Origin of the sequence: Gordonia sp. ABSL11-1, from assembly GCF_030315685.1 — a bacterium.
GTDB lineage: Bacteria > Actinomycetota > Actinomycetes > Mycobacteriales > Mycobacteriaceae > Gordonia.
This window is the reverse complement of sequence record NZ_JASXSI010000010.1, coordinates 1-111059: the sequence shown is the minus strand read 5'-3', so window position 1 is coordinate 111059 and position 111059 is coordinate 1. Positions and strand designations below refer to the sequence as shown.

Annotated in this window: 112 protein-coding genes and 5 pseudogenes (1 of these 117 running past the window's edge); 64 read left to right on the top strand and 53 right to left on the bottom strand. The window is 67.2% G+C overall.

Features of this window, described 5'->3' with window-relative positions; translation table 11 throughout:
* On the top strand, positions 1 to 94 hold the end of the coding sequence (locus QSJ19_RS13145; protein WP_353507143.1) for an SDR family NAD(P)-dependent oxidoreductase. Its footprint begins 458 nt before the window's first position; only the last 94 of its 552 coding nucleotides appear in the window; the start codon falls outside the window, past its left edge; the stop codon is at positions 92 to 94.
* Entirely contained in the window at positions 78 to 227 is a 150-nt protein-coding gene (locus QSJ19_RS13140) for a hypothetical protein (protein ID WP_286320995.1), read from the top strand. Before QSJ19_RS13145 ends, QSJ19_RS13140 begins: the two co-directional genes overlap by 17 nt.
* Before the next feature lie 28 nt (positions 228 to 255).
* Here the strand turns inward: QSJ19_RS13140 and QSJ19_RS13135 are convergent, their stop codons facing one another.
* Positions 256 to 1767 (bottom strand): FAD-dependent oxidoreductase, encoded by a 1512-nt coding sequence (locus tag QSJ19_RS13135; RefSeq protein WP_286320994.1) that lies wholly within the window; start codon positions 1765 to 1767, stop codon positions 256 to 258.
* Positions 1768 to 2117: 350 nt separating this feature from the next.
* On the opposite strand from QSJ19_RS13135, the gene QSJ19_RS13130 reads away from it, so the two are divergent.
* Together QSJ19_RS13130 and QSJ19_RS13125 are read left to right on the top strand one after the other, a co-directional pair.
* Positions 2118 to 2291, top strand: coding sequence for a hypothetical protein (locus QSJ19_RS13130; protein WP_286320993.1), 174 nt, complete (start codon positions 2118 to 2120; stop codon positions 2289 to 2291).
* A 121-nt stretch (positions 2292 to 2412) separates the two neighbouring features.
* Positions 2413 to 3366, top strand: coding sequence for an oxidoreductase (locus tag QSJ19_RS13125; RefSeq protein WP_286320992.1), 954 nt, complete (start codon positions 2413 to 2415; stop codon positions 3364 to 3366).
* A 63-nt stretch (positions 3367 to 3429) separates the two neighbouring features.
* Here the strand turns inward: QSJ19_RS13125 and QSJ19_RS13120 are convergent, their stop codons facing one another.
* Positions 3430 to 4266, bottom strand: a complete 837-nt coding sequence (locus QSJ19_RS13120) for a helix-turn-helix transcriptional regulator (protein WP_286320991.1) — start codon at positions 4264 to 4266, stop codon at positions 3430 to 3432.
* Positions 4267 to 4392: 126 nt separating this feature from the next.
* Between QSJ19_RS13120 and QSJ19_RS13115 the strand changes: the two genes are divergently transcribed.
* Positions 4393 to 5139, top strand: coding sequence for an SDR family oxidoreductase (locus QSJ19_RS13115; RefSeq protein WP_286320990.1), 747 nt, complete (start codon positions 4393 to 4395; stop codon positions 5137 to 5139).
* Positions 5140 to 5326: 187 nt separating this feature from the next.
* Here the strand turns inward: QSJ19_RS13115 and QSJ19_RS13110 are convergent, their stop codons facing one another.
* Both QSJ19_RS13110 and QSJ19_RS13105 read right to left on the bottom strand, forming a co-directional pair.
* On the bottom strand, positions 5327 to 5464 hold the full coding sequence (locus QSJ19_RS13110; protein ID WP_286320989.1) for a hypothetical protein: 138 nt from the start codon (positions 5462 to 5464) through the stop codon (positions 5327 to 5329).
* A gap of 173 nt (positions 5465 to 5637) precedes the next feature.
* Positions 5638 to 7407 (bottom strand): glycoside hydrolase family 15 protein, encoded by a 1770-nt coding sequence (locus tag QSJ19_RS13105; protein WP_286320988.1) that lies wholly within the window; start codon positions 7405 to 7407, stop codon positions 5638 to 5640.
* Positions 7408 to 7485: 78 nt separating this feature from the next.
* Here QSJ19_RS13105 and QSJ19_RS13100 point away from each other — a divergent pair, with 78 nt between their 5' ends.
* The 4 genes from QSJ19_RS13100 (at position 7486) to QSJ19_RS13085 (ending at position 12352) form a co-directional block, all read left to right on the top strand.
* Positions 7486 to 8847 (top strand): glucose-6-phosphate dehydrogenase, encoded by a 1362-nt coding sequence (locus tag QSJ19_RS13100; RefSeq protein ID WP_286320987.1) that lies wholly within the window; start codon positions 7486 to 7488, stop codon positions 8845 to 8847.
* On the top strand, positions 8844 to 9992 hold the full coding sequence (locus QSJ19_RS13095) for an epoxide hydrolase family protein (RefSeq protein ID WP_286320986.1): 1149 nt from the start codon (positions 8844 to 8846) through the stop codon (positions 9990 to 9992). The genes QSJ19_RS13100 and QSJ19_RS13095 overlap by 4 nt, the downstream gene beginning before the upstream one ends.
* Positions 9993 to 10138: 146 nt before the next feature.
* Entirely contained in the window at positions 10139 to 10663 is a 525-nt protein-coding gene (locus QSJ19_RS13090) for a hypothetical protein (protein WP_286320985.1), read from the top strand.
* Between the two features lie 222 nt (positions 10664 to 10885).
* A complete protein-coding gene (locus QSJ19_RS13085) occupies positions 10886 to 12352 on the top strand; it encodes a DHA2 family efflux MFS transporter permease subunit (protein ID WP_286320983.1) in 1467 nt (488 codons plus the stop codon).
* Here the strand turns inward: QSJ19_RS13085 and QSJ19_RS13080 are convergent.
* From QSJ19_RS13080 to QSJ19_RS13070, 3 genes are all read right to left on the bottom strand, one after another.
* A complete protein-coding gene (locus tag QSJ19_RS13080; RefSeq protein WP_286320981.1) occupies positions 12310 to 13461 on the bottom strand; it encodes an RNA polymerase sigma factor in 1152 nt (383 codons plus the stop codon). The genes QSJ19_RS13085 and QSJ19_RS13080 overlap by 43 nt on opposite strands.
* 17 nt (positions 13462 to 13478) lie before the next feature.
* Positions 13479 to 13877 carry a YciI family protein gene (locus tag QSJ19_RS13075; RefSeq protein WP_286320979.1) on the bottom strand — a complete coding sequence of 133 codons (399 nt, stop codon included), beginning with the start codon at positions 13875 to 13877 and terminating at the stop codon, positions 13479 to 13481.
* 72 nt (positions 13878 to 13949) lie between these two features.
* Positions 13950 to 14432, bottom strand: coding sequence for an SRPBCC family protein (locus QSJ19_RS13070; RefSeq protein WP_286320978.1), 483 nt, complete (start codon positions 14430 to 14432; stop codon positions 13950 to 13952).
* A gap of 325 nt (positions 14433 to 14757) precedes the next feature.
* Here QSJ19_RS13070 and lon point away from each other — a divergent pair, with 325 nt between their 5' ends.
* Entirely contained in the window at positions 14758 to 17085 is a 2328-nt protein-coding gene (lon, locus tag QSJ19_RS13065) for an endopeptidase La (RefSeq protein WP_286320977.1), read from the top strand.
* A gap of 89 nt (positions 17086 to 17174) precedes the next feature.
* Here the strand turns inward: lon and QSJ19_RS13060 are convergent, their stop codons facing one another.
* The gene (locus QSJ19_RS13060; RefSeq protein WP_286320975.1) at positions 17175 to 17816 is read right to left on the bottom strand and encodes a TetR/AcrR family transcriptional regulator; all 642 of its coding nucleotides are present in this window, start codon (positions 17814 to 17816) and stop codon (positions 17175 to 17177) included.
* A gap of 422 nt (positions 17817 to 18238) precedes the next feature.
* Here QSJ19_RS13060 and dnaK point away from each other — a divergent pair, with 422 nt between their 5' ends.
* From dnaK to QSJ19_RS13035, 5 genes are all read left to right on the top strand, one after another.
* On the top strand, positions 18239 to 20098 hold the full coding sequence (dnaK, locus tag QSJ19_RS13055) for a molecular chaperone DnaK (protein WP_286320974.1): 1860 nt from the start codon (positions 18239 to 18241) through the stop codon (positions 20096 to 20098).
* Entirely contained in the window at positions 20095 to 20688 is a 594-nt protein-coding gene (gene grpE / locus QSJ19_RS13050) for a nucleotide exchange factor GrpE (RefSeq protein ID WP_286320973.1), read from the top strand. The genes dnaK and grpE overlap by 4 nt, the downstream gene beginning before the upstream one ends.
* Before the next feature lie 110 nt (positions 20689 to 20798).
* Positions 20799 to 22007, top strand: coding sequence for a molecular chaperone DnaJ (gene dnaJ, locus QSJ19_RS13045; protein WP_286320971.1), 1209 nt, complete (start codon positions 20799 to 20801; stop codon positions 22005 to 22007).
* Positions 22008 to 22009: 2 nt separating this feature from the next.
* Positions 22010 to 22405 (top strand): heat shock protein transcriptional repressor HspR, encoded by a 396-nt coding sequence (locus QSJ19_RS13040; protein ID WP_286321086.1) that lies wholly within the window; start codon positions 22010 to 22012, stop codon positions 22403 to 22405.
* A gap of 68 nt (positions 22406 to 22473) precedes the next feature.
* A complete protein-coding gene (locus QSJ19_RS13035; RefSeq protein WP_286320968.1) occupies positions 22474 to 23574 on the top strand; it encodes a hypothetical protein in 1101 nt (366 codons plus the stop codon).
* Positions 23575 to 23604: 30 nt separating this feature from the next.
* Here the strand turns inward: QSJ19_RS13035 and QSJ19_RS13030 are convergent, their stop codons facing one another.
* Positions 23605 to 24753: an FAD-binding oxidoreductase gene (locus tag QSJ19_RS13030; protein ID WP_286321084.1), complete on the bottom strand. Its 1149-nt coding sequence runs from the start codon at positions 24751 to 24753 to the stop codon at positions 23605 to 23607.
* Between the two features lie 132 nt (positions 24754 to 24885).
* Between QSJ19_RS13030 and QSJ19_RS13025 the strand changes: the two genes are divergently transcribed.
* Entirely contained in the window at positions 24886 to 26010 is a 1125-nt protein-coding gene (locus QSJ19_RS13025; protein ID WP_286320966.1) for an amidohydrolase family protein, read from the top strand.
* Between the two features lie 180 nt (positions 26011 to 26190).
* On the opposite strand, the gene QSJ19_RS13020 is transcribed toward QSJ19_RS13025, so the two are convergent.
* A complete protein-coding gene (locus tag QSJ19_RS13020) occupies positions 26191 to 27696 on the bottom strand; it encodes an amino acid permease (RefSeq protein ID WP_286320964.1) in 1506 nt (501 codons plus the stop codon).
* A 228-nt stretch (positions 27697 to 27924) separates the two neighbouring features.
* Positions 27925 to 28854 carry a serine/threonine-protein kinase gene (locus QSJ19_RS13015; protein WP_286321083.1) on the bottom strand — a complete coding sequence of 310 codons (930 nt, stop codon included), beginning with the start codon at positions 28852 to 28854 and terminating at the stop codon, positions 27925 to 27927.
* A 168-nt stretch (positions 28855 to 29022) separates the two neighbouring features.
* Here QSJ19_RS13015 and QSJ19_RS13010 point away from each other — a divergent pair, with 168 nt between their 5' ends.
* Positions 29023 to 30393 (top strand): FAD-binding oxidoreductase, encoded by a 1371-nt coding sequence (locus QSJ19_RS13010; RefSeq protein ID WP_286320962.1) that lies wholly within the window; start codon positions 29023 to 29025, stop codon positions 30391 to 30393.
* 65 nt (positions 30394 to 30458) lie between these two features.
* Here QSJ19_RS13010 and QSJ19_RS13005 read toward each other — a convergent pair whose 3' ends face one another.
* The 3 genes from QSJ19_RS13005 to QSJ19_RS12995 form a co-directional block, all read right to left on the bottom strand.
* Positions 30459 to 32144: an acyl-CoA dehydrogenase family protein gene (locus QSJ19_RS13005; protein ID WP_286320960.1), complete on the bottom strand. Its 1686-nt coding sequence runs from the start codon at positions 32142 to 32144 to the stop codon at positions 30459 to 30461.
* 51 nt (positions 32145 to 32195) lie between these two features.
* Positions 32196 to 32816: a TetR/AcrR family transcriptional regulator C-terminal domain-containing protein gene (locus tag QSJ19_RS13000; protein ID WP_286320958.1), complete on the bottom strand. Its 621-nt coding sequence runs from the start codon at positions 32814 to 32816 to the stop codon at positions 32196 to 32198.
* A gap of 248 nt (positions 32817 to 33064) precedes the next feature.
* Entirely contained in the window at positions 33065 to 35461 is a 2397-nt protein-coding gene (locus QSJ19_RS12995) for an MFS transporter (RefSeq protein ID WP_286320956.1), read from the bottom strand.
* Between the two features lie 255 nt (positions 35462 to 35716).
* Here QSJ19_RS12995 and QSJ19_RS12990 point away from each other — a divergent pair, with 255 nt between their 5' ends.
* A complete protein-coding gene (locus QSJ19_RS12990; protein ID WP_286320955.1) occupies positions 35717 to 36484 on the top strand; it encodes an alpha/beta fold hydrolase in 768 nt (255 codons plus the stop codon).
* Positions 36485 to 36615: 131 nt separating this feature from the next.
* Here QSJ19_RS12990 and QSJ19_RS12985 read toward each other — a convergent pair whose 3' ends face one another.
* The 4 genes from QSJ19_RS12985 to QSJ19_RS12970 form a co-directional block, all read right to left on the bottom strand.
* Positions 36616 to 37113 (bottom strand): VOC family protein, encoded by a 498-nt coding sequence (locus tag QSJ19_RS12985; protein WP_286320954.1) that lies wholly within the window; start codon positions 37111 to 37113, stop codon positions 36616 to 36618.
* A 35-nt stretch (positions 37114 to 37148) separates the two neighbouring features.
* Positions 37149 to 37721, bottom strand: a complete 573-nt coding sequence (locus tag QSJ19_RS12980) for an ATPase (RefSeq protein WP_286320952.1) — start codon at positions 37719 to 37721, stop codon at positions 37149 to 37151.
* Entirely contained in the window at positions 37718 to 38104 is a 387-nt protein-coding gene (locus QSJ19_RS12975; RefSeq protein ID WP_286320951.1) for a TA system antitoxin ParD family protein, read from the bottom strand. The genes QSJ19_RS12980 and QSJ19_RS12975 overlap by 4 nt, the downstream gene beginning before the upstream one ends.
* Positions 38105 to 38181: 77 nt before the next feature.
* Entirely contained in the window at positions 38182 to 39111 is a 930-nt protein-coding gene (locus tag QSJ19_RS12970; protein ID WP_286320949.1) for a LysR family transcriptional regulator, read from the bottom strand.
* A 91-nt stretch (positions 39112 to 39202) separates the two neighbouring features.
* Here QSJ19_RS12970 and QSJ19_RS12965 point away from each other — a divergent pair, with 91 nt between their 5' ends.
* Positions 39203 to 40123 carry an EamA family transporter gene (locus QSJ19_RS12965; protein WP_286320948.1) on the top strand — a complete coding sequence of 307 codons (921 nt, stop codon included), beginning with the start codon at positions 39203 to 39205 and terminating at the stop codon, positions 40121 to 40123.
* A gap of 70 nt (positions 40124 to 40193) precedes the next feature.
* Positions 40194 to 40643, top strand: a complete 450-nt coding sequence (locus QSJ19_RS12960; RefSeq protein WP_286320946.1) for a PPOX class F420-dependent oxidoreductase — start codon at positions 40194 to 40196, stop codon at positions 40641 to 40643.
* 39 nt (positions 40644 to 40682) lie between these two features.
* Here the strand turns inward: QSJ19_RS12960 and QSJ19_RS12955 are convergent.
* Positions 40683 to 41566 (bottom strand): annotated as a pseudogene (locus QSJ19_RS12955) (aldo/keto reductase).
* A 126-nt stretch (positions 41567 to 41692) separates the two neighbouring features.
* On the opposite strand from QSJ19_RS12955, the gene QSJ19_RS12950 reads away from it, so the two are divergent.
* Positions 41693 to 42067 carry a DUF2255 family protein gene (locus QSJ19_RS12950; protein WP_286320944.1) on the top strand — a complete coding sequence of 125 codons (375 nt, stop codon included), beginning with the start codon at positions 41693 to 41695 and terminating at the stop codon, positions 42065 to 42067.
* Positions 42068 to 42091: 24 nt separating this feature from the next.
* Here QSJ19_RS12950 and QSJ19_RS12945 read toward each other — a convergent pair whose 3' ends face one another.
* The 3 genes from QSJ19_RS12945 to QSJ19_RS12935 form a co-directional block, all read right to left on the bottom strand.
* Positions 42092 to 43567 carry a DHA2 family efflux MFS transporter permease subunit gene (locus QSJ19_RS12945; protein ID WP_286320942.1) on the bottom strand — a complete coding sequence of 492 codons (1476 nt, stop codon included), beginning with the start codon at positions 43565 to 43567 and terminating at the stop codon, positions 42092 to 42094.
* Positions 43568 to 43717: 150 nt separating this feature from the next.
* A complete protein-coding gene (locus QSJ19_RS12940; protein WP_286320941.1) occupies positions 43718 to 44695 on the bottom strand; it encodes an aldo/keto reductase in 978 nt (325 codons plus the stop codon).
* Between the two features lie 21 nt (positions 44696 to 44716).
* Positions 44717 to 45568, bottom strand: a complete 852-nt coding sequence (locus tag QSJ19_RS12935; protein ID WP_286320940.1) for a 3-hydroxybutyryl-CoA dehydrogenase — start codon at positions 45566 to 45568, stop codon at positions 44717 to 44719.
* Positions 45569 to 45636: 68 nt separating this feature from the next.
* On the opposite strand from QSJ19_RS12935, the gene QSJ19_RS12930 reads away from it, so the two are divergent.
* Complete coding sequence (locus QSJ19_RS12930) at positions 45637 to 46593, top strand: Gfo/Idh/MocA family protein (protein WP_286320938.1); 957 nt, start codon at positions 45637 to 45639, stop codon at positions 46591 to 46593.
* Here QSJ19_RS12930 and QSJ19_RS12925 read toward each other — a convergent pair.
* The 6 genes from QSJ19_RS12925 to QSJ19_RS12900 all read right to left on the bottom strand — a co-directional run bounded on the left by QSJ19_RS12925 (position 46578) and on the right by QSJ19_RS12900 (position 52943).
* Positions 46578 to 47255, bottom strand: coding sequence for a DUF3159 domain-containing protein (locus tag QSJ19_RS12925; protein ID WP_286320937.1), 678 nt, complete (start codon positions 47253 to 47255; stop codon positions 46578 to 46580). The genes QSJ19_RS12930 and QSJ19_RS12925 overlap by 16 nt on opposite strands.
* Positions 47252 to 49168 carry a S9 family peptidase gene (locus tag QSJ19_RS12920; RefSeq protein WP_286320936.1) on the bottom strand — a complete coding sequence of 639 codons (1917 nt, stop codon included), beginning with the start codon at positions 49166 to 49168 and terminating at the stop codon, positions 47252 to 47254. The genes QSJ19_RS12925 and QSJ19_RS12920 overlap by 4 nt, the downstream gene beginning before the upstream one ends.
* A gap of 124 nt (positions 49169 to 49292) precedes the next feature.
* Positions 49293 to 49913, bottom strand: coding sequence for a response regulator transcription factor (locus QSJ19_RS12915; RefSeq protein ID WP_286321082.1), 621 nt, complete (start codon positions 49911 to 49913; stop codon positions 49293 to 49295).
* A complete protein-coding gene (locus tag QSJ19_RS12910; RefSeq protein ID WP_286320933.1) occupies positions 49910 to 51091 on the bottom strand; it encodes a sensor histidine kinase in 1182 nt (393 codons plus the stop codon). Before QSJ19_RS12910 ends, QSJ19_RS12915 begins: the two co-directional genes overlap by 4 nt.
* Positions 51073 to 51903 carry an ABC transporter permease gene (locus QSJ19_RS12905; RefSeq protein WP_286320932.1) on the bottom strand — a complete coding sequence of 277 codons (831 nt, stop codon included), beginning with the start codon at positions 51901 to 51903 and terminating at the stop codon, positions 51073 to 51075. The genes QSJ19_RS12910 and QSJ19_RS12905 overlap by 19 nt, the downstream gene beginning before the upstream one ends.
* On the bottom strand, positions 51900 to 52943 hold the full coding sequence (locus QSJ19_RS12900) for an ABC transporter ATP-binding protein (protein WP_286320931.1): 1044 nt from the start codon (positions 52941 to 52943) through the stop codon (positions 51900 to 51902). Before QSJ19_RS12900 ends, QSJ19_RS12905 begins: the two co-directional genes overlap by 4 nt.
* A 144-nt stretch (positions 52944 to 53087) precedes the next feature.
* Between QSJ19_RS12900 and msrB the strand changes: the two genes are divergently transcribed.
* Both msrB and msrA read left to right on the top strand, forming a co-directional pair.
* A complete protein-coding gene (gene msrB / locus QSJ19_RS12895) occupies positions 53088 to 53576 on the top strand; it encodes a peptide-methionine (R)-S-oxide reductase MsrB (RefSeq protein WP_286320930.1) in 489 nt (162 codons plus the stop codon).
* Positions 53573 to 54118 (top strand): peptide-methionine (S)-S-oxide reductase MsrA, encoded by a 546-nt coding sequence (gene msrA / locus QSJ19_RS12890; RefSeq protein WP_286320929.1) that lies wholly within the window; start codon positions 53573 to 53575, stop codon positions 54116 to 54118. Before msrB ends, msrA begins: the two co-directional genes overlap by 4 nt.
* A gap of 216 nt (positions 54119 to 54334) precedes the next feature.
* Here the strand turns inward: msrA and QSJ19_RS12885 are convergent, their stop codons facing one another.
* Positions 54335 to 54520 (bottom strand): hypothetical protein, encoded by a 186-nt coding sequence (locus QSJ19_RS12885; RefSeq protein ID WP_286320926.1) that lies wholly within the window; start codon positions 54518 to 54520, stop codon positions 54335 to 54337.
* Between the two features lie 87 nt (positions 54521 to 54607).
* Between QSJ19_RS12885 and QSJ19_RS12880 the strand changes: the two genes are divergently transcribed.
* Positions 54608 to 54850 (top strand): DUF3072 domain-containing protein, encoded by a 243-nt coding sequence (locus QSJ19_RS12880; RefSeq protein ID WP_286320924.1) that lies wholly within the window; start codon positions 54608 to 54610, stop codon positions 54848 to 54850.
* Positions 54851 to 54863: 13 nt separating this feature from the next.
* Here the strand turns inward: QSJ19_RS12880 and QSJ19_RS12875 are convergent, their stop codons facing one another.
* The 5 genes and pseudogenes from QSJ19_RS12875 to QSJ19_RS12855 form a co-directional block, all read right to left on the bottom strand.
* Complete coding sequence (locus tag QSJ19_RS12875) at positions 54864 to 55649, bottom strand: DJ-1/PfpI family protein (RefSeq protein WP_286320923.1); 786 nt, start codon at positions 55647 to 55649, stop codon at positions 54864 to 54866.
* Positions 55650 to 55660: 11 nt separating this feature from the next.
* On the bottom strand, positions 55661 to 56683 hold the full coding sequence (locus QSJ19_RS12870; protein WP_286320921.1) for a GlxA family transcriptional regulator: 1023 nt from the start codon (positions 56681 to 56683) through the stop codon (positions 55661 to 55663).
* 122 nt (positions 56684 to 56805) lie between these two features.
* Positions 56806 to 57059, bottom strand: a pseudogene (locus QSJ19_RS12865) (ferritin-like domain-containing protein); the annotation flags it as partial.
* Between the two features lie 530 nt (positions 57060 to 57589).
* Positions 57590 to 57751 (bottom strand): hypothetical protein, encoded by a 162-nt coding sequence (locus QSJ19_RS12860; protein WP_286320920.1) that lies wholly within the window; start codon positions 57749 to 57751, stop codon positions 57590 to 57592.
* A 103-nt stretch (positions 57752 to 57854) separates the two neighbouring features.
* Positions 57855 to 58160, bottom strand: a complete 306-nt coding sequence (locus tag QSJ19_RS12855) for a TetR/AcrR family transcriptional regulator (protein WP_286320919.1) — start codon at positions 58158 to 58160, stop codon at positions 57855 to 57857.
* 368 nt (positions 58161 to 58528) lie between these two features.
* Here QSJ19_RS12855 and QSJ19_RS12850 point away from each other — a divergent pair, with 368 nt between their 5' ends.
* The 5 genes from QSJ19_RS12850 to QSJ19_RS12830 all read left to right on the top strand — a co-directional run bounded on the left by QSJ19_RS12850 (position 58529) and on the right by QSJ19_RS12830 (position 61990).
* Positions 58529 to 59758: a glycosyltransferase gene (locus QSJ19_RS12850; RefSeq protein WP_286320917.1), complete on the top strand. Its 1230-nt coding sequence runs from the start codon at positions 58529 to 58531 to the stop codon at positions 59756 to 59758.
* A gap of 265 nt (positions 59759 to 60023) precedes the next feature.
* Complete coding sequence (locus tag QSJ19_RS12845; protein WP_286320915.1) at positions 60024 to 60209, top strand: hypothetical protein; 186 nt, start codon at positions 60024 to 60026, stop codon at positions 60207 to 60209.
* A gap of 302 nt (positions 60210 to 60511) precedes the next feature.
* Positions 60512 to 61399, top strand: coding sequence for an ectoine hydroxylase (gene thpD / locus QSJ19_RS12840; protein WP_286320912.1), 888 nt, complete (start codon positions 60512 to 60514; stop codon positions 61397 to 61399).
* A gap of 137 nt (positions 61400 to 61536) precedes the next feature.
* Entirely contained in the window at positions 61537 to 61794 is a 258-nt protein-coding gene (locus tag QSJ19_RS12835) for a hypothetical protein (RefSeq protein ID WP_286320910.1), read from the top strand.
* Complete coding sequence (locus tag QSJ19_RS12830) at positions 61739 to 61990, top strand: MarR family winged helix-turn-helix transcriptional regulator (RefSeq protein WP_353507142.1); 252 nt, start codon at positions 61739 to 61741, stop codon at positions 61988 to 61990. The genes QSJ19_RS12835 and QSJ19_RS12830 overlap by 56 nt, the downstream gene beginning before the upstream one ends.
* Positions 61991 to 62100: 110 nt before the next feature.
* Here QSJ19_RS12830 and QSJ19_RS12825 read toward each other — a convergent pair whose 3' ends face one another.
* Positions 62101 to 63597: an MFS transporter gene (locus QSJ19_RS12825; protein ID WP_286320907.1), complete on the bottom strand. Its 1497-nt coding sequence runs from the start codon at positions 63595 to 63597 to the stop codon at positions 62101 to 62103.
* A gap of 100 nt (positions 63598 to 63697) precedes the next feature.
* On the opposite strand from QSJ19_RS12825, the gene QSJ19_RS12820 reads away from it, so the two are divergent.
* Genes QSJ19_RS12820 through QSJ19_RS12810 form a run of 3 tightly spaced genes read left to right on the top strand, consistent with a single transcriptional unit; the run spans position 63698 to position 65525 of the window.
* Positions 63698 to 64183 carry a MarR family winged helix-turn-helix transcriptional regulator gene (locus QSJ19_RS12820; RefSeq protein ID WP_286320906.1) on the top strand — a complete coding sequence of 162 codons (486 nt, stop codon included), beginning with the start codon at positions 63698 to 63700 and terminating at the stop codon, positions 64181 to 64183.
* On the top strand, positions 64180 to 65091 hold the full coding sequence (locus QSJ19_RS12815; RefSeq protein ID WP_286320904.1) for an SDR family oxidoreductase: 912 nt from the start codon (positions 64180 to 64182) through the stop codon (positions 65089 to 65091). Before QSJ19_RS12820 ends, QSJ19_RS12815 begins: the two co-directional genes overlap by 4 nt.
* A gap of 38 nt (positions 65092 to 65129) precedes the next feature.
* Complete coding sequence (locus QSJ19_RS12810; RefSeq protein WP_286320902.1) at positions 65130 to 65525, top strand: nuclear transport factor 2 family protein; 396 nt, start codon at positions 65130 to 65132, stop codon at positions 65523 to 65525.
* 113 nt (positions 65526 to 65638) lie between these two features.
* Here QSJ19_RS12810 and QSJ19_RS12805 read toward each other — a convergent pair whose 3' ends face one another.
* Together QSJ19_RS12805 and QSJ19_RS12800 are read right to left on the bottom strand one after the other, a co-directional pair.
* Positions 65639 to 66301 (bottom strand): O-methyltransferase, encoded by a 663-nt coding sequence (locus QSJ19_RS12805; RefSeq protein WP_286320900.1) that lies wholly within the window; start codon positions 66299 to 66301, stop codon positions 65639 to 65641.
* A 256-nt stretch (positions 66302 to 66557) separates the two neighbouring features.
* A complete protein-coding gene (locus tag QSJ19_RS12800; RefSeq protein ID WP_286320898.1) occupies positions 66558 to 66740 on the bottom strand; it encodes a hypothetical protein in 183 nt (60 codons plus the stop codon).
* A gap of 270 nt (positions 66741 to 67010) precedes the next feature.
* Between QSJ19_RS12800 and QSJ19_RS12795 the strand changes: the two genes are divergently transcribed.
* A complete protein-coding gene (locus tag QSJ19_RS12795; protein WP_286320897.1) occupies positions 67011 to 67151 on the top strand; it encodes a hypothetical protein in 141 nt (46 codons plus the stop codon).
* A gap of 168 nt (positions 67152 to 67319) precedes the next feature.
* Here QSJ19_RS12795 and QSJ19_RS12790 read toward each other — a convergent pair whose 3' ends face one another.
* Together QSJ19_RS12790 and QSJ19_RS12785 are read right to left on the bottom strand one after the other, a co-directional pair.
* Positions 67320 to 68024, bottom strand: a complete 705-nt coding sequence (locus QSJ19_RS12790; RefSeq protein ID WP_286320896.1) for a CPBP family intramembrane glutamic endopeptidase — start codon at positions 68022 to 68024, stop codon at positions 67320 to 67322.
* A complete protein-coding gene (locus QSJ19_RS12785; RefSeq protein ID WP_286320895.1) occupies positions 68021 to 69097 on the bottom strand; it encodes an NAD(P)H-binding protein in 1077 nt (358 codons plus the stop codon). The genes QSJ19_RS12790 and QSJ19_RS12785 overlap by 4 nt, the downstream gene beginning before the upstream one ends.
* Before the next feature lie 153 nt (positions 69098 to 69250).
* Between QSJ19_RS12785 and QSJ19_RS12780 the strand changes: the two genes are divergently transcribed.
* From QSJ19_RS12780 to QSJ19_RS12770, 3 genes are all read left to right on the top strand, one after another.
* Positions 69251 to 70072 carry a sulfurtransferase gene (locus QSJ19_RS12780; RefSeq protein WP_286320894.1) on the top strand — a complete coding sequence of 274 codons (822 nt, stop codon included), beginning with the start codon at positions 69251 to 69253 and terminating at the stop codon, positions 70070 to 70072.
* A gap of 185 nt (positions 70073 to 70257) precedes the next feature.
* Positions 70258 to 70965 carry a type 1 glutamine amidotransferase domain-containing protein gene (locus QSJ19_RS12775; RefSeq protein WP_286320892.1) on the top strand — a complete coding sequence of 236 codons (708 nt, stop codon included), beginning with the start codon at positions 70258 to 70260 and terminating at the stop codon, positions 70963 to 70965.
* Positions 70965 to 71384: a PPOX class F420-dependent oxidoreductase gene (locus tag QSJ19_RS12770; protein ID WP_286320891.1), complete on the top strand. Its 420-nt coding sequence runs from the start codon at positions 70965 to 70967 to the stop codon at positions 71382 to 71384. Before QSJ19_RS12775 ends, QSJ19_RS12770 begins: the two co-directional genes overlap by 1 nt.
* A gap of 13 nt (positions 71385 to 71397) precedes the next feature.
* Here QSJ19_RS12770 and QSJ19_RS12765 read toward each other — a convergent pair.
* Positions 71398 to 71979 (bottom strand): annotated as a pseudogene (locus QSJ19_RS12765) (SDR family oxidoreductase); the annotation flags it as partial.
* A gap of 76 nt (positions 71980 to 72055) precedes the next feature.
* Positions 72056 to 72934 carry a siderophore-interacting protein gene (locus tag QSJ19_RS12760; RefSeq protein WP_286320889.1) on the bottom strand — a complete coding sequence of 293 codons (879 nt, stop codon included), beginning with the start codon at positions 72932 to 72934 and terminating at the stop codon, positions 72056 to 72058.
* 190 nt (positions 72935 to 73124) lie between these two features.
* Between QSJ19_RS12760 and QSJ19_RS12755 the strand changes: the two genes are divergently transcribed.
* The 8 genes from QSJ19_RS12755 to QSJ19_RS12720 all read left to right on the top strand — a co-directional run bounded on the left by QSJ19_RS12755 (position 73125) and on the right by QSJ19_RS12720 (position 79948).
* Complete coding sequence (locus QSJ19_RS12755) at positions 73125 to 74078, top strand: epimerase (RefSeq protein ID WP_286320887.1); 954 nt, start codon at positions 73125 to 73127, stop codon at positions 74076 to 74078.
* A gap of 219 nt (positions 74079 to 74297) precedes the next feature.
* Complete coding sequence (locus QSJ19_RS12750; RefSeq protein ID WP_286320884.1) at positions 74298 to 75803, top strand: APC family permease; 1506 nt, start codon at positions 74298 to 74300, stop codon at positions 75801 to 75803.
* A 77-nt stretch (positions 75804 to 75880) separates the two neighbouring features.
* The gene (locus QSJ19_RS12745) at positions 75881 to 76135 is read left to right on the top strand and encodes a DUF3263 domain-containing protein (RefSeq protein ID WP_286320882.1); all 255 of its coding nucleotides are present in this window, start codon (positions 75881 to 75883) and stop codon (positions 76133 to 76135) included.
* Positions 76132 to 76440 carry a WhiB family transcriptional regulator gene (locus QSJ19_RS12740; protein WP_286320881.1) on the top strand — a complete coding sequence of 103 codons (309 nt, stop codon included), beginning with the start codon at positions 76132 to 76134 and terminating at the stop codon, positions 76438 to 76440. The genes QSJ19_RS12745 and QSJ19_RS12740 overlap by 4 nt, the downstream gene beginning before the upstream one ends.
* 133 nt (positions 76441 to 76573) lie before the next feature.
* Positions 76574 to 77758, top strand: a complete 1185-nt coding sequence (locus QSJ19_RS12735; RefSeq protein WP_286320879.1) for an SfnB family sulfur acquisition oxidoreductase — start codon at positions 76574 to 76576, stop codon at positions 77756 to 77758.
* Positions 77759 to 77784: 26 nt separating this feature from the next.
* Complete coding sequence (locus QSJ19_RS12730) at positions 77785 to 78951, top strand: LLM class flavin-dependent oxidoreductase (RefSeq protein WP_286320878.1); 1167 nt, start codon at positions 77785 to 77787, stop codon at positions 78949 to 78951.
* 5 nt (positions 78952 to 78956) lie between these two features.
* Entirely contained in the window at positions 78957 to 79454 is a 498-nt protein-coding gene (locus QSJ19_RS12725) for an NADPH-dependent FMN reductase (RefSeq protein WP_286321081.1), read from the top strand.
* The gene (locus QSJ19_RS12720; RefSeq protein ID WP_286320876.1) at positions 79451 to 79948 is read left to right on the top strand and encodes a flavin reductase family protein; all 498 of its coding nucleotides are present in this window, start codon (positions 79451 to 79453) and stop codon (positions 79946 to 79948) included. Before QSJ19_RS12725 ends, QSJ19_RS12720 begins: the two co-directional genes overlap by 4 nt.
* 115 nt (positions 79949 to 80063) lie before the next feature.
* On the opposite strand, the gene QSJ19_RS12715 is transcribed toward QSJ19_RS12720, so the two are convergent.
* Complete coding sequence (locus QSJ19_RS12715; protein WP_286321080.1) at positions 80064 to 81212, bottom strand: metallophosphoesterase; 1149 nt, start codon at positions 81210 to 81212, stop codon at positions 80064 to 80066.
* A 64-nt stretch (positions 81213 to 81276) separates the two neighbouring features.
* Positions 81277 to 82665: an MFS transporter gene (locus QSJ19_RS12710; RefSeq protein WP_286320875.1), complete on the bottom strand. Its 1389-nt coding sequence runs from the start codon at positions 82663 to 82665 to the stop codon at positions 81277 to 81279.
* 103 nt (positions 82666 to 82768) lie between these two features.
* On the opposite strand from QSJ19_RS12710, the gene QSJ19_RS12705 reads away from it, so the two are divergent.
* The gene (locus QSJ19_RS12705; protein WP_286320873.1) at positions 82769 to 83410 is read left to right on the top strand and encodes a TetR/AcrR family transcriptional regulator; all 642 of its coding nucleotides are present in this window, start codon (positions 82769 to 82771) and stop codon (positions 83408 to 83410) included.
* On the opposite strand, the pseudogene QSJ19_RS12700 reads toward QSJ19_RS12705, so the two are convergent.
* Together QSJ19_RS12700 and QSJ19_RS12695 are read right to left on the bottom strand one after the other, a co-directional pair.
* Positions 83365 to 83732 (bottom strand): annotated as a pseudogene (locus tag QSJ19_RS12700) (SRPBCC family protein). The gene QSJ19_RS12705 and the pseudogene QSJ19_RS12700 overlap by 46 nt on opposite strands.
* A pseudogene (locus QSJ19_RS12695) lies at positions 83729 to 84057 on the bottom strand (ArsR/SmtB family transcription factor). The pseudogenes QSJ19_RS12700 and QSJ19_RS12695 overlap by 4 nt, the downstream one beginning before the upstream one ends.
* A 101-nt stretch (positions 84058 to 84158) precedes the next feature.
* Between QSJ19_RS12695 and QSJ19_RS12690 the strand changes: the two are divergent.
* Both QSJ19_RS12690 and QSJ19_RS12685 read left to right on the top strand, forming a co-directional pair.
* Positions 84159 to 84623, top strand: coding sequence for a cupin domain-containing protein (locus tag QSJ19_RS12690; protein WP_286320872.1), 465 nt, complete (start codon positions 84159 to 84161; stop codon positions 84621 to 84623).
* A complete protein-coding gene (locus tag QSJ19_RS12685; RefSeq protein ID WP_286320871.1) occupies positions 84623 to 85291 on the top strand; it encodes a DUF1345 domain-containing protein in 669 nt (222 codons plus the stop codon). The genes QSJ19_RS12690 and QSJ19_RS12685 overlap by 1 nt, the downstream gene beginning before the upstream one ends.
* 92 nt (positions 85292 to 85383) lie before the next feature.
* Here the strand turns inward: QSJ19_RS12685 and QSJ19_RS12680 are convergent, their stop codons facing one another.
* Positions 85384 to 86112: a mycothiol-dependent nitroreductase Rv2466c family protein gene (locus tag QSJ19_RS12680; protein ID WP_286320870.1), complete on the bottom strand. Its 729-nt coding sequence runs from the start codon at positions 86110 to 86112 to the stop codon at positions 85384 to 85386.
* Between the two features lie 164 nt (positions 86113 to 86276).
* On the opposite strand from QSJ19_RS12680, the gene QSJ19_RS12675 reads away from it, so the two are divergent.
* Positions 86277 to 86732 (top strand): hypothetical protein, encoded by a 456-nt coding sequence (locus QSJ19_RS12675; protein ID WP_286320869.1) that lies wholly within the window; start codon positions 86277 to 86279, stop codon positions 86730 to 86732.
* Here the strand turns inward: QSJ19_RS12675 and QSJ19_RS12670 are convergent.
* Positions 86719 to 87324: a TetR/AcrR family transcriptional regulator gene (locus tag QSJ19_RS12670; protein WP_286320868.1), complete on the bottom strand. Its 606-nt coding sequence runs from the start codon at positions 87322 to 87324 to the stop codon at positions 86719 to 86721. The two genes, QSJ19_RS12675 and QSJ19_RS12670, sit on opposite strands and share 14 nt — an antisense overlap.
* A 34-nt stretch (positions 87325 to 87358) precedes the next feature.
* Positions 87359 to 88969, bottom strand: a complete 1611-nt coding sequence (locus tag QSJ19_RS12665; protein WP_286320865.1) for a carboxylesterase/lipase family protein — start codon at positions 88967 to 88969, stop codon at positions 87359 to 87361.
* A gap of 308 nt (positions 88970 to 89277) precedes the next feature.
* On the opposite strand from QSJ19_RS12665, the gene QSJ19_RS26965 reads away from it, so the two are divergent.
* The 4 genes from QSJ19_RS26965 (at position 89278) to clpB (ending at position 93803) form a co-directional block, all read left to right on the top strand.
* The gene (locus QSJ19_RS26965) at positions 89278 to 89775 is read left to right on the top strand and encodes an AMP-binding enzyme (protein ID WP_502876156.1); all 498 of its coding nucleotides are present in this window, start codon (positions 89278 to 89280) and stop codon (positions 89773 to 89775) included.
* A gap of 124 nt (positions 89776 to 89899) precedes the next feature.
* A complete protein-coding gene (locus QSJ19_RS12655) occupies positions 89900 to 90322 on the top strand; it encodes a nitroreductase/quinone reductase family protein (RefSeq protein WP_286320863.1) in 423 nt (140 codons plus the stop codon).
* 323 nt (positions 90323 to 90645) lie between these two features.
* Positions 90646 to 91104: an SRPBCC family protein gene (locus tag QSJ19_RS12650; protein WP_286320861.1), complete on the top strand. Its 459-nt coding sequence runs from the start codon at positions 90646 to 90648 to the stop codon at positions 91102 to 91104.
* 146 nt (positions 91105 to 91250) lie between these two features.
* Complete coding sequence (gene clpB / locus QSJ19_RS12645) at positions 91251 to 93803, top strand: ATP-dependent chaperone ClpB (RefSeq protein ID WP_286320860.1); 2553 nt, start codon at positions 91251 to 91253, stop codon at positions 93801 to 93803.
* An 80-nt stretch (positions 93804 to 93883) separates the two neighbouring features.
* Here clpB and QSJ19_RS12640 read toward each other — a convergent pair whose 3' ends face one another.
* Entirely contained in the window at positions 93884 to 94396 is a 513-nt protein-coding gene (locus tag QSJ19_RS12640) for a DinB family protein (RefSeq protein ID WP_286320859.1), read from the bottom strand.
* A 74-nt stretch (positions 94397 to 94470) separates the two neighbouring features.
* Here QSJ19_RS12640 and QSJ19_RS12635 point away from each other — a divergent pair, with 74 nt between their 5' ends.
* A complete protein-coding gene (locus QSJ19_RS12635) occupies positions 94471 to 94686 on the top strand; it encodes a hypothetical protein (protein WP_286320857.1) in 216 nt (71 codons plus the stop codon).
* Positions 94687 to 94775: 89 nt separating this feature from the next.
* Here QSJ19_RS12635 and QSJ19_RS12630 read toward each other — a convergent pair whose 3' ends face one another.
* From QSJ19_RS12630 to QSJ19_RS12620, 3 genes are all read right to left on the bottom strand, one after another.
* Positions 94776 to 96404, bottom strand: a complete 1629-nt coding sequence (locus QSJ19_RS12630; protein ID WP_286320855.1) for a dihydroxyacetone kinase family protein — start codon at positions 96402 to 96404, stop codon at positions 94776 to 94778.
* A 34-nt stretch (positions 96405 to 96438) separates the two neighbouring features.
* Positions 96439 to 97041 carry an ECF RNA polymerase sigma factor SigK gene (gene sigK / locus QSJ19_RS12625; protein WP_502876154.1) on the bottom strand — a complete coding sequence of 201 codons (603 nt, stop codon included), beginning with the start codon at positions 97039 to 97041 and terminating at the stop codon, positions 96439 to 96441.
* A 157-nt stretch (positions 97042 to 97198) separates the two neighbouring features.
* Positions 97199 to 99067 (bottom strand): glycoside hydrolase family 15 protein, encoded by a 1869-nt coding sequence (locus QSJ19_RS12620; RefSeq protein WP_286320854.1) that lies wholly within the window; start codon positions 99065 to 99067, stop codon positions 97199 to 97201.
* Positions 99068 to 99249: 182 nt separating this feature from the next.
* Between QSJ19_RS12620 and QSJ19_RS12615 the strand changes: the two genes are divergently transcribed.
* The 4 genes from QSJ19_RS12615 (at position 99250) to QSJ19_RS12600 (ending at position 102027) form a co-directional block, all read left to right on the top strand.
* Positions 99250 to 100062 carry a MerR family transcriptional regulator gene (locus tag QSJ19_RS12615; RefSeq protein WP_286320852.1) on the top strand — a complete coding sequence of 271 codons (813 nt, stop codon included), beginning with the start codon at positions 99250 to 99252 and terminating at the stop codon, positions 100060 to 100062.
* A gap of 63 nt (positions 100063 to 100125) precedes the next feature.
* Positions 100126 to 100734 carry a DNA-3-methyladenine glycosylase I gene (locus QSJ19_RS12610; RefSeq protein ID WP_286320849.1) on the top strand — a complete coding sequence of 203 codons (609 nt, stop codon included), beginning with the start codon at positions 100126 to 100128 and terminating at the stop codon, positions 100732 to 100734.
* Between the two features lie 87 nt (positions 100735 to 100821).
* Positions 100822 to 101598, top strand: a complete 777-nt coding sequence (locus QSJ19_RS12605) for a maleate cis-trans isomerase family protein (RefSeq protein WP_286320847.1) — start codon at positions 100822 to 100824, stop codon at positions 101596 to 101598.
* 21 nt (positions 101599 to 101619) lie between these two features.
* Positions 101620 to 102027 (top strand): PPOX class F420-dependent oxidoreductase, encoded by a 408-nt coding sequence (locus tag QSJ19_RS12600; RefSeq protein WP_286320845.1) that lies wholly within the window; start codon positions 101620 to 101622, stop codon positions 102025 to 102027.
* A gap of 4 nt (positions 102028 to 102031) precedes the next feature.
* Here QSJ19_RS12600 and QSJ19_RS26775 read toward each other — a convergent pair whose 3' ends face one another.
* Positions 102032 to 102658: a DUF6611 family protein gene (locus QSJ19_RS26775; protein ID WP_353507141.1), complete on the bottom strand. Its 627-nt coding sequence runs from the start codon at positions 102656 to 102658 to the stop codon at positions 102032 to 102034.
* Between the two features lie 261 nt (positions 102659 to 102919).
* On the opposite strand from QSJ19_RS26775, the gene QSJ19_RS12590 reads away from it, so the two are divergent.
* The 6 genes from QSJ19_RS12590 to QSJ19_RS12565 all read left to right on the top strand — a co-directional run bounded on the left by QSJ19_RS12590 (position 102920) and on the right by QSJ19_RS12565 (position 111003).
* Positions 102920 to 103018 carry a potassium-transporting ATPase subunit F gene (locus tag QSJ19_RS12590; RefSeq protein WP_286320841.1) on the top strand — a complete coding sequence of 33 codons (99 nt, stop codon included), beginning with the start codon at positions 102920 to 102922 and terminating at the stop codon, positions 103016 to 103018.
* Positions 103019 to 103021: 3 nt separating this feature from the next.
* Positions 103022 to 104827 carry a potassium-transporting ATPase subunit KdpA gene (gene kdpA / locus QSJ19_RS12585; protein WP_286320840.1) on the top strand — a complete coding sequence of 602 codons (1806 nt, stop codon included), beginning with the start codon at positions 103022 to 103024 and terminating at the stop codon, positions 104825 to 104827.
* Between the two features lie 179 nt (positions 104828 to 105006).
* Positions 105007 to 107079 (top strand): potassium-transporting ATPase subunit KdpB, encoded by a 2073-nt coding sequence (gene kdpB / locus QSJ19_RS12580; protein ID WP_286320838.1) that lies wholly within the window; start codon positions 105007 to 105009, stop codon positions 107077 to 107079.
* Positions 107080 to 107086: 7 nt separating this feature from the next.
* On the top strand, positions 107087 to 107719 hold the full coding sequence (locus QSJ19_RS12575) for a potassium-transporting ATPase subunit C (RefSeq protein ID WP_286320836.1): 633 nt from the start codon (positions 107087 to 107089) through the stop codon (positions 107717 to 107719).
* 36 nt (positions 107720 to 107755) lie between these two features.
* Positions 107756 to 110320: a DUF4118 domain-containing protein gene (locus QSJ19_RS12570; RefSeq protein ID WP_286320834.1), complete on the top strand. Its 2565-nt coding sequence runs from the start codon at positions 107756 to 107758 to the stop codon at positions 110318 to 110320.
* Positions 110317 to 111003, top strand: a complete 687-nt coding sequence (locus QSJ19_RS12565) for a response regulator (RefSeq protein WP_286320831.1) — start codon at positions 110317 to 110319, stop codon at positions 111001 to 111003. Before QSJ19_RS12570 ends, QSJ19_RS12565 begins: the two co-directional genes overlap by 4 nt.
* Positions 111004 to 111059 lie beyond the last annotated feature (56 nt).

Genomic DNA, 111059 nt, shown 5'->3' with positions numbered 1-111059 from the left:
ACTATGTCACCCATGGATTCGATCGTCGTCTGCCGGGCACCAGGCCCGCGGCGGCCGCGGTCGCGATTCTGGCCGGAGTGCTCGCCGGCCGTGATCGGATACTGGTCGGGATCGACGCGAGGGCGATCGACATCATCGCGCGCGTCTTCGCAGGCGAGGTGCTGCGTCCGCTCGGAAACCTCGAACGGCCGGTGGTCGGTCCGGTGGTGGGACGTCGCGACGGGTGACCCGTCTCGTTCGGGCCGCGTGCAGGAGTCAGGTGTCGGTATTGGGCAGCGGCCGCGTCGCCAGCCCCTCGAGTACCTCTCCGGTATGGGCGAATCGGGACCCGTGAAGTGGGCAGTCCCAGCTCTGCTCGGCATCGTTCCACCGGAGTACGCCGTACAGATGGGTGCAGATCGGTGTCACCGTCGTCGTCGAACCCTGCACACGGCAGATCCCGCGCGGAGTGAGTCCGGCGTGCCCGACGGAACCCTGCCCCTCGCTCGGCGACTGATCGGGTGATCCGAGCAACGCGAGATAGCCCCCGACGAGGTGGGTCGCGACGGACAGATTCGTGGTCGCCGCGGACGCTGCGGATGCGATCTCAGATGTTCGCCAGGTGTCGAAGCTCCGTGCCCATGCCTGACGAGAACCGAGGAGGCGTCCCGTCATCGCGAGGGCCGCGGCCACCCCGTTGGCGAGACCCCACTTGGCGAACCCCGTGGCGACCTGGACGGTGTCGATGCCGGGCAGCAGAGACCCGACGTACGGCATCTCGTCGATCGAGCGGTAGTCCTGCGCCGACCATCGTGCGACCAGCCGAGCAGAGGGAAAGTGTTGTCCGGTCCATCTCATCAGGTCCCCGACGTGCTCGGCTTCGGAGGCGGTCCGTCCGACATCGTGACCGAATCCGCCTACGAGGAGCAAGGTGTCGTCCGGAGCGCCCGGACGGGGCGCGGTCCTCAGCGACACGGACGGATCGTCGGCGGACAGATACATGTCGCGGGGGATCTCGCCGGGCACGCTGAATGCGGCGGCGTAGGAACGTTGCGCATGGAGACGGGCGAAGAAGCCACCGCGGTCGAGAAATGGTGTACCGGTGGCGATCACCACGGACTCGGCGGTGATCGAGCCGGAGTCGGTCTGCACGGTGTGGCCGTGTCGTGAGTGCCGAAGCCCGCGCACGCGCACCCCTTCGTGCAGTTCGCCGCCGCGCTCGCGGAGGTCCTCGGCCAGGGCGCGAAGCACGGTCATCGGGTCGATCTGCATCTGATCGACCAGCCGTACCGCCGCCGATGTCGGGAAAGGCAGCTCCGGACAATCGAATTCCTCGACGTCGAGCCCGGCTTCGCGGCAGGCGCGATGCTCGTCGGCGACACGTCGCGCTCCCGAGTCGGTCGTCGCGAAGGTCACTGCGTCCCGCTCCTCGATCTGCACTCCGCGCTCGCGGCAATAGTGCGTCAACCACCCCAGACCTTCACGGTTCGCCTCCACGTAGTCATGAAGCGTCCGGCTGCTGTGCTTGCGCCGGATCGAGGACAGCCGCGTGCCTTGCAGCAACGACAGTTTCCCGGTGGTGTGACCGGTGGCGCCCGCACCGATGTGCCGCGCTTCCACCACCGCCACAGACCGGCCCGCACGGGCCAGCAGGAGGGCGGCGGTCAAGCCGGTGATCCCGCCACCGACGACGACGTGGTCGTAGCGGCGCTCGTCGAGGCTGTCCGGCACCGTGACCAGGCGCCGAACGCCGGCCGGATCTGCGGTATCGAGCCAAAGCGTCTCCATCGGGTTCGCTTTCCCGGCTGGTCGGCCGGTCAAACCGGCGGTATCGGATCGGTCGATGTGTTTGGCGGCGCCGGATTCGTGGGTACGACGAGCCGACCTACGACGAGCCGTCTACCGGTACCAGGACGTGACATGCCATCACCACACGATGTTTCCGTGCAGATCGACGTGGCTGCCGAGTCCTCTCGGTTGCCCCTGGTCCGCAGGAGACGCTAGCCGTCGTCCTGGACGGTGCGGGACTCGACGGCGATACCGCCACCGATCTGACCCTGGCGGCCGACGCGATCGCCGAACTCGTCGTGTCGTGCTCGGCGCGCACGGCGCGACTGACATGTTCGGTCACCACCCGCGTGCAGTGCACCGACGTACTCGTCGTCGGGCATCTCGCCGACGAGCTGCCGCTACCCACCGACGGCTTCGCCTGGCACCTGATCGAGGCGATCACCGAGCGTGTGTCGGTGACGACGGGGGATCAGGGCCGCGTCGAGGTGTGGTGCCGCAAGAACCACCCGCGGGCAGCCTGAACGGCGCGCGACACCGGTCTTCACCATGACGGGCGGATCACACACCGCCGCGCCGCTCCGCGCGCGACCTGTGGCAATGTGAGTCGCGAGTCACAGTCGATGGAGCATGCAGGGGTGGAGCATGGCGAAGAGCGGATGGGGGCCGGCCCAGGCGCCGCGGATGGACGGCACGACCGTGGTCGTCACCGGTGCCAATTCGGGGATCGGGCTGGAGACGGTTCGACATCTTGCCCGGCTCGGCGCGCACGTGCTGATGGCGTGCCGCAACGTGGAGAAGGCCGACATCGCCCGCACCGACGTCCTCGATTCCGTGCCGAACGCGCGTGTCGACATCGTGCAGCTCGATCTCAGCGACCTCGCCTCCGTCCGCAAGGGGGCCGACGAGATCGCCGACTCCCACCCGGTGGTCGACGTCCTCATCAACAACGCCGGGGTGATGGCCGGTCGTCACCAACTGACCGCCGACGGCTTCGAGATGGACTTCGGGACCAATGTCCTCGGCCACTACGTGCTGACCGGACTGCTGCTCGAGCCACTGCTGGCCGCGCGGTCGTCCCGGGTGGTCACCGTCGGCAGCAACGCGCATCGCGCGGGCGCGATCGACTTCGACGACCTCGGGCTCGAGACCTCGTTCACCACGTCGCGGGCCTACGCGCGCTCCAAGTTCGCCCAACTCGTGTTCGCCGTGGAGTTGCAGCGGCGGCTGTCGGCCGCGGGACTGACCTCACCGATCTCTGTCGCCGCCCACCCGGGCGCGACCCACAGTGGTGTCATGCGCGATTCCGGCGCCCTCATGTCGTGGCTCTTCACGACACCGTCGCTGCACTGGATACGACGCACCTTCATCATGGAGGGACCGGAGGGCGCACTGCCGTCGCTGCGTGCGGCGATCGATCCGAGCGTCATCGGTGGCCAGTACTACGGGCCGTCAGGGCCCATGCAGTTCACCGGCCCGCCCGCGCTTGCCCTGCCCAGTCCGCGCGTCGTCGAACCCGAACTGGGACAACGGCTGTGGGAGACAGCGGAGGAGCTGACCGGCGTTCGCTATCCCCTCACCTCCACCCCGCAGACGTAGCGGAAACCGTCTCCCGGCGCCGATGTCCGCTACGTCTGCGGGCTGGGGTGGGCGGAGTGGTGGCTAGGGGGCCGTGACCGCACTCAGCATCGCCAGCTTCTCGTGGCTCTCGCTGCCGGGAGTGGCGGTGTAGACCAGTAGGCACTGCGTGCCGTCGGGGTCGAGGAGCGTCTGGCAGAAGACCTCGATGAGCCCGAGTTCGGGATGCAGCAGACGTTTTCGTCGGTCGGTCAGGCTGGCGGCGACATCGTGACGCCGCCACAGCTCGGCGAAGTCGGGACTCTCCGACAGCAGGGCGTCTGCGATCTCGGCTGCCCGCGAGTCGGGCCCCTCGCGCGTCACCGTCGCGCGCAATCGGGCGGTGTGGGCGCGAGCATGGTGGGAGTGGTCGTCGGCCGGAAAGCGTTGTCGGGTGGCCGGATCGGTGAACCAGCGGTAGGCGATGCTGCGGCGGAGACCGGTGAAGTGGGTCTCCTCGCCGACCAGTGCCACCCCGGGTGCGGTCTGCAACAAGGTCTCACCGGCACTGTTCACCACCATCGCCGGGGTGTCGGCGAGACGGTCGACGATGCGCATCATCCCCGGACCGACATGATCGACGACCGACCGCCGCCCTGGCGCATTGTGCCCGCCGAGTCGGAACAGGTGATCGCGTTCGTCGAGGCTCAGATGCAGCGCTCGTGCCATCGCCGCCAGCATCTGCTCGGACGGCTGCGGTCCGCGTTGCTGCTCCAGGCGGCCGTAGTAGTCGGTCGACATGCCGACGAGCATCGCGACTTCTTCGCGGCGCAGGCCACGGGTGCGTCGTCGGGAGCCGGGTGGCAATCCCACGTCCGCGGGCTGCAGCGCCGCACGTCGAGTACGGAGGAACTCGGCCAACCCGGCCCGGTCGATCGCCATGGCACCACTCTGGCGGATCGGGTCACCGGCATCCAGGGATCGCCGGTCCCCGGATCCCCACTGCCTTGTCGACGCCCCGCGTCGACGGTGAAGTGGGTGGTGACGGAACGACGAAACGAGGAGATCATGCGCATCAGTGGGAACACCATCTTCATCCCCGGGGCCACATCGGGTATCGGCCTGGGACTGGCCCGCCGGCTCCACGAGGCCGGCAACCGTGTCATCGTCGGTGGGCGCCGGACGGAACTCCTCGACGAGATCCGTGCCGCGCACCCCGGGATCGAGACCGTCCGCATCGACACTGCCGCCGCCGACGACGTCGCCCAGGTGTCCGCAGACGTCCAGGAGCGCTTCCCGGAGACGAACGTGCTCATCGCGATGGCCGGCATCATGCGCGGTGAGAACCTGCGTCACTCCGACTTCCTGCCGACGGCGATCGCCGAGGTCGAGACCAACATCCTCGGCCCACTGCGTCTCGTCGCCGCGTTCGGCGAGTTCCTGGAGGCGCAACCCGAGGCGACGATCGTGACGGTGTCGTCGGGGCTGGCGTTCACTCCGATGGCCGGCACCCCGACCTACAGCGCGACGAAGGCGGCCATCCACTCGTTCACCGACAGCCTGCGCCTGCAACTGGCCGACACGTCGGTGAGTGTTCTCGAACTCGTCCCACCGGCCGTGCAGACCGACCTCACCCCCGGCCAGGCCGACGCCGACTGGGCGATGCCACTCGACGACTTCTGCGACGAGGTCATGACGCTGCTGCCGACGGCGACCGACGAGATCCTCGTCGAACGGGTCAAGCCGCTGCGGTGCTCGGAGGTGCAGGGCACCCGCGCCGACCTGATGGTGGCACTCGCGCGTCAGGTCGCCTGACCGCCCCCGCCCACCTCGCCGTCCCACCTCGCCGTCCCACCGACCCGCGCCATCCCGACCGTGCCCCAGATATTGCCGACCGTGTCCAGAATTTCACCGACCGTGCCCGCCGCGGGCACACTCGGTGAAATTCAGGGCACAGTCGGCGATCGACGGGCGCGCGTCCGTGCCTTCGGTGGGCGCGGTGTCAGTCGCCGCAGGGTTCGGCGGTCAGATCGTCGATCCCGTTGCCCATGCAGGCCGCGGTCGCGGGACCCGTTCCGGCGAGTGCGATCCCGGTTGCAGCGGCGACGGCTGCGAGGACGGCAATGATCTTTCGTGTCATCGGAGGTGTCTTTCGTTGCGGCGCTGTCGCCGAGCACAGTGCCAAGCGGATGGGACGCGGGACATCTACCACCGACCCGGGCAGCCGTTGCCCGTAGACTCCTCGCGCCTCCATCCTTGCGCCGTCACCCCGTCTGCGCAGCGAATTCGCGGATCGGCATGCGGCTGAATCGACTACGTCGACGCCAGCGCATCCGCGGCCCGCACGAACGCCAGATGCGACAACGCCTGCGGTGTGTTGCCGGCCTGACGGCCCTCGCCGACGTCGTACTCCTCGGAGAACAGTCCCAGATCGTTCGCGGTGGCGCAGGCCCTCGCCATCAGTTCGTCGGCGTCGTCGCGCCGACCGCTGAGCGCATACTGCGTCACCATCCAGAACGTGCACGCCATGAACGGATGTTCGTCGCCGGCGAGCCCGTCGACGCCGGTGGTGGTGCGATAGCGGTGGACCAGGCCACCCCGCATGAGGGTGGCTTCGATCTCGGCCACCGTGGCCAGCATCCGCGGGTCGTCGAACGCGCAGAAGCCGACCTGGGGGAGGATCAGCAACGAGGCGTCCACCTCGGTGGTGCCGGCGAACTGGACGAATCGTCCGGATGCCGGGTCGACGCCGTTCTCGTCGATCTCGGCACGCACGCGGTCGCGCAGCTCACGCCAATGATCCGGTGAGCCGTCCAGACCGTAGACCTCGCTGCCGCGGACACCGCGGTCGAACGCCGCCCAGATCATGGCACGGGAGTGGGTGAACATTCGGGGTTTGCCCCGCATCTCCCAGATGCCGTTGTCCGGCCGTTCCAGATTGGCCTCGACCTGTTCGATCAGCGCCTTCTGCAACGACCACGAGATGGGCAGCTCCGCCAGGCCGGCCGCGCGTGCCGCCTCGAGCCCGCACAGCACTTCGCCGATCACGTCGCCCTGATACTGATCGACAGCGCCGTTGCCGATCCGCACCGGCGCGGCCCCCTGATAGCCGGGCAGGTGGGGGAGTTCCCGTTCCTCGAGATCGCGCTCTCCCGCGATGCCGTACATGATCTGCAGTTCTTTCGTGTTGCCGGCGATGGCGCGCATCAGCCACATCCGCCAGTGCTCGGCGACGTGCAGGAATCCGTGATTGACCAACGCCTCCAGGGTGAGCGACGCGTCGCGCAGCCACACATACCGGTAATCCCAGTTTCGGGCGCCACCGAACTGCTCGGGCAGGGAGGTCGTGGCGGCCGCGACGATGCCACCGGTGTCGAGATTGCTCAACGCGCGCAACGTGATCAGCGAACGCACCACCAACTCGTGATGCGGCCCTGTGTGATCGATGCGGCTCGCCCAGTGGGACCACCAGTCCCGGGTGTGCGTGAGCGCACGTCCGACGTCGAGCGGCTCGGGTTCGGGGCGATACGAGTGATACCAGGTGAGGGTGAGGTCGACGGTGACGTCGGGCTCGACGGTGAAGAACCCACGGTGGACGTTGCCGTCGGCGTGCAGTGCCACCCCGCGGACGATGACCGCGTCGGGTCCTGCGATGGCGCGCAGACCCGGTCCCTCGTCGGTACCGGCCTGCAAGACCCACGGCACCGCTCGCGCGTAGTCGAAGCGCATTCGCAGGTCGGTCTCGAACTCCACATGGCCGGCGACGCCGACGATCCGCCGCACCAGATCGACCCGCCCGCCGTCGATCGGCATGAACTCGTGGACCTCGGCGACACCGGTGGCGGTCTCCCAGCGGGTGACGAGGATCAGCGTGTCGTCGGCGTATCGACGGGTCGATGTCGCGCTCGGGTCCCGCGGCGCGAGTGCCCACCGACCGTGTTCCTCGGTTCCGAGCAGCGCGGCGAAGATCGACGCGGAGTCGTAGCGGGGCGCGCAGAACCAGTCGACCTCGCCGTCCCGGGAGATCAGTGCGGCCGTGCGGCAGTCCCCGATGAGTGCGTAATCCTCGATGTTCGCGCGCATGACATCGATTGTCACGGCTCGGTGTGACGTTGTGGCGAACTGCTGTCGCGACACGCCCATGGAGAGTTAGCGTCGAACATGGCCGAGACCACACTCTTCATCCTGGGCGCGACGGGCGATCTGACGTCGCGGTTGCTCCTGCCCGCTCTCGAACAACTGCTGACGCTCGAACCCGACCGCGGGGTCCGACTGGTCGGTGTGGGCCGGCGGGACGTCGGCGACGACGCCTGGCGGACACGCGTCCGGGAGGCCTTCGGCGACGATGCCTCCGACGCCGCCACGGCGCTGGCCGAGCAGACGACCTTCCTGCAGGCCGACATCTCTTCGCCTGACGGACTGCGTTCGATCTTCGACGCCGCCGACGGCACGCCCGTGCTCTACTTCGCCGTACCGCCCGCCATCGCTCAGGAGTCGTGCGTGGCGATGACCGGCGTCGACGTCCCTGACGGCACCATCCTGGCCCTCGAGAAGCCGTTCGGCACCGACCAGGCGAGCGCCCGCGAGTTCAACGAGACTCTGGCGCAACTGGTCCCGGAAAACCAGGTGTTCCGGGTGGATCACTTTCTCGGACAGTCGATCCTTCTCGACGTGATCGGCGTGCGGTTCGCCAACCGGGTCTTCGAACCGGTGTGGTCGGCCGAACACATCGAATCCGTTCTCATCCGTTACGACGAGACCCTCGGACTCGAAGGCCGCGCCGGTTACTACGACAAGGCGGGCGCCTTCGTCGACATGCTGCAGAGCCACCTGCTCGAACTGATGTCGGTCGTCGCCATGGATTCGCCGGCTTCCCTGGGCGAGCGCGACCTCCGCGACGCGACGGCCGCGGCCCTGCGCGCGACCCGCGTCTACGGCGGTGATCCGGTGGCATCGTCGCGACGCGCCCGATACACGGCCGGCGACGTCGACGGACATCACATGCCGTCGTACGCCGACGAGGAGGGCGTGGATCCGTTGCGCAACACCGAGACACTCGCGGAGGCGACCTTCGAGGTCTGTACCGGCCGATGGGCCGGAGTGCCATTCACGTTGCGTTCGGGTAAGGCGATCGAACCGGCAGTGAAGGAGATCGCCCTCACGTTCCGGCCGGTCCGTCATCTCCCCGAGCAGTTCCACGGCGACATCGCTCCCAACGTCCTGCGTTTCGCCTTCGGTCCGGACACGATGACGCTGGAGCTCAACGTGCATGACGGCGCACATCCGTTCGATCTGAACACCACCCACCTGACTGCCGATCTCGGGCAGGGATCGATCCATGCCTACGCCGAGGTGCTGTCCGGAATCCTCGACGGCGACGCCACTCTCGCCGTCCGGGGCGACACCGCCGAACAGTGTTGGCGAGTGGTCGATCCCATCCTGGATGCGTGGAAGTCGAATCGTGTCCCGCTCGACGAATACCCGGCCGGATCCATCGGACCGGAGTCCTGGCCGACCCCGTGACCGGATTCGACGCGCGCACCGACCCCGCGGTCATCGACGACCTCCGACGCCGCCTGCGCGCGACGCGGTGGCCCGACGTCCCCGACGACGCGGGCTGGGGACTCGGCACCGACGTCGACTATCTCCACGAACTCGTGGACTACTGGATCGCCGACTTCGACTGGTATGGCGCCGAAGAGGCGATCGGTGCGCTTCCGCATCGGCGAATCACCCTCGGCGGATTGGGCATCCACGTCATCCATGCTCGCGCCTCCACAGGTTCGCGGCCCGCGGTGCCACTGCTGCTGAACCACGGATGGCCCGACTCGTGCTGGCGCTATCTGAAAGTTCTCCCACTGCTTGCCGATCCGGGCGCGCACGGCGGTGATCCCGACGACGCGTTCGATGTCATCGTCCCGGACATGCCCGGATTCGGCTATTCCCAACGGCCGTCCCGTCTGATCGACTCGCGGGATGTCGCCGGCCTGTGGGCCGACCTGATGACCCGACTCGGCTATCCGCGGTTCTTGACTGCCGGCGGCGACATGGGCAGCCATGTCAGCAGATTCCTCGCCCTCGATCACCCCGAGCGTGTAGTCGCCGTCCACCGCATGGACGCGGGCCTGCCCCGGTTCGCCGGCAACCCCGCCGATCTCACCGACGCCGAACGTGCCTGGTTCGACAGCGGCGCGAACTGGGCACGCGCCGAAGGGGGTTATGCCGCCATGCACAGCACCAGACCGCAGACGGCGGCGGTCGGGCTCACCGACTCGCCGGCCGGTCTGGCGGCGTGGATCGTCGAGAAGCTGCGGAGTTGGAGCGACTGCGGTGGCGACATCGAGAGTGCGTTCACCAAAGACGACATCCTCACGCTGGTGACCCAGTACTGGGTCACGGGGACCATCGGATCGTCGATGCGGATGTACCGCGCGAACGCGATGATCTCGCCGGAACAGTACGCCCGACGCGTCGAGGTGCCGTCGGGATTCTCCCTGTTCGGCGGCGACGTCCTGCGACCGCCCCGGGCATGGTTGGAGCGCACCGCCAACGTCGTCAGCGTCACCGAACTCGCACGTGGCGGACATTTCGCGCCGTACGAGCAGCCGGAGTCGTACGCCGATGAGCTGCGGACGTTCTTCCGTCCGTTTCGTTCACACTTCCGGTGACGAGACTCTTGCGACGACGGTCTCGAGATGGCAACGGCGCCACAACGTATCCGCACCAGCTCTCGCTAGTGCCCGCAGGCGTCGATAGGGTCCTACGACATGGGGGAAAGTCACACCAGTCACACCAGTAACAAGTAGGAGAAGCTATGCGTCGTCATGTCCTCGTCCGGTGGGCCGTTTCCCTGATCGCTCTGTGCGCCATCGCCGGCATGGTGCCCGCGGTGGCCGACGCGCAGCCTCGACCCGGTGCTGTGCAGGTCGTCGGCGTGGCGAAGGGCGTCGGCTATTCCATCAAGGTCACCGGCCGTGACATCGCCTATACCGTCACCAACGTGCCCAGGGTGAACGTGCTGATCCCCGGAGCATGCACCACCGCCGTCATCGACGCGGTGAAGGCCGCCCCGATCGTCGGTACGGACATCATCGCGCTGGTTCAGGGGCAGAGCGTGGACGTGGTCAAGTTGCTCACCGAACTCAACGACGCGAAGGCCGTCGTGGCCACCGATCTGGCGAAGTTCGCCGACCGGAACGGGACGGTCACGCATACGTTCAAGGGCCTGCCCGACGGTCTGTACGCCGTCATGAGCGTCTGCAATCTGAACCGGAACCTGTACGGTCTCACCGGTGCGTTCATCATGGGCGAGGGTCTCGACTACGGGTCTTCCGCCTAGAGGCGCCACGCGTGACGACGATCGGTCAGGAATCGAGAAGCCCTGACCGTCGTCGACTCCTTCCTGTATCCCCCGTCGATGCCGACGCGACTGTCCTCAAACCGGCCAGGAAGTCGTTCTGGGCATACGGCGATCGCGATACACAGCAATAGTCCGCGCCGTGCGCGGACTATTGCTGTGTAATCGGGAGTGGATGAGTCGTCCAGAGGCCAGGAGCCGCACGTGAGAAGTTCCACGGGCATCCCCGCATCGTCGGCCACCGGACGATGGCTGATTGCCGCCGCCGTACTCGGCTCGGGTGTCGCGTTCCTCGACGGCACGGTGGTCAACGTCGCGCTGCCCGCCATCGCCCGCGATCTCGACACCGGCCTCAGTGGTCAGCAGTGGGTGCTCGACGGGTACCTGCTCACGTTGAGCGCCCTGCTGCTGGCCGGGGGCGCGGCGGGCGATCGATACGGCCGACGACGCGTGTTCATCGTCGGACTCGGAGTATTCGCGGTCGCGTCGATGGCGTGTGGGCTGGCGCCGAACGTCGAGTGGCTGATCATCGCGCGGATCCTGCAGGGAGTCGGTGCGGCCGCGGTCGTCCCCGGCAGCCTTGCGCTCATCGATGCGGAGATCTCCGTCGAGGATCGCGGCCGGGCGATCGGCCTGTGGGCGGGGATGTCCGGTGCGACGAGTGCACTGGGCCCCTTCGTCGGTGGATGGCTCGTCGATGCCGTCTCCTGGCGCTGGGTGTTCTTCATCAGCGTCCCACTCGCCGTCGGCGCGATGTGGATCGCACAGCGCCACGTCCCGGAGTCGCGAGACCGGGCGATCACCGGACCTCTCGATCTGGCCGGCGCCGTAGCTGTCGTCGTCGGACTGACCGGCGTCGTCTATGCACTCATCGAGGGGCCGGCACAGGGCTGGGGCGCAATGGTTCTGGTCGCCGCGGCGGTCGGCGTACTCGCCCTCGTCGCCTTCCTCGTGATCGAGATGCGTGCCGCGAATCCGCTGCTGCCCCTAGGACTGTTCCGGTCGTGGCAGTTCACCGGCGCCAATCTGACCACCTTGACCGTGTATGCAGCACTTGGTGGTGCACTGTTCCTCCTCGCGCTGCAACTGCAGCAGAGCCTCGGCTACACCGCGTTGCAGGCCGGGGTGGCGACAGTGCCGTTCACCATCGTCATGCTGTTCGGGTCACCGCTGTCCGGGAAGATCGCGCAACTCACCGGGCCGCGTCTACCGATGACGGTCGGCCCGTTGGTCGCCGGGGCCGGACTCGCGCTGATGGTGCGGATCGTGCCCGGCGCCGGCTATGTGTCCGCGGTGCTGCCCGCCGTTCTGGTGTTCGGTCTCGGCATGACGATCACGGTCGCGCCGTTGACGGCGGCCGCACTCGGTGCGGTGGGTCCCGAACACGCCGGCACGGCGTCGGGGGTCAACAATGCCGTGGCCAGGGTCGCCGGCCTGCTGGCCGTCGCGGTCCTGCCCGTGATCGCGGGGATCGAGGCCGGGCCGGGACAACCGCTCGGCGACGGCTTCGGTACCGCGATGGCGATCTCCGCCGCATGCTGCGCCGCAGGCGGTCTCGTCGCGGCCGTGAGCATCCGGACGGGTTCGGGTTTCACGCCGCACATCCAGCCGACGCCGGAGCACGCGTGTCAGCGCCCCGAGCCCGCTCCCGACCCACATCGCGCTGCCTGACGGACCAGGTGATCGCGCTCGGCGGCGTTCGTCGCCCGCCGGGCCGCCGAGGCGTACGCCGTTGCGGCGACGGCGAGTTCGCTCGTGCGCTGGTGGAGATAGGCCGAAGCCGCGTCGAACCGTGGGACGTCGGGGTCGATGTCGGCGAGCGCGGCCAGGCCGGCATGCGGACCGTCGGCCTCCCCGACGGCCACTGCCCGATTCAACTGCACCACAGGTGAATCCGTGAGCGACACCAGCTCGTCGTACCACTCGACGATCTGCACCCAGTCGGTCTCGTCGGCACGTTGCGCATCGGCGTGCAGAGCGGCGATCGCCGCCTGCGCCTGGTATTCGCCCAACCGGTCGCGGGCCAACGCCGACTGCAGGATCTCCACGCCCCGAGCGATCATCACGGTGTCCCACAGCGTCCGGTCCTGATCGGCGAGCGGGATGAGTCTGCCCGACGGCTCGGTGCGCGCGGCTCGCCGGGCATGGTGTAGCAGCATGAGCGCCAGCAGACCGCGGACCTCCGGCTCGTCGAGGAGATCGGACAGTTGTGAGGTCACCCGGATGGCTTCGGACGCGAGGTCGATCTCGCCCGAATAGCCCTCGTTGAACAGTAGATACAGCACGTGCAGGACGGTCGACGCGTCGCCGGGCCGATCCAGTCGGACTCCGGCGATGCGCTGCTTGGCGCGGCTGATCCGCTGGGCCATCGTGGCCTCCGGGACCATATACGCCGTCGCGATCTGGGCGGTGGTCAGCCCCGCGACCGCGCGCAGCGTCAGCGCGATCGCCGACGCCGTCGCCAACGACGGGTGGGCGCAGAGGAAGTACAGCCACAAGGTGTCGTCGCTGTCGGAGACCGTCTCGAGTTCCGGCTCGCGCGCGTCGAGTTCCTGGCGTGCCGTGCGTGCGTCGTCGCTGCGGACCTGGTCGAGGAACTTGCGCCAGGCCACCGTCACCAGCCACGCCTTCGGCTCGCGGGGTGGATAGTCGGGCCAGACCTCCAGCGCCCGGACGAGGGCGGACTGGACGGCGTCCTCGGCCGACGCGAAATCTGCTCCGCGCCGGACGAGGACACCGATCACCGACGGGATCAGCTCGCTGAGCCCGGTCGTGTCCATGGCGTGATTCTCGGATGTCACTCGGTGATGGACGGCGGTTCCGACATGACCGGCCGGAGCTCGAGCCACTCGCCGAGGGGCTTGCCCTCGGCGCCCGGCGCCGCCGACAACTCGCCCGCCAGCTCGAGGGCCCGGTCGTAGGTGTCGACATCGATGATCATCCAGCCCGCGATCAGATCCTTGGTCTCGGCGAACGGACCGTCGGTGACGGGCGGGCGGCCCTCGCCGTCGTAGCGGACCCACACGCCGTCCTCGGCGAGCGCGTCGCTGCTGACGAACTCGCCCGAATCCTGCAGCTTCGACGCGAAATCCTGCATGTATTTGATGTGCGCGTCCCATTCCGCGGACGTCTCGGGGATCCCGTTGGTCGGGGTCTTGCCGCCGCGATAGTGCTTGAGAAGCAGGTACTTGGCCATCGATCTCTCCTTTGGTCCGACGCGACCATTCTGGCCGCGTTCATCCCTGAGACGGAGCCGAGTCGGGATTCTCTACATCCACCCGGACTCGGCCAGCTTCGTAAGATGATCGAGCGAGTCGGACAGGTGGTCCGGGCCGAACGGCGGGAAATCGATGTACTCGCGAACCCGGTCCGGTACGGCGGACCAGTCGTACACGAGGGTGACGTCGGTGCCGGCCCCGTCGTTCGACGACAACTCGTATCCCCATGTCCACCCGCCGAACTCGAGCCCGCCGTCGTCGGTGCGGTTACCTGGTCGCCAGGTGATGGTCCGCGGGGCATCGAAGACGATGACCTGATTGGTCACCTGGTACTCCCCGTCGGGGTGATTCGGGTGGTACATCTTCATCCCGAAGACCTGGCCCACCGCGGTCAGCGGCTCGGGGTCGAGTGGTGTCTGCACCCAGCCGGTGCCGTCGATCGCTGCGTGCGTCGTCGGGTCGGCCAGGACCGCGAACACATCGTCGGCGGAGGCGGCGATAGTGCGGGTCGCGCGGATGGTCTCCGAACTCATCTCGAGTCCTTTCACGGTGGAGTGCTTTCACGGTGGAGCAGGTGGTGCATGGTCTGACTGTCTGGTCCGCCAGAACTCATCGTTCAACACGGAACGTCGCAGACCCGTGCGAGGCGATGAACGACGCTGCGGCAGCTACCGCATCTGTCGGGCGCCACCTTCGTACCGGCGAAGGTGGATGCTGACAGATGAGGCAGCTGCAATCGGCGTCGGTGCACCGACAGCCCAGCGGGTGCGCTCGCAATTCCGCCCGTGGCGAAATATCCCTGGGAACAAACATCCCGCCACCAGGGTTGAGTCGGTGAGACTGAACTTTGGAGGTTACATGTCACAGACATACTCGGTGCCCGTCCTGTTCGTTCCTGACCTGGTCGTCCTGCCCGGCATGGTTGTGCCGATCCCGCTCGACGACGCCGCTCAGGCGACGGTGGACGCCGCCCGGTCCAGTGAGTCCGGGAAACTACTAATCGCGCCGCGCCTGGACGACCGGTACCCGACCCATGGCGTGATCGCCTCGATCGTGCAGGTCGGCCGTATCCCCGGTGGTCAGACCGCCGCCGTCGTCAAGGGGGAGAAGCGTGCCCACATCGGCACCGGTACCCCTGGCAACGGGGCCGGCCTCTGGGTCGAGGTGACCGAGGTCGACGACCCCGAGGTGACCGCAGAGGTGAAGGCCCAGGCGGCCGAGTACAAGAAGCTCGTGCTGGCCATGCTGCAACGTCGCGAGGCGTGGCAGATCATCGACGCGGTCAACAAGATGACCGATCCGTCCGACCTCGCCGACACGTCCGGCTATTCGTCCTGGCTCGACGACGTCCAGAAGCGACAGCTGCTCGAGACGCCGGATGTGGGCGACCGCCTCGGCCTGCTGATCGACTGGACCAGTGAGCATCTCGCCGAGACCGAGGTCAGCGACAAGATAGCCGACGACGTCCGCAACGGGATGGAGAAGCAGCAGAAGGAGTTCCTGCTCCGCCAGCAGCTCGCCGCCATTCGCAAGGAACTCGGCGAGGACGAACCCGAGGGCGCCGACGACTACCGCGGACGTGTCGAGTCCGCCGACCTGCCCGAGAAGGTCCGCGAGGTGGCGCTACGTGAGGTCGGCAAGCTGGAACGCGCGAGCGACCAGTCGCCCGAGACCGGGTGGATCCGGACCTGGTTGGACACTGTCCTCGACCTGCCGTGGAACGAACGCACCGACGACTCGTCGGACATCACGGGTGCCCGCGAGATCCTCGACGCCGATCATCACGGGCTCGACGACGTCAAGGACCGGATCGTCGAGTACCTGGCCGTGCGCGCCCGGCGTGCCGGACGTGGCCTGCAGGTCGTCGGCGGCCGTGGTTCCGGCGCCGTGATGGTGCTGGCCGGTCCTCCCGGCGTCGGCAAGACGTCACTCGGTGAGAGCGTCGCGCGAGCACTCGGACGAAAGTTCGTGCGTGTCGCCCTGGGTGGCGTCCGCGACGAGGCGGAGATCCGGGGTCACCGGCGCACCTACGTCGGTGCCCTGCCGGGTCGCATCGTGCGGGCCATCGGTGAGGCGGGCTCGATGAATCCCGTTGTGCTGCTGGACGAGATCGACAAGGTCGGCTCCGACTACCGCGGTGACCCCGCGGCGGCGCTGCTCGAGGTGCTCGATCCGGCGCAGAACCACACGTTCCGCGACCACTACCTGGATCTGGATCTCGATCTGTCCGACGTCCTGTTCCTGGCCACCGCCAACGTCGTCGAGAACATCCCGTCGGCGCTGCTGGACCGCATGGAGCTGGTGACCATCGACGGCTACACCGAAGACGACAAGGTGGCCATCGCGCGCGACTACCTGCTGCCACGGCAGGCCGAGCGTGCGGCGCTGAGGTCCGACGAGGCGTCCGTCACCGACGGTGCACTCCGTGAGATCGCGGCCAATTACACGCGGGAGCCCGGTGTGCGACAGTTCGAACGGCTGCTCGCCAAGCTGCTCCGCAAGGCGGCCACCAACCTCGAGTCCGGAAAGGCCCAGGCGCCCATCGAGATCGGCGAGTCCGACCTCACCGACTACCTCGGCCGGCCACGGTTCACGCCGGAGTCGGAGGAGCGCACGGCCGTGCCGGGTGTGGCAACGGGTTTGGCGGTCACCGGCATGGGCGGCGACGTTTTGTTCATCGAGACCAATGCGGTCGACGGTGAGCCCGGACTCAAGCTCACCGGCCAGTTGGGTGACGTCATGAAGGAATCCGCACAGATCGCCCTGTCCTACGTGCGGGCACACGCCGAGCAACTCGGCGTCGACCCGTCGGCGTTGAACAAGACGATCCATGTGCACGTCCCCGCGGGCGCGGTGCCCAAGGACGGGCCGAGTGCCGGAGTGACGATGGTGACGGCCCTGGTGTCGATGGTGACCGGTCGCAAGGTGCGCGCCGACGTCGGCATGACCGGAGAGGTCACGCTGAACGGACGCGTGCTCCCGATCGGTGGGGTCAAGCAGAAACTGCTTGCCGCGCAACGCAACGGGCTGTCGACGGTGTTCATCCCGCAGCGTAACGAGCCCGACCTGGACGACGTCCCGGCCGAGGTGCTCGACGCGCTCGAGGTGAAGCCGATGGTCGACGTCGCCGACATCATCGCCGAGGCGTTGGAGCCGGCCGTCGAACAGGCTGCCTCAGCTGCCTGATCGGCAGACGCCGTCATGGTGAACGGGCCGCGGCGACAGTCGGTGTCGCCGCGCCCCGTCGCTTGTTGTCCGGTGTGGTGTGAGTGCCGTCAGAAGTGAGACGGCCGCGAGAAGCCGGCCTGGTCCGACCACTGCGACGACTCGCTGCCGATCGTGCAGATGTGCGACATCGCCATGTAGACCATCGGGCGGGTGACCGTGTCGAGTTTGCCGAGGACGAGCTGCTGGATGAGGCCGTCCATGAGCGCGACGACCAGGTTCGCCGCGTCCTCGGGACGTTCGGGCCGGAACGCGGTGCCGACGGCGACCGAGAGCTGCACGAGCTCGTTGCGGTGTTCGTTGATCATGTCCGCGAGTTCGGGATAGAACTGCGCTTCGACGAGCAGCGCGTGCCGTGCCGTCACCACGTTGCGGCCCTGATGGCGCGACGTCTCCACGAAGACGGTGCCGCACTCGACGACCTCGTCGGAGGAGTGGGGACCCGGAGCCATGAGCGGTCCGAACGCCTCCATCGCGATGTTGCGCAGCTGCGCGTGGACGGTCTCGAGGGCGAGCGCGAGAAGGCGGCTGCGCGTCGACGCGTAATAGTTTACCGACCCTGGTGCGAACCCGGCGGTCTCGTCGACGGTCCGGTGGGTGAGGGCGCGGATGCCCTGGGTCGCGATGATCTCCACCGCTGCCTCACCGAACTTGCTCCGACGCTCACCCCGACGCTGCTTGGGGAGATCCATGGCGCTCCTCTCTACCTGTTGCACTTCGCCCGGCCCCGACTATCCGTTACTGGTGCGCGGTAGACGCCCGCCTGCTTGAGCGTCACTCATGTTACGAGCGTCCGGTCAGCGACGGCAGGTCTGTGCGACTGCTGTCACGTTCGGCCTGTGGTGTGCCCGACATCATGATCATGGACGATTGTCCAGAAAAATATGCGTGGGCGGGAACATTTGCCGAACATCCCCCGTTGACCCCAGTGAGAAACTTGAGTCTGATCGGCTCAACCCGGTTGACTCCGGCGACATGTTTGGTTAGAACATGAGTCGGACGCACTGAAGTTCGGGCCCTATCAGGTTTCGACGAACATCCAGGCTCGCGCAGAACGTGGCGCGGGCCCGGCCACGCACTTGGGTGCAGACCCATGAACTAGGAGGAAACACACATGTCTCGTGCTGTTGGAATCGATCTCGGCACCACCAACTCGGTGGTCTCCGTGCTCGAAGGCGGCGAGCCCGCCGTCATCGCCAACGCCGAAGGCTCCCGCACGACCCCGTCGGTCGTCGCGTTTGCGCGCAACGGCGAGGTGCTGGTCGGGCAGCCGGCGAAGAACCAGGCGGTCACCAACGTCGACCGCACCATCCGGTCCGTCAAGCGCCACATGGGCGAGGGCGACTGGTCCGTCGAGATCGACGACAAGAAGTACACCCCGCAGGAGATCAGCGCGCGCACGCTCATGAAGCTGAAGCGTGACGCCGAGTCATACCTGGGTGAGGACGTCACCGATGCGGTCATCACCGTGCCGGCCTACTTCAACGACGCCCAGCGTCAGGCCACCAAGGAAGCCGGGCAGATCGCAGGTCTCAACGTCCTGCGCATCGTCAACGAGCCGACCGCGGCAGCCCTGGCCTACGGCCTCGACAAGGGCGAGAAGGAACAGACCATCCTGGTCTTCGACCTCGGTGGCGGTACGTTCGACGTCTCGCTGCTCGAGATCGGCGACGGTGTCGTGGAGGTACGTGCCACCTCGGGTGACAACAACCTCGGTGGCGACGACTGGGATCAGCGGATCGTCGACTGGCTCGTCGACAAGTTCAAGAGCCAGAACGGCATCGACCTGACCAAGGACAAGATGGCGATGCAGCGTCTGCGTGAGGCTGCGGAGAAGGCCAAGATCGAACTGTCTGCCTCGCAGAGCACGTCGATCAACCTCCCGTACATCACCGTCGACGCCGAGAAGAACCCGCTGTTCCTCGATGAGCAGCTGTCCCGCAGTGAGTTCCAGAAGATCACCTCGGACCTGCTCGAGCGCACCCGGTCGCCGTTCCAGGCGGTCATCAAGGACGCCGGCATCTCCGTCGGCGACATCGATCACGTGGTGCTGGTCGGCGGGTCGACCCGCATGCCCGCGGTCACCGAGCTCGTCAAGGAACTGACCGGTGGTCAGGAGCCCAACAAGGGCGTGAACCCGGATGAGGTCGTGGCGGTCGGCGCCGCCCTGCAGGCAGGTGTCCTGCGCGGCGAGGTCAAGGACGTGCTGCTGCTCGACGTCACCCCGCTCTCCCTCGGTATCGAGACCAAGGGTGGCGTGATGCACAAGCTCATCGAGCGCAACACCACCATCCCGACCAAGCGGTCGGAGACCTACACCACCGCAGAGGACAACCAGCCGTCGGTGCAGATCCAGGTCTATCAGGGTGAGCGCGAGATCGCGTCGCACAACAAGCTGCTCGGTTCGTTCGAGCTCGGCGGCATCGCTCCTGCGCCGCAGGGTGTCCCGCAGATCGAGGTGACCTTCGACATCGATGCCAACGGCATCGTGCACGTCACCGCGAAGGACAAGGGCACCGGCAAGGAGAACTCGATCCGCATCCAGGATGGTTCCGGCCTGAGCAAGGACGAGATCGACCGGATGATCAAGGACGCCGAGGCCCACGCCGACGAGGACCGCAAGCGTCGCGAGGAGGCCGAGACCCGCAACCAGGCGGAGTCGCTGGTCAACCAGACCGAGAAGTTCCTCAAGGACTCCGACGACAAGGTCCCGGCCGAGCTGAAGACCAAGGTCGAGGGTTCGATCGAGGGTGTTCGCGAGGCGCTCAAGGGAACCGACATCGGCGCGATCAAGACGGCCGTGGAGAAGCTGACCACCGACTCGCAGGAGCTGGGTCAGGCGATCTACGCGGCATCGGCTGCCGAGTCGCCCAATGGTGACGCCCCCGAGGGTGGCGCCGCAGGCGACAGCGACAACGACGTCGTCGACGCCGAGGTCGTGGACGAGCCCTCCAACTCCGGAGACAACAAGTGACCGCTGGGGGGCCGGAAGGCGCCCGTACGGAGGAGCCGGTGACGGTGACCGATCGTCGTCGTATCGACCCGGAAACGGGTGAGGTACGCGATGATCCGGCCGCCGGCCCGGGTCCGGCGGAAGCCGAACCGGTCGTCGACGACGTGCCTGCCACCGATTCCGTCGACCCCGAGGTCGCGGAACTGACGGCGGCCCTGCAGCGCGAGCGCGCACAGTTCGCCAACTTCAAGCGGCGTGCCGCGGAAGAGAGGCAGGGATCGGTCGCCTATGGCAAGCAACTGCTGATCGACAAGCTGCTGCCCGTGCTCGACGATCTCGACCGTGCCCGTGAGCACGGTGACCTCGAGAGCGGTCCGCTGCGCGGTGTGGCCGACAAGTTGGCCGGCGCGCTCAGCAGTGAGGGGCTCGCCAAGTTCGGCGAACCGGGCGACGCGTTCGACCCAGAACTCCACGAGGCCGTCCAGCACGACGGCGACGGGGCGACTCCGGTGATCGGCGCGGTGTACCGGGCCGGCTACCGGCTCGGCGAGAAGGTGATCCGCACCGCGATGGTGACCGTCACCGACCCGGCCGAAACTGGTGCACAATAAGCCGCAACATTCTGTGCCTGCCCGGCGACGCGAGCGCCGCGTCGCCGGGCAGCGCAGTCTCCATGACAACTACATCCAGACAACTGATACATCGAAGGAGGTGACGTCTGGTGGCTCCACAACGGGAGTGGTTGGAACAAGACTTCTACAAGGACCTGGGCGTTGCTTCTGACGCTTCGGCTGAAGAGATCAAGAAGGCCTACCGCAAGCTCGCCCGCGAGCTGCACCCGGACGCGAATCCGGGCGACGCGGCGGCCGAGGAGCGCTTCAAGCGGGTGTCCGAAGCCCACAGCGTGCTGGCCGATCCCGAGAAGCGTAAAGAGTACGACGAGACCCGCGCGATGTTCGCCGGTGGGCGATTCCGCGGCGGGGGCAACGGATTTCCCGGGGGCTTCCCCGGTGGTGGGGGAACGACCTATACGACGACCGGTGGCGGCGACTTCGACCTCGGTGACCTGTTCGGCAACGCCGGTGGCGGCGCCGGATCGGCGGGCGGCGGAGGTTTCGGCGACCTGTTCGAGGGTCTGTTCAACCGCGGCGGCCAGCGGTCCTCGACGGCCACCCGGCCGAAGCGCGGCAACGACCTCGAGACCGAGACAACACTCAGCTTCAAGGATGCGGCGCAGGGCACCACGGTTCCGCTGCGGGTGACGAGCCCGTCGCCGTGCACCACATGTCACGGCAGCGGTGCCAAGCCCGGCACGAGTCCGCGGGTGTGCCCGAACTGCAACGGTTCCGGATTCGTCAGCCGCAATCAGGGCGCCTTCGGGTTCAGCGAGCCGTGCCAGGACTGCCAGGGCACCGGATCGCGGATCGACGACCCGTGCACCGACTGCGACGGCAGCGGCGTCAAGGTCCGGGCCCGCACCATCAACGTCCGCATCCCCGCGGGTGTCGAGGACGGCCAGCGCATCCGACTGGCCGGCCAGGGCGAGGCAGGGCGTCGAGGAGCGCCGTCGGGCGACCTCTACGTCGTCGTCCACGTGACCGCCGACAAGGTGTTCACGCGCAGCGGCAACGATCTCAAAGTGCAGCTGCCGGTGAGCATCTCCGAGCTGGTGCTCGGGGCGACGGTCTCGGTGCCCACGCTCGACGGCAGCGTCGGCGTCAAGATCCCGGCGAACACCACCGACGGCCGGACCCTGCGGGTGCGCGGACGCGGTGTGCCCAAGCGATCCGGTGGTGCAGGCGACCTCCTGGTCACCGTCAAGGTGGCCGTGCCGCCCACGCTCGACGACGCCGCGGTCGAGGCAATGCGCAGGTATGCCGAGGCCGAGAAGGCGAGCGGTTTCGATCCTCGCGCCGGGTGGGGGCGATGATGATGGCCGGCAACTACGAGACGGACTCGGCCGCGACCTTCATGATCTCGGTCGCCGCCGAACTCGCCGGCATGCACGCCCAGACCCTGCGGACCTATGACCGATTGGGTCTGGTGACGCCGCAGCGCACGAGTGGCGGCGGACGCCGCTACTCGTCGCGCGACGTCGAACTGCTCCGCGAGATCCAGCGCCTCTCCCAGGAGGAGGGCGTCAACCTGGCCGGGATCAAGCGGATCATCGACCTCAGCAATCAGGTCGACGCACTCCAGCGGCGCGTCCGTGAGTTGCAGGCCGACCTCGACAACGCCGGTGCGCGGCGTGGGGGCGAGCTCGTCCCGGTGCCGCGGACCAGCGCGCTGGTCGTGTGGCAACCCCGTCGCAAGCGCAACGCCGACTGATCGCTTGTCCCGGGCACCCGCTACCCTGACTCGGGACCAACGGCACAGACAGGGCAGACGGGACAGACATGGCCGACACGACGAGCGACCGCGCGGCGAGCGGCTCTCCGACGGCCGGTTCGATCCTCGGGATCTCGGTCGTCGAGGATCAGGTCTGCTCGGTCGTCCGCAGCGCGGACGGTGACATCGTCGCCAGCAACCTGGTCGACCTGCCCGATCCCTCCGCGCAGAGCGCCGAATCGGCCATCCACGAGCTCATCGATTCCGTGCCGTACGAGATCGACCGCATCGGCATCGCGTGTGCCCGTCCGGCCACCCAGAGTTATCTCCAGACAGCCATGTCCCCGGGGACGTCGCGGCCCGGTTGGTACGACAAGGTCGTCGTCACCGACCTGCCCGCCGCCCTGGCCGAGGTCGCGAGCGCCATCCCGACGAACAAGGGCATCATCGCCGTCATCGACCTCGATCGGTCGGCGATCCCGTCGCCCGGCTCATCGGTGGTGACGCTGGACTCGGCGACCGGCGAGATCCTCGGCACCGCCGAGTTCGCATACGGATCGCCCGGTCCGGTCACCGACTCGGCACATGCGAGTGCGGTCGCCGACGCGGTCATCGCCGCGCCGGGCGGGTCGTCGGTGACCTCCGTGGTCTGCACCGGCCCCGGCGCCGAGGTGCCCGGCGCGGTCGCGGCTCTGGGCTATGCACTGGCCCGACCCGTGACCGTGGCCGATCAGCCGACGCTGGCGGCGGCCGTCGGCGCCGCCGCGATCGCGTTGCGGCCGGGCGCTGTGCACCGCGGATCGTCGAACCGGCGCTGGTGGATGATCGGTGCGGCCATGGTGGGCGCGCTCGTGCTGGGGGCGATCGCCGCGTCGGCTGTGTTCGCCGGCGTCGACGCCGCCGAGGAACGCTCGGCCCCGACCTCGACGGTCACCCAGACCCCGCCTGCTGTCACCGTGACCAAGACTGCCGATCCGGTCACCGAGACCCGCACCGACGTCGACACCACGACCGTCACGCGGCCACAGCAGACCGTCACACGGACGACGACGGAAACGCAGACCGAGACCGAGACGGCGACCGAAGGCTCGACGGTGACGGTCACCGAGACCCAGACATCGACGGTGACAGCGCTTCCCGACGGCGGCCCAGGCGGCGGACAGCAGTAGCTCCTCGGCCGGTTGTTTCGGGCGTGTGTGTCAGACCGGGTCGTGCTGGATACGGCTCGCGCGCACCCCCGAGATGATCAATCGTCGGCGGGTCGCCTCGATCATGTCCGCCGACCCCGCGAGCAACACCTGATGCTCGTCCCACGGTCCGGCCGCGCTGACCGCGTCGGCCAGCGTGCCGATGTGATGGGAGATCCCGAGTGACTCGGGTGTCGCCACCGACGTGATCCACCACGGATCGGACGTCTCCTCGGACACGGCCGTGATCGTCAGCCACGGATTGGTCGTCGCGATCCGTCGCAGGACCGCCAGATCGTAGAGCTCACCCGGATACCGCATGCCGTAGAAGATGTGGGTCGGAGGCGAATCGGCCCGCTTGGACATCTCGATGAGCAGTGCGCGCAGCGGCGCGAGACCGGTCCCGCCGGCAACCATCAGCACCGGCGACGACCGATCGACGTGCAGCGTGCCGTGGCCCTGCGCGAGGAACCACACGTCGCCGACCCGTGTCTCGCCGACGATCGCCGAGCTGACCGTGCCGCCCTGCACGGCGCGCACGTGGAACTCGAGTTCACCGGCCGGGTTCGGCGGGATCGCGGGTGACAGGTCGCGCCAGGTCTTGGGTCGCTGTGGAATCTGCACCTCGAGATACTGGCCCGGCTCGAACCGCAACGGCGAGGTGGTGAGCAAGCGTACGACTGCGAGGTCGCGGGTGATCCGGAACTTCTCGACCACCTCCGCCGACCACAGGGCCGGGTGCGGAGCGGTCTCCGCAGCACCGCGCATGACACCGGTCGTCAGCATCATCGCCTGGGTCACGGTCTGGGCCGCCTCGTCGTCCCAGTAGTCGCCCAGCAGATGCGCGAACTCGGAGACCAGCGCCTGGTACATGATGCCGTAGTGCTCGGGGAGCACGCCGTACTTGCGATGATCGCGGCCGAGCTGCGCGAGGAGCTCGATCAGTTCGTCGTGGCCGGTGTCGCTCGGGATGACGTCGAGGACGTGATCGATGACGCGATAGAAGGCGTCGCGCTGGCCGGCCATCACCGCCGGAAACAGTTCGCGCAGATCGGGATCGATCGAGAACAACCGGGTGTAGACGTTCGCGGCGAATCGGCCGGGATCGCGGTTGATGAGGTCACGGAGATGATGCAGCGTATGCCGTGAGTGACTCGGCACGACCCGGACACCCCCCTCATCGTCGGACACGGTTCCTCCGCCCAAGGGTAATCAGACTAGCGGTAGATCGACGAGGCGTTACGTTCCATCAATCGATGTCGTATCTGCTTCGGCTGTGGCAGGGTCGAATGTGTGAGCACGCTTGATGGTGTGATTACGGGCATTGTCGATGCCCATCTGCACCAGTGGAATCCGCGGAGCACACCGTGGGCGGCGAATCGTCTGTCCAAGCTCTATCGTTTCGTGCCTGCATTCGGCGATAGGGTCTTCTCGATGGCGGTGTCTCAGGCCGACCGCGAATACGTCCTCACCCCCAGCACGGTCGCCCGTGTCTACGAGCCGATGCAGTACCTCGGCGACGCCTCCGCGGTCACCACGATCGCGGGTGTCCCCATCGACACCGTCGTACACATGGAGTCGCACTGGCGCAGTGATGAGACCGCCGGTCGAGCGGAATCGCCGGCCGGGCGCTCCGCCGTCGAGGAGACGCGCTACGTGATGGGACTGCCGTTCGGTGTCGGGCAGTCGCCGCGGCTCGGGGCCATCGTCGCGCACGCCGACCCACGGTCGGAGAGCTTCGGCGAACTGCTCGACGAGCACAGTGCACTGACCGACAGGGTGCGGGGCATCCGGTGGATCACCACCCGGCATCCCGACCCGAAGATCCGCAACGGCGCCGACGTCGACGGCATTCTCGCATCGACGGCCTTCCTGAAGGGATTCGCCGAGGTGGCCGAGCGTGGCCTCGTCTTCGACGCCTTCGTCTACTCTCATCAGCTCTACGACGTGGTGACGTTGGCGCGCGAGTATCCCGAGGTGACGATCGTCGTCGACCACATGGGTGCGCCGGTCGGCGTGTTCGGTCCGGTCGGGGCCCGTACCGGTGCGACGGCCGGGGCGCGCGCCGACATCCTGCGGTTGTGGCGCGAACGGATGGTGACCCTCGCCGCGTGCCCGAACGTGATGGTGAAGATGTCGGGCCTCGGGCTGCCCGTGCTCGGTTACGGGCGCGAGCGGTGGGGCAACATCGGCAGTCGGGGCACTCTCGCCGAGATGGTCGGGCCGCTCATCGACCACGTCGTCGGACATTTCGGGGCTGACCGCGTGATGTTCGGTTCCAACTTCCCGATCGACAAACCCAACGCGGCGCTGGACATGATCATCGGCGCCCTCGTCGACCTCCTCGCCTCGCGTGGCGACTACGTGTTGGCAAAGGCGTTCCGCGACAACGCGATGCGGGTGTACGGGATCGAGTGAAGTCTCGTGGGCCGTGGTTTCGATACGCGTCGGACTCGCTGGGCTCGTGCCCCTACTCAACCATCAGTGGGAGCCCCTGCTGGTCGGGTAGCCGAGCGACCGTGGCGAATCCAGCGTGTGTCTGTTTGTCGAGTAGTCGTGCGAGCGTAAGCGAGCCCGGCGTATCGAAGACCACCCGCCTCAACTCCCGTCACCCTCGGTGTCGTGGTGGGGATGCGGCCCCTCCGGGACCGGCGGTTGCGGGACGACCGGATACTCGCCGGTGTATCCCTGACGTTGCGCCGCCATCGTCATCACCTTGCCGCGCACGGCATACCAGCCACCGATCAGCAGCGGGATCAGCACGACGATCGCGATCAGATTCCAGATGTTCTCGTAGCACATCAGACCGACGACGGCGGCGAGGAAGACCAGGGTGGCGTAGCTGGTGTACGGAGTGCCGGGCAGTCGGAACGCCGGCCGTGACAGGATGCCCCTCTGCTCCCACCTCCAGAGCTGGATTTGGCAGGCCATGATCATCGCCCACGTCGAGATGATCCCCAATGCGGACAGATCGAGCGCGATGTTGAAGGCGTCCTCGGGGACGAACAGATTCAGGATGATACCGAGCAGGGTCAGCGCACCGGTGAGCGCGATGCCGCCGAACGGCACGCCGTTGCGATTCATCTTGCCGGTGAAGGCCGGCCCGCTGCCGTTCATCGCCATCGATCGCAAGATGCGCCCGGTGGAGTAGAGCCCGGCGTTCAGGCTGGACATCGCCGCGGTCAGGACCACCAGGTTCATGATCCCGCCGGCCGCCGGCACGCCGATCTTGGAGAAGAACGTGACGAACGGACTCTCCCCTTCCTTGAACTCGGTGTAGGGCAACAGCAATGCCAGCAGAAGAAGTGAGCCGACATAGAACACGGCGATCCGCAGGATGACCGAGTTGATCGCGCGTGGCATCACCTTCGGTGGATCCTCGGTCTCGCCGGCCGCGATTCCCACGAGTTCGACTGCAGCATAAGCGAAGATGACACCCGAGGTCACGATGCAGAGCGGGAAGATCCCGACGGGGAACATGCCGCCGTTGTCGGCGATCACCGAGATCCCGGTCTGCTGGCCGTCGATCTCGAAGCGCCCGGCCAGGAACACGATACCGACGACGAGAAAGAGCACGAGTGCGGTGACCTTGATGATCGACGCCCAGAATTCCATCTCGCCGAACAGTTTCACCGAGATGACGTTCATCGTGAGCACGATGCCGAGCGCGATCAGGGCGATCAGCCACTGTGGGATCGCATCGAACATGCCCCAGTAGTGGACGTAGAGGGCCACCGCCGTGACGTCGACGATCGCCGTGGCCGCCCAGTTGAAGAAGTACAGCCACCCGGTGACGAACGCCGTCTTCTCCCCGAAGAACTCGCGCGCATACGACACGAAGGACCCTGACGACGGGCGATGCAGCACGAGTTCGCCGAGGGCGCGGAGGATGAAGAACACGAAGATCCCGCAGATCGCGTACACGATGAACAGGCCGGGGCCGGCGTCGTGCAGACGGCTGCCGGCACCCATGAACAGGCCCGTGCCGATCGCCCCACCGATGGCGATCATCTGGATCTGCCTCGGCTTGAGGCTCTTGTGGTAGCCCTCGTCCTCGTGGGCAAGTGCTGACGTGTCGTAGGACGTCGGTGATTCGGCCGTCATGATCTTCCCTCTGGGTCGGGTGATGCCGGGCATGTCGGGACACGGACCGTGTGACCCTCTTGCCGCGATCAGTGAAGAAACACGAGAGCCCACGCTAACGGTCGTGTGTGAAACCAAATTTCCGGTGATGTAAACAAACTGCCCGGGAACCGCGCGCGCTTGCGCACTGGGGATGCGGTAAGCGGCTGTGACAGAATCAGTCTCGGCGCAGTGTCCGAATTTACTTGGCTAGACGACGTGTCGTCGGCGCCACAGCCGTCGGCGAGGTGGGGTGTCCGGCGGCGGGATGTCGCGCAGCGCCCGTGTCACGATCTCGGTGAATTCGGTGCAGGTCCCGTACCGGTCACGCGGGTCCTTCGCCAGGGCCTTCGCGAAGACGGCGTTCAGTGCGGACGGGAGCCACGGGCGCAACCGGGTGAGTTTCGGCAGGGGATCGTGGATGTGTGCGTAGGTGATGGCGAAGGCGGTGGCTCGCGGGAACGGTGGCTCGCCGGTGAGCAGTTCGAACATGCTGGCGGCGAGCGCGTAGAGATCGGTTGCCGGTGAGAGGCGTTGCGCCGTCAGTAGTTCCGGGGACGCGTAGGCGATCGATCCCTGTACGCGTCCGTTGCGGGCGAGGGGACGGGCATCGTCGAGCAGCTGGGCGATACCGAAATCGGTGAGGACGGAGCGTGAGTCGCTGTGTGTCCGCTCCACCATGATGTTGGCGGGCTTCACATCGCGGTGCAGGACGTCGCAGGAGTGGGCGTAGTCGAGTGCGGCCGCGATCTGGCCGCCGACCTTCACGACGGTTGCCGCGTCGGGTTCGGCGCCACGTTCCGGGATCAGCTCCATGGCGGACGTGCCGGCGATGTACTCCATCGCGATCCACAACACCGTTGCATCGGGATGGTTCTCACGTCCCACCACGTCAGCGTCGATCTCCCCGCGCGCATACATGCCGACGATGTGGGGATGGTGCAGGCGGGAGGCGATGGAGAACTCACGCTCGAACCGTTCGCGCACGCGTTGCTGGTCGTTGGGCCGGGTGTGCAACACCTTGAGCGCCATCGCCTGCTTTGACTCACCCCGATGCACGCGATAGACCTCGGCGCTGCTGCCGCTGCCGAGGAACTCGTCGATGGTGTAGCCGGCCACCACCTCACCCGCGCCGAACACGACGTCAGCGTATCCGCGAACGATGCCGGGGGCGCGCTGTCCGATGCCGGCCACCGCTACCACCGTCGCAGGGCCGGATCGGCGATCAGCGGGTCGACGACGGCTCTCACGCGTCTCAGTCTGAACGTGCCGACGGCGATCGTGACGCAGAACACTACAGTGGAAGCCATGGTCGACGTCATCTCGCCGGCGGATCTCGCCGCCACGCTGCCCGACGGGATGGTGGTCACCGATCCCGACATCCTCGCCGCCTATCGCCAGGACCGGGCGCAGGACCCGGACGCCGGCACGCCGCTGGCCTTGATCCGGCCGACGACGACGGAGCAGGTGCAGACGGTCGTGCGCTGGTGCGCCGAGCACAAGATCCCGATCATCACTCGTGGCGCGGGAACCAGCCTGTCCGGGGGCTCCACCGCGGTCAACGGCGCGGTGATGCTGTCGACGGAGAAGATGCGTGAGCTGACCGTCGACACCACCACCCGCACCGCCGTCACCCAGCCGGGATTGTTCAACGCCGAGGTCAAGGCGGCCGCCGCAGCACACGGACTCTGGTATCCGCCGGACCCGTCGTCGGTCGAGATCTGCTCGATCGGCGGCAACGTCGCCACCAACGCGGGTGGGCTGTGCTGTGTGAAGTACGGGGTGACCACCGACTACGTACTCGGCCTGCAAGTGGTGCTGGCCGATGGCCGGGCCGTTAGACTCGGTGGCAAACAACTCAAGGATTCGGCCGGACTGCCACTGACGAAGCTATTCGTCGGCAGCGAGGGGCTCCTGGGAATCATCACCGAGGTGACCCTGCGCCTCCTGCCGCCGCAGGCGCCCGCCTGTACCGTCGTCGGCGCCTTCGCGTCGGTGCACCACGCCAGTCAGGCCGTCCTGGCAATCGTGTCGCAGATCCGGCCGGCCATGCTCGAGTTCATGGATTCGATCTCCATCAACGCCGTCGAGGACATGTTGCGGATGGGACTAGACCGAGAGGCCGGTGCCCTCCTCGTCGCCCAGTCCGACGCCCCGGGACCGGCGGGCGCCGCCGAGGTCGCGATCATCCGGGAGGCGTTCGAGACGCATGGGGCGAGCGAGGTGTTCGACACCGACGACCCGGCCGAAGGAGAAGCATTCACCGCTGCGCGGCGTGCCGCCATCCCCGCCGTCGAGAAGATCGGATCACTGCTCCTCGAGGACGTCGGGGTTCCGCTGCCGCAGTTGCCCACGCTCATCGACGGCGTCGCCGGCATCGCCGAGGAGAACCAGGTGATGATCTCGGTGATCGCGCACGCCGGCGACGGCAACACCCACCCGCTGATCGTGTTCGACCCCACCGACGACGACGAGGCACAGCGCGCACAGCGATCCTTCGGTCAGATCATGGATCTCGCGATCTCGTTGGGCGGCACCATCACCGGCGAACACGGCGTCGGACGGTTGAAGAAGGGGTGGCTGCCCGATCAGGTCGGCCCCGACGTCATGGACCTCACCGCGACCATCAAGAACGCGCTCGACCCGCACGGCCTGCTCAATCCGGGGGTCATTCTCTGACCCCGCGTCACCTTGCTCCCGGAGGAGCGAGCCTGCGAGCGGCACGAAGGGCCCGAACCTGAACCTCAGTGCCGCTCCAGAATCCCCGCCAGGTCGGCGCCATCGGGCAACGCGCCGTACTCGAAAGCCCGGTCCTCACCAAGCCGCGCCGCGACGAACGCATCCGACACAGCGGCCGGTGCATACCGCACGAGCAGTGATGCTTCGAGTGCGAGAGCCATCGACTCGACGACGCCCCGCGCACGGCGTTGTGCCGATACCGCATCCATCCGGGCGAGTTCGCCGAGATGGTCGCGGAGTCGCTCGAGGTGCAGATCGAGGGTGCGGTTGGCGCCGAGTGCGGTACCGATCTCGGCGTCGAACGCCGCGATCGATTCCGGTTCGCGAGTCATCGCCCGCAAGACGTCGAGTGCGATGACGTTGCCCGATCCTTCCCAGACCGCCATGACCGGTTGTTCACGATAACGCATGGCCAGGGGGAAGTCCTCGGTGTAACCGTTACCGCCCAGGCATTCGAGGGCCTCGTAGGAGTGATGGGGACCGCGCTTGCAGATCCAGTATTTCGCGACCGCGGTGGCAAGACGGCGGAACGCGCGCTCCTGATCGTTCGCATCCTCGTCGTGTGCCCTCGCCAGTCGGATGGCGGTGACTGTCGCGGCCTCGGATTCCAATGCGAGATCGGCCAATACCGCCGTCATGGCCGGCTGATCTGCCAGGGTGGCACCGAATGCGTCGCGGTGACGCGCATGCCAGACGGCCTCCGCGACCGACTGCCTCATCCCAGCCGTGCTGCCGAGGACACAGTCGAGTCGTGTCTGTGCCACCATCTCGATGATCGTGCGGACACCACGCCCGGGCTCGCCGACCATCACCGCGACGGTCCCGTCGAGCTCGATCTCCGACGACGCGTTCGACTTGTTGCCGAGTTTGTTCTTGAGTCGTTGGATGCGGAAGACGTTGCGGGTGTCATCAGGCAGGACTCGGGGGAGCAGGAAGCAGGAAAGCCCTTCTCCACCTGAGCCTTTCGCCTGGGCGAGCACGAGAAATGCATCCGACATCGGTGCGGAGCAAAACCACTTGTGGCCGGTCAGCAGGTACTCGGCGCCAGGTCCGCCGGACCCGACCGGAGTGGCGATCGTCGAGTTGGCGCGAACGTCCGACCCGCCCTGCTTCTCGGTCATGGACATACCGAAGATGGCGGAGGCTTTCTCGGCATCGAGATCGGAGGAGTAGCTGCGGGACAGCGCCTTCGGAACCCACTCGGCGGCCACGTCGGGTTGTAGCTCCAGGGACGGAATGACTGCGTGAGTCATCGAGACCGGGCAGGCGTGCCCGGGCTCGATCTGGCCGAACAGCATGAAGCTCGCGGCGCGGACGACGTGCGAGCCTGGCTGTCGGTCGGCCCAACATCGGGTGTGGCTGCCGTGCGCGATCGACGCCGAGATGATCCGGTGGTACGCAGGGTGGTACTCGACCTCGTCGATCCGGTTGCCCCACCGGTCATGGGTGTGCAGTTCCGGCGTGTTGGTGTTTGCGAGATGCGCGTCGTGCTGGAACCGGACGCTCCCGACGAGTTCTCCGATCTCGCGTAGCTCGTCATCGGCCCAGCTGGCGTCATGTCGCGCAACCGATTCCCGCAGAACGGTGTTGAGCTCGTACTCGTTGACGTCGACCCGGGCCGCCGATTGATTGAACACGGTGTGCGTCGTGTGCGGTCGCGGATGCGTTCTGGTGTCGGACGGGTGGGTCATGAGCTACCTTTCAGGACGTTGTTTCGCCGGTGGGTTCGCCGCGCCCGCACCTCAAATCGCATGCTGCAAGACCTGTTCCGGGATCTGGAGGTTGGTGAACACGATCGCGACGGCTTCCTCGAGGCTGTAGTCGAGCTCGTCGGACGCGGCCGCCTGCTGTATGACGAGCCCGAAGATCGCCGACCAGAACGCTCTTGCCTCGACGTCGATCGGTGCGCGCAACTCCCAACCGGTCCGCACCAGCGTGCGCATCAGCGCCTCCGCGCCCCGGCGATGCAGATCGGACAGCGTCTCGGCGATCTGCGGCCGGAGTTCGGGGCGCCGCGACGCCATTGACATCGCGGTGGTGAACAGTTCGACGTTGCGGGCCTGATCGCCGATGAGCGTGAAGATCAATGCATGGGTGTACTCGCCGACGGTCGTCGCCGCCGATGCCGCTTCCTCGGCATGACGGCCGCCGCGCAGCACGGCGGCACACGCGACCTCGACGAACAGGTGCTCCTTTGATCCGAAATAGTAGGTGACCTGGTTCGGATAGGTGTTGGCGTTACGGCAGATCTGTGCGACCGATGCCGTCTCTCCGAGTTCCCTGAACACTTCGGTGGCAGCACACAGGAGCGCCTGACGAGTCGCTTTGCCGGCCTCGCGACTCCCTCGGCTGGGAATGGTCATGGGAGAACCGTCTCACACTCTTGTTTGTCTGACAAACAATAATCGTCGGGCCTACGAAACGAACGGCCGTGAGCCGGCCGGCCGGCCGAGAGGCGTGACTCGTCCGCACGAGAATCCCCCCGCACGAGAATCGCGCCCCGCATGAAAATCATCCCCCGCATCAGGATCACGACAGCGCCGGGGAAAGTGGATAATCCACGTTCCCCGACGCTGACGTGACTTTCATGCGGACATCCGTGGTTACGCCCTCACGACAGTGCCGAGTCCCGCCCTGCCCCCAGCCCGATGTCCGCGGTGTTGCGCTGTCCGGCAACAATACTGACCTGTACGGCAGTCGGTTCGTACATGCTCGCGACGACGGTGAATCGTCCGTCGGTGAGGCCCTCGATGCGATAGCGGCCATCGGCGTCGGTGGTGGCCGACGTGACGATGGTCTGGTCTGGGCCGATCGCCGATACCGTGGCGCCTTCGAGTGCGGTGCCGTCGGAGGTGCGGACCGAACCGTGCAACCCGCTGTTGGCGACCAGCACGATGTCGAGGGGCTCGGCTGTGCGCCCGGTCGGGGTGTCGACGGTGATCAGCTGACTGGCCGGTTGGCATCCCGCCGCGGATGCGGTGAGCGCGACGGTGTCGCCGTCGGGCAGTCCGGTGATCGTGAAATGCCCGTCAGGGCCGGCATGCGTCTGTGTCACGACGGCTCCGGACCGGTCGGTGACGATCACCTGTGCGGCAAGCGGCCCGTGGGCGTTGCGGACACGCCCGCGGACCGATGCGCCGCCGGTGAGTGCGAAGTCGCGGCGGAACACCGCTTCGCCGACGACCGGGACGGTCATGGCCCTCGGCAAGCGCCCGGGTGCGGTCGCGATGACGGTGTAGGTGCCGTCGGCGAGTCCGTAGACGGCGTAGGAGCCATCCGGGTCGACCGCGGTGGCTCCCGTCTGACGCCCTCGAAGATCGGTCACGGTGATGGCGGCACGGTCGAGTGCGGTGCCGTCGGCGGCGGTGATGCGACCGGCGACACGTGGACGCGGGCCGTGCGACGCATCAGACGTCGGCGCGGGATCCGCGTCGGTCGAGGTGGCCGTGATCGGAGCGTTCGTCGACTGTTCGTCGACAAGTGTTTCGGGAGTGCCGGATTCGACTGATCCCGTCGGATGGTCGCGTCCCTCGTCGGAACGACCACCGCCGGTCCGATGACGCGCGATCGGGATGAACAGGGTGATCGCGACACCGACGAACGCGGCGATCGCACCGATCAGGAAGCACCACCGGAACGCGGAATGGCTGGGCACGTCGACCGGCCCATAGGAGGCGGTGGAACTGGTCAGGACCAGCGCCATGACGGCCGACGCACTGGTGGTGCCGATCGACCGCATCAGGCCGTTGAGCCCGACGGCGGCACCGGCTTCGGTCATCGGCACGGCGCCCATGATCAGGGTCGGAATCGCCGCATAGCCGATGCCGACACCGGCCGAGCAGATCACCGACGCCAAGGCCAACTGCCACGGTGCGTTCATCAGCAGGAACGCGCCGAGATAGCCGAGTCCGAGGACAGTTGCGCCGATCGCCAGCGTGTATTTGGCGCCGATGGTGTTGATGAGCGTGCCCGAGACGGGCGCGAAGACCAGCATCATCAGCCCGCCGGGCGCCATCCACAGACCCGCGGCGACCAGGGTCTGCCCGAGACCTCCCATGGCCGTGGGGATCTCGAGTAGCTGCGGTACGACGATGGTCTGCGCCATCATGCCGAATCCGATCGCGATCGCGCCGATGTTGGTGAGCAACACCGCCGGACGTGCGGTGGTCCGCAGGTCGACCAGCGGTGCACGGTGCCGGAGTTCGAACAGGCCCCATACGACGAGTACCGCGAGCCCGCCGAACAGCAGCCCCAAGGTCGCGCCGGTGCCCCAGCCCCAGTCATTGCCCTTGGAGACGGCGATCAGCACGCCCGACAGTCCGATTGCCAGGCCGATCGCACCGATGACGTCGAACCGCTTCTCGCCAGTGCTGTCGTCGATGTGCGGGACCACGAACGCGACGAGGACGGTGACGACGGCGGCGAGTCCGGTCGACACCCAGAACAGTGCATGCCAATCCCATTGTTGGGCAACCCAGGCCGACAGCGGCAGGCCGATCGCGCCGCCGACGCCCATCGTCGCGCTCATCGCCGACACCGCCATCGATGTCAGACGCGGTGGCGTCACCTCGCGCATCAGGCTGATGCCGAGCGGGATGAATCCCATCGCGAGACCCTGGACCGCGCGTCCCACGATCATCGGGATCAATGCCGAACTCAGCGCGCACACGAGCGACCCGGCGATCAACAGGATCGCGCTCGCCAGGATGATGCGCTTCTTGCCGAACATGTCGCCGAGACGGCCTGCGATCGGCATCGCGACCGCTCCGGCGAGCAGGGTGGCGGTGACGACCCATGACGCATTCGAGATCGACGTGCCGAGCAATCTCGGCAGTTCTGGCTGGATCGGGATGATCAACGTCTGCATCAATGACGCGACCAGACCGCCGAAACACAACACGGCGACCACGGCGAGCGCGGCTCCGGTGTGCTTGTCGTCGGTCAGTTCACTGTCCACCGCCACGGTGTCGTCCGTGGCCGGGGCGTCGCCGGTCGGCGTAGTGGTCATGTGGGCACCCTCCTCGGGATGTGTACCCTACATATGTATCGTGCACATGCCAACACGCACGCCGACTCTTCCGCTCGTCCCACGCTGACCGTGTCCAACTTTTCGCCGACCGTGCCCGACGGGCAGGACGTCGCCGTGTGGGTTCAAGTGATCGCCCCGCAACGGGTCCATCGGCAGAACACGGTCGGCGAAAAGTTGGACACGGTCGGCGAACTGTCGGACCCGGCAGGACCGCGGTCCGACTAGTCTTGTCCCGTGACCTCATCTGTCGCCGAGTACATCACGATCAACCATCCGACGCCGGATACCCGTGTATGGCACGAGATCCACGGGGACGGCCGGCCCGTCGTCCTGCTGCACGGCGCGTTGTCGGGTGCGTCGTCGTGGGGCGGTCAGATCCCCGCCCTGGTGGACGCCGGGTGGAAGGTCTACGTTCCCGAGCGTCACGGGCACGGGCACAGCCCCGACGTGACCGACGAGTTCCACTACGCGGACATGGCGGCCGAGACGATCACCTATCTCGACGAGATCGTCGGGGGACCTGCCGAGATCGTCGGTTGGAGTGACGGTGCGGTTGTCGCCGTGCTCGTGGCGATGCAACGGCCCGACCTCGTCGGTCACCTGGTGCTGATCGGCCAGTACTACAACAGTTCCGGCCGGGCCGTCGGGGGGATATTGGACGCGCTCGACGCGGCCGATGACGAGATGATGGCCTTCTTCGCCGCCGAATACGCCGCCGAGTCGCCCGACGGCGCCGGCCACTTTCCCGTGATCTTCGATAAGACGATGGCGATGATCCGGTCAGAGCCGGAGATCGATCTGGAAGACCTGGCGGCGATCTCCGCCCCGACGCTGGTGATGCAGGGCGACCGCGACGAGGTGGCCCTCGATCACAGCCGCGCAGTCGTCGACACGATCACCGAGGCGCGCTTATGTGTCCTCCCCGGCTCCCATCTCATCCCGATCGAGACGCCGGCGGCGGTCAATGCGGTGATCGGGGAGTTTCTTGGTTCCGGCACCTGAGCCACAGCAACACCCCTGTTCTGAAACATCACCTTGATTGTGAATGAAGTTGATGAGTGAGAATCGAGGTATCTGTAGTCAGCAGTTGGTAACTGCGGGAGATGTTTTCGCAATGACTGGTCAGCCATCGATCATTGACCGGACGACCGCGCTTTGATCTGCTCGTAGAAGACCCGCATGTCCGGGCCGATTTCGGCCAGCTCGATGCAGGGTATCCCGGCGTGCCCGGCGTCGAGGTAGGCGAATCGCATCGCACCGCCCATGGCCCCCCGCTGGATCACCGCGTTGCCCGCCTGTTCCGCGTCGTCCACGGCGCCGTCGAAATCCGCAGGCTCGAAACAGATGTGATGGATACCGGGGCCGCCGCCGCGCAGGAACTCGGTGTAGATGCTCTCCCCGCGTCGGGGCTCGATGAGTTCGAGCTGCATGTCGCCGATGTACGACAAGGAGACATGCGCGGTGAAGTCGGCCGGTTCGTCACGGTAGGTGCAGCCGTCTCGGAATTCGATGTCGGGCATCCGGGTCCATTCACCGGCGCCGCACAGGTGTGACAGCAGGCGTTCGGTGGCGTCGATGTCCTCGACGACCCAGGCGGTCTGGGTGATCGGTCCCCATTTCGATGCGGTCATGCCCCACGGTACCGACCCGGGTGTGGCCGGTGACGTCACCCGAGGTGACGCAGGACCACCGGTGTCCACGAGGGCCATGCGGCACCCCCGATCAAGACGCCGTGGGTGAACTCGGCGACGGGCAGGGGTGCCACGGCCGACGAGCTGTCGTACACGGTGGCCTCATCGGCGCGGGAGATCGCCTCGGCCGCAAGCGGCCAGAGACGACGATGACGGGCGATGATCTTGTCCTCGGGAACGGAGTGCCCTCCTGCTGCAACACGGTGCGCGACACGGAGGACCGACAGTTTCTCCGGAACCGCGAGCACATGGAGGATCACGGTGAAGCCGGCCGCGTGGGCGCGGCCGATGAGATCGAGCTTGGACGGGTGGGAGAACACGGTCTCGGTGATGAAAGAGCGGTCGCCGGCAATCACCCTGTCCCACGTTGTTGCTGCGATCCGGGCCGCCTCATACGATTTCGCCTCGGAGTCATCCGGCCATCTCTGCTTGGCGATGAGATCGGCATTGATGAACGGGCTTGCGGGCAGCAACGGGCCGAGTGTCAGTTCGACGAATGTGGATTTGCCGGCCCCGTTCGGACCGATGACGAGATCGAGACGCCTCATCCCTCGTCGACGATCCGGGTTGTGCCATCAGGTCGGTACTCGATCATCCGACCGTCGTCGTCGAGGGCGACGGTCGTGATGCCCCGCTCCTTGAGCGTTTCGCGATAGTCCGCCGTGGCGAGGTGTTCACCGACTCGTGCCCGGATGGTCGCATCGAACGCCCGGCCCTCGGGCTCCGTCAGGTCCGTGGTCGGTCGGTCGCCGTTCACCGCGGCTTCGATACGGGCGACGGATGCGGATTCGTGGGAGGTGAGCGCTCGGCCCACGCGGGCCCAGTACTCGAGCTGCTGGCGTCCGGTGCGGTGCTGGCGCCTGCCCTCGGCGATCGCGCTCTCGACCAGATCGGCGTCGAATCGGGTGACCTTGTCTGCTGAGCGGGTCATCATTCCTCCAGAGTGCGGTGTGCGCTCACTGTAGCAATCTGCTACAGCGACGTGCGATCGCAACAATATTCGGGGGCTCAGCCTCGAACACGCCTCCTCGGCCGTTGCGGTTGCCGTTCGGCGACGGCCTGGGCGAGGGCTTCGCGGATCGCGCGCACTGCGGGATGTCCTGCGCGACCGTCGCGCACGGCGGTGTAGACGATGCGCAGCGGGTCGCCGGGAAGGCCGACGAGCTGTGTCCCCTCGAGATGGTCTGCGGCGATGAGCGCGGGCACGAACGCGACGGCGTGTCCGGTGCGGACGAGGTGGGCGTGCAGCAGCGGATCGGGTCCTTCGAACCGGATCTGCGGCTCGAAACCCGCGCTGCGACAGACGATACGGGCCCAGTCGCCGCTGGCGCTGCCCGGCGGGTCCAACGCCCACGGCGTGGCGGCCAGCTCGGCGATCGTCGTCGGAGCCGAACTCCACGGCCCGTGCGACGGGATTGCGAGATAGATCGGATCGGTCACGAGGTCGGTTCGGTCGGCGCCCTCGCGGACCGGATCGGGCAAACCGGGGTACTCCTCGCCCAGGATGACGTCGAACTGACTCGACAGCAGCCCGCCGAACGCGGTGTCGACGTCGCGCATGGTGATCTCCACCTGCAGCGCCGGATGGCTTCGCTCGAGCAAGGTGAGCACGGCGGGCGCGATCTCGAGGACGACCGTCTGGAACGACGCCAACCGGAGGGTTCCGCGCACGGACGGCTGCGCAGCGGCGAGGTCGGCCTCGGCCCGCTCCAACTGGGCGAGCACGATCTCTGTGTGCGCGACGAGGGCGAGCGCATCGTCGGTCAGGCGGACCCGCCGGCCCACATGTTCGAGGAGTTGGACCCCGGTCTCACGCTCGAGAATCGACAGCTGCTGGGAGATGGCCGACGGCGTGTACGACAGTGCCCGCGCCACCTGCGCCAACGTTCCGCGCACGTGCAGTTCGCGCAGGATTCGGAGTCGCGTCACGTTGAGCATCGGACACCTCGTCGATTGATTAGCAGAACTGATCATATATCGGCAGAAAGCGTCACTGGACTGATGGAGGGAGTGGGTCGATCCTGGAAACATGAACCACACGTCGCGCGCATCCGGTGGCAGCGGTCCCGCCGCTGCGATGATCCTGTGCTCGTGTGTGTCGTTGCAGTTCGGCGGTGCGATCGCCGTGCACCTGTTCCCGACGATGGAGTCCTGGGGTGTCACGACTCTCCGGCTCGGCTTCGCGGCGATCGTCCTGCTCGTCGCGGTCCGGCCACGATTCGTGCGGTGGTCGGGAACGCAATGGCGGTCGGTGGTGTTCTTCGCGGTTGCACTCGCCGGCATGAACGGCACGTTCTACTGCGCGATCGAACGCCTGCCCTTGGGCGCGGCCGTCGCGATCGAGTTCCTCGGACCTCTGCTGTTGTCGGCCGCGCTGTCGCGGCGTGCCATCGACCTCGCCTGGGTGGTGTTGGCGTTCCTCGGAATCGGACTCCTGGGCGTGGAGAGCATCACACAGGCAGACTCCCTGGACCCGGTCGGCGTCGTGTTCGCACTGATCGCCGGATCGTTCTGGGTGCTCTACATCCTCACCAGCGCGCGCGTCGGCCAACACGTGCCCGGCACCGGCGGACTCGCGATGGCCCTGGTGCTCGCCACCGTGTTCGTCCTGCCGATGGGCGCATCCGGCGTCGCACACGGCGCCACCGACCCGACGATGCTCGGGCTCGCGCTGGCGATCGCACTGATGTCGTCGGTCATCCCGTACACGCTGGAACTGGCTGCGCTGCGTCGACTTCCGCGCAACGTCTTCGGGATCCTGCTCAGCCTCGAACCCATCGTCGCCGCACTGGCCGGATGGGTCCTGCTCCACCAGCCGACCGGTCCGCTGCGTCTGGCCGCGATCGCACTGGTGATCGTCGCGAGCATCGGGACCATCGTCACCGCGCCCAAGGCGGTGGGTCGTGCGGAGGAGTCTCCGACATCCGACCGTGAGCCGGTGGGAACGTGAGCGGACGATGGGTTGTGGTTGCCACGGGTGGCCCGGAAAGCAAACCCGCCCCACCGGCGTTGCAGCACACATGACCGCACCCACCGAGTACGACCCCGATCTCCTCCGTATCGTCGCCGACCACAAGCAGTCCATCCTGATCACCCTGCGCAGAGACGGTCGCCCACAGTCATCGAACGTCGTGCATGTGTGGGACGCCGAGTCGGGCTCGGCGGTGATCTCCGTGACGGCCACCCGTGCCAAGTCCCGCAATGTCGAGCGTGATCCGCGGGTCAGCCTGCACGTTCTCGGCGACGGCTTCTTCTCCGGATATGCCGTCGTCGAGGGCATCGGCGAACTCACCCCGATCGCCACGGCACCCGACGATGAGACGGTGCAGGCGCTCGTCGACTACTACCGGGCGTTCAGCGGTGAGCATCCCGACTGGGACGACTACCGACAGACGATGGTCACCGAGCAGCGACGGCTGTTGCGGATTCGGCCGGAGAAGATCTACGGCATGACCCGTCTGCCCGGCTGAAGCTTTTCGCCCGGTAGCGGCCGCTCGTGCCGCCGGTCCTCACGCCTCGGGGATGTCGAGCCCGACCTTCTCGCGTGTGATGTCCTCGGGTTCTGGTCCGCCCCGCACACCCGTGTCGAGGGCGTCGATGGCGGCGAGCTCATCTGCACTGAGTTCGAAATCGAAGACGTCGACGTTCTCGGCGATCCGCGACGGTGTCACCGATTTCGGGATGACCTGCCGACCCTGCTGGAGATGCCAGCGCAGCATGACCTGAGCAGCAGACTTGTCGTGGTCGCCGGCGATCTTCACGATCGTCGGGTCTTCGAGGGTCGAGCCGTGCGAGCCGTCGCGGTAGAACGTGATCCCGCCGATCGGCGACCAGGCCTGCGACACGATGCCGTGGGCGGCATTCGCCTCCAGGAGTGTGGACTGCCGGAAGTAGGGATGCACTTCGATCTGGTTGATCGCCGGAACCACCGACGTGGCCTCGAGGAGGCGCTCGAGGTGATCGGGCATGAAGTTGCTGACCCCGATCGCCCGGACCTTGCCGTCGGCCAGCAGACGCTCGAGCGCCTTGTAGGCGTCGATGGTGAGGTCGAACTCGCCGGGCAGGGCCTGTGCAGGATGAGCAGGTCGATCTGTTCGAGGTCCAGCTTGGCGGCAGCCTTGTCGTAGGCGTGCAGGGTGGCGTCGAAGCCGTAGTCGGTGATCCAGATCTTGGTCTCGATGAACAGCTCGTCCCGAGCGATCCCCGACCGTCGGATCGCGTCGCCGACGCCGCGTTCGTTGAGATAGGCCGCGGCGGTGTCGATGTGCCGGTAACCGACCTCCAGGGCGGTCTCGACCGCGGTGGTGGTCTCCTCCGGTGGGGTCTGGTAGACGCCGAAACCCAAAGCCGGGATGTGGATTCCATTGTTGAGTTCGATCTGGGGGGAGGCCATGGGTTTCACGGTACGCCGGTGGGGAAACCCGTTGGAGTGTTCATCGGGACGTGTACTGGCATGACCTCCCACGGGTCCGGCGACGGATCTATCGTGTGAAGTGCGGCAACGAAAGGATTCTCGACGATGACATGGACCGACGACGAACTGGATCGCATCGGCGGCGCCGACGAACTGCAGGTCTCGTCGTACGGATCGGACGGCACGCTTCGGCCGTTCGTGACGATCTGGGTGGTGCGCACCGGCGGCAACCTCTACATCCGGTCGGCGTATGGGCGTGAGAACGGTTGGTACCGACGGGCGGTGACCAGCGGCCGAGGGCAGATCCGGGCCGGTGGGGTGGAGAAGGACGTCACGTTCGTCGAACCGACCGAGGATGTGCACTCGGCGTTGGACGATGCGTATCACGCCAAGTACGACCGATACGGGGCCAAGATCGTGGGAACGGTCGTGGCACCGCACGGCGTCGGTGTCACCCTTCGGCTCGATTCAGAGGACTGAACACCGCACACCGTAGCGCTCGCCTCACACCGCAGGCGGCGCCCCGGCGGCGTCCTCGGTGATCCGCTCGCGTGACAGCAGGAACCAGCCCGCGATCGCGGCCAGCACGAGAGCGATTGCGGCGCCGTAGAATCCGACAGCGATAGCGTCGGCGGAACTGTACAGGATCTCTGCCTTCGGATTCAGGCTGTGGTGTGCGGCGATGGTTCCGGTGTGTTCGCGGGCGAGGACGACCGCTCCGATGATCGCGACGCCGAGTGTGCCGCCGAGTTGCCGGATGGTCTGCACGATGCCCGAGGCCTGCGCGCGGTCGGCGGCGGTGACCCGGCCGAGCGCGTCGGTGTTGACGGGCGAGAAGATCAGGCCCAGGCCGAGTCCGGCGATGATCATGCCGGGCACCTGGATGCCGTACTCGAGCCGACTCAGCGACAGCGCCCACAGCACGACCCCGACGGTGGCGATCAGCAACCCGGTCAGCACCGGTCCGCGGACACCGGATCGGTCGTACCAGCGCCCGGCGAGCTGGGCTCCGATCGCGATCGGGATGATCAGCGGCAGCGCGGCCACGCCCGCCATGATTGGTGAGTAACCCAGCAGATCCTGCACGTAGAGCGTCGAGAACAACACGATGGCCAGCAGTCCGAACTGCACCGCGAACAGGACGACGAGATTGCCGGAGAACGCTTTTCGCACGAACAGCCGCACGTCCACCAGCGGCTCGTCGGACCTGGTCTGCGTCCACACGAAGAATCCGGTGATCACCACCCCGACGGCGAGCAGGCCCAGCGTGGCCGGAGACCCCCAGCCCCATTGGCTCGACTGCTGGATCGCGTAGACCGACAGGGCGAGCCCGGCGATCATCAGTGCCGCCGACACGGGTTGAATACGCAGCGACGGCCGTCGCATGTTGTCCGGCTTCGCCCGGGCAACGAGGACGAGCGCGAGCAGACCGACGGGGACGTTGAGCCAGAAGACCGCGCGCCAGCTGACCCACTCGGTGAGCGCGCCACCCAGCAGCGGTCCGATCGCCAGGAAGATCTGACTGATCCCCACGTACACGGCCATCGCGCGACCCCGCACCGCCACCGGGAACGCATCCATCACGATGGTGGCGCTGGCCGGCATCATCAGCGCCGCGCCGACACCCTGGACGGCGCGCGCGATGATCATCCACTCCTCACCGAACGAGCCGGCCGGAGCCAACCCGCAGAACGCGGACGCGACGAAGAAGACGGTGACGCCGAGTCGGAAGGTGGTGACCGGGCCGATCTTCGCGCCGAGTTTCCCGCCGAGCGCGACCATCGCCGCCATGGCCAGGACGTAGGCGTTGACCACCCACTGCTGGCCCGACGCGGTGAGTGGCAGTTCGCGGGTCATCGTCGGCAGCGCGACGGTCACCACGGTCTGGTCGAGCATGATCATCGACAGGCTGCCGGTCATCGCGACCAGCGTCAGCCAGGCGTGCCGGGTCGCGCCCGTCGTCGTGGAAGTGGTGGTCACCGTGTCCTCGCTCTCGGTCGATCCCGTGACGATCGGTGTCGCGGGGTGATGAGCTCAACCGAACAGCAGGTCGCTCACAAACCGCTCACATCGACCATCATCGGCCATACGGGAGCGACGCGAGGCGTGATCGAGCGGGTGACGCGGAGGTCAGAATCCCTCGGGTTCGCGCGGTGTGTACGGCGCCTCGAGTGCGGTCAGTTCATCGGCGTCGAGTGCGACATCGAGGGAGGCGACGGCGTCGTCGAGGTGTCCCGTCTTGGTGGCGCCGACGATCGGTGCCGTCACCGCCGATTGCTGCCGGACCCAGGCCAGGGCGACCTGCGCCCGGGAGACACCCCGCTTGTCGGCGATCTCGGCGACGGTCTCGATGATCGTGTTGTCGGATTCGGCGTCCTGCCGGTACATGCGGGCAGTCATCGCGTCGGTCTCGCTGCGCGCGGTCGTCTCGCCTGCCGGTCGGGTCAGACGCCCCCGCGCGAGCGGACTCCACGGCAGCACCCCGATGCCCTGATCGAGGGCGAACGGATGCATTTCGCGTTCCTCTTCACGCTGGATGAGGTTGTACTGATCCTGCATGGAGACGAAGCGCGTCCAGCCGTGCAGGTCGGCGGTGAACTGCATCGTCGCGAACTGCCAGGTCCACATGCTCGAGGCGCCGAGGTAGCGGACTTTGCCGGCCTTGACGACGTCGTGCAGCGCTTCCATCGTCTCCTCGACCGGGACATCGGGATCGAACCGGTGGATCTGATAGAGGTCGACGTAGTCGGTGCCCAACCGGGTGAGGCTGGCGTCGATGGCGCTCATGATGTGCTTGCGGGACAGCCCTCGCGAGTTGGGGCCGTCACCGGTCGGGAAGAACACCTTGGTCGCGATGACCACCTCGTCGCGGCGGGCGAAGTCAGCGACCGCGCGCCCGACGATCTCCTCGCTGGAACCGGCCGAGTAATAGTCGGCGGTGTCGAGCGTGGTGATCCCGGCCTCGAGCGCCGCGCGGATCAGAGGTCGCGACGACTCCTCGTCGAGTGTCCATTCATGCGGTCCGCGCCCGGGATCGCCGAAACTCATGCAGCCGAGGACGAGCTCGGAGACGGACAGACCTGAGGTACCCAGACGGTGAGAGTCCATGGCGCCCTTCCCGATCAGTGGCTACTTCTCGTAGCTGTAGAACCCTCGCCCGGATTTCTTGCCGAGATAGCCGGCGTCGACCATGCGGCGCAACAGCGGCGGCGGGGCGAGGTGCGGCTCGGCGAACTCGTCGTAGAGCGAGTCGGCGGCGGCCAGCGTGATGTCGAGGCCGATGGTGTCGATCAGCGTGAGCGGACCCATCGGGTAACCGCAGCCGCCTTTCATCGCGGTGTCGATGTCCTCGGCCGAGGCATAACCGGAGTCGAGCATGCGGATCGCCTGGCACAGGTAGGGGATCAGCAGCGCGTTGACGATGAAGCCCGAGCGGTCGCCGGCGCGGACCGGGTTCTTGCCGAGGGTGTCCTCGACGTAGGCGGCGACCGTATCGGCGGTGGCGGTGGCCGTGGTGAGCGTGGAGATGATCTCGACGAGCGGCATCACCGGTACGGGATTGAAGAAGTGCACGCCGACGACACGTTCGGGGTGCTTGGTCGCCGCGGCCACCTTGATGACCGGGATCGACGACGTGTTGGTCGCCAGGATCGCGTCCGGACCGACGGCCGCATCGAGGCGGGCGAAGATCTCCTGCTTGAGTTCCAGGATCTCCGGCGCCGCCTCGATGACGAGTTCGCGGTCGGCGAGCTGGTCGTAGTCGACGGTGACACGCAGGTTCGCCAGGGCGGCGTCGGCCTCGTCCGCGGTGATCTTGTTCCGGGCGGCCGCGCGGGACAGGGATTTCGACACCCGCTCGTACGCGGCGTCGGCGAACTCGGGCTTGGCCTCGACGACCACGACGTCGCTGCCGGCCCGGATGCACACTTCTGCGATCCCGGCACCCATGGTGCCGCCACCGATCACACCGATCTTCTGCACGATCAACCTCCCACATGGTCTGACCGACACGGTAGTACGCCCAGTGCGGTGCAGGCAGAATGGCCCCCATGATCCGCATGGCGACCATCGGTACCAGCACGATCACCCGCTCGTTCCTCGACGCCGCGGCCTCGGTGCCGGCCGTCGATGTGACGACCGCGTACTCACGCGACGCGGGTCGGGCGGCAGAGTTCGCCGCCGACACCGGACTCGCGTCCTCTGCGTCCGACCTCGGCGAACTCCTGTCGTCCCCGGAGATCGACGCGGTGTACATCGCGTCACCGAACGGGACGCATGGCGAGCAGGTGCGGCAGGCGATCGGTGCGGGCAAACATGTACTCGTCGAAAAGCCCGCCGTGCCGACGAGCGCGGAGTTCGTCGATCTCGCCGACGCGGCGTCGTCGGCCGGGGTGATCCTGCTCGAGGCCATGCGCAACTGTTACGACCCGGGACTGGACGACCTCGCCGGACTCCTTCCACAACTGGGCACTCTGCGGCGTGCATCGTTGGCGTACTGCCAGCGGTCGGCCCGCTACGACACGGTGCTCGCGGGGGAACGGGTCAACATCTTCGACCCGGCGATGGCGGGCGGCGCCCTGCTCGACCTCGGGGTCTACACGGTGGCGGCGATGGTTGCACTGTTCGGTGAGCCCGAGCGGGTTGTCGCGGCGTCGATCCCGATCCCCGGCGGCGCCGACGGTGCCGGCGCCGCGCTCGCCGTCTACGAGGGCGGATTCGTCGTCGACCTGTCGTACTCGAAGATCACCGCGTCGGATCGGGTCAACGAGATCCAGGGTGAACTCGGCACGCTGACGTTCGAGCACGTCGCACAGCCGACGTCGGCGCGGGTGAGCCTGCTCGACGGCACCGTGCGTGATCACACCTTCGACGGGCCGTCGAACAACATGGTCCACGAGGTCCGCCGCTTCGCGGACCTCGTGGACACCTCGGGCCACACGTCGGCCGATCATGAGCGGACGCTGGCCACTCTGCGTGTCGTCGAACGGATTCAGTCAGCGGTCTGAGCGGGGCCTGTCGCGTCGCCCTGACCGTCGTCGTGCTCGGCCAGTCGTCGCGTGGAGCGACGGAACGCCCAGACGACGACCACGAGAGCCAGTGCCAGCAACGGGAATCCCATGCCGATCCGCGATACCCCGAGCCAGCCGGTCGCGTCCGCGTCGTACAGGTGGTCCTGCACGATGAACCGGGCGATGAACAGAACGGTCAGCGTCAGCGTCGCGATGTCGTGGGCGCAGAGCGCCGGACGATCCTGACGCCACCGATATCTGTTGCCGTGCAGAGCGTTCCACAGCAGTCCGGTGACGGGTCGTCGGGCGATCAGGGAGGCTCCGGTGATGACGGCTCCGGCGAGGCTCGCCCAGATGCCGATGAGGAAGTAGCCGTCGGCCGACCCGGTCGCGCCGGCCACGGCGCCCGCGGCGGCCACTCCGAACACGCCACCGAGGGCGGTCATCACCGGTTCGCCGCGGACGACCCGCAACACCGCGATCGCGATGGCGACGGCGATGGCCACGCCGATCGTGATCGGCAGCGACGCAACGCTGTTGGTGATGACGAACACCACGACGGGGATGGCCGTGTAGATCATCCCGGAGGTTCCGCCGAGTTGGTCGAGGATCAGTTGGCCGGTGTCCGGCTCGTCGTCGCGTCGTTTCTGATCGATCATGCTGTCCGTCCTCCCAGGTGGCGAGCGAGGAAGCGCTCGACGGTGCGGTAGAAGGTGATCTGATTCTCGGGGTTGACGAATCCATGTCCCTCATCGTCGAAGACGAGGTAGTCGACGTCGATCCCGCGCTCCCGTAGCGCGGCGACGATGGTGTCGGATTCGGCCTGGACCACGCGGGCGTCGTTGGCGCCCTGGGCGATCATGAGGGGCCGGGTGATGTCGTCGACCCGGCTGATCGGGGAGCGGGCGCGCATGTCCGTCGCTTGCTCCGCGACGTCCGGATCGCCGACGTAGCGGTACCAGTTGTTGATGATGCCGGGGCCGATGAACGCCGGCTGGGTCCGCATGAAGTTCTCCAGATCGGAGATGCCGACGTAGTCGACGGCCGCGGCGAAGACATCGGGAGTGAAGGCCGCCCCGACCAGCGTGGCGTAGCCGCCGTAGCTCCCGCCCATGATCGCGACCCGGTCACGGTCGGCGTAGCCCTGCGTGACAGCCCAGTCGACGGCGTCGAGGAGATCGTCGTGCATGGCGGCGGCGAACTCGCCGACGGCCTTCTGGGTGTGTGCCTTGCCGTATCCGGTCGAGCCACGAAAGTTGACCTGCAGCACCGCATATCCGCGGTTGGCGAGCATCTGCACCAGGGGCTGGTATCCCCACGAGTCGCGGTACCACGGGCCGCCGTGGACCAGCAGCACCATCGGGAGATCTCGTGGCTCCTCCCCGACGGGCAGTGTCAGATAGGAGGGCAGGGTGAGTCCGTCACGGGCGGTGACGGTCACCGCCGTCATCGGCGCCAACTCCTCCGGGTCCAGGTGCCCGAACGGCCGGAACAGTTCGCGACTCTCTCCGGTCGCATGGTCGTACAGCCATGTCACCCCGGGCTCACGATCGTGGGCGAAGCTGACGACCCAGCGTGTTCCGCTCTCGTCGGAGGAGATCTCGCCGATGTCGCCGTCCGACAACGACTCCATCTGCTTCAGGACCGCGGCGAAGTGATCATCGAGGGCGTGGATGACCTGCCGCTCACCGAGATAGCGTGCGCCGAGCAGTTCGCCGGTCGCGCGATCGTGTATCAGCGGTGACGACATCTGCGCCACCGCACGACGGTCGGCGTCCAGCTCGAGAGTGGGGTGATGGTCGACCACGGTCTCGGCGCCGGTCATCAGGTCGACGTGGACCACGGCGGTGAGGTCGCGGTCGCGCTTGGAGCCGATCCACATGCCGGTGCTGTCGGGGGTGACGGTCGCCAGGGATACCCCGAGCGGATGATCGTCGCCGTCGAGCGTGATGACGGTGTGCAGGTCTCCCGTCGTCGGATCGCGGCGCGCGAACTCGTAGTCACCGTCGTCGGTGATCGAGGAGCAGAAGAGTTCACCGTCGCGGCCCGGAATCCAGGCCGACCCCACCCCGGGGCTCTCGGCGACCATCGTCAGTTCGCCTGAGGCGACATCGATCTCGTACAGATCGAACTGTGCGCGGTCACGGGCGTTCAACAGGAGCGTCATGATGCCGGCGCGGCCCCTGGCCCGCTCGAGGCCGAGGGCACGGGCACCCGGATACGGAGTGAGGTCGACGGCGGGGGCATCCGGATCGTCGAGATCGACTCGGAAGACGTGCCAGTTCTCGTCGCCGCCGGAGTCCTGCAGGTAGAGCAGCCAGCGCGGGTCGTCGGTCCACTGGTAGCTGAGCACGCTGCGCGTGTCGTCGGCGGTGACGCACCGGGCGTCGGCCATGACACCGTTCTCGTCGGGATCGAGGTCCTCGATCCACACGTTCAGGCGATTGCGCCACGGTGCGAGGAAGGCGATCCGCGTGCCATCCGGGGAGATGGTCGCGCCGGTCCGGCGCGGCGGTGCGAAGAAGTCGTCGATGCTGATCAGCCGGGGCAAGGTGTTCGTGTGCTGTTCCATGCCTTCGACACTGCCCGGCACGGGCTGCGGCCAGTAGTACGCACAGTCATCGATCGTCGGTGACTTTCCGGACCGACCCGTGATGACAAATGTCAGATCACCGAGGTCGGCGCTGCAGAACCGGTCAGATCCAACCGAATTCGCGTGCCTTCCGTGCCGCCTCGTACCGGTTGGACGCGTTGAGCTTGGCCATCGCCGACGACAGGTAGTTGCGGGTCGTCCCCGGCGACAGGTGCGCGCGGGCCGCGATCTCGTCGACGGAGGCGCCGTCGAGGGCGTACTCGAGGACATCGGCCTCGCGCGCCGTCAGTACCGTCTCGCCCGCGCTGATGGCCTCCGCCGCGAGTTCGGGGTCGACGTACCGGCTTCCGCCGTGCACCGTCGAGATGACCTCGGCGAGAGTGGCGGCCGAGGCGGTCTTGGGCAGGAAGCCGCGAACGCCCGCGGCCAGGGCGCGCTTGAGGTACCCGGGGCGGCCGTGACTCGTCACGATCACGATCCCGGCATCGGGGGTGATCTCGAGTAGCTGTGTGGCCGTGTCGATTCCGTCGATGCCCGGCATCTGCAGGTCGATCAGGGCGACCGCGAGCCCGTCGCCCGCATCGGCGCGGACGCGCCACAGGTCGACGAGTTCCTCGCCCGAACCGACATGTGCGACGACCTCGATCGCCTCCTCGAGGTCCAGCATCGTTGCCATCGCCGCCCGGATGAGGGTTTCGTCGTCGGCGAGCAACACCGGGATCATGCGTCCTCCCATTTCACCTCGAGCACGAATTCGTCGGCGGCGCAGGTGTGCTCGAGGTGAGCACCCACCTCGGCGAGCCGCTCGGCCAGGCCCTGCAGGCCGGATCGTTCGTCCGCCGCCCTGCTCCGGGCGTCGGTTGTCACCGACGATACCCCGTTGTTCCGCAACGTCATTCCGGACGAGCCCATGGCGAACGTGGCCGATGACGCCGACGAGTGTTTCACGATGTTCGTCGTCGCCTCACGGACCACCCAGGCGCCGACCTCGTGGAACTCGGCCGGCACCGCCGACGGATCGCCCTCGACGGTGAGCTCGCATCCGGCGGCGGACAGCAGCGAGCGTGCGCCGGCGACCTCGCCGTCGAGATTGATGTCGCGGTAGCCGCGGACCAGCGCGCGCATCTGTTCCATCGACTCGACGGCCAGGGTCTTGATCTCGTCGACCTCGGTGCCCGCGCGGTCGGCGGCACCGGCCCTCAGGAGTGTCGTCGCCAGTTCGCTTTTCACCGCGATCGCGGAGAATCCCCGACCGACGACGTCGTGCAGGTCACGGGAGAACCGCAGACGTTCCTCGGCCACCTGCAGTTTCGCCTCGACGACTCGTGCACGCTCGAGGTCGTCGACGACGGTGAGCGCCCAGCGGGTCAACAGCGTGGTGCCGACGAGGAAGACCGAAACGACAAACGTGATCCCGGCGACCTGCAGCATTCCACGAGGCCCCGCGGCGAAGGCCGCGCCGGTCGCCACGCTGATGCCGAGAGCGATCCACCAACGGTGCCGGACGAACGGGACGATCGACAGGGCGGCGAGCATCGCGACGTAGATACCTGCGCTCCGGGCGGCATCGACGTCGGCGTCCGCCGACATCACCCGGGCGGCTATCGAGTACGCCACCCAGACCGCCACCAGCACCGCGGCGGTTACCGGCAGCATCCATCGTCGCGGTCGGCTGCGGCCGCGGGTGGTGAACTCCGGTTGGGCCTCGACGGCGAGCAGAGCGGCGGCCCCGGCGATCAGCACGCCGGGCGCCGCCCACGGCCGGGCGGTGGTGACGGCCAGGATGACGGCGACGCCGAGGATGGCGGACTGCAATGTGAGACGGGTGTAGAGGCGGAACCGTTCGGGTCCGGACAGCCCATGCCACCAGCCCACCACCGCCGTCACCCGCGATCGTCCCACCGGAAGCTCGTCGAGGTGAGGGCGAAAGCCAGAACCGACCATAGGACCAGTGTGGCAACCGGCTGCGCGATCTCGCCGAAGGTGCCCGCGAAGTCGAGGGCCGCGTCGCTCGACGACGCCATCACCGACTTGCCGGTGGTCCCCAACGAGATGAGGTCGGACACGGCGGCGAACGGGGTCCATCCGGCGACGCCGGCCAGGCCGTCGGGGAGGATCGAGCGGATCGATCCGAGCCCGATCGTGGCGAGGACCATCACCGGCAGCGACGTGATCTGGGCCGCCTCGGCGTTCTTCGTGACGGCGCTGGTCGCGAGGGCGAGCACGGAGAACAGGATGACTCCGGCGGTCAGTGCGGCGGCGATCAGGATCGGGTTCACTGGTGCGGGCGCGCCGAATCCGTAGACGATTCCGGCGACGATCGCCGCACCGGTGGCGGTCAGCAGGACGCCCGGTGCGGCCGGGGCCGTCAGGATCTGCCAGTCGGCCGCCTCTCCGGTCCGCAGGCGTTTGAGCACACCTTCGCCGCGGCGCGTGGTGACCATCGACAGCACGGAGTAGTACTGCACGAACAACAGGGCCGCGTAGGCGAACAACTCGAGGGTGGTGGCCGCCAGGGCGGTGGTGGCGTCCGCGTCGCGGCGCGCGATGACGAACGTCGCGAGGGGAATGCCGATGGGGAACACGGTGCCCATCGTGACGAGTGTCTTGTTGCGGCAGAACTGGCGGAACTCCGCGGTCGCGAGCGCGGTGAGCGGCCGACGGCGAGGGGTGTCGACGGCGGTGGGGCGGCTGCCGGGGTTGGCGGTGGTCATCGGTGTGCTCCGATCGGGGTCGCGTGGTTGGTCGGCGTGGTGGCGAGGCTGTCGGAATGTCCGGCGGCGTCCGCGTCTCCGGCGATGTCTTTGAGTCCGGCGATGTCCAGAAACACCGATTCGAGCGATGCCGCCCGCGCTTCGAGGCCGTGCAGGGCGACACGGTGCTCGCGAGCCCACGTGAGGAGCGTGTCGAGGTGGGCCTGCAGGTGCTGGGTGGCGATGGTGACCCGCGCACCGGACTCGACGACCGCGTCGGGCAACTCGGGCAGCACCAGGCCCGGGTGATCGAACGCGATCCTGGCCGGGTGGCCGTCGACGATCTCGCGGAGGGTTCCACAGCGGGAGATCGCACCACGATGCATGATCGCGATGCGGTCGGCGAGCACCTCGGCCTCGTCGAGATAGTGGGTCGTCAACACCATCGTGACGCCGTCGGCCTTGAGGTCGGACAACAACTTCCATGTCTGACGCCGGCTCTCCGGGTCCAGACCGGTGGTCGGTTCGTCGAGGAAGAGCAGTCGCGGTTGGCCCAGCAGCGCGCAGGCGAGGTCGACGCGTCGCTTCTCACCTCCGGACAGCGAACCCACCCGCACGTCGGCGCGATCGGTCAGATCCACCTTGGTGAGCACGTCGTCGACCGTCGTCGGGCGTGAGCACGTACCGCGCCACATCTGCAGCGTCTCGGCGACGGTCAGCTCGGCGGGCAGACCGCCGGACTGCAGCATGGTGCCGACCTGCGGTCGTACGAGGGCACGGTCGCGGAGGGGATCGAGCCCGAACACCTCGACGTCACCCGCGGTCGGTGCGGTCAGGCCCTCGAGCAGGTCGAAGGTCGATGTCTTGCCTGCCCCGTTGGTGCCGAGCAGGGCGAACACCTCTCCCTCGCGGACGTCGATGTCGATGCCGCGCACGGCCTCGAACGCCGAGTTGCGCTTGCCGTAGGTGCGCCGGAGCCCCGTCGCGGAGATGACCGGCGACCGCTGTGTCGTGTGGGGGCCGAGGTCGACCTCGAACCTGGTGGCATGTCTGTTTCGCATGCACCGAGCATCGTCGGGCGGCATCGTAGGAGGTAGTGGGCGCAATCATCGATTCGTGCTGACAAATGTCATCACGGGACCAAATCGGCGACACCTGTTGTTGGAACGGGTGTCGCCGCAGCCAGCGGCGCCGAAGGAGGAAACGTGAGCAACGAGTACCGCAAGACCGACGAGGCCGTCGGCGGTCTCACCGACGCGCAGTACCGCGTCACCCAGAAGGACGGCACCGAGCCGGCCTTCCACAACGAGTACTGGGACAACCACGAGCCGGGCATCTACGTCGACGTCGTCTCGGGGCAGCCCTTGTTCTCCTCGACCGACAAGTACGACAGTGGGACCGGATGGCCGAGCTTCACCCGTCCGATCGACCCCGACGCGGTGACCACCAAGTCCGACCGGACGCTGTGGATGCGCCGCACCGAGGTCCGCTCGTCCGGCGCAGACAGCCACCTCGGCCACGTGTTCGGCGACGGCCCGCGCGAGGCCGGTGGGCAGCGCTTCTGCATGAATTCGGCAGCGCTGCGGTTCATTCCGGCATCGGACCTCGACGCGGAGGGCTACGGCGCCTACCGCACGCTGTTCGATATCACCGACGATCAGACCGACACCACGACCGAGAGGGATGCCTCATGACGACCGACACCGGACAGATCACCCGCCGCCCCGGCACCGAGACCGCAGTCCTCGCCGGCGGATGCTTCTGGGGAATGGAAGACCTCATCCGACGCCAGCCCGGCGTGCTCGACACCCGGGTCGGATACACGGGCGGGTCCAACGATCACGCCACCTACCGCAACCATCCCGGTCACGCGGAGGCCGTCGAGATCGTGTTCGACCCGACGCAGACGTCGTACCGCGACATCCTGGCGTTCTTCTTCCAGATCCACGACCCGAGCACCAAGGATCGTCAGGGCAACGACATCGGCACCAGCTATCGGTCGGCGATCTTCCCGCTGACACCTGAGCAGGATACAGTCGCGCGCGACACCATCGCCGACGTCGACGCGTCGGGTCTGTGGCCGGGCAAGGCGGTGACGACGATCGAGCCCGCCGGACCCTTCTGGGAGGCCGAGCCCGAGCATCAGGATTACCTGCTCAACTTCCCGAACGGGTACACCTGTCACTTCCCGCGGGCCGGCTGGGTCCTGCCGAAGCGCGAGGACGCCACTCAGTGACGATCGGCTCGCCGCCCCGGATCGCCGGCGGCGAGCAGCCCGACTGCTCGTCGGGTGGGGGAGCCTGCCCGACGAGCGTTCAGGGCACCGGCGTCGGTGCCAGACTGTTTCCCCGCGGGATGGTGGCGCAGTTGCTGCGCGTCGGTACATCGCCGAATCGCTCTGCCAGATACTGGAATGCCTGTGGCTCGAAGGCGGCGAACGCCTGCTGATGTTTCAGACCGTCGAACCGCCGAAGCGGTAGAACGGATCGGCCGACGGTACCGGCGAACCCGGACCCGGATCCGCCCGGGAATCGGGCACATTCGCGGCGACGATCGCGGTCGTGACGAGAAGTACGGCGACGATGACGCGACGTATCCCGACGCGGAGGGCCGATGGCGCGTACGGCAATTCAATCATCGCCGGTACCTGGTGTCGGCCACTTCTGGCCGAGTTCCCACACCAGAAGGGTGGCCGTGCGGCGCGATCGGTCGTATCGTGGGGACCGTGACTGATTCGAACAAAGGTTCGACGTCGGGTGACGAGGACATCCTCGGCGCCGGCGCCGGCAACACCACCGAGAAGGATCCCGAGGATTGGGTGACCGGCGACGAGCCGATGACCGGTGCGCAACGCAGCTATCTGGACACCCTCGCCCGCGACGCGGGCGAGACGATCTCCGCCGACCTGACGAAGGCGCAGGCGTCCGAGGAGATCGAACGTCTGCAGGCCAAGAGCGGGCGGGGCTGACCGGGCTACTCGGTCATCGTCGGCTGGTGGGTCGGTGGGACCTCAGGCGACCACTCCAGGTGCGTCGTCGGCGAGCGCGACGGACTGCGACCGTCCACGCGATACGGGACAGCGCTGCCGATTCCCGGATCAGCGTGCCCGGCTCGTTGGCGATGAGGTCGACTGCTTCACGCCCGGCGATCTGTGCGACTCCGCGCTTGGTCGCGGCGTCGGCGGTGGCAAAGCTGCCGCAGTCGTAGGGCGGCTGCGGGTCGTACTCGATCATGAGCTGCGCGGCGCGGGCGACGTCGTCGCCGGCGACCTTGCCCACGAGCCACAGCGCGGTGTCGATTCCGGCGGACACCCCGGCACCGGTCACGATCTTTCCGTGCTGCACGATCCGCCGGTCGGACACGGGGTGGGCGCCGTACGCCTCGAGTGCGGCCATTGCGGACCAGTGGCTTGTCGCGGGTACGTCGTCGAGCACACCCGCGGCGGCGAGGATCACGGATCCGGTGCACACCGACGCCGTCCACCGTGTCGTCGCGTGCACTCGACGCAGCCAGTCGAGGACCCTCTCGTCCTCGGCGATCGTGGCCGTCGCCGTACCCGATCCGCCGATCAGGACGATGTCCGGTGAGGGCGTCTCGTCGAAGGTGTGGGTCGCGGCCAGGACGAAGACGCCGCTGTCGGCGGTCACCGGTCCCTGTTCGGCCCACACGAATCGGAGTTCGGCTCCGGGGATGAAGCGCAGCACTTCGTATGGCCCGACGATGTCCAGCGCGGTCATGCCGGGATAGATGACGATGGCGATCTGCATGGGTGGCCCTTTCAGGAAACCTTCGGTGTGGTTTGGAAGTGCTGGCGGTATCGGCCGGGTGTGGTGTGTACGCGGCGCACGAACGCCCGATGCAGGGTCTCGGGCCGTCCGAATCCCACGCGCTCGGCGACGGCCGGGATGACGAGGTCGGTCGTCGCGAGGAAGGTCTTGGCTGCTTCGACGCGCAAGGATTCGACGAGCGTCGCCGGTGTGACTCCGACTTCGCGGCGGAACACCCGGCCGAAGTTGCGGGGACTCATGCTCACCCGCGCGGCCAGCCGCTCGATCGTCAGGTCCTCCGCGAGGTGGTCGGGGAGCCACCGCTGCAAATCGACCAGCGCCGGTGTTTTCGCGGGTGGATTCCGCAGGTGCACACTGAATTGCGATTGCCCGCCGGTTCTGCGGAGGAATACGACCAACCAGCCCGCGACGGCGTGGGCGAGGTCGACGCCGTGGTCGGACTCCACGAGCGCCAGGGCCAGATCGATTCCGGCGGTGACACCGGCCGACGTCCAGCGGTCACGGTCATGGACGTAGATCGCATCGGCGTCGACGTCGATCCGAGGATTCTCGGCACGGAGGGATTCGCAGGCCGCCCAGTGGGTCGTCGCGCGGTAACCGTCGAGCAACCCGGCCCGTGAGAGCAGCACCGCACCCGAGCACACCGCCGTCGTCCGGCGCGAGACCGCGGACAGCCGTCGGAGACCGTCGAGTGCCGCAGGGTGGTCCTCGGCGAATCGATAGACCTCGACACCGCCGACGACCAGGAGTGTGTCGATTGCTGGGGCGGGGGGTCCGGCCGCGGGCCCGGCGACAGACGCTGCCTCGCCGAACGACGCATCCACGCCAAGGGTCACGCCGCTCTCCGAGCGCACCGGCCGCCCGTCGTGTGAGGTGAGAATCGTGCGATAGCCGGGGCCGCTGCCCAACAGCGTCGCCGCCTGGAACACGTCAGTCGGTCCGGCGACGTCGAGCAGCGCGCAGCCGTCGAACACGACCACGACGATCACACGCGGCGAACCGGTTGCCTGCACACGACGATCGTCGTCGGTCGTCGACGTGGCCGCAAGGACAAGCTACTGACGATTTCGGCCACTCGAGGACCGTTCCATGTCAGCCCGCCCGCGAGAACGCCGCCACCCGGGGTGTGGGAGTGGGTGATCCACTCGACCGTCTCGGTGTGTGCGTCGATGAGCCGGTCGGCAAGGTTCACCAGGTCGGTGTCCTTCTGGCCGTCGCGAGGGCCTTCAGGTACATCGCGCGGCCCTTCTCCGCGTTGCCGGCGAGTTCGTCGCGGATCGCGTCGGTGCGTGCCTGGGCCTGGCGGATCTCCGCGGTCTGGATCTCGACGTGCGTGAGCGCGAGGATCGCGCGAAGCTGTCGATGGATCGTGGTGGTGGAAATCGTCATCGGGAATGACTCCCTTCGTAGGCGTTCTGGCTGCGACCGTCACAGCGTGGCCGTGCCGGTCATACTCCAACACCGTGTGCTCGGAATTCTCGGGGGATCGTCGAGAGGGATTGTCCGACGGCCACTTTTGGCGCGATGTGTCATGTGTCGCAGCACGGCCGTCTATGCGATCGTCCCGGGAAGCGGCGAGGCACGAAGAGACCGCCGTCCGAAACGGAACGGCGGTCTGTTCGTGTGAGAGGGACGGCCTCAGGCAGTGCGCCTCTCGGCGAGAGGCCGCTCGTGGCGGCGAATGAGGTGGGGCCCGGGGGCAGAGATCCCGAGGCCGTCGCGTCGTTCAACCGGGTCGGTGCGGGATCTATTCCGAGGTACCCGGAAACCGCCCCGGAAGAGCTTCCGTAGATCCCGGAAACCGCCCCGGGAAAGCGCCCGGGTGGTGCGTGTGGATGTCGGTAGGCGCAAATGACCTGGGACAACGCCGAAGTGTTGGGCGCTTTTCCGGCGCACACTCGGCCCGGTTGCGCGCCGACTCAGTAGGGCACCACCAGGAACGCGAGCACCATCACCTGCGGTATGAGTGCTCCGACGATGTCGATGGCGATCGGCCAGCGCCGAGAGCTTCGGGCTTGGTCGTCGAGGATGTCGAGAACGTCGCCGATCCGTATCGGATCGGCGGGGGCGGTGATGGTCATCGGGGCTCCTGGGCGGGATCGTTGGTCTCGATCCACACAGTGCTGCCCAGGACTTGGAGCTCACTTGGTGTCCTGCTGAACCCCAGGTCACGTGTATTCTCCGTCAATGCTGCTGCGCCGTGGTGAGGTCGTCGACGTCCATCGGCGTGCCGTACAGCAGTGCATACATCGAGACGCCGTCGGCGAACGCGGTCACGGCACGCGCTGCGCGTTCGCCGATGTGCGGTGACAGGAGGGCGACCATGCCGTCCGACCAGCGCACCGCGAGCGGCCGCAGTTTCGGATCGACCGCGGCGGCCGAGATCAGGGCCATGTCGGCGCGGATCAGGTCGTCCTGCGAGATGTAATCGTGCAGCGTCTGTGCGAACACCGCGGGCACCGGTCCGTGCTCGGTGAGTGTTTCGGACACCTCGGCGAGTCCGACGTCGATGTCATGCGCGAGGTGCGCCAGGCGGCGGCGCGCAGATCGTCGAGGGTCGCGAAGTACTGGGTCGTCGATCCGAGCGGGACCTCTGCACGGCGCGCGACCAACCGGTGTGTGAACCCACCCGAGCTGACCTACAGGATCAGGGCCGCCGCAGCCTCGGTGATCGTCCGGCGCTGTTCCTCAGGGTTGCGACGACGGGGTCGCGGGGTCTCCGACATGCGTTTCTCTTTGTGTACACATGCACAGAAAGGGGTGACCTCGAGCGAGGGTGGCGGGAATCACCGAAAGCCGCACGCCCACATCGTTTGTTGCAATTGTCTGGGACGGATGACCCGGTATCGTCGGGATTCATGAGATTCGGTTTCGCCATGCACGGGAGTCGGGGAGACGTCCAGCCCGGTGTCGCGGTCGCTCAGGCGCTCGCCGAGCGCGGACACGAGGTCACCGTGGCGGCACCTGAGGACATCGTCCCTGCTGTCGTGCGCACCGGGTTGACGGCGCGGGTGCTGTGTCCGGACAACTCAGAGCTGCTGCGCAGCCCGTTGGTGAAACAGCGCCTCAAGAGCAAGAACCCGTCAACGCGGCTGAAGGCGTTGTCGGAGATCTCCGCCTTCGGTGCGGACACCTCCGAGCAGGTGATGGGTGAGCTCGCCCAGGACGCCGACGTCCTGGTGACCGGACTGCTCGCGCAGGAGCGCGCCGCCACGGTCGCGGAGGGCAACGATGCCACTTTTGTGCCGCTGCATTACTGCCCGATCCGGTCCAACGAGACGGTCGACGTCTTCGGCGCGCCGCGCTGGGCCCGCCGGGCCCTGTGGGCGATCGGCGACCAGGTGAACTGGTGGACCGTCCGCGGCCGCGACGGCGACCTGCGCCGACGTCTCGGCCTCGCCCCTGCCGGACAGCCACTGCCGCAACGACTTCACGAGGCCGGCACGCCGGAGGTGCAGGCCTACGATCCGGCGCTCTTTCCAGGTCTGCCGAACGAGTGGGGTCCGACCCGGCCGTTCACCGGGGCGTTGCTGCCGGACGCGACCACCCGTCGTCGTTTCAACGGCGACGACGGCCGGGCTACCGAGCAGGCCATCGCCTGGGCCGACGCCGGCCGGTCGCCGGTGTACGTCGGATTCGGCAGCATGCCGGTCGAGGCCGAACGCATCGACGGGATCGTCGGTTCGCTGACCGGATTCGGACTGCGCGTCATCGCTCACACCCCGCACGAACTCCCCCAGCGCGACGACGTCCTGCACGTCGTGGATGCCCTCGACCACGAACTGCTGCTGCCGCATTGTCGTGGTGCGGTCCACCACGGCGGCGCGGGCACCACTGCGGCCGTCGCCCGTGCAGGCATCCCCGCCGTTGTCGGCTGGATCAGCGCGGACCAGCCGATGTGGACCGCGGCGCTGCGGCGTCTCGGCGTCGGTGATGGTCGCCGACTGCGACTGCTCGGAGCGAACGATCTGGCGATCCTGCTCGACGACGGCGTCGCGGACGCCGCAGCCACGCTGGCCACGGCCCTGACCCCGCCGGACATCGCGGTCGCACGGGCGTGCGACGTCCTGGAGTCGGCCGCGAGTTGATCGGGCGCGCTGATCGGGGGCGCGCGATGCATGTGTCGACCCGGGTTCCTCCTGCGCGTCGATCGGTCGCGGCCTGATCGCGACACGGGGGCTAGGCTGAACCGTGTGGTGAGACCTGCATCATATATCTGATCGAGGGCGGACCGTACGCGCGATCGGGTCGATCGGCTCGACGGGACCGGGTGCGAACTGGCCCGGGTGCGGCCAGAGCGAGCGCTGGCGGTGTGCTTGGCCACGGCCGGTCGACCCGCGGACGCCCGACAGCATGCCGGCAACGTACCTCGCCGTCTGTTCGCGGGTCGGTATGGTCCGCTACCCGGCCGACGGTGGCTCCGTATTCCGTTCACTCGTCACCGACATCCGCTCGGAGAGTTCCGGTGCGGCACCGGGGTCGTCGGTGCTCGGCGTGCCCGTCGAGTTCCTCGACCGCGCGGTGGCCTCACCTCGGTGAGAGTGCCCGACCGGGGGCCTGCGGACAGCCGCCAGGTGAGCTCCGTGGTGCAGCGGCGAGAATCCGTGGGACCGATCCGACCGCTGTGCGATGCCAACCAGCCGGTTTGCCTCAGAACGTCATCGATGACAGCCTCGGATGGGCGCCTCTTGTAGGCGCATGACAACTCCACAGCGCACCTGACAAGCGTGTCCTGCGTCGAGAGATCCCTTGCGGGTTTGAGGGTTTGGACCGTTCTTCGGCAGGGAAACTTCCGACGTAGGACATTCGACGCCGACTGAGGGAAAGGATCAACGCAGATCGTGGTAACTCAAACAGCAACCCGTTCCGTCGATGTGTACCGCACAAGGCTCGCGGAGCACAGTCAGATCGAGCCGCGCCCGCATCCCGTCGTCTGGGGCAGCATGAACAACCCGGGACCCCTGTCGAGCCCGGAACTCCGACGCTACGACGAACGTGGTTATCACACAACGTCATCTGTTCTCGACGACCGCGACATCGCGCGGTGCCTCGACGACGTGAACGCGATCACGGATCGTCTCGGGGAGGACGATCGGGTGATCCGCGAGTCGACCAGCGGTGACGTCCGGTCGTTGTTCGCCGTTCATCAGTTGAGTGACGTCGTCGCCGAGATCTGTTCTCGCGAGGACGTCATCGGTGTCGCACGGCAGATCCTCGACGACGATGTCTACATCCACCAGAGTCGGGTCAACCTGAAACCGGGCTTCGCCGGTGGGCCGTTCTACTGGCACTCCGATTTCGAGACCTGGCACGCCGAGGACGGCATGCCGTCGCCGCGGGCGCTGAGCGTGTCGATCGCCTTGACCCCCAACCATTCCTACAACGGATCGCTGATGATCATCCCCGGATCGCACAAGCTATTCGTCAGTTGTGTCGGAGAGACGCCAGACGGCTATCACGAGGAGTCGTTGGTGTCGTATCGGCCGCCGTACGGGACGCCCGCGGAAAGTGACGTCACCGAACTCGCCGACGAGTTCGGGATCGACACCATCACCGGCCCGACCGGTTCCGCGCTCTACTTCGACTCGAATTGCATGCACGCGTCGTCGGGAAACATCACCCCGTACCCGCGCAGCAACCTGTTCGTCGTGTTCAATGCGAAGTCGAATGCGCTGCACGATCCGTTCGGCGCGGCGTATCCGCGTCCGGACCACCTCGCGCACCGCTGACGACGGTGATCTGCTGACATCGGAGGGACGGCCGAGCCCGTCCCCTCCAAGCGGCCGTGCAGGAGGGGCGACCATCCTGAACTGGGCCAATGGTGGATTCATCTGCATCCGCCGGCGGCGGTGATGGATCGGGACTCATGGACCGTCGAGGAGACCAGAGCGGCGACGGCGCGATCGGCGCGACCGCCGGCGCGCTGTACGCCCTGATGTCGGACTTCGTCCGGCAGATCCCTCGCGACATCAGCATGACTGCGGTGTCCACCCTGGCGATGCTGCGGAGTCACGGCCCACAGCGGGTCACTGCGCTCGCCGGCGCGCAAGGGGCCGGCGCAACCGTCGATGACGGCGATGATCACCAGCCTGGAGAGGGCCGGACTGGTGAACCGCCGGCATGATCCAGGCGATCGGCGCGCGACGCTCGTCGAACTGACCGAGGCCGGCGACGCCTACGTCGTCGACCGCAAGCGTCGCAACATCGAACGCATCGCCGACTACGTCGGCGGGCTGCGGCCGGACGACATGTCGGCGCTGGAGGCCGCGCTACCCGCGTTGCATAGGCTGGACTCGCTTGCCCGACATCATGTTTCGTGAGTGGGCTCGATACGCACGCTCGTTCCTCGCGGGCTACTCGACCAGCGGTCGATGAGCCTGCCGGCCGCGGGTCTCGATACGCTCGACCAGCGGCCGACAGGTCCGGCAGATCAGGCCTGCGCCGCCGGGACAGCTGCGTCGGTCCCGGTCTCGGCCTTCGCCGCGGCCCGCTTGCGGGCGGCGGGGATCGACATCGTGATCGCGACGCCCACGAACGCGGCGATCGCGCCGATGAGGAAGCACCACTGGAACGCCGAGTGGCTGGGCACCTCGACCGGCCCGTAGCTCACCGTCGAACTGGTGAGCACCAGGGCCATCACGGCGGAGGCGCTGGTGGTGCCGATCGACCGCATGAGGCCGTTGAGACCCACGGCCGCGCCGGCCTCCTGCATCGGCACCGAACTCATGATCAGCGTCGGCATCGCTGCGTACCCGATGCCGACGCCGGCCGAGCAGATCACCGAGGCGACCGCGAGCTGCCACGGCGCATCCATCAGGAGGAATGCGCCCAAGTAGCCGAGGCCCAGGACGGCGGCGCCGATGGCCATCGTGAACTTGGCGCCGATCTTGTTGATCAGCGTGCCGGAGACGGGTGCGAACACCAGCATCATCAGACCTCCGGGCGCCATCCAGAGGCCCGCGGCGAGCAGCGTCTGCCCGAGACCGCCCATCGCCTTCGGGATCTCGAGCAGCTGCGGCATGACGACGGCCTGTGCCATCATGCCGAAACCGATCGCGATGGCCGCGACGTTGGTCAAGAGCACGGCGGGCCGGGCGGTGGTCCGCAGGTCGACCAGCGGATCCGAGTGGCGGAGCTCGAAGACGCCCCAGATTCCCAGCAGCGCGAGACCGCCGAGGAGCAGTCCGATCGTCGTACCGGATCCCCATCCCCAGTCGTTGCCCTTGGAGACGGCGATCAGCACGCCGGACAGACCGAGGGCGAGGCCGATGGCGCCGACGACGTCGAAGTGTCCGCCGTTGCTGTCGTCGACATGGGGCACGAGGAAGGCCACGAGCAGCGTCACCACGACCGCGAGGCCGGCGGCCACCCAGAACAGCGCACGCCAGTCGAAGGACTGGGCGACCCAGGCCGACAGCGGCAAGCCGATCGCGCCGCCGACACCCAGCGTCGCGCTCATGGCGGCGACGGCCATGGAGGTCAGCTTGGGCGGGGTCACCTCGCGCATGAGGCTGATGCCGACGGGTATGAAGCCCATCGCCAGACCCTGCACGGCACGACCCACGATCATCGGAATCAGCGAACCGCCGAGGGCGCAGATCAGCGAGCCGACGACGAGCAGAGCGGCGCTGCCCAGCATGATCCGTTGCTTGCCGAACATGTCGCCCAGTCGCCCGGCAATCGGCATGGCCACCGCGGCGGCCAGCAGCGTCGAGGTGATGACCCACGATGCGTTGGAGATCGAGGTGTTCAGCAGTCGCGGCAGTTCCGGCTGGATCGGGATGACCAGGGTCTGCATGAGCGACGCCACGAGGCCGCCGAAGCAGAGCACCGCGACCACGGCGACCGCCGCTCCGCTGTGTTCCCCGTCGGTCAGTTCCTCGGCGACCGGCGTATGTGCCTGATCGTCGGGCTGGTGGTTGCTCATGTGACGTCTCCTCATTGTCGATGTGTAGCGTACATATGTACGATGCACATGCCAACTCGTGAGTAGATTGTCCGATATCGGCAAGGGAGGACCTGTGGGGATGTCGTACGCCGGGGATGCTTCGTTCTGGCCGTCGCCTGTCTACGGCGACCTGGCCGAGGAACTACTGCGCTTCAGCCGCCGCAAGACCAACGTCATCGACGGCGCCGTGCTCGAGTTGTCGGCGTTCACGATTCTGTGGACACTCGCCGACGGCCACCCGCGCACCTTGCGCACTCTGAGCGAGGAACTCGAACTCGATCAGTCAACGGTGAATCGTCAGGTCAACGCGGCCATCAAGCACGGCTACCTCGAACGGTTCGAGGTAGCCGGCCAGGTCAGTCGACTCATCCGGCCGACGCCGGCGGGTGTCGAGGCGTTCGCGCACGACGGCCGGCTGCGGGCTGAGCGACTCATCCAGGTCTTCTCCGACCTCGCGCCGGGTACGCCGGAGTCGCTGCTGCATGAGATGCGCGCGTTCAACGACGCGTATGAGCGGACGACGGCGCGGCCGGACGACCGGGCGAAAAGACCGCAGGCGCTGTGATCGAGGATGCGAGTGTCGAGACGGGCGGCACCGAGAATCCCGACGCTGCGCGGACGTACGTGGTGACCGGCGCGGCGTCGGGCATCGGCGCCGCGACGGTGGAACGGCTGCGCGCGGCCGGTCACACGGTCATCGGTGTGGATCTGCGCGACGTCGACGTCGTCGCAGACCTGTCCACGTCCGACGGTCGGCGTCTCGCTGCGGACGCCGTGCTCGAGCGGTGCGGTGGACGGCTCGACGGCGCGGTCATGGCGGCCGGGCTCGGGCCTCACCGGGGTCGTGAGCAGATGATCGCCGAGGTCAACGTCCTCGGTGTCACCGAGCTGCTGGCGATGTGGCGGCCGGCGCTGGCCGCATCGGATGCTGCGAAAGTCGTTGTCTTCGGCTCGAATTCGACCACTACGACACCGTTCGTCCCACGGCTGGCCGTCCGGCGGCTTGTCGACGGTGACGTCGGACGGGCGGTCCGCCAGATCCGTCGTCGCGGCGCGCTCGCGGGGCCGGTGGCGTACGCGGCCTCGAAGATCGCTGTCACGCGATGGAGTCGTCGTACCGCGGTGTCCGACGACTGGGCGGGCGTGGGTATCCGGCTCAACGTGATCACGCCGGGGCCGGTGATGACTCCGCTCCTCCAATCACAGCTCGACAGCAACACCGGCGAACAGATCCGGTCGTTCCCACTGCCGATTCGCGAGTTCGGTACCTCGGAGCACATCGCCGATTGGGTGATGATGATGCTGTCGTCGTCGGCGGACTTCCTGGTCGGGAGCGTCATCGTCGTCGACGGTGGCACCGACGCGCTGATCCGGACCGACGACTGGCCGCGGGCACTTCCGCTGCGTGCGGTGCCGCGATTCCTCTGGACCATGTACCGCGCGCCCCGTGCGGGTCGGGTCGCGCAATACTGAGCGCGGACATCGTTCGAACTGCAGAGAAGGGGATCGGCATGACGGGTTTTCGTGAGGCCATCGACGCGCGTGACATGGATGCGGTCGAGGCGCTGCTCGCCGACGGCGTGGTGTTTCGCAGTCCGGTCGCGTTCAAGCCCTACGAGGGCAAAGCGATCACCGCCGCGATCCTGCGTGCCGTCGTCGAGGTCTTCGAGGATTTCCACTACGTGCGCGAGATCGGTGCGTCCGGCGATGTCGACCATGCGCTCGTCTTCGAGGCGAAGGTCGACGGTCTCGCCGTCACCGGCTGCGACTTCCTCCGCTTCGACGAGGACGGCAAGATCGTCGACTTCATGGTGATGGTCCGTCCCCTGCGCGCCGCAGAGGCGTTGGCCCGCGCGATGGGCGCACGGTTCGAGGAGATCGCGAAGGTGGCGGCCCAGAACAGCTGACCGCGTCCCCTCTCGCGCCGCGCCCACTCGCCGACTGTGCCCTGGAATGTGCCGAGTGGGTCCAGCGAGGGCGCGATGGGCGACATTCTGGACACGGTCGGCGTATCCCGGGATCACACTCGGCAGGACAACTCCATGGTGTCGGAGTCCTTGCCCGGGAAATTGATACTCGTGTATCCGTTCTCCGGTGATCGGACATGACCGAGATACGGTGCGGTGTCAGGTGCTTCGGTGTTGTCGGCGACGATCAGTGATCCGACCGGGATTCGCGGCTCGATGACCTGCAGGACCGGGAGGTACATCTCCTTCCATCCATCCATCAGGACGAATCCGATGTCACCGGGAACGGTGGTGAGCGTCACGAGGGCGTCACCATCGAGGATGGTGATCACGTCGTCGAGACCGACCTCGACAAAGGTCTCGGCGGCGGCCGCGATCTTCTTGGTGCTCAGCTCCGTGGTGTATACGCGGCCGAACCCGTTGTCGCGCACCGCAGCTGCGAGGTGCAGCGTGGAGATCCCGTAGGACATACCGAATTCGACGACGACGGCAGGTCGCGTCGCGCGGATCAGCGAGTACATCAGCCTCCCCGCCGTGGGGCTGATCGGGAGATAACGGTCCTCGGCGGCGTCGGCCCGTTCGGCCGCGCTGCCGAGCGGCTCGTCGCCCGTGCGGTCGCGTCGTGGGCGCGGCTGATTCGCACGTTGTGCGTCCGCGGCGTCGTAGAGGGCGGAGATCTTTGCGGCGACGGGGCCACTGTCGAGGGTGGTGGTCATACGACCACGCTAACCATCGGGCTGATGATGCACTGTGTGTTCCCTGTGGCCGCGTGCCGCCCCCGCCTCGCGCCGACCGTGCCCGGAGAATCGCCGAGTGGGTCCGGTCTGGGCACGATCGGCGAAATTCAGGACACGGTCGGCGAGCTCGAGTCCGAATCCCGCCACCCGTCCAGCACCCGATGTACCTCCTCGGCGCCGCGCAGTGGTTCGGGAGGGTCCGGGGAGGTCTGTCGGGACGGCAGGACCGGGATCGTCAGCCCTCGTGGATCACCCGGCCGCCGACAACGGTCGCGCGGATCTCCGCGGCCGACGCGTCGTCGGCGAGTTCGGGTGGCGTCCACCGGGTGATCGTGAGGTCGGCGACGGCTCCGATCCCGAGGCCGCGCGGCCGGCCGGTCGGCGGCTCCCCAGAACGGCCGCAGTGCGATCGCGGCATCGTCGCCGAAATCGATCTGCATGGGCCGGGATCGCCCTCCGCCGGTGAAGCTCACCCAGATCCGACCGGCCGGATGGGGCACCTGATCGGGGGAGAGGCCGAGTCGTTCGAGAGCGCGCGGGTCGACCTTTGACGACGTGTGCACCCGCCCGCTGCAGCACCGTGGTGGTCGGTCGGCGACGATGGCGTCGGGTAGGTGTGCCGACGCGATGCCGAGCATCTGCGCGCTCGACGACAGCGGGTGCGGAGGAACGACGGACGAAGTGGGCGATGTCACGCCATGCGTCGCCGGTACCTGCGTCCTCGATCAGCGCGGGCACCGATGCCACGTCGTCGGGTCGGCTCAGCGAGATGGCGCGCCAGCCGTCGGTGGCGGGAAGCAGCCGGGTCATCCCACCCGCGGCGACCTGACCGTCGCGGCGTAGTCCACGCAGCGCCGCCCGCCAGGCGATGACGCCCGCGGCGTCGAGGCTCACCGGCGTGCCGGTCAGCCCGGCAGCGTGCCGGTCGATGGCCCGATGACCGGCAGCGACAGCCAGTGCGCGCGGAGCCACCCGTCGACGACCGTTGCCGGTGTGGTCACGCGAAGATCGGTGGCAGTGCGAACAGGACGACGACGCCCCAGACGACGTGGGTACAGATCGGCGCGAGTACGCCGTCGGTACTGCGACGCAGGATCGCGCACACCCAGCCCAGGATGATCGCGGCGAAGCCGAGCATGACGTTGCCGCTCGCCAGGGTTGCCAACGTGTACAGCACCGTCGAGATGACGACGGGGTGCAGCCGCTGGAACGCGGAGTAGACCGCGCCGCGGAAGAAGACCTCCTCGGCGACACCGTTGCCGAGGGTGATCACGGTGACCGCGACGAGACTTCCCGCGTCGCGGAAGGCGAGTACATCGGTGACCAGGCCGGCGAGCGCGGGGATCTCTCTGGTGATGAACGCGCCGACGACGAACGCCACTCCGACGAGAACACCGACGATGATTCCCAGTGCCGCGGTTCCCGCGGTCGACGGGGTCCCGCGAAAAGCGAACCGCCCCACATGGACCGGGCCGGAGAGGAGCCCGCCGACCAGCCAGGTCGCGGCCAGGGCCACAGTCAGCGGATAGAACGAGCTGTCGCCGGGTTCGGCGGTGAGGGAGAAACCCAGGATCACCGCCCCGATGACGAGAAAGACGCCGACGACGGCGCGCCGCCGCATCAGCCCGCTGTCGTGATCGCGGCGGGTGTCCGGTGCGCAGGTGAAGACTCGTCGGACGAGTACGTCGATGTTGTCGGTCATCCTGTCAGCAGGGATACCACGCCTCGGGCCCGTCGTGCAGCGGAGCCGATCACGGAATCGACGTGACGTCGGACTCGCATCAGGTCGCCGCCGGCCCAGGTCGGGTCCGTCTCGGCGAGATGGTGGGCATCGGCGAGCTCGCACACCGGTCGTGGTGCGGGCGTGCGCACAGCCGCCGTCACGGCCACCCGCATCGGGGTCAGCCCGCCGTCGGGCTCGGGTACCAGGTCGCGGATCGACTGCTCCGAAGCGTTCATCGGCTTGTTCAGCGACGTCACCAGATCGGCGGTCAGCGACGTCGGCACCGGCACGATCCGGCCGGCGACCTGCCCGGTCAGGCGGGTGCTGAGGTAGGGCAGCGGAAGCCGGATCCGTGGCTGCTTGATCGCGCGTAAGTACTCGGTGAGGACTGAGTGGTAGCGCGCGCCGACGTCGGGTCCGGAGATGTCGTAGGCGCCTGCCGGGATCTTCTCGTCGACGACCGCGGTGAGATAGTGCAGAACGTCACGGATCGAGATCGGGTCCATCGGATTGTCGGTCCAGCTGGGCTCGGGGATGACCGCGAGCCGGTCGGCGACATACCGGATGATCTCGAACGACGTCGAGCCCGCGCCGAGGATGACCGCCGCCCGCAGCCACACCAGCTCGGGTCCGTCGGGCAGGTCGAGCGCGTCCGCGACGTCGGCGCGGCTGCGCAGGTGCGGGGACAGATCGTCGCGGTCACCCGTGGGCACGAATCCGCCCAGGTAGACGATGCGGGCGACGTCGGCATCGCGAGCGCCGAGAGCCACGTTCTGTGCGGCCTTGATGTCGCCGCCGTCGAAGTCGGACTGACCGATCCCGTGCACCAGGTAGTACAGCGCGTCGATGTCTCCCGACTTCAGCAGCGCGTGCCGCGTCGACACAGGGTCGTCGGCATCCATCTCGATCGCGGTGACGTCGTCGTACCAGCTGAAGCGTCGCAGCGACCCGGCGTCGCGGCTGCTCACCACGACGTCGTGTCCCTCGCGCAGCAGGGCGCAAACCAGCCGTGAACCGACATAGCCGGACGCGCCGGTGACGAACAGCCTCATCAGAACCCCCCTGACACAGGACGAAATGATCGCCTCATACCCCGACGGTACGGGCGGCAAACGCCGTCGGCAGGACGGCGACGGCTCGCGCAACGAGATCGGGACGTCGATCACGGGCGGATAACGGGGCTCGTCGGATGACATGATCGGGCCATGCTGATCACCGTGGATGCACTCTCCGAGGCGATGCTGTCCGACAATCCGCCCGTCATCCTCGATGTCCGATGGCAACTCGGCGACGATCGTGGCCATGATCACTACCGCGAGGGTCACGTCCCCGGCGCGGTGTTCGTCGACCTCGATCGTGAACTTGCCGCCGCGCCGTCGCCGGAACGCGGTCGCCATCCGCTGCCGGACATCACTGATCTACAGGCGGCGGCGCGGAGGTGGGGGATCGACGATCGCTCGCCCGTCGTGGTCTACGACGACATCGGCAATCTCGCGTCCGCGCGTGCATGGTGGCTGCTGCGATGGGGTGGGCACGCGGACGTGCAACTGCTCGACGGCGGGCTCGGTGCCTGGCGGGACGCCGGACTGCGCCTGTCGTCCGGCGACACCACACCCCGGACAGGGTCGGTCACGCTGCGCCCCGGACACCTTCCCGTCGCCGAGATCGACGACGTGGCGACGACGTCCGCCCGGGTCGTCGACGCGCGTGCGGCCGAACGCTATCGCGGCGAGGTCGAACCCGTCGACCCGCGCCCCGGCCACATCCCGGGGGCGATCAGCGTGCCGACCGCGGGCAACGTCGGCGCCGACGGTCGATTCCTCTCTGCCGACGACATCCGGAAGCGGTTCGCGGACAACGGGATCTCCGCCGACGACGAGGTCGTCGCCTACTGCGGTTCGGGTGTCAACGCGACCCACGAGATCGCGGCGCTGGAGATCGCAGGCATCCGCGCGGCACTGTTCCCGGGCTCGTGGTCGCAGTGGTCGTCGGATCCGGATCGCCCCGCCGCGACCGGGCCGGAGTGAGGGCCCGTCGTCCGCCGGTTGAGTAGCGACGTGCCTGTGTCGCGTGGGCGGGTCATCTCTCGCTGGTTGAGTAGCGTCGTGCGAGCTTGCGAGCCCGCCGCGTATCGAAACCACCCCCGACCACACCGCGAAACCTGAGTACCGTGGCCATCGGGACGACTTTCGACGACCGAAGGAGGTTGGACATGGCACGAACAGTGCTGTTCGTCATGACCGGATCGAATCAGTGGACCCTCAAGGACGGGACCAAGCATCCGACCGGCTTCTGGGCCGAGGAAGCGGTCGCGCCGTTCGAGATCTTCCGTGACGCGGGCTTGGACGTGACTGTCGCCACCCCTGGTGGAGTACGTCCTCCCGTCGACGAGGGGAGTCTCTCAGCCGAGAACGCGGGATCCGCGCAGGCCGCTGTGCACTTTCGTGACGTCATCGAGAACGCACCGGAGTTCCAGAACCCGATCGCGCTGTCGGCGGTGAATCTCGCCGATTTCGACGCGGTGTTCGTGCCCGGCGGCCACGGGCCGATGGAGGATCTCGCCGTCGATGCCGACGCCGGGACGATCCTCACCTCGGCGAAGCAGGCCGACCTACCGGTGGGCATCGTGTGTCACGGCCCGGCGATCCTGCTGTCGGCGGTCGACTCCAACGGGCAGAGCCTGTTCGCGGGCAAAACGGTGACGGCGTTCACGAATGTCGAAGAGCAGCAAGCCGGTCTCGCGGACCAGGCACCCTGGCTGTTGCAGGACCGCCTCACCGACGCCGGCCTGAAGGTGCTCGCCGACGAGCCGTGGGCACCGCACATCGAGACCGACGGATCGCTGTTCACCGGACAGAACCCGGCGTCGTCGGCGCCACTGGCGACCGCCCTCGTCGAACGACTCGGAAAGGCGAACTGATGTCACGCCCACCGCTGCCCCACACGGCAAAAGAGCTGCTGGCCAAGCCGAATCCGTCGGTGATGGCAACACTTCGCAAGGACGGTGCGCCAGTGACCGCCGCCACGTGGTACATCCTCGATGGCGACCACATCCTGGTGAACCTGGACAATCAGCGCGCCCGCCTCGGCCACCTCCGACGCGATCCGCGGGTGACGCTGACCGTGCTCGCCGACAACTGGTACACCCATGTGACAGTGATCGGTCGGGTCGTCGAGCTTCGTGATGACGTCGACCTCGCAGACATCGACCGGATCTCGCGCCATTACACGGGCAACGACTACCCGGTACGCGACAACCCGCGCACGACTGCGGTCATCGAGGTCGAACGCTGGTATGGCTGGGGCGAACTCAAGGACAACGACCAACCGTCGGGCTGAGCGTCGCCGTCGGTCACCGGTCTTCCTCGGCACCCCAGCTGTCAGGCTGGGTGCCGTCGAGGTCGGTGCATCCGTAGGCACGGGCGAGGTCGGCCGAGCTGACCGATCGTTGATTCCACTGTGCGCGGTCGGGGTCGCCGGCCAGTGCAGCGATCGCGACCACGTATCGGGGTGACTCAGACTCGGCGAAACCCGCAGGGGTGGTGGGAAAGCCGGTGACTGTGCCGTCGAGGGCATCCCGCCAGTTGTCCTCGGAGACGCCGAAGCCGGCGAGCATCATCTCCGACCGCGGCCGCCCCGGCGTGACCGACACCGCAGTCGACCCGTGCGCGGCGAGCTCGTGTCCCTGGGAGAAGGCGAGCCGATTGACCGCGACCTTCGCGAGGTCGTAGTACGCCGAGATCCGGTAGTTCTCGGCGTTGAATTGTGCGGTGCCGTCGGTCATCTCGACGAGGAGACCGCCCGGCCTGCCCACCATCAGGCCGAGTAAGTGGTGCGAGGTGATCAGGTGGGTGTCGATCGCCAGTCGCAGGATACGCAGCCCGGTGTCCAGGTCGTGCTCCCAGATGGGCGTATTCCAGTTCGGCGGAGGGCCGGTCCGGATCCGGCGTCTCGCCCATCGGATCAGTGTCGCAGGTGAGACGCTCCCCTGTCAGGCGCTCGGGCGGTCGCTACGGTCCCGCGCGTTCGAGAGCGTCGTCGAACTCCTCGGCGGCGGCCTTCTCGCCTTTGCCCGCGGCCAGGGCACGCTGATAGACGGCGAGCAGGTCGTCGCCGTGTGCCGCGTACCGTCGCGCCCATCGTTCGCCTTCGGCGCGCCAGTAGCCGATGATGTCGTACTGGTCGCGGTGCCAGCCTCGTACATTGCGGAGGTGTTTGCGGACCGCGCGCGACTGTGCCGCTTCGCCCGCGAACCAGCAGTAGCCGCGTCCGGCCGGCACGTCGAGGCCGGCGACGGCATCGCCGAGAACGCTGGGGGACAACCCGTTTCCGCTGCCGACCAGTGGGATCACGCGGGTGTCGCCGGAGAACCCGACGTACTCGAGGTCGTCCTGCTCGGCGACCTCGACGACGGCGGTGACCGATTCCGGCCGTGGGTGCGTGCCGAGAATCCGGGCCAGTGCGGGCAACCCGCTGAGGTCGGCGACCAGGAGGTGCCAGTCGGCGGCCGGGTCGGGTCGATACCAGCCGCGCGCGTAGGCCATCGTGACCTGGTCGCCGGGGCGGGCGGCCTGCGCCCACTCGGTCGCCGGGCCACTGTCATGGACGACGAAGTCCACGGACATCGTGCCCGCCACGTGGTCGACCTCCCGGACGGTGAGGGTGCGCCCAACGGGAGCGGGCTCGACCCCGTGGAACGCCCACACCCCGTCGACCTGCGTCATCGCCGGAGGCGCGGACCGTCCCGGCGCGGGAAAGTAGATACCGACGACCTCATCGGGCAGATCCGGCAGTTCGAGTCGTCGGAGGTCGGGAACCTCGAACCGGACCCGCCGCAATCGCGGACCGACATCCGTGGCGGCCGTCACCTGTGCGAAAGAGAAGCTCATGACGACACCAGGCTACGTGGGTGGTCGGCCGGGGTGGGCGCGTGCGGAACGGCGTCCGCATGAAGGTCACCGGAGAGCGGAGGAAAGTGGATAATCCACTTTCCTCCGCTCTGACGTGACCATCATGCGGAGTCTCGGTCGGTGACGCATGACATAGGACGCGTGAGGCCTTCGGGTCTACCCTCGGTTCATGTCGAACACCGAAGCCATACACCCTCGTCCGACGAGGGTCGTGATCGCCGGTGGCAGTGGATCATTGGGGCGGAGAATCGCGGACGACCTGGCGCGTCGGGACATCGACGTCACGGTTCTCACCCGCTCGCCCGACGGCGGATCCCCCCATCGACAGGTCGAGTGGGACGGCCGGACCGTCGGCGCATGGTCTGCTGCACTCGACTCCGATGAGCCGACCGCTGTGATCAATCTCGCCGGGAAACTCGTCGATTGTCGTCCCACCGGAAAGAACATCGCCGCCCTACGTCGCAGCCGGGTCGAGCCGACCCGTGCGCTGGTGTCCGCGGCCCAGGAGCTGAGACGACCACTCGTGCGGTGGATACAGGCGAGCACGACCGCGATCTGGAGTGATGCCGGCGATGTGTGGTGCACGGAGGACACTCCGATCCCTGTCGGACTGCCGCAGATGACCGGAGTCGCCGCACCGTGGGAGGAGGCCGTTGCCGATGCGAACGTCGATCATCGGATCATCTTGCGGACGTCGATCGTCCTCGACACGGATTCTCCTGCACTGCAACGACTGATGATGCTGACGAAGTTCGGGCTCGGTGGTCGGGTGGGCACCGGGCAGCAGTGGTTCAGCTGGATTCACCGCGATGACTGGCTGGCGATCGTGCGGGCCGGCCTCGGGCTTGACCCCGACGTCACGCTGCCCCCGGGGGTCGTCGTCGCGGCGACGGACAATCCGGTCCGAAACGTCGACCTGATGGCGACGCTGCGCCGCCGGTTGCATCGACCGGCGGCACCACCGACCCCGGCCCCGCTCCTCAAACTAGGAGCTGTCGTGTTGCGCACCGATCCTCAACTCGGGCTGACCGGTCGTCGCGCACGGTCCCGTGTGCTCGCCGAGCGCGGGTTCGTGTTCCGATTCCCGGAGCTCGATGGCGCGCTGGCCGATCTGATCGGCTGATTCGTTCGGCGATCGGGAGCGGTCGCACCCCAACGACAGCCACCCTCGGTTCGAAACATCACCTTCTTTCGAACCACGGTGATGTCACGAAGGCCGGGTGGCTGTCGGGCGACGGTGCGAAAGTGACACACCACTCCCGTTTCCGTTGGTCAAATCGGGCACTCGATGCGTTCGCACCATATCCGCGAACCCGTTCCCCGCAGGTCTAGCGTCGGGAGGATGAAGGGCAAGAACGGCGTGTTCCGCACCAAGGACGTCGACACCGTCATCCATCAGAACGATGACGGCAACGTCACCGAGCGTGGCCGTCTCCGAAAAGCGCTGCGCGCCCGCGACCTGATCGGGTTCGGCGTCGGCATCGTGATCGGCACCGGCATCTTCACCCTCACCGGTATCCAGGCGAAGAACAGCGCCGGGCCGGCGATCATGATCTCGTTCGTGGTGGCCGGGGTGATCGCCCTGTTCGCCGCATTCTGTTACGCCGAACTGTCATCCGCGGTGCCGACGGCCGGGTCGTCGTACACCTACGCGTACACGACGCTCGGTGAGATCATCGCCTGGATCATCGGCTGGGACCTCATCCTCGAGTTCGCGCTCGGTGCCGCGGTGGTGTCGCGCGGCTGGTCGGGCTATCTGCAGGAGGCGCTGCATCTGCCCACCGAGTTCTTCGGCGAGTCATCGTCGGTGAACCTCGGTGCCGTCGCCATCGCACTCGTGTTGGGAATCGTTGCGACCGTGGGGATCAAGGAGTCCGGCTGGGTCACCAACGCGTTGGTGCTCCTGAAGGTCTCGATCTGTGTGTTCATCATCGTCGTCGGAGTCTTCTTCATCAAGGCGGCCAACTACTCACCGTTCATCCCGCCCGCCGAACCCACCGGAGGCGAGGCGGGCCTGCGACAACCGCTCTGGCAGTGGGCGACCGGGGTCGACGCCACCGCGTTCGGCGTCGCCGGGGTGCTGTTCGCGGCGGCCGTGGTCTTCTTCTCCTACAGCGGATTCGAGATCGTCGCCAATCTCGGCGAGGAGACACGCAACCCGGCACGCGACATGACCCGTGGTCTACTCGGGACGTTGGTGCTGTGCACCGTGCTCTACGTCGGCGTGTGTTTCGTACTCGTGGGCATGGTCAACTACACCGATCTCAGTGAGGGCGCACCGCTCTCGGACGCGTTCGATCAGGTGGGACTGAGCTGGGCGGGCGTCCTCGTCGGGATCGCGGCGATCTGCGGTCTGACATCGGTGATCCTCGTCGACATCGTCGGGATGTCACGCATCGGCTTCGCGTTGTCACGCGACGGCCTGATCCCGCACTCGCTCGGGCGCGTCCACCCGCGATGGAACACGCCCTATCGCATCACCATGCTCACCACGGCCGTCGTGGTGCTGCTGGCTGCGTTCGTGCCGCTCTCGGCGCTTGCCGAGATGGTCTCGATCGGCACCCTGTTCGCATTCCTGGTCGTGTCGGTGGCCGTGCCGATCCTGCGTCGGACCCGCCCGGCGATGAAGCGGCCGTTCCGCGTCCCGTGGTCGCCGTTCCTGCCCATCGTCTCGGCGGTGTGCTGCGCCGGGCTCATGGCGAACCTGGCAATCGAGACGTGGCTGCGGTTCGTGGTGTGGCTCGTCCTCGGACTGGCGGTCTACGTGTTCTACGGACGGAAGCATTCGATCCTGGCGAAGTCGTCTGGGTCGGCCTCCACACCGACCCGATCGTCGGATCCCGCCTGATTCGCAGCCTTCCAAGGTTTCGAACCGCCCCGCACAGAACCATGTCGCCGGCGGGGTCGCCGTCGGACACTCCTTGCATGAGCGCATCAATTCGCCTGCGGACCGTCCCCGCCGGACCCGTCGACTCGGCTGCTCTCGTCGACTACGAGGTGCAGTGGTATCGACACGGCGGCGGTTCCGATCGGGAGATCGCCGACATGTTCGGGCTCTCTGCAAGGGAGTACTTCGGCCACCTGCTGGGTGCCCTGGAAACCCACGCCGCCCATCTGCCGCCGACAACGGTGACCGGCATCCGTTCGGTCGCCCGCAGGCGACTTTGGCTCGCGTCGTGACGGCACCCGACGGGTGGGCTCTCGACGGGCCGGCACTCGATGACATGGGCTGGCGCCAGCAGGCTCGCTGCGGGGAGGAATCCGCGCACCTGTTCATCGTCGACAACCGCGAGACCAAGAATCAGCGGGCACACCGTGAGGCTCTGGCGAAGATGCTGTGCCGGAGTTGCCCGGTGTCCTCCAAGTGCCTGGAGTATGCGATCGGTGTGGGCGAGGAGCAGGGAATCTGGGGAGGACTCGGCGTCGCCGAACGGGAGGCGCTGATCCGCGCACGCGACTCCCGAGACGATCGCCGATCGGCGTGACCCTTCGACACGTCATCATCTAGCACACCGCGGCGAACGCCGACGAACTTTCTGTTCAGCGGGCGAGAAAGGGTGGCCAGGGCGCTCCCGGCGGCGTTTGATGTGAGGGTTGTCGAACGACGAGGAGTGATGCATGAGCAGGGTTCCCGTGCTCAGCAGCGACGATGCCGTCGCGGTCGCCGCAGAACTCGGTGAGGTCTTCGCGAAGGGCGCTGCCGACCGGGACCGCGACAAGATCCTGCCCACCGGGGAGATCAGGCGGCTCGCTGCCAGCGGACTCCTCGCGATCACCGTGCCCACCGCGGTCGGGGGCGCCGGACTACCCGCGAGCACCGTCGCCGAGGTCTTCCGGCTCATCTCCAAGGGTGACCCGAACATCGGTCAGATCCCGCACAGTCACTTCGTGTTCGTCAATCAACTCCTGCTGCAGGGCACCCGCGACCAGCAGTCGCGCATCCTTCCCGAGGTCCTCGCCGGAGCGGCCCTCGGCAACGCGCAATCCGAGCGCGGAACCAAGCACATCCGCGAGTACACGACGACCTTGCGCCGCGACGGCGACGCCTGGCGACTCGACGGCACCAAGTTCTATTGCACCGGCGCGTTGTTCGCCGACTGGATTCCCACCCTCGCCCACCTCGGCGAGGACGGGCCGCTGCACGTGGCCTGGGTGCGTCGTGATGCCGACGGTGTGGAGGTCGTCGACGACTGGGACGCGCTCGGTCAACGGACCACCGCCAGCGGCACGGTGCGCCTGACGGACGTGCTGGTCACCGACGACCTCATCACCGACTTCTCGGTCACCTTCACCGGCCCGACGACCTATGGCGCGTTCGCGCAACTGCTGCACGCCGCGATCGACGCAGGGATCGCCCGGGCCGCGCTGGAGGACGCGGCGGAGTTCGTGACCACCAAGAGCCGGCCCCACCCCGACGCCGGCGTCGAGCGTGCCGCCGACGACCCACTGGTCATACATGCCTTCGGTGAGATGGAACTCGCCGTTCGCGGCGCAGAGGCCCTGCTCGCCGAGGCCGGACGTGCCGTCGACCGCGCCGACGCGGATCTCGACGAGGCCACCGCCGCCGCGGCAACGCTGGCGGTGGCGGCAGCGCGCGCAGCGACGACGAAGACCTCGGTCGACGTCGCGAGCCGACTGTTCGAGGTGGCCGGCACACGATCGGCGGTCGCCAAGGAATCGCTCGACCGGCACTGGCGCAACGCCCGTACCCACACCCTGCACGATCCGGCATCGTGGAAGGTGCAGCACCTCGGCCGCTGGGCGGTCGACGGAATCCTGCCCCCACGAACCGGGCAGCTCTGACAACGACGAAGGAAGTGAAAGAGTCCATGAGCGCCTTGAAGTTCCACTGGTTCCTGCCGACCAACGGGGGCGACGGCCGCCATGTCGTCGGGGGCGGGCACGGCGTCTCCGCCGGCACCGGGGGACGTCCGGCGTCCGTTCCGTACCTCGGCCAGATCGCCCGCAGTGCCGAACAACTCGGCTTCGAAGCTGCACTGACACCCACCGGTGCCTGGTGCGAGGACGCGTGGATCTCCACCGCGATGATCAGCAGCCTGTCGGAGCGGCTGAAGTTCCTGGTGGCCTTCCGGCCCGGCGTCATCGCGCCGTATCTCGCCGCCCAGATGTCGGGGACCTTCCAGAATCTCTCCGGAGGGAGGCTTCTGCTCAACGTCGTCACCGGTGGTGAGGATCACGAGCAGCAGATGTTCGGCGACTTTCTCGGCAAGGAGGAGCGATACGCGCGTGCCGACGAGTTCCTGGAGATCGTCCGGCGGTTGTGGACGGGCGACACAGTCACCTTCGAGGGCAAGTACCTCTCGGTGAACGACGCCACGCTGCAACACATCCCGGATCCACTGCCCGAGATCTACTTCGGTGGATCGTCGGCGGCCGGTATCGCGGTGGCCGCCAAGCATGCCGACGTCTACCTCACCTGGGGGGAACCGCCGGAGGCGGTGGCCGAGAAGCTCGATCGGGTGCGCAAGGCCGCAGCCGACGTCGGTCGCGAACTGAAGTTCGGCATCCGTCTGCACACCATCGCGCGGGACACCTCCGAAGCGGCGTGGGCGGAGGCCGACAGATTGCTCGAACACATCTCGGAAGACGAGATCGCTCGCATCCAGTCCGGTCTCAAACGCAGTGCTTCCGAAGGGCAGCAGCGGATGCTCGAGCTCAACAAGGGCTCCAAGGACGGCCTCCAGATCTACCCGAACCTGTGGGCCGGGATCGGACTGGTGCGTGGTGGCGCCGGAACCGCGATGGTCGGCTCCTACACGGAGATCGCCGATCTCATCGAGGCGTATCGCGCGGTCGGGATCGAGGAGTTCGTGCTGTCGGGATACCCGCATCTCGAGGAGTCGTACTGGTTCGGTGAAGGCGTGCTGCCCGAGCTGACGCGCCGGGGTCTGTGGCAGCATCCGGCGCCCGTCGTCGGGCGGGCCGCGGTGCCGTTCGGCGCTGCCGCACCGACCACACGGGTGGCGGCATCGTGAGCGGCGTGTCCACCGCCGTCGTCGTCGGGAACCCCAAACCCGCGAGTCGAACACTCACCGCCGCAACGTATGTCGCCACCCAGCTGACCGGTGCGGAACCGGATCTCGTGGTCGATCTCGCCACGTTGGGGACCGCCGTGCTGGACTGGTCCGACGAGACGGTCGCCGGACTCGTCGACCAGGTGGGCAAGGCCGACCTGGTCGTGTTCGCCAGCCCGACGTACAAGGCGGCCTACACCGGTTTGCTCAAGCTGTTCCTCGACCGGTTCGCCGGCGGAACAGGACTGTCCGGCTTGGCGATTCCGCTGATGCTCGGCGGCAGTCCCGCACACTCGCTCGCGCCCGAACTGGCCTTGCGTCCGGTACTCACCGAGATCGGCGGGACCGTGCCGGGTCGCGGACTCTACGTGGTGGATTCCGCATTCGACGACCCCGCGGCCTACGCGGACTGGCTCGCGGCGACCGCCCCCATCGTCACAGCCGTGTTGGAGGCTCCTCGATGAGCAATCTCTGGACGAATCAGGACATCGATCCGACCAAGCTGCGCAAGGCTTTCGGGGTGTTCCCGACCGGTGTGGTGGCGGTCGCCGCGGAGGTCGACGGGCAGCTCACCGGTCTCGCGGCGAGCTCCTTCACCAGCGTCAGCCTCGATCCGCCGCTCGTGTCGTTCTCGGTCGCGAACACATCGAAGACCTGGCCGGATCTGCGTCGTGCCGCGCACCTCGGGGTGACCATCCTCGCCGACCATCACGGGGACGTCTGCCGACAGCTCGCCGGGCCGGTCGATCAGCGCTTCGACGGCATCGCTGTGAAGGCCTCCGACGTCGGTGCGGTCACCCTCGACGAAGGCATCGCCCGGTTCGACACGACCATCTACCGCGAGGTGGAGGCCGGCGACCACATCATCGTGTTGCTCGAGCTGCACGCCGTCGATCATCCCGACGCCGGGAATCCGCTGATCTTCCACCGGAGTGCATTCGGGCGTCTGGCGGTCTGAGACAGCACTGAAACAGCCGCCCGAATGTGGGAAATCACCTCGTTCGCGATCATTGTGGTGTTCCACAGTCGAAGTGGCTGCAGCGAGAGGCTCGGCGCTGCCCGCGTCGCCGGTGTCAGCTCGCGGCGCGCTGCAACTCCAGAACGGTGATCTCCGGCGGTGCACCCACTCGCACCGGCGGGCCCCACGCGCCGGCCCCACGCGTGGTGTACAGCGTGGTGTTCCCGATCGTGTCGAGGCCTTCGACGGATGGTTGCTGCAGCGGCACGAGGTAGCGGATGGGCCAGATCTGCCCACCGTGTGTGTGTCCGGACACCTGCATGTCGACGTCGAGATCCGAGGCCTCGAGGGCCTGTCGTGGTTCGTGTGCGAGCAGCAGGACGAATCGCTGGGGATCGCGACCGGCCAGTGCGGCCGGCAGATCGGGTTCGTACGGGGCGGGCGCGGTGTAGTCCTGGATGCCGGCGATGTCGATCGTGGCGCCGTTGCGCTCGACCGCGACCCGCTGATTGCGAAGGGTGTGCACGCCGAGCCGCTCCCACTCGTCGAGCCATGCCCCGCCGTCGTCGGAGTAGAACTCGTGGTTGCCGCTGACGCCGAACACCCCGAGCGGCGCCGACAACCCGGCCAGTGGTTCGAGGTCGGCGCCGACGTTCGCGATCGTGCCGTCGGTGAGGTCGCCGGCGATCAGGACGAGGTCCGGGCGTTGGGCGTTCACTTCCTCGACCACCTTGCGCGTGAATGACGCCGACCTCGCCGGTCCCACATGGAGATCCGAGATCAGCACGACCTGCGCGCCGTCGAAGCCCTCCGGAAGCCCGGCCAGATCCACCTGCTGCGTCACCACTTGCGGCCGCGCCGCCGCGACCACACCGTAGATGGTGGTCGCCAGCGCGATTACGACCACGCCGGCGGTCGCCACGCGCAGCACGGCGCGGTGTCGCCTGGCGGCGTCCTCACCGGTGGTGCCCCGGACGCGACGGATCGCCCGAGCCACCAGGGACCCGATGCCCACGAGTGCCAGTCCGAGGACGAGGTACAGCACGGCGGCCATCCACGTCAGGCCGATGACTGCCGGGATCCTGAACCACGCCGGATCGAGCAGTCGCCCGGTCGCCACCCCTACGACCGTCAATGCCCACAACGCCACCAGGACGGCATCGGTGATCACCGACCACGGTCGTGACATCGCGGTGGCCCGGACTATTCGACGATGCAGCCAGAAGATGATCAGCGCCAGGAACAGCGCGGCGAACAGGAGCATTCCCACGCTGTCGACGGTAGCCGGTGTGCAGGATCAGAGACGGAACAGCATGACCTTCTCGGTGTCACCCGTGGGCCGGTCGCCGTTCGCGCGGCAGGATCAACCAGGCCGCGGCACTGGCCACCACCAGGAACACGGCGCCGACGGCAAGCCCGACCTGATATCCGTCGCGGGCCACGCTCTGATGGGTGGCGACCGTGACCAGTACGGCCAGACCGATGGTCCTGCCGAGTTGCCGCGAACTGTTCAACACGCCCGATGCCACGCCCACGTCGTCGGCGGCGACACCCGCGGTGCCCGCGGCACCCACCAGGACCATGGACCCGCCGATGCCCGTGGCGGCCAGCAGGGACGGCAGCAGAATGCCGGTCCAGAAGTCGAATTCCTCTGGCATGCGGGCGAACACGGCGAGGCCGGCAGCTCCGAGGAGGCCGAGAACGACGATCGCATTCCGAACCCCGAACCGGGCGGAGAGTTTGCTCGACACCGCGATGCCCAGTCCGACGAACGCGCAGAACGGGAGGAACAGGATGCCGGTCAGGTCGGCGCTCACCTCCCATACCGTCTGGATGTAAAGCGAACAGAAATAGAACGCCGCCAACTGGCCGGCGGCGAGCATGAAGCCGAAGATGTTGGCGCCGAGAATGCTTCGTGTGGCCAGGACCCGGATCGGCATCAACGGATGACTTCCGGTCCGTTCGACGACGGCGAATGCCGCAAGGAGGACGATCGCTGCGGCCGTGCCGATCACCGTGCGAGCTGAGAACCAGCCGTGGTCGCCGGTGGCCGACACCGCATAGACGAGTGCCGCCACCCCACCGGTGACCAGGATGCCGCCGGTGACGTCGAGGCGCGACCGCGCCCCTGGCCGCCCGCCAGATACGACGCCGCGCAATGTGGCGATCAGCGCGATCACGACGATGGGCACATTGACGAACATCACCGCGCGCCAGTTCCACCAGTCGGTGAGCACGCCACTCGCGACCACACCGACAGCGCCACCCACCGCGCCGGCACCACCCCAGAGGCCCATCGCCTTCCGCCTGCGATCGGTGTCGTCGATCGTGGCGACCAAGGCCAGTGATGCCGGTGCGAGGAGAGCCGCGCCCAGGCCCTGCGCCGCCCTGGCGCCGACGAGCAGTCCTGGCGCGGTCGCCAGTCCGCCGATCACACTCGCGCAGGCGAAGATCGTCAGACCGACGAGGATGACCGGTCGGCGGCCCCACACATCTCCGACGCGACCCCCTACCAACATGAACCCGGCGAAACAGAGGAGGTACGCGTTCACAACCCAGGACAGGCCCGCTGCGGTGAAGCCCAAGTCGCTGCGGATCGCGGGCAGGGCGATGTTGACGAGGGACATGTCCAGTGCGACCAGAAACTGCAGGACGAACACGGTGATCAGCAGAGCGCCGGTCCGGGTGGCAGCGGCGGGCGGGGTGATGGTGCGCAATGAGACTCCTTGTTCGTACGCGTACGAATTGGTACGCGTACGAAATGTACGCTCCGACGAGCGTCGAGCCAAGTCCTCGACTCGTATGCGTCAAGATGGATGAATGCCACCGACGCCCTCATTGCAGCGTGACGACATCGTCGAGGCCGCGATCCGGATCCTCGAGCGTGACGGAGTCGACGGCCTGAGCATGCGGCGACTGGCGGTGGAGCTCGGCTCTAAGCCGATGACGCTCTATCACTATGTGCCGAACAAGTCGGTTCTGCTCTCGCTGGCGCTGTCGGAGATCGCGGCCGCCATCCCATGGCAGGCGCCGACCGGTTCACCGCGACAGCGGATGATCACCATCGCGATGGACATGTACGACAAGCTCGGAGACATCCCCTGGGTCGTCGCGATACTGCAGCTGGGTACCAATGTGGGTACCCCTGCGCTTGCATTGGCGGAACAGTTCTTCTCCGCTGCAATCGAACTGGGTCTCAACGATCAGTCAATGCTCGATCTCTGGCGGTCGGTCTGGTATCTCGTCGTGTCCGAGTTGCACTGGCGTGACGTCATGGCGCGGCGTTCGGCCGACGACCGGTCGTGGTACGAGACGATGGATCCGGCCGAGGTGGCCGATCTGCCGCGAGTAGCTGCGATTCTGCCCCGGTGGGGCGAACTGTCGAGGGAGTTCGACCTTCGGCAGGCGGTCGAGGCTCAGATCGACGGAGTGGTCGCGCGGGTGGGCCGGCCGATCACGTGACGGTCGGCGCCAGATCGGCGAGCCGCGGCAGCACGACGCCGCGACAACCCGGCCCCCCTCGGGCGCAGAGTCCACGTGAGCGTCCAGTTCGCGGTGAAGGTGTAGGCGAATCGGGACGGCGGCTCGGCTTCCAGTACGCGACATGGCTGTCGGCCGAAACCCGGCATGTCGAGGGTGAACTCGTGACCGTCGCAGCGATCTCGCCGTCCGCCCACCACCGGGCGACCAGGTCGGGCTCGGTCAACGTGCGCCAGACGGTTTCGGTTGTGGCGGCGACGAACTGGTCGACGCGAATGGTGGTGTCGGTGTCGGTGTCGGTCATCTCTCGAGATCCTCTGCGATGTGGGCGATATCGGACAGTGGTGCCGCCAGAAGCGCTCGAACGGATGCAGCCTGGCGCCGAGTTCGGCGAGCAGTTCGGCGTGCAGGTGGTAGATGCGATGCCGGCGGGGCCGATCGACGACCAGGCCTGCCTCTTTGAGCACGGTCAGGTGCTCGGTGACCGATGAGCGGCTCTGGGTCAACTGCGACGTCAGATCGCCGGCCGCGGTCGGTTGCTCGGCGAGAAGCTCGAGCAACCGACGATGGACCGGATTGGCGAGCGCCAGGAACACTCGATCGTCGGCGGGCACGCGAGACCGATTCATGTCGGAGAGTTCCGACATGTCGCTCGCCGGTGGCGTACGCCGGCGCACGGTGTCGTCGAAAGCCCGGCCGACCGGGGTCTTCGGGGGTACCGTTCCGTACCATGAAGCATCTTCTTCGCGGTCTCGTCGGGATGGCCGCCGTCCTGTCTCTCGGCGGTCTCGTCCCCGCGGTCGCGGAGGCGACACCGTCGTCGGGGATCTCGGCGGTCACCCTGGCCGAGGGTGACATCCCGGCCGGGCTGCTGCCGTTCGTTCCCGACGGCGTCCACGTCGCGGTCCGGGAGATCACGATTCAACCGGGCGGGACCACCGGATGGCACTATCACGACGGCGATCTCGTGGGACTCGTCCGCGCGGGCACGCTCACGCATCCGGGCGCGGATTGCAAGCCGGTCATCTACAAGACCGGCGATATCATCAGAGAGCCACGCGGACAGGCGAACACACACGTCGGCCGAAACCTCGGATCGACACCGGTCGTCCTCGACGTGCTCTACCTCATCCCGCTCGGCAAGCCGTTGTTCGAGGATGCGCCTGCGCCGGGGTGTGATACGCCGGCGACCTGATGGCGTGGCTCTCCGAACCGCGACGAGCGTTGGCGAGCTTTGCGCTCGGACTGGTGGCGATCGCGGTTCTGTACGGCCTCGGTGACTTCCCGGCCGAGCTGTCCGTCGTCGATGCCGGGGTGTTCGGTCTCCTCGCATATCTTGTTGCCTACCTGGCGATCACGGTCGCTGCCTTCTCTCGTGCATCGACCGACGCCATTCATGATTGGGCTCGTCGAGAAAGTCGCGGGACGGTTCTGCAACGGTACGTTCTCGGTACGGCTCCGGGACCGGGGGTGTCGCTGTTCATCGCAGCAGCTGCCCTGGCAGTCGCCATGATCTGGATGCCGGGACATGGCGGCACCACTCTCGCGGAGTCTCCGCGCATCGGAGTGGCCGTGGCGCTGATCGTGGTGGCCTGGCTCTGTGTGGTCGTGTCCTACGCGGTCACCTTTCACGCCGACGATTTCATCGACGAGGGCGACAAGGGGCTGGATTTCCCCGGCGACGCTGATCCCGTGTGGGTCGACTACGTCTACTTCGCGGTCTCGGTGATGACGACGTTCGGGACGACGGACGTGACGGTGACGTCTCGTGAGATGCGCCGAACCGTCACCGCGAACGCGGTAATCGCGTTCGTGTTCAACACGGTGATCATTGCGGCGGTGGTGTCCGCGTTGACGGGCTGAACCCACGGCGGAGAACAGAGCACCACCCACCACACCGACATGACGCGGGTCGGCTCAGATCACGCGAGTCGTCGATGGCCCGCGCGAGCCGGTCACTTCTTGGTGCGTCGACTACCGCCATGCCAGTCCTCCTGCGCGCCAACCTCGTCCACGTCGACACCGAAGGCGCGCAACTGCGGCTTCTCGCGCAGGCTGCGCTTCAGTTCGGCGAAGCCGGGGAAGCCGGCGAGGCCGATGACGTGATCCCACAGGCGGACGGCGTCGTCTTCGTCGGGCAGGCGGCTGATGACCGGACCGAAGAAGGCGACACCCTCCGGTGGCTCGAAGTGGATGATCGGCGTGCCGACGTCGCGGCCGGTGAGGGTGAGGGCCGCATCGGTCTCCGCCTGGATCTCGGCGTCGAACGACGTGTCGTCGAGGGCGGCGAGATGGTGCGACGGGAGATCCAATTCGGCCAGGATCGGTGCGAGGAAGTCCTCGGTACCGCGCTGATCCCGGTCGTCGAACATGTAGGTGCCGGTGTGGGAGTCGAAGATCCGCGCGCCGAATGCCGAGTACAACGGGCCGATCGGCTCGCGACCGTGGTCTCGTCGCACACTCGCCGCGGCGCGCAGTAGACGCAGTCCGGCGGTGTGCCCCGCCTCGTACTCCGGCGGGAAGTGGGATGCGTAGTCGATGTGCGCGTTGAGCAACCGCAGGGAGATGAACCGCCAGTCGACGGTGTAATCGCGCTGCGATTGGACGGTCCGGACCCATTTGCTGGTCATCCATGCGAACGGGCAGACGGGGTCGAAGTAGAAGTGGATATCGCTCTCGGCCATGCAGCCATTGTGTCGTAGGGAGCCGTGTGGGCGGCCGACGGCGGTAACGAACCCCGCGCCGAAACGGATAAAACGCGCACAGGGCTCACGTGGTCACCGGCTATCGGGGTCCGCCATCCGAACTCGGACCGAGGAGGACTCGAATGCGCTCGACGATGAGAACAATGCTCGCGGCCGGAGGCGTGATCGCCGGTGCGGTCGCCACTGCCTTTGGTGCCGGCGCCGCGCAGGCCGCCCCGGTGCCCGTCTATCAGATCCCGGCGGCAGCGATCGCCGTCAGCGGGCTCGTTGTGCCGGGTCCCTATTTTGCCACCGTCCACGCCGCAGGTACCGCCGTGCGCGGTCAGACCGCGTTGTCCGCGCCCGCGAGTCCGTCAATCTGCTCGAGTTCGGCGGCCGGGGCGCTTGTGCGGATCAACTACCTCAATGTGTCCACCGGGCAACGCGGCGCGACGACCGTGAAACCCTGCCCGTACTACCTGAATCCGACTCCCGTTGTCGCCACGGTCCGAACCGGCAGCGGTCCGATCGTGCTCACCGTGCAGGTGACGGGGTCGGCCGCCTACCCGAATGCCGGACAGCCATCGTTGCCTGGCGTCGGCACGTTCACCGCACCCTGACCTGACCACGAGTCGCACCGTCGAACAACGACCAGAGCTCGGAGCCCTCGTGATCGATGTCGGTGCCTGCTCGGACGCGGACGAGCGCGGCGTCGAGCGCTGATCGGATCGTCGCCGCCATGATCGCCGGGTCATGATCGCGGAAGTCGCCCGACCGTATGCCGTCGACGAGGATCTCCTCGACGTCGGTGAGCTCGGATCTGTGTTCCCCTTGCTCGGCGCGCGGCATGTCCGCCGTCCGATAGATGGCGGAGAGTGCCACCATCTCGACAGAGTGTTCGGCGTAGAACTCCAGACTTCCGACGATGAACGTGCGCAACGATTCCCGCGGACTGGCGGCTGAATGTACACGGTCCCCGAGCGCGTCGTGTGCCAGGCCGTAGACGTGGGCGACCACGGCGGCGAACAACGAACGTCGGTCACGGAAGTGGTAGGTGACCACACCGCGGGTGATACCGGCACGCTCCGCGATCTGCGAGATGCTGGCACGGTCGGCGCCGACGTCGGCGATCACCCCGATCGCGGTGTCGATGAGTTGGGCACGTCGGGCGCGGTGGATGAACGTGTCGTTGTCGACTCGGGTGGATGGCATGTGCCGATTTCTGGCTCTCGGTTCGCTTCGGGGCTCAGATCCAGAAGCCGCACTGGTGGTCGGCGGCGTAGTCGACCTCACGGGTGGCCGTGGTGCCGAACTGGAGGACCCGGCTGGTGTCGGGCCCAGCCGCGTCGGCGTCGGGTCCTCCCGTGATCCGAGGTGTTCCGTTGTGAGCGAACGATGTCCAGTAGTCGATCATCTGATCACCGATCTGGTGCTGACGCGGGGTGGTGAGCAGGTTCTTGCCGCCGAGGTCGAAGTAATAGGGCGTGTCGGTGGCATGTGCTGCTCCCTGCGGAATCGTGGTGATCTGGTTGACGTTCGGCGCGGTCTCGTCGGCGAACTCATAGATGTGTGTGGGTGCGCGCGTGCTCATCAGCCTCGCGCCCTCCAACGTCGGGCACGACCAGACGGCGTCGGTGGTGACGGTCGACCATGCGATGGGCGCACTCGGGAAGCGGCTCAGCGGATATCGCGACATCACCTCGGACGCTCGGGGGCCGAACGCAGTGCGGATCAGATCGGGATAGGACTCCGGGGTGACGGCATCGGGTTGTGCCATCAGCAGGCCTCCGACGAATGACCGCTGCTCATCGTGGTTTCCGCCGGTGATCACGGGAAGCTGGTGCTGATCGCCTCGCCGGATGACCTCTGCCGGGTCGTCGGGCAGAAGCTCTGTTCCGTACGCCAGGTTGTCGGAGAACTCCGCGTTCACGCTGAGCAGCCGATCGACGGGCAGCTTCCGTAGACACGCAATGGCGTCGTCGCCACTGCATCCGAGTCGCCGGGCCGCCTCGACACTCGTCGACTGATTGTCGGCGCGGGATGCGTACGGCGTGTGTGCTGGGACGCCCGGGTAGAGGCCGCCGTCCGGCCAGCGCAGCATGCAGTTGCCGGACGCCATGATCGCCTTGTCGATCAAGCCCTTCGTCGAGGGCGATGTCAGCGCCGCGCAGGCCGACATCGCGCCGGCGGACTCGCCGACGACGGTCACGTTGTCGGGGTCGCCACCGAAGGCCGACGCATTGGACTGCACCCAGCGCAGACTCTCGATCTGGTCGGCGAGCCCGAAATCGCCGCCGCCCGCCATGCCGGGCATCCCGAGGTAGCCGAAGACGCCCAACCGGTAGTTGATCGTCACGACCAGGACGTTCCCGCGATCGGCGAGTCGCTGTGCGTCGTAGGAACTTCCGGCACCGCTCGTGTAGCCGCCGCCGTGCCACCACACCATGACCGGCAGGTGCATGTCGGAATCGGTCTGGCGAGGCGTCGTGACATTCAGGGTCAGGCAGTCCTCGGACGGTGCCGGGTGGTCACCGGGAACCGGCAGGCCCTGGGGACACGGACTGCCCGCGCGGGAGGCGTCGACGTCGGCATCCGGTGTCGCCGCCGTCCGGGGGAGCGTCCAGCGGTGCTCTCCGGTCGGCGGTTCCGCGTACGGGACGCCGAGAAACGTGCGACCGGTGTCCGTTGCGACTCCGTGCAGACGGCCGCTCGTGGTGGCCACGGTTGCGGAGGAGGGATCCGCGTCCGGTTCGGGTGCCGTCGAACAGCCCGCGATGACGCAGAGGGTCACGAAGAGTGCGAGTACGGGGAGTCGAGTGGTGGTCGTCGGGCTGAGGTTCGTCGGTGTCGGCCTCATGGTTGCCAGTGTAGGCAAAAATTTCTCATGGGTGGGAAATAGATCGATCTCGCGATCGACGGTGGCCGCCGTCGATGGGTCCCCGAATCGACAAAGGGTGGCAGCGGCAAATCAGGGACTTCTAGGAGCAGGCCGCCGTATGCACCAGCAGGCCTGGAGGGCGGCGGCGCCAATTATTGACGCGCGCACCCTCTCCTGCCGCTCTGATATCGCGTCCGCCGAGCATCCCAACCCTCGCAACATCCTGCGTCGCTGCATGTTCGGCCGAGAGGCAGCCCAGGACCTGCTGCGCGGGGTACAAACAGATGATGACCGACACCGCCGTCATCGAGATCAGCCGCGACCGCAATCCGTTCGCCCAAGACGGGGTGGCGCGCGACGATTCCGGGACTTTGCACTACATCGATGTGCCGGCGACGCTCATCGACGTTCTGCGGGATCGGGCGACCACACGGCTCGACGACGAGGCCGTCGTCGAGCTCGGTGGTCGTCGCCGTGGATCTGGCTCCGGGCACCCCGCTGCCCGACGGCGAGCCCTTCGTCGTCGACACGGTGAGCCGGGCGTCGTCGATGCCGCGGTGATCCCGGTTCCCGACGAGGTGATGAGTGAGAAGGTAGGCGCGGTCCTGGTCTCCGAGTCGGGTGACCTCGATCCGGTGCTCCAGCACTGCCGAAAGAATTTGGCCGACTTCAAGATCCCGCAGTTCGCCCAGGTGTCGAGTGAGGCGCTGCCGCGAAACGCGGGCGGCAAGCTGCTGAAGAACCGACTCCGCGGTGAGGTGGAGTGGGGCGATCCGCTGCGGTAGGTGGGTCGGTTCTGCGGGTGTGCAGTCAGTCGCGTCCGTGGGCCGTGCAGTTCAGGAACAATATGGGGTGCACGTGCAAGGACAACTGCGCCGCACAGACGCTGGGCACACAGGAGGATCGACCATGGCTGATTCGGATGACTGGAACGCACAGATCATCAAGGAGTTCCGTGAGAACAACGGCAAGGTGGGCGGGCCGTTCGAGGGTGCACCGATGGTGTTGCTGCACCATACGGGCCGCAAATCCGGCAAGCAGAGTGTTACGCCGTTGATGTACATGCCCGCCGACGGTGACTCGATGTACATCTTCGCGTCGAAGGCTGGGGCGCCCACCCATCCAGCCTGGTACTACAACCTCACCGACTCCGGCAGCGCTCGCGTGGAGCTCGGCGACGACGAGTATGACGTGAATGTCACCGAGGTGACGGGCGAGGATCGCGACCGCATCTACGGCGAGCAGGCCAGTCGCTACCCGGGTTTCGCCGAGTACGAGACGAAGACGGCGGGGATCCGCACCATTCCCGTGCTGGCGCTGCGGCGCGCGTGAGGCTTTCGTAGGTTCTTCTCGGCGCTCGGGAACATTCTCGCGGATTCGTCGCGTCCAATCGGTGTTCGGCCGCGAGGCCGACAGACCTTGAATCCGAGTGAAGGAACCGACGATGATCATCGCAATCTACAATCTGGGTGTCGCCATCTGGAATCTCGTCGTCAGCATCATCTGACGCGTCGCATACGTCTCTGTCACGAATGCCCGCCGACCGTTCTCTGGTCGGCGGGCAGCGTTGTGCCCGGACCATTGTGTTCCGTGACCCGTCGCCTCGTGGTTAGCGTGGAGTGAATCTGACGATGCGAGCCGAAGGAGTACATGGTATGACCGAGCAGTTCGAGGTGACCAGGCTGATCGAGGCCGACAGAGCGGAGATCTTCTCGCTGCTGTGCTCCCCGGCGGGGCACGTCGCCATCGACAGCTCGGGCATGTTGCAGAGCGCCGACGGCGAGCCGGTACGCGCGGTGGGGGATGAGTTCGTCGTCCACATGGATCGGGAATCCCTCAACGACCTCCCGATGGGCAAATACGACGTGCGCGTCATCATCACCGGGTTCGACGACGGTCGCTGGATCGAGTGGACCATCGCCGGAACGGTCCGGCCACCGCTCGATCACCGCTACGGGTACCGGTTGGAGACCGTCGACGAAGGGACGCGCGTGACCTCGTATTACGACTGGAGTCGGGTCCACGAAAAGATCCGCGGGCGGTTTCCGATCATCCCGGAGGCGGGTATCCGGGCGACGCTCGGGATTCTGGCCCGGACGGTGGAGCGTAGGTAGGGGTGCGGACACGTAATGTGATGTACATCACTCTCGCCTTCAAGGTTGAGTGGAATACGCTCAACCCTGGATGCGCTGAACAAACTGTGGGCTCATACTTGAGCCTTGTGGACTAAAGAGCGTTACAGAGAGAAAGGTACACGCGAGTGGACAGCTTCAATCCGACCACCAAGACACAGGCAGCGTTGAGTGCTGCCGTGCAGGCGGCGGCCGCTGCCGGCAACTCCGACGTGCGCCCGGCTCACATCCTGGTGGCCCTGCTCGATCAGTCCGACGGCATCGCCGCACCGCTGCTCAAGGCGGTCGGGGTGGATCCGTCGACTGTTCGCGCCCAGGCCCAGGGACTGGTGGACCGTGCCCCGACGGTGGCCAGCGCGAGCGCGCAGCCGCAACTCTCCCGCGAGTCGATCGCGGCGATCACCGCAGCTCAGCAGCTGGCCGGTGAACTCGACGACGAGTACGTGTCGACCGAGCACATCCTCGTCGGCCTGGCGACAGGCGACTCCGACACGGCCAAGCTCCTCGCCAATGTGGGTGCGACCCCGCAGGCGCTGCGCGAGGCCTTCGTCTCCGTGCGTGGCAACGCGCGCGTGACGACGCCCGACCCCGAGCAGACCTATCAGGCGCTCGAGAAGTACTCGACCGATCTGACCGCGGCCGCCCGCGAGGGCAAGCTCGACCCGGTGATCGGTCGCGACACCGAGATCCGTCGCGTGGTGCAGGTGCTGAGCCGCCGCACCAAGAACAACCCGGTGCTCATCGGTGAACCCGGCGTCGGCAAGACGGCGATCGTCGAAGGTCTGGCCCAGCGCATCATCGCCGGCGACGTGCCGGAGTCGTTGCGCGGCAAGACCGTCATCTCTTTGGACCTGGGATCGATGGTGGCCGGTGCCAAGTACCGCGGCGAGTTCGAGGAGCGGCTCAAGGCGGTTCTCGACGAGATCAAGGGATCGGCCGGGCAGGTCATCACCTTCATCGACGAGCTGCACACCATCGTCGGCGCAGGAGCGACCGGCGACTCCGCGATGGATGCGGGCAACATGATCAAGCCGATGCTCGCCCGTGGCGAACTGCGGCTGGTCGGCGCCACCACGCTGGAGGAGTACCGCCAGTACATCGAGAAGGACGCCGCCCTCGAGCGGCGCTTCCAGCAGGTGTACGTCGGGGAGCCGTCGGTGGAGGACACCATCGGCATCCTGCGCGGACTCAAGGACCGCTACGAGGTGCACCACGGCGTGCGGATCACCGACTCCGCGCTGGTGTCGGCGGCCACACTGTCGGATCGCTACATCACCTCGCGCTTCCTGCCGGACAAAGCCATCGACCTTGTCGACGAGGCCGCGTCGCGGCTGCGCATGGAGATCGACTCGCGCCCCGTCGAGATCGACGAGGTCGAGCGGATCGTGCGTCGACTCGAGGTCGAGGAGGTCGCCTTGGAGAAGGAGACCGACGTGGCGTCGAAGGAGCGGCTGGAGAAGCTGCGTGGCGAACTGGCCGACCAGAAGGAGAAGCTCAACGAGCTCTCGGCCCGATGGCAGTCGGAGAAGACGGCCATCGACGCGGTCCGTGACGTCAAGGAAGAGCTGGAAAGGCTTCGTGGAGAGGCGGATCGGGCCGAGCGTGAGAGCGATCTCGGACGTGCGGCCGAGCTGCGGTACGGGAAGATCCCCGCGCTGGAGAAGGAGTTGGCCGCGGCGTTGGAGAAGACCGGCGCCGATCCGGACCAGGACGTGATGCTCCAGGAGGAGGTCGGACCGGACGACGTCGCGCAGGTCGTGTCGGCGTGGACCGGCATCCCCGCTGGACGCATGCTGGAAGGTGAGACCGCCAAGCTGCTGCGCATGGAAGACGAACTCGGACACCGGGTCATCGGCCAGAAGGACGCGGTGCAAGCGGTGTCCGACGCGGTCCGTCGTGCTCGTGCCGGTGTCGCCGACCCGAATCGGCCGCTGGGTTCGTTCCTGTTCCTCGGGCCGACCGGTGTCGGTAAGACCGAGCTCGCGAAGGCGTTGGCGGAGTTCCTGTTCGACGACGAGCGCGCGATGGTCCGCATCGACATGAGCGAGTACGGCGAGAAGCACAGCGTCGCACGACTGGTCGGTGCCCCTCCAGGTTACGTGGGCTACGAATCCGGCGGACAGCTGACAGAGGCGGTACGGCGACGTCCATACACGGTGGTGCTGTTCGACGAGGTCGAGAAGGCGCACCCGGACGTGTTCGACGTCTTGCTGCAGGTGCTCGACGAGGGGCGTCTGACCGACGGTCAGGGACGAACGGTCGACTTCCGCAACACCATCCTCATCCTCACCTCGAATCTCGGTTCGGGTGGCGACAAGGACCAGGTGATGGCGGCGGTCCGGGCGGCGTTCAAGCCGGAGTTCATCAACCGGCTCGACGACGTGGTGATCTTCGATGCGCTGAGCCCGGAGGAACTGGTGTCCATCGTCGACATCCAGCTCGCGCAGCTGGGCAAGCGTCTGGCGCAACGCCGACTCGAACTCGAGGTGACGCCGAAGGCCAAGGAATGGCTGGCCGAGCGTGGTTTCGATCCGCTGTACGGCGCGCGGCCGCTGCGCCGCCTGGTGCAGCAGGCGATCGGCGATCAGCTCGCGAAGGCGTTGCTGTCCGGCGACATCCACGACGGTGACGTCGTGCCGGTGAACGTCGGGGCCGACGGAGAGTCGTTGGTGCTCGGCTGATCTGATGACCAGAATCGTCCCCGAGAGGGCGGTCCGAGGGGTGTCCCCTCGGCGCCACCCCTCGGGGACGATTGCTGTCGTCACACCCCGGTGGCGCCGTCGATGCGTTCGCGGATCAGGTCCGCATGACCGCAATGGCGGGCGTACTCGGCGATCATGTGCAGGTAGATCCATCGGAGGCTCACCTCGCCACCACGAAACGTGCTGGTGTCCTGCAGTTCTCGGGACGCACAGTTCTCGCGCGCCCGCACGACCTCCGCATCCCAGGCGCCGATGGCGCCGCGATACGACGAGTCGTCGGTGAGGGTGAAACCGCCGTCATGTCCCTCGGATGCGTTCTCGTCGACATAGACCGGACCGATGTCCTCGCCGATCAGGACGCGGCGAAACCAATTGCGCTCGACCTCGGCCATGTGTTGGAGCAGCCCGAGCAGGGTGAGTTCCGACGGTGCCACCGAGGCCGTGCGCAATGGGGCGTCGTGGAGCCCGTCGCACTTCTGGGCGAGTGTGGCGCGGTAGAAGTCCAGCCAACCCGCCAACGTGGCGCGTTCGTCGTCGTTCATCGGGGGTACCGGCCGGGAGGTGGTCGTCATGAGGACGATGGTGGCATCCGGCGCCGACAACGCGAAGCCGACCCGAACCGCGTCCGGACCGGCATAGTGGAGGCATGACCGACACATCAGGCGCGCGCCATGATCCCGACCTGCCGAGCGATCGCGAGGAGAATCGCTCGGTCTGGGAACGTCAGCCGCAGGACGAGATCGGCGAGACCGACCGCATCGCGGAGGAGAAGAAGGTCTACGAGGCCGCCGCGGACACCAACGACCCGAACGAGGGTGATCACGCCGTCGGCGGGAGTGAGGGGACCGCGGACGGGCAGTGAGGTGGGTCTCGATACGCCGCCTCGCTGCGCTCGTGCCTGCTCGACCAGCGGTACGGGGGCGTCGTTCCTCGTGGCTACTCGACCCGCGACTACTCGGCAGCGGCCCGGTACAGCCATCCGGTGACGAGGGCGCCCGGGTCGACGACGCCGCGCGCGTTCTCCCCGACGTAGCTCGCACGTCCCTTGGATGCCGTTGTGTGGCGGGTGGATTCGGCCCCCGCTTCCGCGTCGTCGGCGACCGCTGACAGCGACTTACCCTCGGTGAGGGCGTCGGACGCAGGTGCCAGCGCGTCGACCATCGTGTTGTCGCCGACATCGGCGCCGCCGAGATCCTGGATCTCTGCCAGCGCTGCGGCGGTTCCATCGCGCAGTGCGCCGGCGATGTCGTCGGAGGCGGAGAACGCCGTCGCGAGGTGACGGAACAGGACTCCGAACACCGCCCCGGACGTGCCGCCCGCCCGCACCAGGAACGAGGTGCTGATTGCGCGGAGGACGTCGGCGTCGGAACCACGTACCGGCAGATCGAAGTGGTCGAGTGTCGCTGTCATGTTGGCACCGAAGTCGCCGTCACCGGCCTGCTGATCCAATGCGGTCAGCTCGTCGATCGCGTCACGGACGCGGCGGATGAACGCCGACAACCACGGTGCTTCCGGCCCGTCGTCGGCGGCGTCATCCGGCTCGGCAAAGGTGACCTCGGAGACCCGCGCCGGACCTCGCCCGATGCGGGCCGGCCACGCCGGTGCCGTCGTGTCGGCGTCGAACAGGTCGAGCGTCTCGTCGTCGAGTCGGACGAGGGTGATCGAGAAGCCGGCCATGTCCAGGGCGGTGACGAACGTGCCGACCATCGAACGCTCGACGACGACATCTCGTGCGTCGAGATTCGACACCACCTCGCCGAACACGAGTGACAGTTCCAGCGGATGAGCCGAACCCAGCCCGTTGACCAGGCACAGCATCCGCTCACCCGCGGTCAGGGCCAGGGAGTCCGCGATGCGGTCGAGCATCCGCCCCACCAACTCCGAAGCGGCCACACGCGCGGTGCGGTCCTCCCCGGCCTCACCGTGGATGCCGACGCCGAACTCCATCTCGTCTGCCTCGAGATCGAAGGTGGGCCCGGTGGCGCCAGGGATGGTGCATGCGCGATAGGCGACGGCGAAGCTGCGTGAGTTCTGCGCCGTCCGGCGCCCGATTTCGGCGACCTGTGGAAGGTCGTCACCGCGCGCAGCGGCTGCGCCGCAGACCTTTTCGACAATGATGGTGGCTCCGGTGCCGCGACGGCCCGGTCCCGACTCCGATTCGGTGGCGACGTCGTCGTCGACGAGCACATGATCGGTCGCAACCTCGTCGCGCAGCAGGTGGCGGGCGATCCGGAAGTTCATCACGTCGCCGGTGTAGTTCTTGACGATGTGTAGGACGCCCTGACCCTGGTCGGCCCATCGCGTCGCACCCGTGACCTGCAGCGCGTTGGGCGAGGTGAACACGAGGCCCGGACAGGCGGCGTCGATCATGCCGTCGCCGATGAGGCCCGCGTGCATCGGCTCGTGACCCGTCCCGCCGCCCGAGATGACCCCGACCCGCGGCGCATCCGGTGCACGGCGTCGATGCAGGAATCCGGGATCGGGCTCCCAGGAGATCGACGGATTGGCGGCGAGGAATCCGCGCAGCGCGTCGGTGATGAAGGTGTCCGGAGAGTTGAGGACGTACTCGTGCGGGGTCACGATTCCAGGGTAGGGGTCGGGTCTGAGCGGACCCTCACGCCGACAGCGGCGCGACGTGGGCGCGGAGGCGACGCATCCCGTCGCGGATCCGGGACTTGACGGTCGGCAGTGCGACACCGAGACGCTCGGCCACCTCGCGATACGAGAGTCCTTGGAAATAGGCCAGTTCCACCGATTCCCGCTGCAGATCCGTCAGCACGCCGAGTCCGTCGCGGACGACCTGGTCACGTTCGCGGGCTTCGACGATCTCGCCGACGTCATCGCCGGGCCGGCGGATGGTGGTGATCCCGTACCAGGTCGATCGCCGGCTGGACGCGGCCTCGGAGCGGACGCGGTCGACGGCGCGGCGATGGGTCATCGTGATGAGCCAGGACAGGGCAGAACCCGAACGTGGGTCGAAGCCCGCCGCCGACCGCCACACCTGGAGGTAGACCTCCTGTGTCGCCTCCTCGCTGTATCCCGCGTCGCGCAGGACCCGCAGGGCCATGCCGTAGACCCGAGCGCACGTGAGGTCGTAGAATCGCGCGAACGCGGCCTGGTCACCGCACGCAATGCGGGTCAACAACTCGGCGAGTTCGCGCATGGGGTCAGCCGGTGCGAACAGGTCCGTCGAGAGTGGTCGGTCGAGAACTGTCATCTGTCCACCCGCCTCGTATCCTCAGACCCCTGCGCCCGGACGAGATGTTCACCATCGGCGCTTTCCCCGACGTTATCGGCAGGAAACCCCGTCGGCCGTGTCACCAGGGCAGGTGCGACGCGATCGCAACTCGGATAACGGGGTGATAACGGCCCCCTCAGTCGCCGAGTCGCCGATCCAGATTGATGGCGGCGCTGATCAGCGACAGATGGGTGAACGCCTGCGGCAGATTGCCGAGTTGCTCCCCGGTCAGGCCGATCTGCTCGGTGTAGAGGCCCAGGTGATTGGCGTGGGTGAACATCTTCTCGAGCGCGAGGCGAGCGTCGGCGAGGCGTCCGGACCGGGTCAGGGCCTCGACGTACCAGAACGTACACAGCGAGAACGTTCCCTCCGATCCGTCGAGTCCATCGTGGCCGTCGGAGGTGTCGTACCGGAATACGAGGGTGTCGCTGACGAGATCCTTTTCGAAGGCGCGCAGGGTGCTCTGGAACCGATCGTCAGTGGGCGCCAACAACTTCACGGCGGGGATGAGCAGCAACGAGGCGTCGAGCCGATCGGAGTCGAGGGTCTGGACGAATGCGCCGAGGTCATCGTTCCACCCGCGATCCATGATCTGCGCGAAGATCTCGTCGCGTGCTCGCATCCATCCAGCGATGTCCCCGGGCAGTCCGCGCTGCCGCGACATCCGGATCATCCGTTCGAGAGCCACCCACGACATGAGCCGTGAGAACACATAATCCTGTGGCTCCGAACGGACTTCCCAGATGCTGCGATCGGGCTGGTCCCAGTTGTCGACGAGCCACCCCGCCACCTCGCACAGATGCGACCACGACTGATAGGAGATGCCGGGACCGTACTTGTTGTACAGATACACCGAGTCGACGAGTTCGCCGTAGATGTCGAGCTGCAACTGGCCGGCGGCCGCGTTGCCGATCACCACCGGCGACGACCCGCGGTATCCCTCCCAGTGATCGAGCACGGTCTCCTCGGGCGGCGGGTCCCCGTCGAGTGTGTACATCAGCCGCAGCGGGCCGATGTCGACGGCGTCGTCGTCGCCGTCGTTGTTGGCATGGTTGTCGAACCGGCAGGTCAACCACTCCATGAACGATGCCGCCTCGTCGAGGAACCCGAGACGCAGCAACGCGTACAGCGTGAAGGCGGTGTCTCGGATCCACACATAGCGGTAGTCCCAATTGCGTTCTCCACCGATGTCCTCGGGCAGTCCGGTCGTCACCGCGGAGACGACCGCGCCGGTCGGCTCGTGGGTGAGCAGTTTGAGGGCGAGCGCCGAGCGGTGCACCATCTCCCGCCACCGGCCGGTGTAGGTCGACTGCGAGATCCACTGCTGCCAGAAGGCGACGGTCGCCGAGACGACAGCGGGGTCGCTGTCGTGGCCGTAACAGTCGTCGCTGATCGGCTCGGGTGCGGCAACGATCGTGGTGCATTCACCGGCTGTCAGGGTGAAGGTGGTCTCGGCGTCACCGTCGTCGACCTTCTCCCACCCGGTCTCGGATGCCACATGCAGATCGAAATCGTCGGTGCTGAACACGAGGCTCCCGGTGCCCCCGATGTCAAGAGTGTGCCGGGCGCGGCCGTAGTCGAAACGTGGGCTCATCTGCACGCGGAATCGGACGTCGCCGCGGATGCAGATGAACCGTCGGACGATGCGGGTGCGGTGATCGGTGTCGTGCGGCCGCGCGATCGGCATGAGGTCCTGGACCTCGGCGACACCGTCGTCGCTCATGAAGCGGGTCACCAGCACGTTCGAGTCGGGCAGGTAGAACTGTCGGGTCGTGACGTCGCCGTCGAGCTGTTCGACCGTCCACGACCCGCCCTTCTCCGCATCGAGCAAGGAGCCGAACACACTCGGGGAGTCGAAGCGCGGACAGCAGAACCAGTCGATCCGCCCATCGATGCCGATGACCGCGGCGGTGCGCAGATCGCCGATCACGCCGTGGTCGGCGATGGGCAGGTAACCCGATCCGGTGTCCGCGCTCGTGGTACTTCCATCGCAGCGGGCGCTCATACTCGCACCGTACGTGCGTTCGGGTCGGTGGGTGGGTGGCCGATATCGATGCGGAGACCGATTCGTGACCCGCGACGACGATTCGGTTGCGATGTCGATCCGGTGTCGCTCGTTCTGCGGGCCCACGAACCGTGCGACGGTGTTGACCCTGACACCGTGGGAGGCAGGAGTGTGATCGTGTCATGTTCACCATCGGAGATTTCGCCACGATGGGTCGGGTGTCGGTCCGAATGCTGCGGCACTACGACTCGATCGGACTGCTGCAGCCGGCCCGCGTCGACGAGTTCAGCGGCTACCGCTACTACGAGGCGGATCAACTGCGTCGCCTCAACCGCGTGATGGCGCTGAAGGATCTGGGCTTCACGCTGGCCGAGGTCGGCCGGATCATCGACGCCGACATCGACACCGCCGAACTGCGCGGGATGCTACGCCTGCGCAAGGCGCAGGTGGAAGCGCAGATCGCGGTCGAGTCGGACCGGCTCGGCCGCATCGAGGCGAGACTCCGGATGATCGAGAGGGAAGGCGCCATGAGCACTACATCCGTTGTCGTCAAGTCCGTTGCCCCGCTGCGGGTTGCGACAGTGTCCGGCGAAGCCGCGAGCAACAACAACGAAGACGTCGGGCCGGTCATCCAAGGTCTGTTCGGCCGACTCTTCGCCGCGCTGGGCGCCGCCGGCGTCGAACCGGCGGGACCGATCGTCGCCACCTACGCGCCCATCGCCGACGGCGCACTCACCGTGACCGCGGCCTGCACCGTCGGCGACGACGCGGTCATCGACGGTCTGGACGCCGTGACACTGCCCGGCATCGACGCCGCCGCCTGCTATGTCCATCACGGAGAGATGGTCGACGTCGGGGAGGGCTATCAGGCCCTGGCGACCTGGATCGAGGACAACGGTCACCGCACCGACGGCACCGCGCGCGAGGTCTATCTGGTGAGTCATCCCGAACCCGGGGAGCGCTGGCAGACCGAGTTGCAGATGCCGATCACCTAGCTCTCGGCAGATGTCGGGGGCCCGCGATACTGTGCGGTGTCCCGACCGATCCGAGGAGCCCTCATGTCGTTTGTGATCACCGGTGACGACGGCCTGACGCGCTGCGGGTGGGCCGGCGTCGAACCGGAGACCTCCTATCACGACGAGGAGTGGGGATTCCCGCTCGACGGCGACGGCGCGTTCTTCGAGCGGGTCGCGCTCGAAGGCTTCCAGTCCGGGTTGAGTTGGCGCACGATCCTCACCAAGCGGGAGAACTTCCGCGCGGCCTTCGCCGGTTTCGACATCGAACAGGTGGCCCGCTTCACCGACGCCGATGTGACGCGCCTGCTCGGCGATGCGGGGATCATCCGTCATCGCGGCAAGATCGAGGCGGTCATCAACAATGCGCAGCGTGCGGCCGAGTTGATCGAGAGAGAGGGATCGCTGCCGGCCTACTTCTGGCGTTATGAGCCCGAGAGCGCACCCGAACCGCAATCGCAGACGACGTCGCCGGAATCGATCGCCCTGTCGAAGGACCTCAAGAAGCGCGGCTGGAAGTTCGTCGGTCCGACGACGATGTTCGCGCTCATGCAGGCCAGCGGGATCGTCAACGACCACGCGGTGGAGTGCGTGATCCGGTCGCGCGTGGCGGAGGCCCGGGCAGCCCCCCGCCCGGCGCGGACTCCGCGCTGACCTGCGGAGACGATCGAGGCAGTCCGGTAACACAAACGTCACCTCACACAGATTGTTGACAATCCGACGATATGTCATCATTCGGGCATGAAACCGGTGGACAGTGCCGACCTGCCCGCAGGGGTGACTGCGTTGGTGCCCCAGCAGCAGGTGGGGATCGGGATGGTGTGCCCGTTCGACATGGCGCTCGATCGCGAGCTCTGGCGGTGGATGCCGAACTCGGCGTCGATCTACTTCACACGCACCGGCTTCCTCGACGCACCGGTCGATGTCGACCTCTGCCGCGACCTGAACAACCACGCCGAGATCGCAGCGGCGGTCCGCAGCGTCACCGCCGTGGGACCCCGCGTCGTCGGATATGCCTGTGCGTCAGGCAGTTTCGTCTATGGGATGACCGGGGCGAGGGAACTGTCGAACTGTATGCTCTCGGCCGGGGCGCAGGCCGCGGTGACCACATCGGAGGCATTGGTGCGGGCTCTCGACGTGATGGGCGTCGGGCGGATCGCCGTCGCGACGCCGTACACGTCCGCGCTGACCGGGCTGCTGTGCGACTTCCTCGGCGAGGCGGGCCGGACCGTGGTGTCGAACGCCGGCCTGGGCCGCGATCACGAGATCTGGACGATCCCGTACGCGGTCACCTGCGATCTGATCCGGTCGGCCGACCATCCCGACGCCGAGGCGATCTTCGTCTCCTGCACCAACCTGTGGACCTACGAGATCCTCGGGATGATGGAGGCCGAGCTGGGCAAACCGGTGTTGTCGGCGAATCAGGTCACCGCGTGGGCGGCCTTGTCGGAGGCGGGTCTGGTCGCCGAATCACTACCGCACACCAGCGGACAGTCACTGTTCTCCCGCGTGGCCTGACTCTCGCGTAGCCTGACGGACATGTCCGCCACGAGTGCGCCCTTCGGAGAAGCCACCGACGCCAAGTACATCGAGCTGACGACCTTCCGCAAGGACGGGACGCCGAAGCCGACACCGATCTGGGCCGCCCTCGACGACGATGGCCGGCTCGTCGTGTGGACCGAGGCGGAATCGTGGAAGGTCAAGCGGCTGCGCAACAATCCGCGTGTGACCGTGCAGGCCTGTGACGCACGCGGCAAGAAGACCCATGGCGCCGTCGTCGAGGGGACCGCCGAGATCCTGGACGCCGCGGGAACCGAGCGTGCTCGCCGACTGATCGGTCGCAAGTACGGACTGCTCGGCAAGCTGCTCGTGAAGGCTTCAGTGATCCGACGAGGCAAGAGCGGCACCGTCGGGATCGCCATCACCGCAGCCGGCACGACGGCCTGATCTCTCACCCATCCAGCTCGGCGTAACAGCGCGCCCACACCGCCTCGTGCTCGACGGGGCCGATCCGGCCCGCCCGGGGGTCGGAATCGGTGTGCCGGAGCAGGTCGACCATGCGTAGCAGTCGGTCGCGCTCACTCGACGACGTCGGCTCCTCACCATCACCCGTCCATACCGTCATCTGGCGGACCAATCGTCGGGTGGGCGACGCGGCAGCCGCCGATCGCGCGACGACGGCGGCGGTGATCACGATGCTGACCGGGATCGACACCGCGTGGCCGACGCCCATCGCGGCGACCACGGTCCAGACGGCGAGCCACAGCAACAGGCCCCAGATGGGTGCGGCCATTCGGGTGCGTAGCCGGATCCGCTCGTGGTCGTTGATTCCCGGCGGGAAGACAGTCACACGGTACTGCGCCCAATGACGCGCGTACCCGACCCGCAGCATTCCCCACGTGTCCGGACCGCTCAGGACGCGGCCCCAGGTGCGGGGAGCTCGAGTGATGGTCGTCAGTGTGATCCGCCGTGGTGTCCGATCGTCGCGTCGCTCATGCTTCAGGCGTACTCCGATCCGCCCGGGCCACCGCGCTTCTCGACGTGATCTGTGTACCCGCGCAAGCGATTGTGACGTCATCTTGACGAGCTGCACGGCGAGTGCAAAAGCCGTGACAAGACTTCGCCGAGCCGCGTATGGATCGCGTTAAGAACACCGGCGAGGTCGATTTCCCGAGTGATCCTGTGTCGTGCCGCGTGGTGAGTGCTGCGCGCGCCGATGTGATCGGCAACCGGAGAGATCGGGAGTGGAAGTGGCTGACCTGCTGTATGTGGTCGCGGCCGGTGCGGGGTTCGTCGTATGCCTCGTGACCGTGCGCGCCGTCGACTCGAGGACGAACCGATGACCGCCGACGGCGTGGAGAACGTCGTCCTCCTCGTGCTCGCCGCGGCCGTCGTCATCTATCTCCTGACGGCGCTGATCTTCCCGGAAAGGTTCTGAGCCGTGTCCGTGACAGCCGCCGGCTTCCTTCAGCTGGCTCTCGTGCTCGTCGTGCTGGGCGTCCTCTATGTCCCCCTCGGTGACTACATGGCCCGGGTCTACGACTCGGGCCGGGACCTCGTCGTGGAGCGCTGGTTCTATCGCGCCGGCCGGATCGATCCCCGTCGCCAGCAGACGTGGGTCGGCTATACCCTGGCGGTCCTGGCCTTCTCGGTCGTCTCATTCGTGTTCCTCTACGGATTACAGCGTTTTCAGGGCGTGCTGCCCTGGTCGGACGGGAAGCCGGGGTTGGCGCCCGGGATGGCATTCAACACGGCGATCTCGTTTGTCACCAACACCAACTGGCAGTCGTACTCGCCCGAGGCCGTGATGAGCAATCTGACACAGATGCTCGGACTCGCGGTTCAGAATTTTGTCTCTGCCGCAGTCGGATTGGCTGTGGCGATCGCCCTCATCCGGGGCATCGTGAATCGGCGCGGCAGCGGCCAGATCGGGAACTTCTGGGTGGATCTGGTCCGTGGAGTCGTCCGGATACTGCTGCCGTTGAGTGTCATCGTCGCCTTCATCCTCCTGACTCAGGGGGTGGTCCAGTCGTTCCGCTCGGGATTCGACTTCACCACCCTGACCGGGCAGGACGCGCACGGTGTTGTCGGCCCGTTCGCCTCGCAGGAGGCCATCAAGGAGATCGGCACCAACGGTGGTGGTGCCCTGTCGGCGAACTCCGCTCACCCGTTCTCTAATCCGACACCGTTGTCCAATGTCGTGGAGATACTCGCACTCCTTCTCATCCCGGTGTGTCTGACGCGGACCTATGGCACTTTGGTCGGTGACCGGCGCCAGGGCATCACGCTGCTGGGCGTGATGGCCACCATCTGGACCGCGATGCTCGCGGTCGTATGGATCTTCGAATCCCGCACCGACGGTGCTGCTTCCGTGGCTGCCGGCGGAATGATGGAGGGCAAGGAGCAGCGGTTCGGCATTCCGGCCTCGGTTCTGTTCGCGGTATCCACCACCGGAACATCCACCGGAGCGGTCAATTCCGCACACGACAGCTTCTCGGCCGCCGGTGGTGGCGCGCTGATCTGGAACATGTTGCTCGGCGAGGTCGCGCCCGGAGGGGTGGGCGCGGGGCTCTACAGCATCCTCGTGATGGCGGTGATCACGGTGTTCGTGGGCGGGCTCCTCGTCGGACGGTCGCCGGAGTTCCTCGGTAAGAAGATCGGTCAGCGCGAGATCACCATGGCGGCACTGTATGTGCTGGTGATGCCGGCGCTCGTGCTCGCCGGGACCGCCATCTCGGTGATCCTCGGTTCCACCACGGGTTTCCAAGGGAACTCCGGTGACCCCGGCACTCCGGGATCGATCCACGGGTTCAGTGAGGTCTTGTACGCCTACACGTCGGCAGCCAACAACAACGGCAGTGCGTTCGGCGGTCTGACGGTCACCAGCGACTGGTTCCAGACATCGTTGGGCGTCGCGATGCTGCTCGGCCGGTTCCTGCCGATCGTGGTCGTCCTCGCTCTCGCCGGCCTGCTGGCGAAGCAGCGGCCGAGGGTTCGGGAGGCAGACGTGGAGACCGCGGTCGTCGTCGGCGACTCCGACAGCGTCGATCGCGGAGGCAGTTCGGGCTCGGTGGCGCTTGCCGAGCGGACCCAGACGCGCGCCGGCCGCCCCGCCGACGATCCCTCCACACTCCCGACCCACGGAATGATGTTCGGCGCCTTGCTCGTCGGCACCATCCTGCTGGTCGCCGGACTCACCTTCTTCCCGGCGATGGCGCTGGGACCGATTGCAGAGGCAGTGTTGTGACAGTGCATGATTCGGAGCGGTCCCTTCGTGACGCCCGCAAGCCCGCTCCTCAGGCGGCGGGGGATGCTCGCAGCCTTACCGTTCGATCCCTGAGGAGCGGAGCGTCAGCGGAGCGTCACGAAGGGTCGGACGTCGACGATCGCGACCCCGCAGCTCTCGTGACCACAGGAGCGTTCGACGTGCGAGCGCTGATCACGTCTCTCCCGCAAGCCATCCGGAAGCTCACCCCACGAGCGCAGGCCCGCAACCCCGTCATGTTCGTCGTGTATCTCGGTGCCGTGGTGACCACGGTGCTGGCCATCTGGCAGCCTTCCTGGTTCGCCTGGACGGTCGCGGCATGGCTGTGGTTCACCGTCGTGTTCGCCAATCTGGCCGAGGCGGTTGCCGAAGGCCGCGGTAGGGCGCAGGCAGACAGTCTTCGGAAGGTCAAGCGCGACACAGTGGCCCGGCGCATCGACGAGGACGGGACCATCCGGGAGATCGCGGGCAGCGATCTCCGGATCGGCGATCTCATCGCGGCCGAGGCCGGTGAGGTGATCGCCGGAGACGGGGACGTGGTCGAGGGCATCGCCACGGTCGATGAATCGGCGATCACCGGCGAATCCGCGCCTGTGGTGCGGGAATCCGGAGGGGACCGATCGGCGGTGACAGGTGGCACGGTCGTACTGTCGGACCGCATCATCGTGCGGATCACCACCGCGCCCGGCGAGACCTTCGTCGACCGGATGATCACGCTCGTCGAGGGTGCATCACGAAAGAAGACGCCGAACGAGATCGCCCTCGACATCCTGCTCACCAGCCTCACGATCATCTTCCTGCTGGCCGTCGTCGCGGTCGGACCGATGCAGCACTATGCCGGACAGTCGCCCGATCCGATCAAACTGATCGCGCTGCTCGTCTGCCTCATCCCGACGACCATCGGCGCGTTGCTGTCGTCGATCGGCATCGCCGGGATGGATCGCCTCGTCCAGCGCAATGTGCTCGCCATGTCGGGCCGGGCGGTCGAGGCGGCCGGCGACATCGACACGCTGCTGATGGACAAGACGGGCACGATCACCTTCGGCAACCGCCGCGCCACGGACCTCCTCGGCGCACCCGGAGTGACCACCGAGGAACTGGCCACCGTCGCCTATCGATGCAGTCTCGCCGACGACACCCCCGAAGGGCGGAGCATCGTCGACCTGTGCCTGGACTCCTATGGCGTCGAACCGGTCGATGCGGCGCTGCGGGATGCCACACGGTCGAATGCCCACCCCGAGTTCACGACGGTCCCGTTCACCGCGGAGACACGGATGAGTGGCGTCGACCGCACCGGCCGTGACGGACGCGTCGTCGAATACCGTAAGGGTGCCGCCGATGCGGTCGCGCGGTGGGTGTCCGCCCACGCAGGAACCGTTCCGGAGTCGGTCCTCCACGAGGTCGAGCGCGTGTCGTCGGGCGGGGCAACGCCTCTGGTGGTCGCGGTTCGTGGTGTCGGCGGTGCGAAACAGGTTGCCGACGGCGACGGGACGCGGGTGCTCGGGGTCATCCAGCTGTCCGACGTCGTGAAACCCGGTATGGCCGAACGCTTCGCACAGATGCGGGCGATGGGCATCCGGACCGTGATGGTGACCGGCGACAACCCGCTCACCGCACAGGCGATCGCCGCCGAGGCAGGTGTGGACGACTTCGTCGCCGAGGCGACCCCCGAGGACAAACTGGCGCTGATCCGCAAGGACCAGTCCGGTGGGCGCCTCGTCGCGATGACAGGAGACGGCACCAACGATGCGCCGGCCTTGGCGCAGGCCGATGTCGGACTCGCGATGAACACCGGTACCTCGGCGGCCAAGGAAGCCGGCAACATGGTCGACCTCGACTCGGATCCGACCAAGCTGATCGACGTCGTCGCCATCGGCAAGCAGCTGTTGATCACCCGTGGCGCGCTGACGACGTTCTCGCTGGCGAACGACCTCGCCAAATATTTCGCCATCCTGCCCGCCTTGTTCAGCGTGATCTACCCGCAGCTGGACGCGCTGAACATCATGCGTCTGCACTCGGCACAGTCGGCCATCGTGTCGGCGGTGGTCTTCAACGCGCTGATCATCGTCGCGCTGATCCCGTTGTCGCTCCGTGGTGTCCGGTACCGCCCGTCGTCGGCATCGCGGTTGTTGGGACGCAATCTGCTCATCTACGGCATCGGAGGTGTGATCACGCCGTTCCTCGGAATCTGGCTGATCGACCTCGTGGTGCGCTTTCTCCCGGGAATGGGGTAGGAAACTCATGAACACGGTTCTGTCAGGATTCGTGAGACAGTGTGTGGCCGCCGTCGGCGTGCTGCTCGCGCTGACCGTCGTGCTCGGCGTCGTCTATCCGTCCGCGGTATGGGCGGTGTCGCGCATCGGCAGCGGGTCGGCCGAGGGCTCCCAGGTTCGCGACGCGCGCGGCTGCGAGGTGGGGTCCTCGCTCATCGGGATCGACCCGCAGGTGCCGGCCGGTCAACCGGATCCATACCTCCACGCGCGGGTCATCGGCTCGGCCGACGACCCGATGGCCACCGGCGATCCGGCGGCATCAGCGGCGAGCAACAAGGGGCCCAACAACGAGGATCTGCTCGAGTGGATCGAGAAACGTCGCTCGACGATCGCCGTGCGGGAAGGCGTCGCACCGTCGGCGGTACCCACCGATGCCGTCACGGGTTCCGGCTCGGGTCTCGATCCCGACATCAGCCCGGAGTATGCGCAGCTGCAGGTTCCACGGCTGGCGCGGGAGAACCAGCGGCCGCCTGCGGAGATCGAGCGGATCATCGACGAACACACCAGCGGCCGCCAACTGGGGTTCCTGGGGCAGCCGCGCGTGAACGTCCTCGAGGTGAACCTCGCGCTCGGCCACACGGCGCCGTCGTGTCCGCGATGACGCTCGGTCGTCGAACCGGCGGATACACTGGTCGACATGGCCACGGCAGGTGATGCCCGGGGGCGACTGGAGGTCTTCCTGGGATGCGCGCCGGGCGTGGGCAAGACGTACGAGATGCTTGCCACCGCTCGGGTGCTCGTCGACGAGGGTGTCGATGTCGTTGTCGCCGTGGTCGAGTCGCACGGCCGAGTGGCCACGGCGGCCCTGGTGGAGGGATTCGAGGTCGTCGATCGACGGCGGGTGGAGTATCGGGGCACCGTCCTCGAGGAGATGGACCTCGATGCCGTTCTCGCCCGGAAGCCTCAGGTGGCGCTCGTCGACGAGCTCGCACACACCAACGCGCCCGGGATGCCGAACGCCAAGCGCTGGCAGGACATCGAGGTCCTGCGGGATGCCGGTATCGATGTCCTCTCGACGATCAACATCCAGCACCTCGAGAGTCTGAATGACGTCGTCGCCCAGATCACCGGTGTGACACAACGCGAAACCGTGCCCGATGACGTCGTCCGGACCGCCGACCAGATCGAGCTGGTAGACATCGCGCCCCAGGCGCTCCGGCAACGGCTCGCGGTGGGGAAGGTGTATCCGGAGGGTCGGATCGACGGCGCGCTGGTGAACTACTTCCGGCAGGGCAACCTCACCGCTCTGCGGGAACTCGCGCTGCTGTGGCTCGCCGATCAGGTCGATGACAATCTCGCCGATTATCGCGCGGCACATGCGATCACCGAGACCTGGGAGGCCCGAGAGCGGGTGGTCGTGGCCGTCACCGGTGGGCCGGAATCTGCGACGCTGCTACGCCGTGCGAGTCGCATCGCGTCGCGGTCCAGTGCGGAACTCGTTGTCGTGCATGTGGTTCGTGGGGATGGCCTCGCGGACGACGTGCCGACGGACCTGGCAGCTCTGCGACAGTTGGCCGCAGGCTTCGGCGCGAAGATCCACACCGTCGTCGGCGACGACATCCCGACGGCGCTGCTCGATTTCGCCCGGGGGGTCAACGCTACCCAGCTCGTGCTGGGTACGTCGAGGAGGCCGCGGTGGCAACGGATTCTCGACGAGGGTGTCGGGTCCAACGTCGTCCGTGAGAGTGGCCGGATCGACGTCCACATGGTGACCCACGAGGAGACGCGCAAGCGCAATCGGCTCGACATCCGGCACACCCGATTCCATCGGCCGGTGAGTTGGGTGGCCGCCGTCGCGGTGCCGGTCGTGGTGGCCGGCGCGCTGGCCTTTCTCGACCGTTGGCTCGGCTTCGCCAGTGAGTCCGCACTGTTCTTTGTTGCGGTTCTTGCGGTGTCCCTGCTGGGCGGAATCGGTCCGGCCGCGCTGTCGGCGGTGGTGTCGGGACTGCTGCTGAACTACTTCTTCACCGACCCTCGTTTCACCTTCACGATCAACGAGCCGGACAACCTCATCACCATCCTGGTGATGTTGGTGATCGCGATTGCCGTTGCCGCGCTGGTGGACTCGGCGACGATTCGCCGGATGCAGGCGCAGCGGGCCGGTCGCGACGCCGAACTCCTGTCGGTGTTCTCGAGTGCAGTTCTCGGTGGGGCGGATGTCGCCTCCCTGCTCGAACGGGTCCGCGAGACCTATGACCAGCGGGGCGTCGTGCTGGTGCAGAGATCGGAACGCGGTCCGGCCGAACCGGTGTCCTCCGTCGGCCAGGGTGTGCCGGCCTCCGAGCGCGAGGCGGTGACGGTCTGCCCGGTTCCCGACGGTCGATTCGAATTGTGGTTGACCGGTCCCACCCTGAGCGGCCGCGACCGCCGGGTACTCACCACGGTCGCCACTCAGGCTGCAGGTGTCGTCCAGCGTCATCGGCTGGAGGCGGAAGCCGCGGAGGCGGAGGCGATCGCCCAGGCCGACGAACTGCGTCGAGCTCTTCTCGCCGCCGTCAGTCACGACCTGAGGACGCCGCTCGCGGCGGCCAAGGCATCGGTGTCCAGCCTGCGCAGCACGGATGTCACCTTCAGCGAGGAGGACACCGCAGAGCTGCTGGCGACCGTCGAGGAGTCGGTGGACCAACTGGCCGCACTCGTCGGAAACCTCCTGGACTCCTCTCGACTGGCCGCGGGCGCGGTTCGGCCCGAGCTCCGCCGCACCTACCTCGCGGAGGTGGTCCACCGCGCGATGGCGGCGGTGTACCGGCGCGACCCGACGACCCCGAACGTCGCCGTCGAGCTCGATCAGCCGTGGGTGTACACCGATGCAGGACTGCTCGAGCGTGCGTTGGCCAACCTTGTCGACAATGCGGTCCGACACGGCGGAGGAGAGGTGAAGGTCGGTTCGCACGTGGGTGCCGACAACGATTCCGCCGGTTCGGACGATCTCGGCGACTATCCGCGCTGCATCATCACGGTGACCGATCACGGCCCCGGAATCCCGGCCGGCGAGCGTGATCGGGTGTTCACCGCATTCCACCAGTACGGTGACCAGAGCGGCGCGAGTTCGGGTGTCGGACTGGGACTTTCGGTGGCTCGCGGGTTTGTGGTGTCCCTCGGCGGCACGCTGGACGCGACCGAGACCCCCGGTGGCGGAACGACGATGGTGGTCAGCCTACCGATGTCGCCGGATCGGACCGATGCCGGAGGTCGCCCGTGAGTATCCGAGTGCTCGTCGTCGACGACGAGCCGCAACTGCTGCGTGCCCTGCGGATCAACCTGAACGCGCGAGGATATGCGGTGACCACCGCCGCCACCGGCGCCGACGCACTGTCCGCCGCCTCGCGGACGAACCCGCAGGTCGTCGTTCTCGATCTCGGACTCCCGGACATCGACGGGCTCACCGTGCTCGAGGGCCTACGCGGCTGGACCACTGTTCCGGTGATCGTGTTGTCGGCGAGGACGGATGCGGCGGACAAGGTCGCCGCCCTCGACGCCGGCGCCGACGACTACGTCACCAAACCATTTGGGATGGAGGAGTTCCTGGCGAGGTTGCGAGCGGCCGTCCGTCGGGGTTCGTCGACGTCGGAGAAGCTCGAATCTCCGGTGGTCGACGCAGGGACGTTCGTCGTCGATCTCTCGGCGAAGTCGGCGACCCGCGGCGGCGCATCCGTCCACCTCACCCCGACGGAGTGGGGCATCCTCGAGATCCTCGTGCGCAATGAGGGAAAGCTCGTGGGACAGAGGGAGATCCTGCATGCGGTGTGGGGACCCACCTACGTCACCCAGACCAACTATCTGCGCGTGTATCTCGCGAGTCTGCGGCGCAAGCTCGAGGATGACCCGGCCCATCCCGAGCATCTGCTGACCGAAGCGGGAATGGGGTACCGGTTCGTTCGTTGATGCCGAACGGTTCTTCCCCCGGCTCTGTGGTGGGGGGGGGGGGGGGGGCCGCCGCC

What these genes read in the sequence shown, in the direction of transcription:
- QSJ19_RS13135 (WP_286320994.1), bottom strand. Translation starts at nt 1,767, where the DNA reads ATGGAGACGCTTTGGCTCGATACCGCAGATCCGGCCGGCGTTCGGCGC.
- QSJ19_RS13125 (WP_286320992.1), top strand. Translation starts at nt 2,413, where the DNA reads ATGGCGAAGAGCGGATGGGGGCCGGCCCAGGCGCCGCGGATGGACGGC.
- QSJ19_RS13120 (WP_286320991.1), bottom strand. Translation starts at nt 4,266, where the DNA reads ATGGCGATCGACCGGGCCGGGTTGGCCGAGTTCCTCCGTACTCGACGT.
- QSJ19_RS13115 (WP_286320990.1), top strand. Translation starts at nt 4,393, where the DNA reads ATGCGCATCAGTGGGAACACCATCTTCATCCCCGGGGCCACATCGGGT.
- QSJ19_RS13110 (WP_286320989.1), bottom strand. Translation starts at nt 5,464, where the DNA reads ATGACACGAAAGATCATTGCCGTCCTCGCAGCCGTCGCCGCTGCAACC.
- QSJ19_RS13105 (WP_286320988.1), bottom strand. Translation starts at nt 7,407, where the DNA reads ATGCGCGCGAACATCGAGGATTACGCACTCATCGGGGACTGCCGCACG.
- QSJ19_RS13100 (WP_286320987.1), top strand. Translation starts at nt 7,486, where the DNA reads ATGGCCGAGACCACACTCTTCATCCTGGGCGCGACGGGCGATCTGACG.
- QSJ19_RS13090 (WP_286320985.1), top strand. Translation starts at nt 10,139, where the DNA reads ATGCGTCGTCATGTCCTCGTCCGGTGGGCCGTTTCCCTGATCGCTCTG.
- QSJ19_RS13080 (WP_286320981.1), bottom strand. Translation starts at nt 13,461, where the DNA reads ATGGACACGACCGGGCTCAGCGAGCTGATCCCGTCGGTGATCGGTGTC.
- QSJ19_RS13075 (WP_286320979.1), bottom strand. Translation starts at nt 13,877, where the DNA reads ATGGCCAAGTACCTGCTTCTCAAGCACTATCGCGGCGGCAAGACCCCG.
- QSJ19_RS13070 (WP_286320978.1), bottom strand. Translation starts at nt 14,432, where the DNA reads ATGAGTTCGGAGACCATCCGCGCGACCCGCACTATCGCCGCCTCCGCC.
- lon (WP_286320977.1), top strand. Translation starts at nt 14,758, where the DNA reads ATGTCACAGACATACTCGGTGCCCGTCCTGTTCGTTCCTGACCTGGTC.
- QSJ19_RS13060 (WP_286320975.1), bottom strand. Translation starts at nt 17,816, where the DNA reads ATGGATCTCCCCAAGCAGCGTCGGGGTGAGCGTCGGAGCAAGTTCGGT.
- dnaK (WP_286320974.1), top strand. Translation starts at nt 18,239, where the DNA reads ATGTCTCGTGCTGTTGGAATCGATCTCGGCACCACCAACTCGGTGGTC.
- QSJ19_RS13040 (WP_286321086.1), top strand. Translation starts at nt 22,010, where the DNA reads ATGGCCGGCAACTACGAGACGGACTCGGCCGCGACCTTCATGATCTCG.
- QSJ19_RS13035 (WP_286320968.1), top strand. Translation starts at nt 22,474, where the DNA reads ATGGCCGACACGACGAGCGACCGCGCGGCGAGCGGCTCTCCGACGGCC.
- QSJ19_RS13020 (WP_286320964.1), bottom strand. Translation starts at nt 27,696, where the DNA reads ATGACGGCCGAATCACCGACGTCCTACGACACGTCAGCACTTGCCCAC.
- QSJ19_RS13010 (WP_286320962.1), top strand. Translation starts at nt 29,023, where the DNA reads ATGGTCGACGTCATCTCGCCGGCGGATCTCGCCGCCACGCTGCCCGAC.
- QSJ19_RS13005 (WP_286320960.1), bottom strand. Translation starts at nt 32,144, where the DNA reads ATGACCCACCCGTCCGACACCAGAACGCATCCGCGACCGCACACGACG.
- QSJ19_RS13000 (WP_286320958.1), bottom strand. Translation starts at nt 32,816, where the DNA reads ATGACCATTCCCAGCCGAGGGAGTCGCGAGGCCGGCAAAGCGACTCGT.
- QSJ19_RS12995 (WP_286320956.1), bottom strand. Translation starts at nt 35,461, where the DNA reads ATGACCACTACGCCGACCGGCGACGCCCCGGCCACGGACGACACCGTG.
- QSJ19_RS12985 (WP_286320954.1), bottom strand. Translation starts at nt 37,113, where the DNA reads ATGACCGCATCGAAATGGGGACCGATCACCCAGACCGCCTGGGTCGTC.
- QSJ19_RS12980 (WP_286320952.1), bottom strand. Translation starts at nt 37,721, where the DNA reads ATGAGGCGTCTCGATCTCGTCATCGGTCCGAACGGGGCCGGCAAATCC.
- QSJ19_RS12975 (WP_286320951.1), bottom strand. Translation starts at nt 38,104, where the DNA reads ATGACCCGCTCAGCAGACAAGGTCACCCGATTCGACGCCGATCTGGTC.
- QSJ19_RS12970 (WP_286320949.1), bottom strand. Translation starts at nt 39,111, where the DNA reads ATGCTCAACGTGACGCGACTCCGAATCCTGCGCGAACTGCACGTGCGC.
- QSJ19_RS12965 (WP_286320948.1), top strand. Translation starts at nt 39,203, where the DNA reads ATGAACCACACGTCGCGCGCATCCGGTGGCAGCGGTCCCGCCGCTGCG.
- QSJ19_RS12960 (WP_286320946.1), top strand. Translation starts at nt 40,194, where the DNA reads ATGACCGCACCCACCGAGTACGACCCCGATCTCCTCCGTATCGTCGCC.
- QSJ19_RS12950 (WP_286320944.1), top strand. Translation starts at nt 41,693, where the DNA reads ATGACATGGACCGACGACGAACTGGATCGCATCGGCGGCGCCGACGAA.
- QSJ19_RS12940 (WP_286320941.1), bottom strand. Translation starts at nt 44,695, where the DNA reads ATGGACTCTCACCGTCTGGGTACCTCAGGTCTGTCCGTCTCCGAGCTC.
- QSJ19_RS12930 (WP_286320938.1), top strand. Translation starts at nt 45,637, where the DNA reads ATGATCCGCATGGCGACCATCGGTACCAGCACGATCACCCGCTCGTTC.
- QSJ19_RS12925 (WP_286320937.1), bottom strand. Translation starts at nt 47,255, where the DNA reads ATGATCGATCAGAAACGACGCGACGACGAGCCGGACACCGGCCAACTG.
- QSJ19_RS12920 (WP_286320936.1), bottom strand. Translation starts at nt 49,168, where the DNA reads ATGGAACAGCACACGAACACCTTGCCCCGGCTGATCAGCATCGACGAC.
- QSJ19_RS12915 (WP_286321082.1), bottom strand. Translation starts at nt 49,913, where the DNA reads ATGATCCCGGTGTTGCTCGCCGACGACGAAACCCTCATCCGGGCGGCG.
- QSJ19_RS12905 (WP_286320932.1), bottom strand. Translation starts at nt 51,903, where the DNA reads ATGACCACCGCCAACCCCGGCAGCCGCCCCACCGCCGTCGACACCCCT.
- QSJ19_RS12900 (WP_286320931.1), bottom strand. Translation starts at nt 52,943, where the DNA reads ATGCGAAACAGACATGCCACCAGGTTCGAGGTCGACCTCGGCCCCCAC.
- msrA (WP_286320929.1), top strand. Translation starts at nt 53,573, where the DNA reads ATGACGACCGACACCGGACAGATCACCCGCCGCCCCGGCACCGAGACC.
- QSJ19_RS12885 (WP_286320926.1), bottom strand. Translation starts at nt 54,520, where the DNA reads ATGATTGAATTGCCGTACGCGCCATCGGCCCTCCGCGTCGGGATACGT.
- QSJ19_RS12875 (WP_286320923.1), bottom strand. Translation starts at nt 55,649, where the DNA reads ATGCAGATCGCCATCGTCATCTATCCCGGCATGACCGCGCTGGACATC.
- QSJ19_RS12860 (WP_286320920.1), bottom strand. Translation starts at nt 57,751, where the DNA reads ATGACCATCACCGCCCCCGCCGATCCGATACGGATCGGCGACGTTCTC.
- QSJ19_RS12850 (WP_286320917.1), top strand. Translation starts at nt 58,529, where the DNA reads ATGAGATTCGGTTTCGCCATGCACGGGAGTCGGGGAGACGTCCAGCCC.
- QSJ19_RS12845 (WP_286320915.1), top strand. Translation starts at nt 60,024, where the DNA reads ATGCCGGCAACGTACCTCGCCGTCTGTTCGCGGGTCGGTATGGTCCGC.
- QSJ19_RS12835 (WP_286320910.1), top strand. Translation starts at nt 61,537, where the DNA reads ATGGACCGTCGAGGAGACCAGAGCGGCGACGGCGCGATCGGCGCGACC.
- QSJ19_RS12830 (WP_353507142.1), top strand. Translation starts at nt 61,739, where the DNA reads ATGACGGCGATGATCACCAGCCTGGAGAGGGCCGGACTGGTGAACCGC.
- QSJ19_RS12825 (WP_286320907.1), bottom strand. Translation starts at nt 63,597, where the DNA reads ATGAGCAACCACCAGCCCGACGATCAGGCACATACGCCGGTCGCCGAG.
- QSJ19_RS12820 (WP_286320906.1), top strand. Translation starts at nt 63,698, where the DNA reads ATGTCGTACGCCGGGGATGCTTCGTTCTGGCCGTCGCCTGTCTACGGC.
- QSJ19_RS12810 (WP_286320902.1), top strand. Translation starts at nt 65,130, where the DNA reads ATGACGGGTTTTCGTGAGGCCATCGACGCGCGTGACATGGATGCGGTC.
- QSJ19_RS12805 (WP_286320900.1), bottom strand. Translation starts at nt 66,301, where the DNA reads ATGACCACCACCCTCGACAGTGGCCCCGTCGCCGCAAAGATCTCCGCC.
- QSJ19_RS12800 (WP_286320898.1), bottom strand. Translation starts at nt 66,740, where the DNA reads ATGCCGCGATCGCACTGCGGCCGTTCTGGGGAGCCGCCGACCGGCCGG.
- QSJ19_RS12795 (WP_286320897.1), top strand. Translation starts at nt 67,011, where the DNA reads ATGTCACGCCATGCGTCGCCGGTACCTGCGTCCTCGATCAGCGCGGGC.
- QSJ19_RS12790 (WP_286320896.1), bottom strand. Translation starts at nt 68,024, where the DNA reads ATGACCGACAACATCGACGTACTCGTCCGACGAGTCTTCACCTGCGCA.
- QSJ19_RS12785 (WP_286320895.1), bottom strand. Translation starts at nt 69,097, where the DNA reads ATGAGGCTGTTCGTCACCGGCGCGTCCGGCTATGTCGGTTCACGGCTG.
- QSJ19_RS12780 (WP_286320894.1), top strand. Translation starts at nt 69,251, where the DNA reads ATGCTGATCACCGTGGATGCACTCTCCGAGGCGATGCTGTCCGACAAT.
- QSJ19_RS12775 (WP_286320892.1), top strand. Translation starts at nt 70,258, where the DNA reads ATGGCACGAACAGTGCTGTTCGTCATGACCGGATCGAATCAGTGGACC.
- QSJ19_RS12770 (WP_286320891.1), top strand. Translation starts at nt 70,965, where the DNA reads ATGTCACGCCCACCGCTGCCCCACACGGCAAAAGAGCTGCTGGCCAAG.
- QSJ19_RS12760 (WP_286320889.1), bottom strand. Translation starts at nt 72,934, where the DNA reads ATGAGCTTCTCTTTCGCACAGGTGACGGCCGCCACGGATGTCGGTCCG.
- QSJ19_RS12755 (WP_286320887.1), top strand. Translation starts at nt 73,125, where the DNA reads ATGTCGAACACCGAAGCCATACACCCTCGTCCGACGAGGGTCGTGATC.
- QSJ19_RS12750 (WP_286320884.1), top strand. Translation starts at nt 74,298, where the DNA reads ATGAAGGGCAAGAACGGCGTGTTCCGCACCAAGGACGTCGACACCGTC.
- QSJ19_RS12745 (WP_286320882.1), top strand. Translation starts at nt 75,881, where the DNA reads ATGAGCGCATCAATTCGCCTGCGGACCGTCCCCGCCGGACCCGTCGAC.
- QSJ19_RS12735 (WP_286320879.1), top strand. Translation starts at nt 76,574, where the DNA reads ATGAGCAGGGTTCCCGTGCTCAGCAGCGACGATGCCGTCGCGGTCGCC.
- QSJ19_RS12730 (WP_286320878.1), top strand. Translation starts at nt 77,785, where the DNA reads ATGAGCGCCTTGAAGTTCCACTGGTTCCTGCCGACCAACGGGGGCGAC.
- QSJ19_RS12720 (WP_286320876.1), top strand. Translation starts at nt 79,451, where the DNA reads ATGAGCAATCTCTGGACGAATCAGGACATCGATCCGACCAAGCTGCGC.
- QSJ19_RS12715 (WP_286321080.1), bottom strand. Translation starts at nt 81,212, where the DNA reads ATGCTCCTGTTCGCCGCGCTGTTCCTGGCGCTGATCATCTTCTGGCTG.
- QSJ19_RS12705 (WP_286320873.1), top strand. Translation starts at nt 82,769, where the DNA reads ATGCCACCGACGCCCTCATTGCAGCGTGACGACATCGTCGAGGCCGCG.
- QSJ19_RS12690 (WP_286320872.1), top strand. Translation starts at nt 84,159, where the DNA reads ATGAAGCATCTTCTTCGCGGTCTCGTCGGGATGGCCGCCGTCCTGTCT.
- QSJ19_RS12685 (WP_286320871.1), top strand. Translation starts at nt 84,623, where the DNA reads ATGGCGTGGCTCTCCGAACCGCGACGAGCGTTGGCGAGCTTTGCGCTC.
- QSJ19_RS12680 (WP_286320870.1), bottom strand. Translation starts at nt 86,112, where the DNA reads ATGGCCGAGAGCGATATCCACTTCTACTTCGACCCCGTCTGCCCGTTC.
- QSJ19_RS12675 (WP_286320869.1), top strand. Translation starts at nt 86,277, where the DNA reads ATGCTCGCGGCCGGAGGCGTGATCGCCGGTGCGGTCGCCACTGCCTTT.
- QSJ19_RS12670 (WP_286320868.1), bottom strand. Translation starts at nt 87,324, where the DNA reads ATGCCATCCACCCGAGTCGACAACGACACGTTCATCCACCGCGCCCGA.
- QSJ19_RS12665 (WP_286320865.1), bottom strand. Translation starts at nt 88,969, where the DNA reads ATGAGGCCGACACCGACGAACCTCAGCCCGACGACCACCACTCGACTC.
- QSJ19_RS26965 (WP_502876156.1), top strand. Translation starts at nt 89,278, where the DNA reads ATGACCGACACCGCCGTCATCGAGATCAGCCGCGACCGCAATCCGTTC.
- QSJ19_RS12655 (WP_286320863.1), top strand. Translation starts at nt 89,900, where the DNA reads ATGGCTGATTCGGATGACTGGAACGCACAGATCATCAAGGAGTTCCGT.
- QSJ19_RS12650 (WP_286320861.1), top strand. Translation starts at nt 90,646, where the DNA reads ATGACCGAGCAGTTCGAGGTGACCAGGCTGATCGAGGCCGACAGAGCG.
- QSJ19_RS12640 (WP_286320859.1), bottom strand. Translation starts at nt 94,396, where the DNA reads ATGACGACCACCTCCCGGCCGGTACCCCCGATGAACGACGACGAACGC.
- QSJ19_RS12635 (WP_286320857.1), top strand. Translation starts at nt 94,471, where the DNA reads ATGACCGACACATCAGGCGCGCGCCATGATCCCGACCTGCCGAGCGAT.
- sigK (WP_502876154.1), bottom strand. Translation starts at nt 97,041, where the DNA reads ATGACAGTTCTCGACCGACCACTCTCGACGGACCTGTTCGCACCGGCT.
- QSJ19_RS12620 (WP_286320854.1), bottom strand. Translation starts at nt 99,067, where the DNA reads ATGAGCGCCCGCTGCGATGGAAGTACCACGAGCGCGGACACCGGATCG.
- QSJ19_RS12615 (WP_286320852.1), top strand. Translation starts at nt 99,250, where the DNA reads ATGTTCACCATCGGAGATTTCGCCACGATGGGTCGGGTGTCGGTCCGA.
- QSJ19_RS12610 (WP_286320849.1), top strand. Translation starts at nt 100,126, where the DNA reads ATGTCGTTTGTGATCACCGGTGACGACGGCCTGACGCGCTGCGGGTGG.
- QSJ19_RS12605 (WP_286320847.1), top strand. Translation starts at nt 100,822, where the DNA reads ATGAAACCGGTGGACAGTGCCGACCTGCCCGCAGGGGTGACTGCGTTG.
- QSJ19_RS12600 (WP_286320845.1), top strand. Translation starts at nt 101,620, where the DNA reads ATGTCCGCCACGAGTGCGCCCTTCGGAGAAGCCACCGACGCCAAGTAC.
- QSJ19_RS26775 (WP_353507141.1), bottom strand. Translation starts at nt 102,658, where the DNA reads ATGACGTCACAATCGCTTGCGCGGGTACACAGATCACGTCGAGAAGCG.
- QSJ19_RS12590 (WP_286320841.1), top strand. Translation starts at nt 102,920, where the DNA reads ATGACCGCCGACGGCGTGGAGAACGTCGTCCTCCTCGTGCTCGCCGCG.
- QSJ19_RS12575 (WP_286320836.1), top strand. Translation starts at nt 107,087, where the DNA reads ATGAACACGGTTCTGTCAGGATTCGTGAGACAGTGTGTGGCCGCCGTC.
- QSJ19_RS12570 (WP_286320834.1), top strand. Translation starts at nt 107,756, where the DNA reads ATGGCCACGGCAGGTGATGCCCGGGGGCGACTGGAGGTCTTCCTGGGA.